Genomic DNA, 99736 nt, shown 5'->3' on the forward strand with positions numbered 1-99736 from the left:
GGTCAGAATAAACGCCAGCCCGATGCGCACGCCGTGAACGATGCGATAGTGGCGATAGGTCAGCAATTCAAGGGAAGAGATTTTTCGATCGAGGCGCATGCTGCCTCCGATAAAGACCAGCCAGGCCGCTATTTTAGCGGAGGAAGCCCGGCAAGGAAAAGGCGAATGAGGCGTCCCCCATTCGCGGTCAGGCTCAGGCGGCGTACTTGTCGACCAGCGCGCGCAGAACGGCGGCGGTTTCGACATCCATCACGCCGTCATACTTCTGCTGGCGGAAGTGCAGCTGGAACGCCCGCACCAGCTGGCGATAGCCTTCTGCGGTGTTCGCCGCAGAGGTGTCGTAGCCGTATTGGGCGAACAGTTTCAGCAGCTCGGCCTGTGCCGGCAGCCCCTGGCGGCAGTATTCCTGCTGGCGCTGCTGCTTGGTGGCTTCGTCATACCAGGCGCCGACGCCGGCCTGATACAGCTGCTGCCACGGGAACTGCGGGCCCGGATCGCTCTTGCGGCCCGGCGCGATGTCGGAGTGCGCCACCACGTTCACCGGCGAGATGTCCGGGTAACGCTGCAGGATGTTCTGCGCCAGCTGGGCAACCGCCTCGATCTGCTGCGGGTTGAACGGCGGGAAGGTGATGTTTTCACCGTCGCCGCTCGCCAGGTTGACGATCTCGATGCCGATCGAGGTGTCGTTGATATTGCTGCGGGTGCCCCACTGGCTGGTGCCGGCATGCCAGGCGCGCTCGTTCTCGTCCACCAGGTTGAAAATGCGCACGCCGCTGAAGCCGGCAGCCTGATAGGTGGCCTCGGTCGGATCCGGCACCAGATAGTGCGCGCTGACCGATTTTCCGGTCAACGACGTCACCGAGTCGGCAAAGTTTTGCGCCGTGTAGTGCAGCACCAAAAAGCGCACGCGGTGGCCGAAGCTGGCGACCGATCGGTAGCTATTGTAATCAATCTTGTACATCGTAAAGTCCCTCTCTCGTTTGATTTCACTGAGCGGCCTCTCATCATGACAGGCCGCTCCGCACAGGTGAACCTTTGGCTCACCCTTTTTGTTTTAGCTAATTGCTAAATTATGCGCAAGCGTTTTTTAGCAAAACCGTTATTTACCTTTTTGCTAAAGAGTGCGATCATTGCACGATGGAAACTAAAGAAATCAGGCGCAACAATCTGCGCGAATTGATGGCCCGCTACGCCCGGCAAGGCGTCAACCAGAATGAGTTCGCCACGCTGGTTGAGTCTTCCGCGCCGACGCTGAGCCAAATCATCGGGGAGAAATCCTCCCGCAATCTTGGCGACAATCTGGCCAGGCGGATCGAGGCCAGGCTGAATTTGCCCAAGGGCTGGTTCGACGTGTTTCATGAAAAGCAGCTGGTGCGCCCGTTTGACAACGTGGCGGCGGAGTCGGACTTCCAGCCCGCCCGTTTGAAACCGGTGGTATGGGAAGATACCGAACAAGACAAGGAAGAGTTTGTGGAGATCCCGCTGCTGGATATTGATTTTTCCGCCGGCGACGGCTGCTACGAAATCGTCGATCGCGAGGAGTTTTCGCTGATCTTCCGCCGTTACTATCTGCACAAGATGGGGGTGGCGGTCAACGCCGCGCGCATTATCCGCATCTCCGGCTCCAGCATGGAACCGCGTCTGCAGGACGGCGACGTGGTCGGCATCAACACCGACGACACGCGCATCCGCGAAGGCAAGACTTATGCCATCCGCCACGGCAATTTGCTGCGGGTGAAGGTGCTGATCGAGCAGCCGGACGGCGGCGTCGTCATCCGCTCCCTCAACCGGGAAGAGTACCAGGACGAACACCTCAGCTATCAGCAGCGCAAGGAGCAACTGGTGGTGCTCGGCCGCGTCTTCTGGTCCTCTTCGTCCTGGTAACGGACAATAATCTCGGGCGCCCGCTGCGCCCGGCGGTTATTTGAAGTCCACCACCATCTGCTGCTGGATAGACAGCCCGCGGGTCGACTGCACGCAGCCGGCAATGTAGTCGGTGAAGCGCGGCGGTTTCGGCATGCCCAGCTTGAGGATCTTCTCGTTGCTGAAACGCACGTTGAGCATGGCGAACGATCCGTACAGGCGCATCGCTTTCAGCATCAGCCGCTCGTTGCACGGGCCGAAAATGTCTTTCAGCTGGCGGCGCATTTTCACCAGCGCGTCATACGTCACCTGCGCATACTCATCGCCCACCGGCGCCTTTTCCAGCGCCGCCGCCATGGCGTTGTCGATCTCGGCAAAGCTGACGCTGCTCTCCACGCCGGCGGAGATGTGATACACGTCGTTCTCCAGCGTTTCGCTGTTCATCAGCATCACCAACGCATCCGCGCAGTAGTCCGCCGGGATCACGTCGATATTGTCCTCCAACGAGCACATGAATTTGCGCAGCATCAGCGCCATGCCAAACACCCAGAAAATGCTGCTGGAAGGCTGGCAGCCCAGGCGGGTGTGCCCCACCACGATCGACGGGCGAGCGATGGTCAGCGGCAGTTGCGGGCAGCGTTGGCGCATCAGCTGTTCGATGGTGGATTTGGAACGCGTATATTCCACCAGATGCTCGGCGTCTTCCTCAAACTCGCCGCTCTCCGCCACCAGCGAACCCGGCTCCGGTGAACAGGACATGGCGGTACCGACGTGCAGGAAACGTTTTAGTCCCGGCACCTGCGCCATTTTTTCGGCAAAGGCCAAAGTGCCTTCTACGTTTACCTTCCAAATGAGCGGGTTATTACCAAATGAAGCAACGGCCGCACAGTTAATAACGTGCGTGACATTGTTAATACGTGCGTCAGTTAAAAAGTTGGCCGGCTCGGAAAGGTCGCCCAACAATATATTTTCTATCGTAATTTTAGACAGCAGGTTCGCGTCGATATTAAACTTTTCCATATTCGCGCGAATACGGGCCAGCCCTTGCTGTGCATCGTCGGCACGCACCAGCAAAAGATAATTAACAGACTGATTTTCAATCAATAATTTTTCGAGAACCGCACCACCAAGAAAGCCGGTAGCGCCGGTCAACAGTAGCGTTTTCATAATTGTCACCCACATTGGTATTGAATGTGGAAGATTGTATCTGCGGATATTTAAACAAATATTAAATAGATTTACGGCGCCCTCACTCATTTTTCTTAATATTATCTTAAGGAATCTTTTGAAACATCCATCGTGGCTTTAGTAACAAAAGAACCGCATAGATTCCATGATTAATCTCCGCCGTTTAAATACCATTGATGTAGCGCCTGATTTAATTTAACGGTCAATGTTATTTCTCTTCTCGTCCGTGGAGGACTTATGACCTATAACCAAAAAATCTGGTTGGGGGTTTTACTACTGTGCACCCTGTTTTGGGGGGCGGTGATAAGCGGCGCCTGTTCGCTGTATAACCGGGCGGATCGCCTCAATGCGCACCAGGCGCAGAGCGAGTTCGCCGCGCGCCACAGTCAGGCCCCCCGCTCGCAGCAAAGCGCTCAGGCGTCCATCGCCCCCCGGAATGGGTAGGGACAAGACCCGCTAACGATCCTATTATACCCTAAGGTTAACAGGGAGATAACGATGGCTCGAAAGCTGGATAGCTTACCGCAGGCACAACGCGAGAAAATAGAAACCGATTTGCTGGCCATCAGCGTGATCTACAACGAGCGCTACGGCATCGCCTCGACCCAGGCGGAAACAGAACGACAGATCCCCGACCACCTGCTCCCCTACTTTCACCAGCGGCTGGATTACTATCGCCGTGCGTAATTGCGCGCATTTCGCTAACCGCCGCTTGGCATCGCTCCCCACACCGTTACAATAGGGGCATATTGTATCCGCCACTGAAGAGACGCGATTTTGAGCAGCAAGGCAACGGCCACATTTTACATTCACGATTACGAGACCTTCGGCAAGAGCCCGTCGCTGGACCGCCCGGCGCAGTTCGCCGGCGTGCGCACCGATATGGATTTCAACATTATCGAAGAGCCGCTGGTCATCTACTGCGCCCCCGCCGACGACTACCTGCCGGAACCCGAGGCGGTGATGATCACCGGCATCACGCCGCAGGTGGCGCGCGCCAAAGGCGTTAACGAGGCCGAGTTCACCCGCCAAATCCATCAGGCCTTCAGCGTGGCCGGCACCTGCATTCTCGGTTACAACAACATCCGCTTCGATGACGAAGTGAGCCGCAATATCTTCTATCGCAACTTCTACGATCCCTATGCCTACAGCTGGCAAAACGGCAACTCGCGTTGGGATCTGCTGGATGTGATGCGCGCCTGCTACGCCCTGCGCCCGGACGGCATCGTCTGGCCTGAAAACGAAGACGGTTTCCCCAGTTTCCGCCTCGAACACCTCACGCGCGCCAACGGCGTCGAACACACGCACGCTCACGACGCGATGTCGGACGTTTACGCCACCATCGCCATGGCCAAGCTGGTCAAGCAGGCGCAGCCACGGCTGTTCGATTTCCTGCTGCAGCACCGCAACAAGCACAAGCTGAACGCCCTGATCGACGTCGCCGACATGACGCCGCTGGTGCACGTCTCCGGCATGTTCGGCGCGGCGCGCGGCAACACCAGCTGGGTGTCGCCGTTGGCCTGGCACCCGGACAACAAGAACGCGGTGATCATGTGCGATCTCGCCGGCGACATGACGCCGTTGCTGACGCTGAGCGCCGATCAGCTGCGTGAACGGCTGTACACCCGCCGCGACGATCTGGCGCCTGATCAGGCGCCGGTGCCGATCAAGCTGGTGCACATCAACAAATGCCCGGTGCTGGCGCCGGCCAAAACCCTGCTGCCGGAGAACGCCGAGCGGCTGGGCATCGATCGCCAGGCCTGCCTGCAAAACCTGCAACTGCTGAAACAGCACCCGGAAGTGCGCGAGAAAGTGGTGGCGCTGTTCGCCGAAGCCGAGCCGTTCAAAGGCTCCGACGACGTCGACGCCCGGCTGTACGACGGCTTCTTCAGCGATGCCGACAAGGCGGCGATGAGGATTATCCAGCAGACCAAGCCGCAGAACCTGCCGGCGCTGGATCTGGCCTTCAGCGACGGCCGCATGAAAGAGCTGCTGTTCCGTTTCCGCGCGCGCAACTACCCGAATACGCTGGACGACGCCGAGCAGCGCCGCTGGCTGCAACACCGCCAGGAAGCGCTGAGCGCGGAGCGCGTGCAGAGTTACCTGCTGCAGCTCGAATCGCTGTATAACCTGCACGAAGGCGACAAAGAGAAAACTGCCCTGCTGAAAGCGCTGTTCGATTACGGCAAAGAGTTGGTGGGGTAAAACCTGCTGCAAGCAGAAAAGGAAAAGGCCGCGAACGCGGCCTTTTTTGTGGCTGAGGAGACGGCTCGCGCTTAGGCGGCGTCTTCGCTCGCTTGCGGCACCGGCAGACGGAAGCTGCGGGTGACGAAGGCCAGGTAGATCAGGCCGACAGCCGCCCAGACCAGGCCCAGCGTCATCGAGCTGGCTTCCAGGTTGATCCACAGCGCGCCGACGGTCAGTGCGCCCATCACCGGCAGGATCAGGTAGTTAAACGTGTCCTTCACGGTGCGGTTCATCTTGTCGCGAATGTAGAACTGCGAAATCACCGACAGGTTGACGAAGGTAAAGGCCACCAGCGCACCGAAGTTGATCAGCGCGGTCGCGGTCACCAGGTCAAACGATACCGCGGACAGCGCGATGGCGCCAACCAGCAGCACGTTCAGCGCCGGAGTACGCCATTTCGGATGCACATAGCCGAAGAAGCGAGTCGGGAACACGCCGTCGCGGCCCATCACGTACATCAGACGCGAAACGCCCGCGTGCGCCGCCATGCCAGACGCCAATACCGTCACGCAGGAGAACACCAGGATCACCGACTGGAAGAACTTGCCCGCCACGTACAGCATGATTTCAGGCTGCGATGCGTCAGGATCCTTGAAGCGCGAGATGTCCGGGAAGTACAGCTGCACGAAGTAAGACACCACGATAAAGATGATGCCGCCGATCAGCGCCGTCAGGAAGATAGCTTTCGGGATCACTTTTTCCGCGTCTTTGGTCTCCTCAGACAGCGAGCTGATGCCGTCGAAGCCCAGGAACGAGAAGCACAGGATGGTCGCGCCGGTAATCATCGGCACCACGTGAGCGTTATCGGACCAGAACGGGCGGCTGCTGACCAGCGTACCGGCGCCTTCGCCGTGGTAAATGCCGTTGATCACCAGGCCGAGGAACACGATCATGATCGCCACCTGCACCACCACGATGATGGAGTTAAGGTTAGCCACCAGCTTGATGCCGCGCAGGTTGAAAATCGTCATCAAGCCGACCAGCACCGCCACGAAGATCCAGGACGGGACGCCCGGGAAAATCGCTTCCAGGTAAATCTTGGCCAGCAAAATGTTGATCATCGGCATGAACAGGTAGTCCAGCAGCGATGACCAGCCCACCATAAAGCCGACGTGCGGGCTGATGGCTTTCTGGGCGTAAGTGTAGGCAGAACCGGCGGAAGGGAACTTCTTCACCAGCTTGCCGTAGCTCAGGGCGGTAAACAGGATCGCCAGCAGAGCGAAGGCGTACGCGGTCGCGACGTGACCATCGGTCAGGCCGGATACGATGCCGAAGGTATCGAAGATGGTCATTGGCTGCAGGTAAGCCAGGCCCATCATCACTACCGGAACCAAAGTCAGGGTTTTACGCAGCTGGGTGCGCTGAGCCGGAGCGGCGTTGAGGGTATTATCGGACATTGTTCAGCCCCCCCTTACCTTGAGCCTTGCGGATGGCGGACACGCCAAGACTTAAGGTTGCGGGGAAACTTCGCAACGAGCGACTTAATTCTAAAAGAAGGGGATTGTAAGCTGGATAACGGGTCGAGGTAACCTCGGCTGCTCCATAGTCGCTGCGGCCACAGCGGAAACCGGCGGGCACCGGTGCTAAAGTGAAAAATTGCCCCATCTTTCTAATCCTCATGAGTCACGACCATAAAGTTTTGTTTGATCGTGCACGAAACTATTTATCTATCCGGATCGGTGTCCGGCCTCGCTTGGTGTATGAAACGCTACGTTGGTAAAACTTAATGCAAAAAAAATAACCGACGCTTTCAAAACGTCGGCTATCTGCATTTGAGATATTTTGCACCAGAATGCCTCCGGATGACAAGATCCGGAAACCCTCAAATACAAATTCTTTTTGTCGATCGAACGGAAAACCAGCCCGGTAGGCGAATTAATCCGCTACCGGCAGGCCGGTTGCCCGCACGTACTTCTTACTTATACGCCCATTCAGGCATTTTTCAACATCCAGTCGATCTCGGTTTCCGTCACCCGCCGTTCAAACTGCAGCAGTTCGTCCGTCTTGCAGGCGTGATAAACCTGGGTGAAACGCTCGCCCAGATAATGGGTCAGTGCGTGCTGGTGTTCAAACTCGTACAGCGCGTCGCTCTGGCGGATCGGCAGCGGCAACCCCTCCTGCTCCAGCCCGTTGCCGGTCACCGGTTCAGGCAGCGGCAGCACGTTGTCCAGCCCGTACAGCATGCCGGCCAGGATCGCCGCCATCACCAGATAGGGATTGGCATCCGCGCCAGCCACGCGGTACTCCACCCGGTGGTTCTCCGGTTCGCCGCAGGGAATGCGCAGCGCCACGGTGCGATTGTTGTGGCCCCAGGCGGCCTGGATCGGCACATACATCCCCGGCTGGAAGCGCCGGTAGGCGTTGACGTTCGGCGCCAGCAGCGCCATCGACGCCGGCATCAGGGTGATCATCCCGGCCAACGCCTGTTTCAATAGCGGTGAATCCTCGCCTTCGGCGTCGGCGAACAGGTTGTTGCCCGCCCCGTCCTGCATGCTGACATGCACGTGCATGCCGCTGCCGGCGTAATCCTCATAGGGTTTGGCCATAAAGGTGGCGTGCATGTCGTGGTTTTCGGCCACCAGCCGCACCAGCCGCTTCAGCGCCAGCGCGTGGTCGCAGGCCAGCAAGATATCGTCGGTATGACGCAGGTTGACCTCGAACTGCCCCGGCGATGACTCCGCCACCGCACCGTCCGCCGGCAGCCCCTGCAGCTTCGCCAGTGCATCGATGTCGTTCAGCACCTCGGCGAAATGGTTCAGGTTATCGACGGAGTACACCTGGCTTTGGGTGTTGCGCTCCTGGGTGCCGGGCGCACACGGCGGCTGGAGATCGCCTTCCGCGTCGCGCAGCCTATCGATGAGATAAAACTCCAGCTCTACCGCTGCCACCGGGAACAAGCCGCGCTGTCGCAGCGCCTGCCACACGCGGTTCAGCACATTACGGGGTTCAACGTCAAAGGGAGTGCCATCTTCATCCAGCATGGTCAGCAACACCTGGCCGATATGCTCCGGATCGGCGGCCGACGGCGTCAGCGAACCGGGCACCGGCAGGCATACGCGGTCCGGCTCGCCGAGATCTTGCCCAAGACCGGTCTCCTCCACCACGTTGCCGAGAATGTCCATGGCGAACACCGACGCGGGGAAGTAGCTGCCTTTTTCCAGTTTTTTCAACCCTGAGACGGGTATGCGTTTGCCGCGGAAGGAACCATTGAGATCGGTGAGAAGGATATCGACATACTGCGTGGCGGGATGGCGTTCCAAATAATGAGCAACCTCATTTTGGAACGCGCTACTTCGCCTCTCTTCATGATGCTGTGCAAAATGTTCAACTGCTGCGCTATTGGTTTGCATACGTCACCCGCCATTATGCTCTTAAGGCGCGTTGGCGCCCGTCCGCCGTTCGATTCAACACATGATTGGATTTCTCGTCAGGTCGCGCCGCTGCCGGGCGCTCAAAATAACATCCACACCATGAAACATAGTCTTAACAGAATGGGTTTGCAAATGTTACAATCCTGTTTGATTATTCACCGCCGGCTGCTAAATTGATAAAATATTGACCGAAAAGGCCTTGCTGCCATTTTCACGTCAACTATTTCGTCCAACGCACCGAGAGTGAACGTGGGCAATATATTTTCCAAACCTGCCCTAACTACCGATATCATGCAGCATCGTTATCGCTCAGACAGGCGCCCGATAGCGATATTCATGTCTGCCTGTCGCCCCTACCAGAAGGAAGTACCGCTATGAGCGAAGCCAGCTTGGCACCGGGCAAACGCCTGTCGCAGATCCGTCAGCAATTGGGTTTGTCGCAGCGCCGGGTCGCCGAACTGTCCGGGTTAACCCACAGTGCGATCAGCACCATCGAACAGGACAAGGTCAGCCCGGCCATCAGCACGCTGCAAAAGCTGCTGAAGGTGTATGGCCTGTCGCTGTCTGAATTCTTTGCCGAACCGGAAGCCGCCGACGAACCGCGCGTGGTGATCGACGCGGAGGATCTGATTGAGATCGGCAGCCAGGGGGTGTCGATGAAGCTGGTGCACAACGGCAGTCCGACGCGCAACCTGGCGATGATGCTGGAAACCTACCAGCCCGGCACCACCACCGGCGAAAAGATCAAGCACCAGGGCGAAGAGATCGGTACCCTGCTGGAGGGCGAGATCGTGCTGACCATCAACGGCCAAAGCTACTGCCTGACCGCCGGCCAGAGTTACGCCATCAACACCGGCATCCCGCACAGCTTCAGCAATACCTCGGCGCGCATCTGCCGCATCGTCAGCGCACACACCCCCACCACCTTCTGACCGCTTCTCGCACCGGCGCAGCCTGACGCGGGCTGCGCCCCAGCCTCCCCACGTTTTTCATCACCGTTATGCCATTTTGTTGGTTGCCAACGGCGCAATCTGTGTTACAACAGAGCAAAACAGCCATCTAAACATCTAAACGGCCTTATTACGCAATGTCAACCGCAACGCCTTCACGCCTCGAGATGCGCAATATCTCGATCGCCTTCGCCGGCTTCAACGCGCTGCAGGACGTGGACTTCACGCTGCAGGGCGGCTCAATCCACGCGCTGGTCGGCGCCAACGGCGCGGGCAAATCGACGCTGATGGCGATCCTCTCCGGCGCCCACGATCATTATCGCGGCGAGATCCTGATAGACGGCCAGGCGGTGGCGATTCACTCCCCGCTGCAGGCACGCCGTCACGGTATTCACGTGGTGCAGCAGGAGGTCGACGTCGCGCTGATCCCCACGCTGTCGGTGGCGGAGAATATCATGCTGGACTGGCTGAACGAGCCGGGCCACTGGCTGAACTGGGCGGAGCTGCACCGCCGCGCTGCGCAGTTGCTGCAGCAATGGGCGCTGCCGCTCAACCCGCGCAGGCGGCTGGCAGACTGCACGCTGGCGGAAAAACAGCAGGTGCTGCTGGCGCGCGCGCTGTCGCACCGCTGCCGTTTTCTGGTGCTCGACGAACCGACCGCGCCGCTCGATCGCGCCGAGAGCGAGCGCCTGTTTAACGTGGTGCGCCGCCTGCAATCCGAAGGCATCGGCATCGTGTTCATTTCCCACCGCATCCACGAACTGAGCGACATTTGCGATCGGCTGACGGTGCTGCGCGACGGCCGATGCGTCAGCGAGGACGCCATGCGCGGGCTGAGCGGCGAACAGATCGTCGAAAAGATGCTCGGCCATCGGCTGGACGACATTTTCCCGCCGCCGCGCCCGCCGCACGCCGAGCGAACGCTGCTGCAGGTGCAAGGCTTGCGCGATCGCCACAAGCTGCGCGACGTTTCGCTGCGGTTGCATGAGGGCGAGATCCTCGGCATCGCCGGGCTGGCCGGGGCCGGCAAAACCGAGCTGTGCAAGGCATTGTTCGGCGCCAGCGCCGTGCAGCTCGAGCGCGGCGAACTGCGCGGGCAGCCCTGGGCGCCGCGCGCGCCGCATCTCTCGGTCGAACAGGGGCTGGCGCTGGTACCGGAGGAACGTCGCAAAGAAGGCATTTTCATCGATGAGGCGATCCCGATGAACCTGAGCGTCAGCGCCGACGACAGCTTTTCGCGCTGGAGCCTGTTCAGCCGGCGGCAAGAGCTGCGCTGGGCGCGCGAGATCATGCAGCGCCTGAACATTCGCGCCTCGGGCCCGCAACAGCGGCTGGCGCACCTGTCCGGCGGCAATCAACAAAAAGTGGCGATCGGCAAATGGCTGCGCGGCGACGCCGAGGTGCTGATCTTCGATGAACCGACCAAGGGCGTGGACATCAAGGCCAAGCAGGAGCTATTTGGCCTGATCGACGGCCTGGCGCGCGCCGGCAAAGGCGTGATTTACGCCTCCGGCGAGTTCGCCGAGCTGATTGGCCTGTGCGATCGCATCTGCGTGCTGTGGGACGGCCGCATCGTGGCGGAGTTGAACGCCGCCGACATCGACGAAGAAACCTTATTGCTCTATTCCACCGGAGGAACCCCTGCGTGAGTAAAGAATTAGCCCTGCGGCCTGCGCTGCCCTGGCGTCAACAGCTGTTCGATTTCCTCTACAAATGGGGCATGCTGCTGACCGTCGCGGCGCTGATCGCCCTGTTCGGCCTGGCGTCGGACAACTTCCTCGATGCCAACAACATCATCAATATCCTGCGTTCGATCGCCATCGTGACGGTGATCGCTATCGGCGTCTCTGTCTCGCTGTCGGTCGGCGGTTTCGATCTGTCGGTCGGCTCGACCGCCTCGCTGGCCAACGCGCTGGTGATTTCGCTGTTCGTCTGGCACGGTTTCGACACCACCGGCGCCATCGTGGTGACGCTGCTGCTGTGCACGCTGGTCGGTCTGTTCAACGCCCTGCTGATCGTGGTGCTAAAAATCCCCGATATGCTGGCGACGCTGGCCAGCCTGTTCGTGATCCAGGGCGTGGCAATGACCTACAGCTACGGCGGTTCCATCACCCAAAACATGGTGCTGCCGAATGGCGACATGGCGGAAGGCCTGATCCCGGAAGTGTTTTCCGCCCTCGGCCAGGTGCCGGTGATCGTGCTGATCATGCTGGCGGTCACCGTGGCGGTGCAGCTGTTCCTGTCGTTGACCAAGCATGGCCGCCGCATGTATGCCATCGGTGGCAACCCTGAAGCGGCGCGCCTGTCGGGCATCCGCACCGTGCGTTACAGGGTTGCCGCTTACGTCATTTCTTCTTGGCTGGCAGCGCTTGGCGGCATTTTGCTGGCGTCACGTATCGGCTCTTCGCAGGTCAACGCCGGCGGCGGCTATCTGATGGATGCGGTGGCGGCAGCCTATATCGGCTTCTCGCTGGCCGGGGCCGGTAAACCCAATGCGCTCGGCACCCTGATCGGCGCGGTGATCCTCGGCGTGCTGCAAAACGGCCTGGTGATGCTGTCGGTGCCCTACTATGCCATGGACATTATCAAAGGTCTGGTGCTGGCACTGGCGCTGGCCATCACCTACATCCAGAAACGCTGATTCTCCCCGGCGCACGCTCGCTGCGCCGCTTTTCCCTTTAATTCATCCGGTTACCCTTTCACGTCAGTAAAACCAGCATACAAATGATATGAATTATCATTAGCATTTACATTCAGTAAAAAATCCTTACAATACCCTCACGCAACGCTGACGAAGCGAAGTATTTCTCAGCGAACGATGAATAATTTCATTAGAAATTCAATTGGTTAATTACTTTCACTTCAATCCAGGAAAGGTTTACCTCATGGAAACGCCACGTTACAGCAAGCTCGCCGCTCTGGTGATCGCCTCACTCAGCGCCACCGCCGCGCTGGCCGCGCCGCAGGACGACACCCAGGACACCATGGTCGTCACCGCCTCCGGTTTCCAGCAAAAAATTCAGGACTCCGCCGCTTCCATCTCGGTGATACCGCGCCAGCAGATCGAAGACAAGGCCTATCGCGACGTGACCGACGCACTGAAAGACGTGCCGGGCGTGGTGGTCACCGGCGGCGCCAGCAGCAGTGACATCAGCATCCGCGGCATGTCTTCCAAGTACACGCTGATCCTGGTGGACGGCAAGCGCGTCGACACCCGTGGTACCCGTCCGAACAGCGACAACGCCGGCATCGAACAGGGCTGGTTGCCGCCGATGGAAGCCATCGAGCGCATCGAAGTGGTGCGCGGGCCGATGTCTTCGCTGTACGGTTCCGACGCCATGGGCGGCGTGATCAACGTCATCACCCGCAAGACTTCCCGCACCGAGTGGAAAGGCTCGCTGCACGGCGACGCCACCCTTCAGGAAAACCGCGATTCCGGCGATCTGTTCCAGACCAACGCCTACGCCTCCGGCCCGCTGATTGAAGGCCTGCTCGGCGTGCGGGTCAACGGCCTGCTGTCGCGCCGCGCGGAAGATAAAATCGTCAACGGTTACAACGAACAGCGCATGCGCAGCGGCACCGCGGTGTTCACCCTGACGCCGGACGAGAAAAACGAATTCGACTTCGAAATCGGCCGTTCGCTGCAGGATCGCAACAGCACGCCGGGCAAATCGGTGGTGGCGGAGCGCTGCAGCAAAGGCAAATGCTCGCCGACGTCCCGCAGCGAAAGCCTGTATACGCGCACCAACTACTCGCTGACCCACAACGGCTATTATGACTTCGGCAACTCCACCAGCTACGTGCAGCGCGAAGAAACCGGTAACCCGGGCCGTAACATGAAGGCCTACAACACTATCTTCAACACCCAGAACCAGTTCGAGCTGGGTTCCCACATGCTGAACCTCGGCGGCCAATACCGCTATGAAAAACTGGGCGACGGCGGCAACCAGCTTGAATCGGCTCAAGGTCTCAGCAAGCTGACGCGCTGGAGCTGGGCATTGTTCGCTGAAGACGAATGGGCGCTGACCAACGACTTCAGCCTGACCAGCGGCATCCGCATGGATCAGGATGAAAACTTCGGCAGCCACTGGACCCCGCGCATGTACGGTGTCTGGCACCTGACCGAACAGTGGACGCTGAAAGGCGGCGTCTCCGCCGGTTACAAATCGCCGGATCTGCGCCAATCCTCCCCTAACTGGGGGCAGGTCACCGGCGGCGGCGTGCGTAAAGGCATCATCGTCGGTAACCCGGATTTGCAGCCAGAGAAGAGCCTGAGCGAAGAAATCGGCCTGATGTGGGATAGCCTGAAAGGCGTTAACGCCGGCGTGACGGTCTTCAACACCGACTTTAAAGACAAAATCACCGAAGTGCGCCGCTGCGAAGACACGCCGGATTGCACCATCGGCGGCACGTCCTACGACTTTATCAGCGATCGCGTCAACGTCGACAAAGCCAATATGCGCGGCGTAGAAGCCACCTTCGGCTGGCAGATCAACAAAGACTGGAAGTGGAACACCAACTACACCTACACCGCTTCCGAACAGAAGAGCGGCGAGTTCCAGGGCAAGGCGCTCAACCAGATGCCGAAGCACATGCTGAACACCGTGCTGGACTGGCGCGCCACGCAGGACCTCAGCCTGTGGTCGCGCGTTAACTTCCGCAGCCGCACCTCTGACTACCTGAGCCGCACCTCGATGGCCAAGAGCACGCCGTCCTACACCTTCGTCGATGCGGGCCTGAGCTACCAAGCGGCGAAAAACCTGCAGCTGACCGGCGGGGTCTACAACATCCTCGACAAGACCGTGGATTACGACCACTACAACACCACGCTGGACGGCCGCCGTTACACCGTCGGCATGACCTATAACTTCTGATGCCCCCGGGCGCGCGCTGCGCGCCCTTTTCATTCCATCTTCGTGAGGAAGCTTCATGAAATTACGCCGCTCCCCCCTGATGATCGCCCTGCTGGCCGCGATGGCGCTGGCGGGTTGCCACAGCAAAACCGATACGCCGGTAGCCGCTACCCCGGCCACCGTCAACGTCCAGCACCTGAACGGCAGCACCGAGGTGAAGAAACACCCGCAGCGCATCGTGGTGCTGGATTACGCCTCGCTGGAAACGCTGCAGCTCCTGGGCGTCGAGCCGCTGGCGCTGCCCGGCAACCGCAAGAACTTGCCGGATAGCCTGAAGCGCTATCAGGATGACAAATACCTCAATGCCGGCACCCTGTTCGAGCCGGATATGGCCGTGCTGCGCGCCGCCAAGCCGGATCTGATCCTGATCGCCGGCCGGGCGTCCAAAGCCTATGACGAGCTGAACGCGCTGGCGCCAACGCTGAACATGTCCGTCGATCCGCAGGATCAGTTGGGCAGCCTGAAACAGCGCACGCTGCAGCTGGGCGAGCTGTTCGATAAGCAGCAGCAGGCGCAGGCGGCGATCGATAAGCTGGATGCGCAGATCGCGGCGGTCAAACCGCAGGCCGCTCAGGCCGGGCGTGGGCTGGTGGTGCTGTTCTCCGGCGGCAAGATCAGCGCTTATGCGCCCAAGAGCCGTTTCAGCTTCGTCTATGACGCTCTCGGCTTCTCGTCCGCGCTGCAGTCCGACGAAAAAGACGTACGCGGCAACAAGCTGACGCCTGAGCAGGTGGCCAAACTGAACCCGGACTGGCTGTTCGTTATCGACAGAGACGCCGCGACCGGACGGCCGAACGCGGTGGCGCCGCAGAAAATCCTCACCGGCACCGCGCTGAAGAAAACCACGGCGGTGAAAAAAGGCCAGGTGGTTTACCTGCCGGCGGCCGAGGTTTACCTGTCCGGCGGCATCGTCACCGCCCAGCACGTCGTCGAACGCGTGAGCGAGGCGCTGAATCACTCAGCACGATAAAGAAAGCCCGGCGATGCCGGGCTTTTTCTTGGATTAAATCGTCGGCTGGTTCACCAGACCGTCTATCAGCACCTGCGGCGTGCCCTGCGAGCAGCGTTCGATACGCCCGCGCACGCCGTAGACCCGCGCCAGGCTCTGTGGCGTAATCACCTGATCCGGCGCACCGTCGGCGATCAGATCGCCATCCTGCAGCATCAGCACGTGGTCGCCGTGACGCAGCGCGATGTTGATGTCATGCACCACCACCACCGTCACGATATTGCGCTTGCGGGTTTCGCGGCGCACCAAATCCATCACGTGGAACTGGTAGTTAAGATCGAGCGCGCTCAGCGGCTCATCCAGCAACAGCAGCGAGGGCTGACGGATCAGCGACTGCGCCAATCCCACCAACTGTTTCTGGCCGCCGGACAGCTGATCGAGATAGCTCAGCGCCAGGTGGGCGATGCCCAGTTGCTCCAGCAAGGCCATCACTTCGGCTTCGCTGCCGGCGTTGCTGCGGCCGCCCGAGGCGCGCTGCGCCACGATGATCGACTCCAGCACGTGCAGATGCACCCCGGCGGGCAGCGACTGCGGCAGGTACACCACTTTCTCCGCCCGACGGGCGAACGGCATCTGCATCAGATCGCCGTCGTCCAGCCACAGCTTGCCCTGCGCCGGGTTCAGCCCGGCCAGCGAGCGCAGCAGCGTCGATTTTCCGCTGCCGTTCGGCCCCAGCAGCACGGTGATTTGCCCGCGCGGCAGCATCGGCACCGAGAGATCGTCGATCACCTGGCGCTTCGGGTAGCCCGCCGAGAAGTGTTCTATTCGCAAGCCCTGACTCATACGTTCCCCCGGTGGCGCAGAATAATGCTCAGGAAGAACGGCACCCCGACCAGCGACGTGACGATGCCCACCGGAATGATCACCCCAGGCACCAGATTTTTCGACGCCACCGAGGCCATCGACAGCACCAGCGCGCCAATCAGCGCGCTGGCCGGCAGATAGAAACGGTGATCTTCGCCGAAGATCATGCGGGCGATGTGCGGCGCCACCAGGCCGATAAAACCGATCGGCCCGACAAAGGCCACCGCCAGCGCCGAGAGAATGCTGATGCGCAGCAGCGTGGTCAGCCGCAGACGGCGCACGTCGATGCCGAAGCTCACCGCCCGGTCTTCACCCAGACGCAGCGCGGTCAGTTTCCACGAGCTCATCATCGACAGCGGCAGCAGCACGGCAAACACCCCGAACAAAATGCCCAACTTGTCCCACGAGGCGCGCGCCAGGCTGCCCATGGTCCAGAACACCAGCCCCTGCAGCGTGTCCTCGCTGGCGATGAACTGCATCATCGATACCAGCGCGTTGAAGGTAAACACCAGCGCGATGCCGAACAGCACCACACCGGAGGTGGCGACCCGCGTCCAGCGCGTGATGCCGTCGAGCATCAGCGCGGCGAACAGCGCAAAGATAAAGGCGTTGGCGGAGATGAACCACTGATCGGGAATGCCCGGAATGCCGATGCCGAGCACGATCGCCAGCGCGGCGCCAAAGGCCGCGGCGGATGACACGCCGAGGGTGAAGGGGCTGGCCAGCGGGTTATTCAGGATGGTCTGCATTTCCGCCCCGGCCAGGCCGAGCGCAAAACCCACCACCACCGCCATCAGCGCGTAAGGCAAGCGGATGTCCCAGACGATGACCCGCGTGCCGGCATCGGCCGCGGCGGGGTCAAGCAGCGTTTGCCATAAGGACGACAGCGACAGCCCGGACGGCCCCATGGTGAAATCCAGCAGCAGCGAGCCCAGGATCGCCAGTGCCAACACGCCCATCATCAACAGGCGATGGCGAAGAATATGCTGATAACGCCCCATCACGCCGGCGTTGGGTTGCCCCTTGGCGTCGGTCATGGGATCGGTGGATACGCTCATTCGTTAAGATACCTGTTACAACCATCATGACAGCGGCGCGAAGGCGTCCGCCGTAAACCGGAAAGCGCGCGGCGACAGCCTGCGCGCAGCCGTCCACAATAAAGCAAACGATAATACTTATCAATCATATCAATAGGTGAAAACAGCGTTATAGAAATGTAACAATTTGTTTTTACACGCCATTTTTCAAAGCACCACGCTTACCCCCGCCAGCGGCCATAAGGTTCATTATTCTGAAAGTTATTCCTGATCCGACCAGACTCTGACAAATAACGACAAAACCACATAGAATCCAAACCACAGCACCGCGCGTGCAAAAAACCTTCAGGCCGCCGCAAGAGCGGCCTTATTGACGAGGCTGTAATGAGAAGTCCATCTCCGGCGGTAACGCCCAAACGCCCGGCGCTGCTGAACTGGCTGTTGCACAGCCCACTGCACGCCGACGACGAGCCGTTTCAACGCCAGCTGCGGCTCACGCTGACGCCCTCTCCTCTCACTCCCTGGCTGAATGCCGTGGGGCCGGCGGCGCTGTTGGTAGGGTACGCCTGGCTGAACCAGCGGCTGGTCGGTATCGTTCTGCTGCTGCTGTTGCTGCTGTTGACCGCCGGGCGCGCCGGGTTGGCGCAGCGGCAACAATCCGCCTGGCCGAACGCCATGCTGGTGACGGTGTTGCTGTGGGCGCTGCTGGTTGGCGCCAGCGCCGCGCTGGCGATGCTGTCGGGCCGCTTCGTGCTGATCCTGTTCGCCGGTCTGACGATAACCGCCCTGGCCTGCTGGCTGATGCAGCGCCATGCCGCCGCGCCGCGCTTCGCGCTGCTTGAGGTGATCGCGCTGACGCTGCCCTACCTGCTGGCGGCGCCGCTGTCGCGCGTGCAAAACCTGTTTGTCCTGGCGGACCTCGCGCCGCTGTGGCTGGTGCTGGCCCATGGCATGATCGCGCGCTACCACCGTCAGCGGGTACAGCACGTCACGCTGGCCTGGGAGAAGCAGCAGGCGTCCCACCGCGATCGCCTGACCGGCTTCCTCAACCGCGCGGGCGGCGAGGTAGTGATGCGCAGCATCTGCCGCCCCGCAGCAGCACAGACGATCTCCCATCTGTTCATTCTTGAATTCGGCCCGCTGGCGGCGCTTTACCAAAGCCACGGCGTCCAGATCGGCGATGACGTGCTGCGCACCGTCGGTGAGCGCCTCAAGACGCTGCTCCGCCCCAGTGACTACGTCTGCCGCTACACCGGCGGCCTGTTTCTGATTCTGGTGCACGATCTGCCTTACGGCGCGGAAAGCGAGTTCCTGGCGCGCATCGTGCCGCCGCTGGAGGCGCCCTACGACTTTGGCGCGTTCGGCGAGGTGAACATGCAGCTCAACGCCGGTATTTTGGCGCTGACGCAGGATTATGCGACGGTGGAAGATTTGATGAGTTCGGCGCAGCAGGCGCTGGCGGAAGCCAAAGGCGGGAAAAAGTAAACCACACGCGGCGGGAGCCCCCCGCCGCGTCTCACTCTCCGAAAATTACTTCACGTCCATCTTCGGGAATTCCATTTCGCTGTACTTCACGACGCGGGTGCCGCGCGACAGCTTGTAACCGAACCAAATCAGCAGGAACAGCGGAATGCCGATGTAGGTCGCGGTCACGCCGTACCAGTCGATCTTGTCTTGCAGGAAGGCCTGGTAGTTCTGGCCCAGGGTAATGATCAGACACAGCACGAAGGCGAAGATCGGCCCCAGCGGGAAGAACCCGGAACGGTACGGCAAATCGTTCAGATCGCGGCCCTGCAGCATGTAACCGCGGCGGAAACGGTAGTGGCTGATGGCGATGCCCAACCAGGCGATGAAACCGGTCATGCCCGAGGTATTCAACAGCCACAGATAAACCGACTGGTTGCCGAACATTGACGTCAGGAAGCACAGGCCGGCCACCACGCAGGTCGCATACAGCGCGTTACGCGGCACGCCGCCTTTCGACAGCTTGGCGAAAATGCGCGGCGCCTTGCCTTCCGAAGCCAGGGTGTACAACATGCGGGTCGATGCATACATGCCCGAGTTACCGGCCGACAGCACCGCCGTCAGGATCACCGCGTTCATCACCGCCGCCGCCGACAGCAGGCCGGCATGCTGGAACACCAGGGTGAACGGGCTGACGCTGATGTCTTTCACGTCGTTGCGCAGCAGGCTCGGATCGGTGTATGGAATGATCAGGCTGATGATCAGAATGGCGAAGATATAGAACAGCAGGATACGCCAGAACACCTGGCGCACCGCGCGCGGGATGTTTTTACCCGGATTCTCCGATTCGCCGGCCGCGATGCCGATGAGCTCGGTGCCCTGGAACGAGAAGCCGACGATCATCGCCACGCCAATCATCGCCGAGAAGCCACCGGCGAACGGCGCGTCTCCTACCGTCCAGTTCTGCCAGCCGGCGTGCTCGCCGCCCTTCAGAATACCGACGATCATCAGCACGCCGACGGCGATGAAGATAATCACGGTGCTGACCTTGATCAACGCGAACCAGTATTCTGCCTCGCCGAACCCTTTCACCGAAATGTAGTTCAGCAGGAACATCAGGCCGAGGAACAGTGCGCTCCAGATCCAGCCGGGGGTGTCCGGGAACCAGTAGTTCATCACCAACTGCGAGGCCACCAGGTCAACGGCGATGGTCACCGCCCAGTTGTACCAGTAGTTCCAGCCCAGCGCGAAGCCGAAGCCTTCTTCTACGTATTTGGCGCCGTAAGTGGAGAATGAACCGGAGACCGGCATAAAAGCCGCCAGTTCGCCCAGGCTGGTCATCAGGAAGTACACCATCAAACCGATCAGAGCGTATGACAGCAGCGCCCCACCGGGGCCTGCCTGAGAAACCGTGGCGCCCGAGGCAACGAACAGGCCGGTGCCGATGGAGCCGCCGATGGCGATCATGGTCAAATGCCGGGCTTTCAGCTCACGGCGCAATCCGGGTGCTTGCTGCCCCGATGTTTTTATATCCTGCTGAGCCATTCGTACCCTATCTGCTCTTTAAAAAATGAGGGCGGATTGTAACAAATACCCGCCGGTGAACTAGCAACATTGCACTGATATAAGATAGCTTCATAATTCAGAGGCAATTATTAGCCGCGGCCCTTATGGCCTTACTTACTCTCATTAATGTGAGCGCGCGCAGGTTTTTATGCTTTTTCCTGCCTGCGCGGCAGCAGAGGACGTGACGCGCTGTCGATTACAACGCGCAATAGCTGAGAAAACGCTGCAACGCGTTGGAAATGTGCTTTTGCCGATGGCGGATCAGGTACAGGGTGCGCCGCAGCGGCGGCAGCGGCACCGCCAGTTCCACCAGCGCGCCGCTGGCCAACTGTTCCGCCACCACCCGCCGCGACAGGCAGCTGATGCCGATACCATGCCGCACCGCGTGCTTGATCGCCTCCGAGTTGCCGAGCTCCATCACCAGTTGGAAGTGCGGCAGGTGCGCCAACAGCAGATGATCCAGCACCTCGCGGGTGCCCGAACCGCGCTCACGCAGGATCCACGGTGCATTGGCCAGCGCCTCCAGCGTTGGCGGCTCGCGGGTCAGCGGGTTGTCCGGCGCGGCGAACACCACCAGCTCGTCCTCCAGCCACGGCTGAGTCACCAGCTCCGGCATATGGCAAGGCCCTTCGATCAGCCCCAGATCGACGCGAAAATCCGCCACCGCCACGATCACGTCCTGGCTGTTGCCGACGTTCAGCTCCAGCGGCGTAGCCGGAAAATCCCGGCGGTAACGGGCGATCATCTCCGGCAGCATGTAGTTGCCGATGGTACTGCTGGCGGCGATGCGCAGCGCCCCGCCGTCATGACGAAACAGCTGCTCGATCTCCCCCGCCTGCTCCAGCAGCGCCAGCGCCTTGGGATACAGCAACCGGCCGTGCTCGTTGATCACCAGCCGTTTGCCGACGCGATCGAACAGCTGCACGCCCAGCTGCCCTTCCAGATCCGCCAGCGCCGCACTGACCGCCGACTGCGACAGCGCCAGTACCACCGAGGCCTGAGTGGTCGAACCGCTTTTCAGCACTTCGGTGAAGACTTCCAGTTGACGCAACGTGATATGCATAGCTGTCCCGGTATTGAAAGACGGTTCTGCCAGAGAACCGCAACATATGTGGTGGGTAGCCCGGCGAGGCTACCTCGTTTACGGCCAATTCAGCGCGCTACTTGCCCAAGGCGATCAGCTGCGCCGCCTCACGCGGCGTGCCGGTTTCGTCCCGCTGTATTAATTGCAGCATCGCGACCAGGTAGTCGCGATCGACCACCTTGTTTTCTTCAATCAAACGCCGCACCGCGCGCCCCACTTCCTGGTCTATCTGCTCTCTGCGTTGATCGTCGGTATCCATCGCCTGCTCCTGTTCAGTTGGAAAGTTGACGGCGGCTCGCCGCTCCTCCTCACCCTAGCCGCAATGCGGCTGTATGCCAATGCCTGACTCAATACCACTTATTCAGATAGGTTATAAATATATAATCAATTTCTCTTTTATTCAGCCCAAACGTACTCTTAGCAGCAAGAAACAGACTGAAGGACTGACTTTTATGGCGACTGATACCACTCACACTTATCCCGAGCGACGCTTTCCGCTGTTCGGCCTGCCGCGGCTGGTGCCGGGGCTGGCGCTGACCGGCGCGCTCACCGCGCTGGCCGTCTGGGCCGGCGATATTCCCTGGGTGGCGGAGCTGGGCCTGGGGGCGCTGACGCTGGCGATCCTGTTCGGCATTCTGGTGGGCAACACGCTGTATCCCCGCTGGCAAACCGTTTGTCACGGCGGCGTACAGCTGGCCAAACAACGCCTGCTGCGTCTGGGCATTATCCTTTACGGCTTCCGCCTGACCTTTCAGCAGATCGCCGACGTGGGTGCCAGCGGCATCATTATCGATGCGCTGACCCTGACCACCACCTTCCTGCTGGCCTGTTGGCTCGGCAAGAAGGTGTTCGGCATCGACAGCCAGACCGCGATGCTGATCGGCGCCGGCAGCAGCATTTGCGGCGCGGCGGCGGTGATGGCCACCGAGCCGGTGCTGAAGGCCGACTCCAGCAAAGTGGCGGTGGCGGTCTCGACCGTGGTGGTGTTCGGCACCCTGGCAATCTTCGCCTACCCGTGGCTGTACCAGTTGAATGAACACTTCCAATGGCTGCCGTTCAGCCAGGAAACTTTCGGCATCTACGCCGGCTCCACCATCCACGAAGTGGCTCAGGTGGTCGCTGCCGGGCATGCCATCGGGCCGGACGCCGAAAATGCGGCGGTGATCGCCAAGATGATCCGCGTGATGATGCTGGCGCCGTTCCTGCTGCTGCTGTCGGGCTACATCAGCCGCGGCAGCGCAGGCAAGGCGGAAAAATCCGCGATTACCATTCCGTGGTTTGCCGTGCTGTTTATCGCCGTCGCCGGGCTGAACTCCTTCAACCTGCTGCCGGCCACGCTGGTGCGCCACCTGATCACCGCCGACACCTGGATGCTGGCGATGGCGATGGCGGCATTGGGGTTGACCACCCACATCAGCGCCGTGCGCCAGGCCGGGGTGAAACCGATTCTGCTGGCCACGCTGCTGTTCGTCTGGCTACTGGTCGGCGGCGGCGCGATCAACCAGCTGGTGCAACACTGGCTCTAATCATTCCCTTCTGCGGCCCGCTTCGGCGGGCCGCATTTATTCCGCCCGCCATCAATGCCATAATGTCACCGATAACACAGGAGAATGAAGATGAAGTTTGTCGGTGCACATGTCAGCGCGTCAGGCGGCGTGGATCAGGCGGTGATCCGCGCGCACGAATTGGAGGCGACCGCGTTCGCCCTGTTCACCAAAAATCAGCGTCAATGGAAGGCCGCGCCGCTGGCTGCCGACGTGATCGATAAGTTCAAGAGCGCCTGCGCCCAGTACGGCTTCGGGCCGGGGCAGATCCTGCCGCACGACAGCTACCTGATCAACCTGGGCCACCCGGTGGCCGAGGCGTTGGAAAAATCGCGCGAGGCGTTCATCGACGAGCTGCAGCGCTGCGAACAGCTGGGGCTGACGCTGTTGAACTTCCACCCCGGCAGCCACCTGCTGCAAATCGATGAAGACAAGTGCCTGGCGCGCATCGCCGAATCGATCAACATCGCGCTGGATAAAACCGCCGGTGTGACGGCGGTGATCGAAAACACCGCCGGCCAGGGCAGCAACCTGGGCTTCAAGTTCGAGCACCTGGCGGCGATCATCGACGGCGTGGAAGACAAAAGCCGCGTCGGCGTTTGCATCGACACCTGCCACGCCTTTGCCGCCGGATACGATCTGCGTACCGAAGAAGAGTGCGAGCGCACTTTTAAGCAGCTTGGCGACATCGTCGGTTTCAACTACCTGCGCGGCATGCACCTGAACGATGCCAAGAGCGAGTTCAACAGCCGCGTCGACCGTCACCACAGCCTGGGGGAAGGCAACATCGGCAAAACGGTGTTCAGCTACATCATGCGCGATCCGCGTTTCGACAATATCCCGCTGATTCTGGAGACGGTAAACCCGGATATCTGGGCAGAAGAGATCGCCTGGCTGAAGGCGCAGCAGTAACCCTCCCCTGGCCGCTCGCCTAGGCGCGAGCGGTTTCCCCCACCGCGTGCTCCGCCGCCAGCATGGCGCGGAACTGACGCAGCGTTTCTTCATCCAAACCCGCAGCCCTGAACACACCGGCGGTAAAACTGACCGGCGCCGATCCCGGTGCCGTAATGACACGGTCATCCACGACGGCGGCGGCGCTCGCAACGAAATGGCGCTGGCCGGTGTAGCCCTCAACATGGCGCGTCAAGAACTCGGCAGCGTTGGCGGTATGCGCCCTGCCGTTCAACAGGCCGGCCCGTGCCAACGCCAACGTTCCCCCGCAAATGCCCGCCAGGGTTGCGCCGCGTTGAAACTGCTCGTTGAGCAACGCGCTGATGTCCGGCGCCCGTTCGGTTTCCCACAGGGTGCCGCCGACCACCACCAGCACCTCGGGGCGCCAATCCGCCAATTCGGCCACGCTTTTTTCAACCTCTACCGTCAGCCCGCCCTGTGAACAAAGCTTTCCAGCCTGCGGCGCAAAAAACGCCACCTCCAGCCCATAAAACGGGCCGCCAACACCGGCAATCAGCGCGTATTCCCAATCGGCGAAGCCGGATGTCAGTACGATCGCCACTTTTTTAGCCACGGATGAATCTCCTTGAGTCATTGCTTGCTCGCAGGAACAAAGTCGCGTCATCAGCTTAGAAAGCGCTGTGATTTTTGGCCAGGGGTAAATCGTGCTGACTGCCTAAGGCACAAACAAAAACGCGCAGCTCGGGGCTGCGCGTTTTGCGGTATCGACGAGGCTTACGCCGCGGCGGTAACCGGCACTTCAGCACGTTTCAGCAGGGCATAAGCCACACCCGCCAACAGCGTACCGGCGGCGATCGCCACCAGGTACAGCAACACCGGCGAAATCGCGCCCGGGATCAGCAGCACGAACAGCCCGCCGTGCGGCGCCATCAGCTTGGCGCCGAAGGCCATCGACAGGGCGCCGGTCAGCGCCCCGCCGGCAATGCAGCACGGCAACACGCGCATCGGGTCGCGGGCGGCGAACGGAATCGCCCCTTCGGTGATGAAGCACAGCCCCAGCACCAGCGCTGCCTTGCCGCCTTCCTGTTCGGATTTCGGGAACTTGCGGCGCGCCAGCAGCGTCGCCAGCCCCATCGCCAACGGGGGCACCATGCCCGCCGCCATGATCGCCGCCATCGGCGCATACACCGAGGAACTGAGCAGCGCGACGCCGAAGGCGTAGGCCGCTTTGTTCACCGGGCCGCCCATGTCGGTACACATCATGCCGCCCAGGATAGCCCCCAGCAGCACGGCATTGGCGGTGCCCAGCGATTGCAGCCAATGAGTCAGGCCTTCCATGATTTTCGCTACCGGCGTGCCGACCACGTAAATCATGATGAGGCCGGTGATCAGGCTGGCCACCAGCGGAATGATCAAGATTGGCTTCAGCGCTTCCATACTCTGCGGCAGGCGCAGCTTGCTGCTGATCGCCCTGGCGACGTAACCCGCCAGGAAGCCGGCGATGATGCCGCCGAGGAACCCGGCGCCGGTGCTCACCGCCAGCATGCCGCCGATCAGGCCCGGCGTCAGGCCCGGACGATCCGCGATGGAGAAGGCGATAAAACCGGCCAATACCGGCACCATCAGCGCAAAGGCGGAGCCGCCGCCGATCTGCATCAGCGCCGCCGCCAACGTGCCTTTGACTTCAAACGCCTTGATGCCGAACACGAACGACAGCGCGATGCACAGGCCGCCGGCCACCACCATCGGCAGCATGTAGGACACGCCGGTCAGCAGGTGGCGATATGGGCCGGAGCCCTCTTTCTTTTTCGCCGCCGGCGCTGCGCCGCCGCGCTGCTGCGGCTGGAACACCTCCGCTTCGGCCAGCGCCTTGTCCAGTTCCTGGGCGGTTTTCTTCAGCGCCAGCCCGGTGGAAGTGCGGTACATCGGCTTACCGGCAAACTTGTCCAGATCCACTTCGATGTCCGCCGCAACGATCACCAGATCCGCCGCCGCCACCTCTTCCGGGGTGATGGCGTTGCCGGCACCGACGGAGCCGCGCGTTTCCACCTTCACCCACCAGCCGCGTTTTTTCGCTTCACTTTCAATGGCTTCGGCCGCCATAAAGGTGTGCGCCACGCCGGTTGGGCAAGCGGTGATCGCCACGATGCGTTTTTGCCCAGCGGCTTTCACCGGCGCCGCCACCTGCGGCGCCTGATAGGATTCAGCTTCGGTCTTGGCGCGCGCCAGAAAAGCGTCCGGTTCCCGCACCGCCTGTTCTACGTCGCCCACATACACCAATTTGCCGTTCAGCCCGGCGTCAGCGGGGGCAGACTGCCCCGCCACCGCCACCAGTTCGGCGTCCTGCACCGACTCGACCAGCGTCAGGCCGGCTTTGGCCGCGGCGGCCTCCAGCATGCGTTTCGCCAGGTGGCCACGGGCCTGCCCCAACGAACTGTCTACCATCAGCAGCGTTTTCATTCTGCCTCCTGCTATTGATTGAAAGGTTTCAGATCGACGCGCGCCATCATCGCGGCCAACTGGGGACGATCGGTCACGCCGACGTTGCTCTGGCTGACCGCCAGCGCCGCTACCGCCGTGGCCAGACGCAGAGTGTGCTCGCTGGATTCGCGCATCAGCAGGCCGTAAATCAGGCCGCCGACCATCGAATCGCCGGCGCCCACGGTGCTGACCACCTCACAGGACGGCGGTTTGGCGATCCAGGCGCCCGAGGCGTTAACCCACAGCGCGCCTTCCGCGCCGAGGGAGATCACCACGTGGGCGATGCCCTGTTCGCGCAGCGCATGCGCGGCCTCGACCACGTCCGCCAGCGTCGGCAGCGGACGGCCGGCCCAGATTTCCAGCTCGCGGCGGTTCGGTTTCACCAGCCACGGCGAGGCCTTCAGCCCGGCGACCAGCGCTTCGCGGCTGCTGTCGAAAATGATGCACGGGCACTTGGCGCGCAGCTGGGTCATCCAGTCGGTAAAGGCTTCGGGATCGACGCCGGCCGGCAGGCTGCCGCTCACCGCCACCATGTCGAACTGGCCCAGCCAGCTCAGCGAGTCGCTGACGAAGCGATCCCAGTCCTGCGGCGTCACTTCAAAACCGGAGAAGTTGAAGTCGGTCACTTCACCGTCTTTTTCCGTCAGCTTGACGTTGATGCGGGTGCGGCCCGGCACCACCTGGAAGCGGTTGGCGATCCCCAGATCGCTGAACAGCAGCTGGAAACCGTCCTGATTGTCTTTACCCAGGAAACCGCCGACGGTGACGTCGATGCCCAAATCCTTCAACACTTTGGCGACGTTGATGCCCTTGCCGGCGGCGTGCAGGCCGGCGGTTTTTACCCGGTTGACTTCCCCGCGCTCGATCTGCGGGCAGAAGCCCACCAGATCGTACGCCGGGTTCAGGGTGATCGTTGCTACTCTTCTGCTCATGCTGCGCCCTCGCCCAGTCCTTCATTAATCGCTTCGCCGATCGCCTTCAGCGCGGCTTCAGCATCTTCTCCATTGGCGGTAAAGCGCAGGTGATGCCCTTTTTTCACCCCCAGCGCCACCACCTTCATCAGGCTGCGCCCGTTGGCCGGCTTACCGCTGCCGTCCAGGTTGGTGACGGTGATGTCACTGTTGAAACTTTTGATCACGTTGACCAGCGCCGTGCCCGGCCGTGCGTGCAGGCCGTGCTCGTTGCGGATCACGAATTCGGCGCTCAGCACGCTGCTCTCCTCGGCCACTTCGCTGGTCAGCAGCGCCAGCACCCCGGCGGCATCCGCCTTCAGCAGGCGTTCAGCTTTGTTGGCCAGCAGCAGATCGCTGAGGTAGTTGAGCACCGCCAGCGGCTGCGCATCGGCGACCGACACCGTCAGCAGCAGCGCCACCGGCTCGCCGTCTTCCACGAAAACCTGCGCCGGGCGGCTGACGGTGGCCGCGCTGGCCAGGTTGCCTTCGACGCTGTCGCTCAGCCAGATGCCCTGCCCCAGGTTCAGCGGCTTGCGGGTGATGGCATCGCTGACGAACTGCGCGTTGACTGCGCCAACCTTTTGCAGCCGGCCGGCGTTCAGCGCCTGCAGCGTCATCAGGCTGTCGGCCGCGACGTCGAGCGCAATCAGCGAAACGTCGAACTGGAATTCGGCGCTCTGCTGTTCGCCCATCAGCAAGCCGCGCAGCTCTTCCGCGGAGGTGGTTTTCGCCAGCCGTTCCGCCACGCCGTCATCGCTCAGCACGTGAGTGAGCTGGCGCAGCAGCGCCAAATGCTCGTCGGAGCGGGCGGCGATACCGATCGCCACATAGGCGGTCTGGCCTTCGCCCCAGACGATACCCTGCGGGAACTGGAACACCTGCACGCCGGTTTTCAGCACCAGATCGCGGGTATCGGTGGTGCCGTGCGGAATGGCAATGCCGTTGCCCAGGTAGGTGGACGTCTGCAGTTCGCGCTGCAGCATGCCGTCCACGTAACCGGCGCTGACGCAGCCGGCTTCGGTCAGGGCGGCAGCCACCTGGCGGATGGCCTCTTGCTTACCGTCGGCAGCGGCGCCCAGATGAATGTCTTGCGGTGACAACTGGAACATGATTCTCCTCTCCTGCTGAATTGAATCGTTTCAGCTTCATTGAGAAAAAGGAGCGTGACCCGTTCGCCACAAGCGGTCGGATAACGCTGAAACGTTTCAAGGAGTGTGTAAGCAGCGCAAGTCGAAAGCAAGCTTTCTCCCTTTTGCCATTACAGATTTTTGAGCTTACGCACACTTTCGCCGGCGTATTGGCCCACACCGGGGGCAAAATGACATACTGTGCTGAAACTTTGCTGACGGAGAAAAGCATGAACGTAGTGACGGGCGTCGGGGTGATCATCGTCAACCCGCAGGGCGAGATTTTGTTGGGCAAACGCTGCGGCCCGCACGCACCCTTTTGGTCGATCCCCGGCGGGCATCTGGAGGCCGGTGAAACCTTCGAGCAGTGCGCCCAGCGCGAAATCGCCGAAGAGACCGGGTTGCTCATCGCTCCGCCGCGCTTCGTGGGCGTCAGCAACAATCTGCAAACCTGGCGCGCCGAAGGCAAACACACGGTGTCTGTCTGCCTGCAGGTGGATCATCCCGGCGGCGACGCCGAGCTGAAAGAACCTGAAAAGTGTGCCGAATGGCGCTGGTGCGCGCCAGACGCCCTGCCGGAACCGCATTTCGAAGCCAGCCGCACCGCGATCCGCCTGTGGCTGAGCGGCCAAGCCTATTTGCCCACGGCCTGACCCATCGCGAGCGCGTGTTGCGCTCGCTTCCCCTGCCGCACAACCCCATCGCTATATAAATTAGAATATAACGCTATTTTTTGCGATATATGCCCTTTTTTTGACTACGGATAACCCTATGGGGTTAACCCTCTTCTATTATTACCCCTGCAATCGACGTGGCATTCTGACCTCCGGTCGGCGGCCTTTTGGCAAGATTTTATTTTAAATTCATAATTATAAGCGGGTTTACCATGAGCAAAAAACTGACTGGCTTTGAAAAAAAGCGCCGGTGGGGATGGCTATGGCTTTTGCTGCTGGGGATTATCCTCGGCGCGGCGCTGTTGGCCGGGACCGCCACCGTATTCCATAAAACCAGCGATACCGCCTTCTGCGTTTCCTGCCATACCATGCAACAGCCGCTGGCCGAATATCAGGGCAGCGTCCACTTCCAGAACACCAAGGGCATCCGCGCCGAGTGCGCCGACTGCCATGTGCCGCATCAGCCGATCGATTACCTGTGGACCAAAATCCGCGCGGTAAAAGACATTTACGGCGAGATGGTCGGCACCATCGATACGCCGGAAAAATACGAAGCGCACAAGCTGGCGATGGCGCAGTCGGTCTGGAAAACGCTGAAAGAGAACGACTCGGCCACCTGCCGCTCCTGCCACAGCTACGACGCCATGGACATCACCGCCCAGCGCCCTGAGGCGCGCCTGCAGCACCCGGTGGCGATCAAACAGGGCGAGACCTGCATCGACTGCCATAAGGGCGTAGCCCACATCCTGCCGGACATGAGCGGCGAAACCCAGGCCGGCGCCGCCGAGCTGGCGAAGGCCGCGGCGCTGACCGCGCCCGACGCCACCACCCTCTACACCATCGCCACTGAACCGTTCTTCCTCAGCGCGGACGACAGCCATAACGCCGGTAACCTGATGCCGTCCACCGAAGTGCAGGTGGTGAAGCAGGATGGCGACAAAGTGCTGGCCACCGTGAGCGGCTGGCAGCAGGACGGGGTCAGCGAAGTGTTCTACGCCGCGCAGGGCAAACGTATCCTCAGCGTGCTGCTGGGTGAAGACGCGCGCCAACAGCTGAAGACCGCGGCCACCCAGACCGATGCGGAAACCGGCCTGGTCTGGCATCAGGTCTCTTTGCAGGTGTGGCTGCCGCGTAAACAATTGATCGACGATCAGCAAAAAATCTGGCGCTACGCCGCGGACATGATGTCGGCCAACTGCACCGGCTGCCACGGGCTGACCGCGCTCGATCGCTTCAACGCCAACCAATGGATCGGCGTCATCAAAGGCATGGCGCCGCGCACCTCGCTGACGCAGGAACAACTGCGCGTGCTGACGCAATACGTACAAAAACACGCCAGCGACATGCCACCTGCCGCACCGGCCAAGCTTTAAAGGGAGAAGCGCAATGAGCAACCAACAACCGTTAACAATGAGCCGCCGCCGCTTCCTGACCGGCGCCGCCGCGCTGGCCGCTGCCCCGCTGCTGGCAGGCTTATGGCCCAAAGCGGCGCTGGCGCAGGCCATCAGCGAAGCGCTGCCGCAGTTCATCGCCTTGCGTCAGGCGCAAAAAGGCATCCTGACCGGCGCCCACTGGGGCGCGTTCGAGGCCATCGTGCAGGACGGCAAGATGGTCGGCGTGCAGCCGGTGCAGGACGATCCGTACCCCAATGAGCTGATCACCATGGCGCCTTATCAGGTGCACGCCGAGAACCGCATCAAATACCCGATGGTGCGTAAAAGCTGGCTGGAGGGCGGCCCCGGCAGCCGCACCGAGCTGCGCGGCCGCGACGAGTGGGTGCGCGTCAGCTGGGACAAAGCGACCGAGCTGGTGTGCAATGAGATCGTTCGCCTGCAAAAAGATCACGGGCCGCAGTCGATCTACGCCGGTTCCTACGGCTGGAAAAGCGTCGGCATGCTGCACAACAGCCGCACGCTCCTGCAGCGCCTGATGAACCTGACCGGCGGTTTCCTCGGCTACGCCGGCGACTACTCCACCGGCGCGGCGCAGGTGATCATGTCGCACGTGGTCGGTTCGATGGAGGTCTACGAACAGCAGACCGCCTGGCCAAACGTGATCGAGAACAGCGAGCTGGTGATCCTGTGGGGCTGCAACCCGATGGTCACGCTGAAAAACAGCTGGAACGTGCCGGATCACGTCGGCCAGACCGGCTTTGAGGCGTTGAAGAAGAAAGGCACCCGGGTGATCAGCATCGATCCGGTGCACAGCGACAGCGCCAAGTTCGTCAATGCGCAGTGGATCGCCCCGCGTCCTTATACCGACGGCGCCATGCTGATCGGCATCGCCCATACGCTGCTGACCGAGAAGCTGCATAACCCGGACTTCCTGAAAACCTACACCGTCGGCTTCGACAAGTTCCAGGCCTACCTGCTGGGCGAGCGCGACGGCGTGGCGAAAACCGCCGAATGGGCGGCCGACATCAGCGGCGTCGATGCCGACACGCTGCGCGCACTGGCGCGCGAGATGGCGAAGCATCGCACCATGATCATGGGCGGCTGGGGCATTCAGCGCCAGCACCACGGCGAACAGCAGCACTGGCTGCTGGTGACGGTGGCGGCGATGCTCGGCCAGATCGGCCTGCCGGGCGGCGGCTTCGGCTTCAGCTACCACTATTCCTCCGGCGGCAGCCCGACCGCCAAGGGCGGCATCATCGCCGGCATCTCCGCCGGCAACGCGCCGAAGAACTCGCCGGCGCCGATCCCGGTGGCGCGCATCGCCGAATGCCTGAGCAACCCGGGAAAAACCATCGACTTCAACGGCGCCAAGGTCACCTACCCCGAGGTGAAAATGGTGTATGTGGCGGGCGGCAACACCTTCCACCAGCATCAGGACACCAATAACCTGGTCAAAGCCTGGCAGCGGCCGGACACCATCGTGGTCAACGAGCCTTACTGGACTGCCACCGCCAAGCATGCCGATATCGTGCTGCCGGCCACCACCAGCTACGAGCGCAACGATCTGGAAATGGGCGGCGACTATTCGCAGCTCTACGTGTTCCCGATGCACCAATGCGTGCCGCCGCAGCACGAGTCGCGCAGCGACTTCGACATCTTCTCGGCGATGGCGGCCAGACTGGGCGTGCAGGAAGCCTTTACCGAAGGCAAGGACGAAACCCAGTGGCTGAAAGGCATGTACGACGACATGAAGAACCAGGCGCGCGCGGCCCGGGTGGCGCTGCCGCCGTTCGACATGTTCTGGCAATCCAACAACTACGTGCGCTTCCCGGTGCCGGAGGCCAACAAGCAGTGGGTGCGCTTCGCCGACTATCGCGACAACCCGCTGCTGAACCCGCTGGGCACGCCGTCGGGCAAGATCGAGATCTACTCCGACGCCATCGCCAAAATGCATTATGAGGATTGCCCCGGCATCCCGACCTGGATGCCACCGCACGAGTGGTATCGCGGGCCGGAAGCGGCCAAATATCCGCTGTCACTCAATACCGCGCACCCGACCAACCGGCTGCACTCCCAGCTCGACAACACGCCGCTGCGCGAGAAATACGCGGTGGCGGATCGTGAAGCGATCCTGATCCACCCGCAGGACGCGCAGCCGCGCGGCATCAGCGGCGGCGATCTGGTGCGGGCGTTCAACGATCGTGGCCAGATCCTGGTGGGCGCGGTGGTCAGCGAAGACGTGCGGCCCGGCGTGGTGCGCATCAGCGAAGGCGCCTGGTTCGATCCGGCCGATCCGGCGCAGCCAGGCTCGCTGTGCAAGAACGGCAACGTCAACTGCCTGACCTTCGACATCGGCTCTTCCAGCCTGGCGCAGGGCAACTGCGGGCAGATGGCGCAGCTGCAGATCGAGAAGTATCGGGGGCCGGTATTGAAAAATACCGCGCACACGGTGCCGCAAGGCGCCTGATTTACCCGCAAGCAAGGGGCGTAACGCGTAATGCTGGTCAGTTAGCGTTTTTCTGAACGTATTTGTGCAGTTTTCGGTCGATAAAGGTGAGATGCGCCATGAGGCTCATACGCCTCGACCGAGCCAGGGGCCGAAGGCGCGGCCCCTGGCAACCCGCGCCTTTGCCCTATCAGACGGTTGGCTTTGCCAACTTCCCTCTCTCCGCCATACCGCATTGAGGCCGGTTGCGACAGGCGTCCCTGCCTGTCTCACCTGAAACCGCCGTCCATGGCGGTTTCTCCTAATGCGCTATGCCTGCGTTCGGCGTCTTCAAGGGCGTCCAACCCTGTGTTCATCTCCGACTTCTCTGCCATAACGTCATAAAGAACAGGTTGCCCGGTAGCTGCCAGCACGGGTGTTGACCTTTGGCGCGCATCACCGGCTGCCGAGCAAGACGGCGTTGTCAGGGGCAACCGGCCAGGGAAGGCCGGTTGAGGCGAGACTAACAGGGACGTTTGTCGCAGCCGACCCGCCCGACAATGCAGACGCGGCGAGGGTATCCGCACAGCGGACAGTCGGTGTTAAGCGAAGGCGCGGGTGGAGGGGCCGCGCCTTCGGCCCCTCCAATTGCCGTTCATTGTAGTAACAGAGAAATTCTGGGCATTTAGGGCAATTCATCCTGCACGACACGTAAAGAGACTGGATAAAAAATACCAGTCAGGTTCAAGTGACCAGCATTAGGCGCAACGCGCCCTTTTTTTCTCGTCGCCGTGCGACATATCCGTTTACCCTTCGCCGCAAGGGAGCGGTTTGCGTTTCATTTCAACGGGCGTATGATGCGCGCGACCTTCCTTTTTCGACGAATTCTCAACCACCATGCCGACTTCATCCGCAGTAACGCGACGCACGCCCGATCTCACTTCGCTGGCCTTTTTGGCGGTGGCGTTCCTGACCGGCATCGCCGGCGCCCTGCAAACCCCGACGCTGAGCCTGTTTCTGGAAACCGAGGTCAAGGTACGGCCGGCGCTGATCGGGCTGTTCTTTACCGGCAGCGCGGTGATTGGCATTCTGGTCAGCCAGTTTCTCGCCGGCCGTTCGGATAAACAAGGCGACCGCAAGTCACTTATTTTCCTCTGCTGCATGCTGGGTGCGCTGGGGTTCACGCTGTTCGCCTGGAACCGCGACTATTACCTGCTGCTGATCGTCGGCGTGGTGCTCACCAGCTTCGGCTCCACCGCCAACCCGCAGATGTTTGCGCTGGCGCGTGAGCATGCCGACCGTTCCGGCCGCGAGGCGGTGATGTTCACCTCCATCATGCGCGCCCAGGTCTCCCTGGCCTGGGTCATTGGCCCGCCGATCGCCTTCGCGCTGGCGCTGGGCTTCGGCTTTAAGGTCATGTATCTGGCGGGCGCGGCGGCCTTTGTGCTGTGCGGCCTGCTGGTGTGGAAACGGCTGCCCTCGATGCCGAAAACCGCGGCGACGAACGCGCCCCTGGCCGCACCGCGGCAGCACCGCCGCGATTCGCTGCTGCTGTTCGTCGCCTGCACCCTGATGTGGACCGCCAACAGCATGTACCTGATCAACATGCCGCTGTATGTGGTGCACGAGCTGCGGCTGCCGGAGCGGCTGGCCGGGATATTGATGGGCGCCGCCGCCGGGCTGGAGATCCCGGTCATGCTGCTCGCCGGCCTGGCGGCGAAGCGCTGCGGCAAACGCCGCTTGATGCGCGGAGCGGTGGTCGCCGGCGTGCTGTTCTACTGCGGCCTGCTGTTTATCACCGGCAGCTGGCAGCTCATCGTTCTGCAACTGCTGAATGCGGCGTTTATCGGCGTGCTGGCGGGGATCGGCATGCTCTACTTCCAGGATTTGATGCCCGGCCAGGCCGGCGCGGCCACCACGCTGTTCACCAACACCACCCGGGTGGGCTGGATCATCGCCGGCTCGATCGCCGGTGCGGTAGCGGAAATCTGGAACTACCATGCGGTGTTTTACGCCGCGCTCGCGATGACGGTGGGAGCCACGCTGTGCCTGTGGCGGTTGAAAGACGCTTAGGGCGCGGTGTCCGCTTCCAGCCTGGCGAGATAAATCAGCGCCTGATCGCGGTGATCGTGGCACATGTCGCGGCTCGGCTGCAGGCTGCCGCACACTTTCGGCCGCAGCGGCGAATGAAACAGGCCGCAGCGCAGCTGTTCATCCAGGTGAATGCAGCGGGTATTGGCGGGCTTGCCGTTCGGCATATCGGGGATCGGGCTGGATATTGACGGCGCGATACAGCAGGCGCCGCAGTCACTGCGACAGTCCATCAGCGCTACTCCTGGTGGGCTGGGGGAAAAGAAGCGCGACAATAGCAGCCGCGCGCGGCGGCCGCCAGCAGAATCCCTGCGCCCCGGCGATCTTTACACTCATCGCCCTGCGCCGGCCGGCGTCATCCTATGGCGAATAAACGCCCAATAAACCTTTATTTAAAGATAAAAACGCGTGAAACGTGCAACTCCCCCGCTTTACATGCGCCATGCGCCCATGTACCATTGAGCTAGTACAAAAGAACCTCTTCCACCAGGAGCACGCATGTCTACGAACACCATCCAGAAGCTGGCCCGCCCTTCGATCCTCGGCGGCGCGATGATCATTGCCGGAACCGCCGTTGGCGCCGGCATGTTTTCCATTCCGATCGTCACTTCCGGTGTCTGGTTCAGCGGTTCCGTCGCGCTGCTGGTGTATACCTGGGCCTGCATGCTGCTTTCCGGCCTGATGATCCTCGAAGCCACGCTGCACTACCCGAGCGGCGCCAGCTTCAACACCATGGTCAAGGATCTGCTGGGTAAAGGCTGGAACGCCGTGAACGGCCTGTCGGTGGCGTTCGTGCTGTATATCCTGACCTACGCCTATATCTCCGCCGGCGGCTCGATCATCGCCCACACACTGGAAGGCATCGTCGGCGTCGGCCAGACCACCGCCGGCCTGGTGTTCGCGCTGGTCGTGGCGTTTATCGTCTGGCTCTCCACCCGCGCGGTCGATCGCCTGAGCACCATTCTGATCGGCGGTATGATGATCACCTTCGTGATGTCGGTGGGCGACATGTTCACCCACGTGCAACCCGCGGTGCTGTTCAACACCGGCGATGACCAGGCCAGCTATTTGCCTTACGCCCTGGCGGCGTTGCCTTACCTGCTGACCTCGTTCGGCTACCACGGCAACATTCCCGGGCTGGTGAAGTACTACCACAAGGACAGCGGCTCCGTGGTGCGCAGCCTGGTGTACGGCACCCTGCTGGCATTGGCTATCTATATCCTGTGGCAGTATGTGATTCAGGGCAATATCGCGCGCGACGCTTTTAAGCAGGTGATCGCCGAAGGCGGCAATATCGGCAGCCTGCTCAAGCAAATGGGCAACGTCTCCAGCAGCCAGACCGTTAGCCAACTGCTGAACGCCTTCTCCTATATGGCGCTGGCCAGCTCGTTCCTCGGCGTATCGCTGGGCCTGTTCGACTACCTGGCGGACTTCTGCAAGTTCAAGGACGACGGCATCGGGCGCAGCAAGACCGCGCTAGTGACCTTTGTGCCGCCGACCCTGGCCGCGCTGCTGTTCCCGAACGGTTTCCTGTACGCCATCGGCTTCGCCGGGCTGGCGGCCACCATCTGGGCAGTGATCGTGCCGGCGCTGATGGCGCGCGCCAGCCGCCGCCGCTATCCGCAGGCGGGATACCGCGCACCGGGCGGCAACGGCGTGATCCTATTCGTCATCCTGTTCGGCTTGATCAACGCCGCCGCGCATATTCTGTCGCTGTTCGGTCTGCTGCCGGTCTTCCACTAATCCTCGAAGGGAGAGCGCCTGCTCTCCCCTTCCCACACTGTTTTTACGCCGGGCTATTGCCTGAAATCGGCGGCGCGAGTACCTTGTCGCAACTTCTCTCATACTCCTCATTGCGGATAAATTGAAATGGCAAGAGCTAACGAAATTAAGCGCGGCATGGCGATCAGCTACAACGGCAAGCTGCTGCTGGTAAAAGATATCGACGTGCAGAGCCCGAGCGCCCGCGGCGCCAGCACCCTGTACAAAATGCGCTTCTCCGACGTGCGTACCGGCCTGAAAGTGGAAGAACGCTTCAAGGGCGACGATATCCTGGACACCATTTCCCTGTCGCGCCGCAAGGTGAACTTCTCCTATATCGACGGCGAAGAATACGTGTTCATGGATGATGAGGATTATACCCCGTACATCTTCAAGAAAGACCAGATCGAAGACGAGCTGCTGTTCATTCCGGAAGGCGGCCTGCCGGGCATGCAGGTGCTGACGCTGGATGGCCAGGTGCTGGCGCTGGAGCTGCCGCAGACCGTGGATATGGAAATCGTCGAGACCGCGCCGGGCATCAAAGGCGCTTCCGCCAGCGCCCGCAACAAACCGGCCACCATGGCGACCGGCCTGGTGATCCACGTGCCGGAATACCTCAGCGCCGGCGACAAGATCCGCATTCATATCGCCGAACGCCGCTACATGAGCCGCGCCGACTAGTCGCGCCAGCGGGGCCGAGTCTCGGCCCCGTTTCATTTTCCTCTATGGCAGTTCCGGGAAAAAACGCCGCTTGAGCGCCAGCTCGACGCCACGCAGCTCCGCCAGCCCTTTCAACCGCCCGATGGCCGAATAGCCCGGATTGGTTTTCTTTTTCAAATCGTCCAGCATCTGATGCCCATGATCGGGGCGCATCGGAATCGGCCGCCGATCGCCCGCTCGTTGCCGACGCAGCTCTTCGGCCAGGATCGCTTCGATCACCGCCACCATGTCCACATCGCCCTGCAGGTGCGCCCCTTCGTGGAAGCTTTTCGGGTTCTCCTCGCGGCAGGTGGCACGCAGGTGGGTAAAGTGAATGCGATCGCCGAAGGTTTCAATCATCCGCACCAGATCGTTATCGGCACGCACGCCGTATGAACCGGTGCACATGGTGAAACCGTTATGAATGCTGTCAACGGTCTGTTTCAGCCACTGCATGTCTTCAATCGTGGAGACGATGCGCGGCAGGCCGAGGATCGGCCGCGGCGGATCGTCGGGGTGCACCGCCAGCCGGATGCCGGCCTCTTCCGCCACCGGCACGATGGCGCGCAAAAAGACCGCCATGTTTTCGCGCAGCCGCGCCTTGTCGATACCGTCGTATTCCGCCAACCGGCGGCGGAACTGTTCCAGCGTGTAGCCCTCTTCCGCCCCCGGCAGCCCGGCGATGATGTTGCCGGTCAGCCGGTTTTTTTCTTCCTCGCTCATGGCGGCGAAACGGGCTGCCGCCTGGCTGCGTTCCTGCGGCGTATAGTCCGCCTCGGCGCCGGCGCGCTGCAGGATATGCAGCTCGAACGCGGCGAAGGCAATCTGATCGAAACGCAGCGCTTTGGAACCGTCCGGCAGCGGATAGGCCAGATCGGTGCGCGTCCAGTCGAGGATCGGCATGAAGTTGTAGCAGACGGTGTCGATGCCGCAGGCCGCCAGGTTGCGCAGCGACTGCTGGTAATTGGCGATGTACCGCCGCCAGTCGCCGCTGTGGGTTTTGATCTCCTCATGTACCGGCACGCTCTCCACCACCGACCACACCAGCCCCTTTTCCGCCAACAGCGCCTGCCGCGCGCGGATTTCGTCGATCGGCCAGACGTCACCGTTCGCGATATGGTGCAGCGCCGTCACCACCCCGGTCGCCCCGGCCTGACGCACATCGTCCAAAGAAACCGGATCGTTCGGGCCATACCAACGCCATGTTTGTTCCATGTTTTGTCCTTATGCCTGTCTCGCACCGCAATGCTGTTATACCAGTTTAATTTAGATGTCAGTTATCTTTAACTTACTCTTTCCCCCTGCGCTGTCAAAACCGAACCCCTCATTGGTTGATCCACTTCACGATTCTGGCTTATTTTGGACTGACCAATTCCTTTAACTGGCCGACATCCCTACACTGGTCGCAGTTTTTTATCACCGGCGCCACCCTGCCTATGCGGCGGAAAACTGGTCTGCTAACTTGGCGCAAGTGGCCCGCCAGCTGTCTTACACGCTTTGGAGATAAGATGAAAACGATCGCCAACACCCCGCTACCGGGCGCCGTCCGGCAGCCGGGCTATGACCGCCGGGCCCTGCGCAGCCGCATCGTGCACCTTGGCTTCGGCGCGTTCCACCGCGCGCACCAGGCGCTGCTGACCGATCGGGTGCTGAACGCCCACGGCGGCGACTGGGGCATTTGCGAAATCAGCCTTTCCGGCGGCGTGCCGCTGTTTGAGGCGCTGCGGCAACAGGATCATCTGTACAGCGTGCTGGAGAAAGGCGCGGACGGTCATCAGGCCATCGTGGTCGGTGCGGTGCATGAGAGCCTGCACCGCAAGCTGGAGGGCATCGCCGCGGTGCTGGAGAAGCTGGCCGAGCCACAGGTGGCGATCGTTTCGATGACCATCACCGAAAAAGGCTACTGCATCGAGCCCGGCAGCGGGCGGCTGGATCGACAGCATCCGGGGATCGTCGCCGATCTGGCGTGGCCACATCAGCCGCAGACCGTGCCCGGCATTTTGGTGGAAGCGCTGCGGCTGCGGCGCGAACGCGGCCTGCCCGCCTTCTCCCTGCTCTCCTGCGACAATATTCCGGAGAACGGCCACGTGCTGCGCCGGGCGGTGCTCGATCTGGCGCAGGCGCGAGATCCGTCGCTCGCCGATTGGATCGCCACCGCCGCCACCTTCCCCTGCACCATGGTGGATCGCATCGTGCCGGCCGCCACGCCGGCCACGCTGGATGAGATTGCCGCCGCGCTGGGCGGCGTGCGCGACGAATGCGCCATCGCCTGCGAGCCCTTCATTCAATGGGTGGTGGAAGACAACTTCGCCGCCGGACGCCCGGCGTGGGAACTGGCCGGCGCCCAACTGGTCAGCGATGTGCTGCCGTTTGAACACATGAAGCTGCGCATGCTGAACGGCAGTCACTCGTTCCTGGCTTATCTCGGCTACCTGGGCGGCTACCGCTATATCAACGAGTGCATGGCGGATGAACACTACCGCCGCGCCGCCCTGCGGTTGATGCTGGACGAACAGGCCCCGACGCTGAGCGTCACCGGCATCAGTCTGGCCGACTACGCCGCACAGCTAATCGCGCGCTTCAGCAATCCGGCGCTGCAACACCTCACCTGGCAGATCGCCATGGACGGTTCGCAGAAGCTGCCGCAACGTCTGCTGGACGCGGTACGCTGGCATCTGCGGCACGGCGGCGACTATAGCGGGCTGGCGCTGGGCGTGGCGGGCTGGATGCGTTACGTCGGCGGCGTCGATGACGCCGGTCAGCCGATCGACATTCGCGATCCGCTGGCAGACGTGCTGCAACAGACGATCGCCGCAACACCGGACGATCGGCGGCGCGTGACGGCGCTGTTGGCGCTGAAAGCGGTGTTCGGCGAAACGCTGGCGACGCATGCGGCGTTTACCGACGCGGTGACGCAAGCCTATTTGTCGCTGCGCGATCGCGGTGCGCGTGAAACGGTGAAGGAGTGGGTGATGCGGTGAGAAGCCTGCAAGGCCGAGAATAACCATGCCGGCGTAACGTTACGCCGGCATGGCGGAACGACTTAACGATAAACGACCGTCATAACAGCGAGTTTCTTCTGTTGGTCCACCCACTTCATTTCGGTTGTGCCTAGATTTAGCGGAAGTTCTTTGCGTGTAGCATCAAAACCTGACAACGCTTGCTGGGCCTGATAATGCTGGCCGTTGCGGTAACATTGCGTATTCGCCTTAGAATCTGCAATCTTGACCGTGCAAGGACTTTCAACAATAGAACCGACGAAGCGAATTACCCCGCCGGCCACGCCTGCATGACTCACTGCCGTCCATGAAAACAACATTCCTACGATCAAAAATAACCGAAAGGTATTCATGGCAACCTCATTTTTAGTTAAGCCAATTTAACCATAGAGGATCTTGTTAGGAATAATCGCAAGGAAAGGGACGAGATTTGATCGTTAATCGCGTCATTAACAATGTAAAAACAAGCTACTAACAAAAGTTAACCGCATCTAATACAGGGTTTTATCTAAGAATTTTCTTGCAAAGAAAGGTGGATTTTACCGGTTGAAAAGCGCAGGGTGACGTGCAAAATTTGCGAGATAGAGCACAAATTAAATCGCGGCCGTTTCACCGATACGGCTGCGTAACTCATTTATTAAGCAGGTTAATTTTTGCGCCAGGAATTATTAATGACCAAAACCAATTTGATTACCGGTTTCCTCGGCAGCGGTAAAACCACCACTATCCGCCATTTGCTGGCTCATAAGCCCGAACATGAACGCTGGGCGGTATTGGTCAATGAATTCGGCGAGATCGGCATCGACGGCGCGCTGCTGGCGGACAGTGGCGCGGTGCTCAAAGAGATCCCCGGCGGTTGCATGTGCTGCGTCAACGGTCTGCCGATGCAGGTAGGCCTGAATATGCTGTTGCAGCAAGCCAAACCGGACCGGCTGCTGATCGAGCCGACCGGGCTCGGGCATCCGAAACAAATCCTGTCGCTGCTGACCCAGGAAAGCTATGCCGGCTGGATCGATCTGCAGGCCACCCTGTGCCTGTTGGATGCCCGCCAGCTCAGCCAGCCGCGCTACCGCGACAACGAAAACTTCCGCGATCAGCTGGCCGCGGCCGACGTTATTTTGGCCAGCAAAAGCGACACCTATCAGCCGGAAGACAGGCGGGCGCTGGCGGCCTGGAAGACGCAAGATGCGCTGCAGCGGCCCTGCTACGCCATCGCGCAAGGCGAAGCGGATGTCGCGCTGTTGTCACTTCCGCGCACGAATCGTACAGAATTGCCGGACGCACAGCATCATCATGGTCAGGCGAAAAAGCAGGGGCTGGCGGCGCTGCGGCTGCCGGAGCACGCCCGCTGGCGGCGAGCGTTGAATGAAGGCCAAGGCTTCACCAGCTGCGGCTGGATTTTTGACGGCGACACCCGGTTCGATACCGTCGGCTTTATGGAATGGGTACGGCTGGCACCGGTCGAACGCGCCAAAGGCGTGGTACGCATCCCCGAAGGCACGTTACTGATCAACCGTCAGGGGCAGGATCTTAACATCGAAACCCGCCCGGTCGCGCCGCTCGACAGCCGAATTGAGCTTATCCACAGCGAAAATGCCGATTGGAACGCCCTGCAATCCGCCTTGTTTAAGATTCGTTTAAGTTAAACCCCGTACCGTTGCCCCCCGGTTGCCGCAGGGCGGCCGGGTTTTATTTCGTTTTCATTTTTCCAACAGGTTTATGTCATGACACGCCGCAATTTACCCTTCATTCTCTTCTTCAACTTACTGGGCGTTGCGCTGTTCCTGTCCTGGTTCCTGCCGGCCAATCACGGCGGCTGGTTTACTCTGGATTCGGCGATTTTCTTCTTCTTTAACCGCCATCTGGCCACCGACCCGGCGTTTTTGCACCTGGTCGCCATCACCAATAACCGTGCGTTTGATGTCATTTCGCTGCTCGCCATGGGGCTGCTGTATCTGTACTTCTACCTGAAGCAGGACGCCGCCGGCCGCCGCCGCCTGGTGATCACCGGCGTGGTGATGCTGCTGACTGCCGTGGTGCTGAACCAGCTTGGCCATCTGCTGCCGGTGAAACATCCGAGCCCCACCCTGACCTTCGACAATATCCATCGTGTCAGCGAGCTGACCGGCATCCCCACCAAGGACGCTTCCGGCGACAGTTTCCCCGGCGACCACGGCATGATGCTGATTATTTTTTCCTGCTTTATGCTGCGCTATTTCGGCCGCGGTGCCTTCGCCATCGCCCTGCTGATTACGCTGGTCTTCTCATTGCCACGCGTGATGATTGGCGCCCACTGGTTTACCGATATCGCCGTCGGCTCACTGTCCGTGGTGCTGGTTGGCGCCAGCTGGGTACTGATGACGCCTTGCAGCGACTGGATCGTCGATCGGTTGAACCGCCTGTTGCCCGGCAAGCACCGCCCCGGCCAACCATAACTTGCGTCTATGACTCATGCCGGGAGGCGTCCGCCTCCCGGCCTTTATCCCTTCACCGAACGCAAAATATCGCCGCCCCGTCGTTAACGCTTTTGCAACCTGATTTCACACCAGATTCATACATCGGACAATTGGCGTTTTTTATATGAAGATTTACATTACACTTTAACACTAAAATAAAATAATTTCCCTAGCTATCGTATGTAGCTGACTTGCGGGATAACGCCATGTAACGCCCTATATTGAATTCTATTACCAAACTATCCCAACACCATTACCTTCACTGAAAAATTCGCTATAGGGCGTTTTAAGAGCATTGCCAGTCACTCACCATTACCCTAAGATAACTATGGCTACTAAACTCTACTGGGAATGATGAAAAATGACAGGTGAAAAAACTCGAAGGGGAAGCCAAGAACTGAACGTGTTCGAATCTAATGTTGATTCACAATACATGTCATAAAACATCATTACTTACTACATTCTGAAAAGGAATTTATACAATGACAGCAACTGATGTTGAAAAATCATCAAGACTTCTTAAATTAGTTGAGTCCATAGCAATCACACCCGATGATGCTAAAAAAATAGTGAACCAATACAAAAAATCGGTGCTTGCTGCAAATCCAAAGCTCCAAGAATTGGAAATTCAGAAAATTGTCGCAAAAAAAATCGTCAGCCGTTATTCAAGTTACTCTAGTATTTCGGGTGGCGTAACCTCATTAAGTAGCATTATTCCTGGGGTAGGTACAGCAGTTGCAGTTACAGGGGGGGCTATAGCAGACACATCTTATTGTATGAAAAATCAAGTTGATATGTGTATGTGCCTAGCGGAAGCATTTAATTGGGACATTAGCAGTGAAGATGCTAGGCAACTATCATTTTTAATAGCAGCAGGTGGTACACTAGAAAAGCTCGGAAGTGAAACTGTCGTGAAGATAGCATCAAATGCTGGCGTAAAAATGTTGAAAATGTATTTAAAAGGCTCTGCACTAATCGTCATTAAAGAAATGTTCAAAAAAATAGGAATCAACTTCTCGCGTAAAGCCTTAGAAAAATCCCTACCATTTGGAGTGGGTGTTGTTATTAGTTCATCAGCCAACTACATGCTAGCAAAATACGTCGGCAAGGTTGCCACAAAATGGTTTACAATTGAACAAGAAAGCCGTAACAACGATTTAGCTACTACCGATAAGAACATATAGTAACTTAAAAACCTGATCAAAAGGTACTGGCGGGAGTACTACACCACATACTGCCAGTACTGGAAGAATGACGTAATTCCATGCAATAATAAATGTTAGAACATACCCCAATGCCTGCCGCCACGTGAAGCCCTTACGAGTTTCCTCAAGAGTGATCTGATTCTGTTCGTGGCTATTCTGAGCTTCTAACTCATTTTTACTCTGTTCTTTTTTCTGAAACAATCCAATTCCAGATTTAATTAGCTCAATTATCATCCCTATCATTTAGTAATCCTACTGTATAAACCCAGAAATATAATCCTTTCTGGTACTGTTTGTGTTTGTCGATTATGACAATATACTTTTGTTCATCAAATAGAGTCCACTCATGGACACTACCCATTTTCCATTGAGGATCGTTCTGTACTAGGAACCCAATATTCATGTATTCCTTGCACTCAATCCTTTCATCCATCTCGGCCATATATGCCTTTAACTTCTTCTTGAGTGGTTTAATCAATAAAGTACTATGCATCGTATGTGAATTTACATCCGGTACAGTACTTTCATCGATTAAAATACTCATTGTGTCTTGATCATAATGCATATTACATCCTTGAAATTCTAAAATGTCCCTGAACACCTGATAGTACTAAACGTACACCCTGCTCTGCTTCCTTATAGAAGTCATAAACAAGTTTACGTTTCTTCGTTTCACGTAGTCCAATTACACGTTTTGTCTTTGTTTTCGTATCTTTCTTGCTAGTGTCAATTAATCTTCTCTTACCGCCAGTATCAACAACTTTATACTTACCAGAACTAAGACCAGATTTAAGACCTGATATATTACCTTGCTGTGTCATACGTGCAGTACTGGTAGGAATGAATTTCTTGAGATTCGACGGCTTTACAATAATATCGTACAAGTACTGAGCCTGAATGTTCTTAACTAAGATTTGATTCACTGCCTGTCCAGTACTGTCACGATAGAAACGAAACAGTATTGCATTCTTCGTGAATGGTACTGGGCCACGATCAATTGCATTATTCATGTCAATTTGCATCTTCTGTGAAAGCTGCCTAAGTCTATTAGACACTTCCTTATTAAAGTTATTGGCGTAATCAATACCCTGTTGTTGAATATTTGCAATTACTTGCGGTACACCGGTTATAGTACTTACATTATTTGGCATTATGTAAAAGCCTCCATCAACATACGAATAATTCTTCGTTGTTCCCCATTGTCTTTTTTTAATCGAGTTTTAGTCATCAATGCTTTATTGCGACAAAGATGATCAGTACCGCAATATGCAATCAACGCAGCTTCAACTAATTCTGCCTCCTGACGTGTTTTAAAACACCATAGAATCTGTTTAGTATGATGTTCCCCAGTGGCAATACGTTCTTGTACTTCTTTAGAACTGGAATTGTACTTTTCCCAGTTACTTTCAATACTGGTAGATTTAATCTTTGAAGCATCTTTGACTTTTTGATAAACGCCTTTAACGCCTATATAGTACTCTCCGCATTCTGGAAATTGAATCAGATACACGAAAGCAGCATAATCCAGTACGTCATATAGATCCCAATCATCCTGATAAAACATTGTCCATGCCATAAATCACCCACGTACTACATAGGCGATCATAGAATCAACACGATTAGGGGTTTGTTTGTACCAACGTGAATCTTTGCATTCGATAATAGCAGTTGCATAATTACCTGCCTTTAGAGCTGCTAAGAACTTCTTGAAGCCCTTCACACCAGCAAGACCTAGTTGGAATACCATAATGATTAGAAAATCATTCCAGCGGCTTTCTACGGGTAGATTAACGCCAAGTGAAGCAACACCAGCACGTGCAATGGCAATATCTTTATCAAGTAATGCATCGGCTTGTGCTTCCGTAAGTCCAGTACTAAAATCTTCACCTTTAAGTACTAAGTGACCAAATCCAATAGTTGGATAGCCCAGACTGTCTTTATACGTCCAGTACTTCCCATTCTTGAAATAACCTACTTTAGTCTGATACTCTTTAGTACCTTCATATTGTTTTAATTGTTGTTTTAAATCCATTTGAATTCCTCCATGTTCATCTATTTATGGAGGGAAATAAAAAAGGGGCTGTTATGCCCCTTTGTTGTTTTGCTCTAATAGCTGTTTTATTACGCCAATATCAATCCGTGCCTCAGAAAGTTCAGTCCTGATAGCCTTGATTTCTTCAATGTCATCGTTGAGTACTTCAAGTTTAAGTTCTGCTTTTTGAACACGATTTTCCAATTGATCAATTCGATCATTTAAATTCTTACTTCGTTTAGAAAGTACTTTAAATACCCAACCTCCAATTGGAATGATAAAAACGGTTAATAACCATTCCCATTCCATTTGTTATTCCTTATTGTTGTCCTATCATATTTAGTATCCTGTGAATATTGCTAAAGGTATTCTTAGTAGTTGTTGGTTAGTGGCTTGCGGATAACCATCTTGGTACTGTGCAGCATAAGTAACTTGAATGTTGCCATTGGTATATCTAAGCAAGAATCCAGAAAAGCCCATTGATTCTGATTCAGATACGTTACCCGGTAAGCCTGACAGTAAAAACCACGGACTCCATCCTAAATTCTTTGAAATCACTTGTCCCTGTAGATTGTAACCTTGCGGTATCACCAGATGATCAAATACTCGCGGCATCGTACCAGCACTTGCAGCCGACCAAATCAAAGTACCTTGACCATTGAACACATCTAGATAACCTGACTGAACAGTACCATTCACCGAAGTACGCATAAATTGTACTGAATTCGGTTCAAACAATTCTGCACCGGGGAAGCAATATGAATCACGTGTAAAACGACACCATAGCAAGCCCGGTTGAAATAGAATATCACTTACCATGAAACCAAGTGAACGACCGTCACCAAAAGCAGTTGGTATCAAATAGCCTGTAACCTCAACGTTACCTTGAGGAATAAGGGAACTAATCACAGTCCCCTTCTGTTCTGAATCTACAACTATATTCCCATATGTATTGTATGCTTGAAAACCACTCATGCGTATGTATAAACCTCAAATGTTAATGCATAAGAATATGCTTGATTACTTATTAAATTTCGCAAAGTGAATCCACCATTGCCCGGAATTATACTGAAGTACCGTGAAGCACGTTCATTTAGGTATATTGCAATCCACCCAGTATCCCGAAAGGCGGCATAGGGAACCCACCACTGCCTTACTCCTGTAGTAACAGTAAATTGGAAAGTACCAACATACCTCATTGAGTAGTCTCCAATATCAACTAACATTCGGCCGCTTCCATCCCATGCTTGTAAACCTGCCATTACCATAACCCCATTCTTACGCGAAGTACGTTGTTGCTGTCGTATACTTCGATTCTGTTATTATTAATTACCATTCGACCACCAGAATTACCATTGATATAGAATGTCCCATCTTTATTTATCTGCCATCCAGTACTATTAGGTACGTAGTTGTTACTTTGAATAGTATTACCTATTTTGGCATTAGTAATCTGACCATCAATAATTTTGGCTGCATCAATACTAGCATTGGCAATTTTGGCATTATTGATAGCGGCATCTTTAATTTGTGCTGTACCAATTGCCGCATTTTGAATCATCGCGTTTTGAATGTACGTTGTGCCATTCTGAACAACAAAAGGATATACCTTCGTTGAACTACCCGCCGTAGCAGAACTGATAATTGAGAAACGATCGGCAATTACTGTAAACACCGATTCAGTACCGTTATTACCTAGGGCAATACCAGATACATATCCATTGTTTGTAACTCTTAATTGCCAGCCTTTGAATTCAGTATTGTCAATGATTTCTTGTTTAATCTCGTTCATCTCAGATGATCCAAGTACCCAATCAATAACATCATCATTCAATTTAGAGTACGGTACTTTCGTCTGTTGATTGTACGGGAACATTGCAGTCCATCGGATACCATCTACACCGAACACATCATACATACCAGCACGGATATAGTACTGTCCATCTTCAACTACTGCCCAATAAATGAATTCTGCTGAAGTAGTAAACGTCTGTACTCCAGAACTGAAATCTTCGCTTGCAGATACTTGGAACATAATCCCGGCATAATCAATAGGCTTATTAGTGTTATCCCATTCAAACACCAATGCCCCAATACCAGACTTAACAGTTAATCCCTGTAACAATGGTGCTTGTGGGTTACTGACAGTTATTTTTACTTCTTGACTGAAAGTACCAAGATTGAAACCACGTGCAATAACACCTATTGTAACGTTACGCCCAGTATAATCGGCCTGATTCATTGCAAATGTATAACTGAAATTGTTCTGAGTAGTGAAGTACGAATTGCGTTTGTTCCCAGCTTGATCATATATCACTATTTCGTACTTTTGTAAGTACTCGGACATTGGACGACCATTAACTTGTAATGACGATTGATCATTCCATGCAATATTGAAATCAGATGATTCAGTACTGGTACTCGTTGCCATTGCATTTGTTAGAACAAGTCCAGTAACTGCCGGTAGTGTAAAGTTGAAATCAGGTACAAGACCATCCTTTGTAACTTTGACAGAAATGAATCCAAGGTTGTTATACGCAGCCACGGCAAAGTCATACTTTTGATCGGCAATAAGTCCATATAGTTCATAATCCGTCTTGTATCTGTTAGTACTGCCAACATACGACCAATCAGTATTACCTGTTGTACGATAATAAATGTAATAACCTACTAGATTTGGATCTAATGATTCGTCCCAGTCCATGATAACGACTTGACCACCTACTACACCACCTTTCCTTGTAACCTCAAGATTACGTGGTGGCTGTACTGTAATTACAGAATTGATATCACCGTTAGGACTCCAAACACCCGGATCAACACCATCGTACATTGCCGGATTATATTCAACGCAAGTAAGTTGGCAGTATCCAATACTGTCATTTGTACTTGCCAAATCTTTTGCCAGTACTCGATATTGGCCGTTAATATGGAATTCATCTAATTTAACGTTAATGATATCCCACGTCTTTAAATCCCAACCTTCCGAAGTAGTAAACACGATTGTATTCTGTGAGTACTTAGATTTTAGCAATTCTATATTAACAAGTTTCGATAACTGGTCTTTGTCGTATACCCATGTATAATCACGTGCAAGGGCTACTACGCGACCGTCAGAACGAATCACATCATCCTGTGAAATATTACTTGGGATGCGTAGGACGTCGTTTGTGTAGCGAGAATAGGCATTTTTATATGATGCATCGATTGTGTTGTAGTAATCAGTACTACCACTGGTTGTTACCTGTACTGAACCAAATACAGTACTTTCATCAAAACTTGCTACTGGTAATCCTTTAACATCAATTGTCAGATAAATTTTACCTGCATGAATGTAAGTAATACCTCCAAACGTCTGAAGCATTTTTTCACAGTTACTCTTGAATGATTCACTATAACTAATTGCACCATTAGACCAGTACTGATTAGTTTGACAGTACTGTGCAGCACTACGGAAACTTGGTAAATCAATTAAACTTGGATCTAAACCCATGCCGTAAGTAGTATTCGTGAGATAGTCATATAGTTGGCTTGGTGCATTACTACATGCACGTTGTTGAAGATCAACTAAATCAGTAATCACTAATCCTTTCATCTCTACTTGAAGAGTATAGTTATCATTGACTAGTACTGAATTTTCTAGACTCGATTGATCTTTCTTGATAACAGTACTGATACTAACAATACCTTTACCAAGGAACTTATCCGTCCACTTCGGCCCTGCATATTGCTGTGCCAATGATTTAGTACTGGTATAATTACCACCAAAACGTACTTCTAGTTGTAAGTTGTTTTTGTACTTATCAATGAATTTATTCGGATTAACAATACCATCTTCAGTAATTGGTGAACCATCAATTAGAATTGGATCATTATCAATATAGATCTGATTGATATACTTTTGTACGCCCGCGTAAGCAATTGCATGTTCTGTAAATAAGTACTGTGAATCGTTATCCTTGACGTTGAACCAAGGAACGATTGAACCTAGAAGAACGAATGAACCATTACTAGTATCTTTGTGTGGCATCTGACCGCCATACACAATCGGTAAACCTGTTTGCGGGCTGGTTGTCCTATTTGGAGTACTGGCACTATCCCCATAACCTTTCATGTTGCCCGGTAAAGCAGTCATCATTGAAGTTGCCACTAAAGACGCAGCACCAGCAGCAGCACCCCAGCCAGCAGCAGCCCATGCAGTAGCACCACCGGTATATACTGCGGCTGCAACAGTTACTGCCATCATAACGGCGGAAAGAATACCGCCTCCTGAAATCTTACCCATTACTGCTCCTTACTCGATAAAACTTTCCATCCGTTGGAAAGTCCAATTCAAAATGTGTGTGTTGTTCATCGACAACTAAAATTCGATTGCTTATATAAACGCTCATTACAGTACTGTCATCTTCATCAACCCATATATCACCCGGAATTGGGAATTCAACTTCCTCGATGTACTGTTCAATCAACTCAAAAGTACTGCTAACGCCTAGTTTCTTTAGAATGTTTCTGCCCTTGCGTAATGTGTCATATTTACACATCCCAACGTATTCAGTACTGCACATTAAATCGATAACTTTTAGTACTAGAATATTGCAATCATTCTTTCCAAGCTGATATGGTTGTTCTAATGCACCTTGACATATGTCTACTATTTTATTAATCATTTATATCTCCAAGATTGGTTAGCATTAACTTGTCCAAGTAATGAAAAGTACTCATCACCGGGATAATAAGATTGATATACAGAGTTAGCCGCAATTGTGCGTGGTTGTAGATCTAACTTCTTATAGACTGAATTTAGATATACGCTCATTTCATTCTTTGCCGCGTTTGGATCTGCTTCTGCCTGAATGTAGTCAATGAAACCACTGAACATGAGTGTACTGTTCAGTACTGAATTGTCGGATGGGTTAAGTATTACGAGATAGATATTGACCTTTGCTTCTCGAAAGGCTCCACCTAGTGCCAATGTTCTAGTACTGTCATTAACGTTGCTTACTTTAAAGCTAATGCTGTTATTGTTAATTTCTTTTGTCTCTGTGAAACTTGGAAATGAATCACTAATTAGATCAGGAAAGCTTGTATACTGTGTCCCATTGATATTGAGATCTACAAAACCATCAGTCCAGAAGATTGGAGGAATGCCATTCTTTGGAAACACATCAATTGCACGGCAATGAACACCAAGTGACATTAGTTCAGTAATAGTAAGTTTGGTTTTATTACCACCTCTCGTAAGATTCCAGTACTGTAATAGGTCTGGATTAGTCAATAATTCATTCATTATAAGTACTCCGTCGCCTTGAGATTAACACTCATGATATTATTAACAGGCACTTTATATTCATTATCAATGTCAAGGGTAAAAGTACCTTGAAGATTGTTATAAAGAATAGTTTCACCTGTCTGTACGTTTTCACGTAGATTGGGGAACAATTGAAGTACATTACCTGCCCGGCCAATAATTCGATAAATCTTTGAGTGGTTCGTAAATTGAATCAATGAACCTATTTCAAGAGTATTGGCAGTACTGGAGACTTGATAAGAACCTTTTAATGCCTGTGCAGATGCCGAAACAGCCCCAGATTGAGATCCTTTATAGACTCCCATATGACCTAACGAAAAAGTAAAAGGCTTACCACGTGAGTACTCAGCAACGAATGCTTGATATTCTGCTAGTGATTGTTGTTTGAAAGTCAATGTGAATTCTAGTTTATAGTACTGAATGCCAGTACTCCTAGTAACCTCTGTTCCTGTCCAAGAGCGATTTGAATAACGCGGTTCAGTACTGGATACTGAAACCCCATTGATTTTGATATTATTTGAAAATGATGCCATATATGCTCCTTAGCTTATGTAGTATTTAGGGCAATAAAAAACCCGGACATTGCCGGGTATTTATTTATGCATTTCTTGATTGAGCAGACCTAACAGCCTGATTAACATTATTTGCATGTCGTTTTAGATAGTCATTAAACATCTTGTCGTCATTAATACCGCCTTGAACAACCAAGGGAGCATTGATTGTGATTTCTCCAGTACTGCTATTACCCGAAGATTGATCCTGTTTATCTAGGAATTTGGTTAACTTCTGGTTTGCAGGGGCCTGTACAACCCTCTCGCCCTGTTGAAGTACAAATGACTTATTATTTAAATGACTTGGCAACTCGTCTACACCGCCGTGGAACTGTCCAGATGAAGCACCTTTGATAGTACTGATAATCTGCATACCCATACCGGCGACTTGTGCATATGCTGCGAGGCTGGCCGGGAAAGGTGTTGCCAAGGCACTAGCAAGAGCTGCTTGGATACGCATAATCGTTTCAGAGATGATTAGTCCTTTCTGGATCGCGAAGGCCGATTTTGCGGCGGCTGACTGTTCCCCAAACGCCCCGGCCATCATTCCACCGATATCACCAGCCGCATTACCCAGGAGAGTAAGCTGTGCTCGTGTGTTCTCTGTAGCCGTGTTCATTGAGTCCTGTGCATACTTGGCTTGTAATGCTGCCTTACGCTTCTCGTACTCTTCAGTACCGGCATAGAGACGTTCATTCAGTGCCATTTCTTGATTGTACTGGTCTTCTAGCTCTTGTTGCTTTGACTGAGTATTATCAACTGCAAATGGATTATCACCATAAACCCGTTGGGCTTGTTGCTGTCCTAGATAGTTCTTCTGTTGGTCATTTAGAGTTACACCATTAAGATTCGCGTTTAAGTCCTTCAATCCTTGATTCGGATCGTTGTAACCAATCTGTTTATTGATTAGTTCTGTACGCTGTCTTGCACCCTGCTCTTTTGCCTGTGCTAAGTACTTATCAATCTCTGCTTGAGATTTTCCAAGCAACTTTGCATTCTCGGCAATCTTGCGTTGCATTTCTTTCTGCTGGAAGTCAAATGCATTCAATTGTCGTTGCATTTCCGTTTCACCGATCTTCGACAATACAGTACTTAAATCTAGCTGGGCTTTCTTCCGGGCATCTGCATTCTTCTTATCAAGTGCTGCTTGCTTCGTTGCTGCTGATTCTGCGGCTTTTGTTGCTTTGTCTTTACTGGCTTTATCATTGATAATATCTAACTGTTCTTGACGTTGTTGTTTATACATACGTTCAAGATCAGAAAGATCTTTTTGACGTAATGCAGGATTACTTTTATATGCTTCATCATTAGATTTCATGATTGCATTTTTAGTATCATTATAACGTTGCGTTAAGTTTGCTAGTTTCTGATTGGCTTGATCTGCCTTTGTATAAAGTGGTTGCATCGAGTTCTGAATAGTACGCCGACTAACTGAAACTTCTTCTTGCTTCTTGACTTCTTTGGTTTGGGCTTTCTGTATAGCTAGAATGTCTCGTTGTAGCTTCAAGGCTGCACGTAATGCCCCAGTAGCTGCTTTGTCTTCATAGCCAGCCGCTGTATAAACGGTTTCAGAGCCGTTATACATTTTCTTGAAATCCTCAGAAGTACGAGCCTGAGTAATGCCATTTAATAATTCCAGTACTTTAGTTAATGCCGGTACTAAACCACTAGCAATACTGTTTTTCCATGATTCCCATGTTTTTGCAAGCTGTGCTGATTGAGCATCATACTCTTTAAACTTTTCAACTTGTTCAGAAGTGAGTGATACTGTTTGTCTTCCTTGCTCGTTTAAATAGTCCTGCTGAGAAGCATACTTTTCATATACCTGAACACGTGAAACTGCATCATTACCTATGGTTTCCATTAGGTTAGTAATTTCAGTATTACTTAGACCTTGTGCCTTAGCAGCAAAGTAGATCTTTGCATAAACATCTTCACCTGCATCTGCAAGAGTTTTAAGTTCTAGAATGTTTAGTTTCAAAGGCTGGATAACATCAGTAAGCATACTGCCACCGTTGTTTGCTAGGGCATCGCCTAACTTGTCCTTTAAGTCCTTATTTTGATCTGCGATATTGTCGAGGGTTAACCCGGTTTGCCGTAGCATATTGGCTTGTTGCTGTAGTACTTCTACTGAATTCCCAGATTTAGCAGCCGCTGCAACAAGTTCCATTGCTTGTGCATGTGCTTGTGTAACTGAAGTAAGTGCAAAACTAAATGCTGCCAGTACAACAGTAGCACCAGCAAAACCAACTTTCATACCAGTAGTCATGCCAGCCATTGAGCTTGTAATACTATTAAGATTTCCCTGTGCAGCAGAACGAAGATTAGCCAGGCTAGTTTGTGCCTGATTAACTGCCGTAGTTAGTCCTTGACTGTTACCAGTAATATTAACGACGATATTATTATTGTTGCTTGCCATTCTTCTTCCCTTTTTCCATATCCATTAAATCACGGAATGACTTTTTAATATTCTGTACTTTATTTTCTTGTTCTTCTTCTTCGCGTTTCTTCTGGCGTTCGGATGCGGTGAGATTCTCAAATGTACCGAATAGATCCCAATCCTTGAGTTTGGCCTCTTTTCTTCCCTTCTCTGATAGATTGGGTGAAGTCATCATTAACAAATGACAAAGATTTGCGAACATTGCACTTTGTACTTGAAGTCCACTAGGTTCAATGCGTTGGTCATATATCATTAATGCTTCAAGTAGATCATCTGGCAAATCATAAAATTCGTCCGGCGAAAGTCCACGCTTGTTAACCATCTTTAGAAAGTACTGTAAACGTGGATCACCGGTTCTTATTTTTTTTCGAGATCTTCAACTTGAGTAGATGCCTCAGTAGTCCATAGTTCAATAACTTTCTGATTCAGTTCACTAACGAACATTGCATCAATTGAATTAACATCAATCCGGCCTTGAATTTCACCATCTGCGAAAATGGGATCGCCGTTCTCATCTTTAACACAGTGAATAAGAGTTGCTTTTGCATCTATACATTTATCAAAATCGGCAGAACTTGGACGATGAATGTATAGATCCATCCCGTGAAAATCGATTTTGTGTAGTTTTGGTTTTAGTAGTTTTTGTAGGTCTTGTAAGTTCATTGAAAAGATTCCATAAATGGGGGAATTGCTCCCCCGTTTTTATTGTTTTTGTATTTATGGGGTTTCTGGAGTAGCACCAGAAGCAACAGAACCTTGATCTACTGCTAGTTTGAAAGTCTTCTTGACTACTTCATCTTTGTCACCAGCAACAGTAGTACTAGACACAAAGACGTTATAAACAACAAAGAAGCCAGTAGTATGTGTAGCAGATTCATAATAAGTAATGCGTACTTGACCACGTGTTTGATCGTTTGCCGCTTTTTCAAGAGACATATGTACTACATCATCTGGTAGCCAGTTAACTTGTAAATCAATGTCTGGAACAGATTTAGTACCTAACAATTTACGATTGTAAGCACTATTGAAAGTCTTTATATCGATTACAGTACTTTCAAAACCAGAAGTAGTAAAACTAGCAACTTCAGGAATTACTTTATAATCGGTAGATGCAGTAGAACCAGAAGTAGTACTGAATTCTACTTTAAGGTTTGCACCAGAGAAAATATCAAAACTCATATTATATCCTTATAAGTGATTGGGGCATCCTTGCCCCGTTGTATTTATTTATTCATTAGTTCTTCAATAGAAGTTTTCATGGCATCAATTTGAGCCGAAAGGTCTTTGGTTACTGACAGTAAGAATCCAATCATTGCTAATGGATCTAATGACATACTTCCTCTCTCGTCATCCATTACGTTGACTGCATCTGGAATAACATCAATAATTTCTTGTGCAATAACACCATATGAGTAAGATTTACCCGTCATTGTATGTTGAACATCATTCATGTCTGTCCAATGGGTATCTTTAAATTTATATGAAACAGGATTTATCAATTTAAGCTGTGAAAGTGCTTTTCCTTCTTGAACGGGTAAAATATTTTCTTTTAATCGTTGGTCAGAATCAAAGAAATTAATACCTTTATTAAGACCATCAACATCTATAGTCACATATGTTGGAGCTACTGAGGCAAATGCTCTTACACGTCCAGCCACACAGCGTAAACCTTCCGAGGCAAATAAAGTACTATCACGTCTAAACTCAAAGCGTGAATACTCAACGGTATTTGCCGCATTAACTAAACGCACTCTGAAAATACCTTCAGTACCACCACCACCGTTAACAACGAGTGATCCAGAGCCTTTACCGGCTTCTTCATTCCATAGTAGCCAAGTACCTTGAGTTGCGAGAGTAATTCCTGTTGCACCATTCGAAACACCCAATGCCCCATTCATCATTCCACCGGTCTTTTGAGATATTGAATTAAGCCTCCAATCATCACCTTGTGCTACTGTTCCAGCAGTATTACCATATGCAAGACCTAAGTTAGTTCTCGCTGCGGCTGCTGTAGTTGTTCCTGTACCGCCTTGATTCACTGCTAATGCATTTGTTAAGTTCAATGAGTTGGCATTTAATACACCACCAAAAGTACCAGTACCAGATACTGACAATGAACTACCTTCACAATTTATTGAACCATCAGGTTTATACTGTATTTGTACAGTCGAATCAGTATCCCCTTTGGGACGTAGGAAAATCGATGAGGTTGTAGATATAACTGCGACACCACTTGGAGTTGCTCGGAATTTAGCACCATTAGTAGTAAATGCAGTGTCAGTACTGGCATTCGTTAGTGTAATACTATTATTCGATGTAATACCGCCATTCATTGCCAATGAACCGTTTAATGTAATAGCAGTACCAGAAAATACTAGAGTACCGTCATTGTTATAACGCATTTGTTTAGTACTATCTGCATCACCATTTGGACGAATGAATATACCTGCTGGAGCACTCAATACCATTTGGTTAGCTGAGTTACTACGTACTATTGATTGTTGTAAATTGATTGTTGGATCTTGAGTGTTAGTTAGAATAATATTCTTGAACGTTACAGTATCAGTTGCTCCTAAACCTAAATTAGTTGCTGCGGCTGCTGCTGTAGTTGCTCCAGTACCACCTTGTGTAATTGGAATAACACTGTTTGATGTTACTATATCTTCTGGTGTAATTGTTACGATACCAGTTGGTACAGTTGTAGACCAAGTTCCAAAAGTACGAGATTGTAAAAACCCAGTAATAAAATCTGTTGCAGTTGAACCACCTACTACGTTATTAACTTCAATTGAAGTACCACTCCAAAATCCATTACTAACTAAATAAATGTCCCATGATTGATCCTCTAAAAGAACCATTCCGATTTGTAATGGGGCATTTGTATTTTGCAGTACTCGAACATGCTTTACCCATTGTCCAATAGTTGCATTGGTTGCATTACCTAAACTACGTGCACTAAGTGCAATAGTATCTACGTTTGAACCAGTACCGCCATAGTTACCAGCACCATAAAAAATAAAGTTGGCATATGCTGCGGCATTACCACTTGTACGCATATTACCGAACTTCATATAGGTTTTGCCGGTAGGTGCTGGAGGTACGGTATAACGAGCTGCAACGTTAATTGTTTCAGTACGGGAATATACGTCTAAGTTAGTACGAGCCGTTGCTTTGTTGTTCAAGTCATTTAAGTTACTTGCAATCTTTAACTGTGCATCGTTAGTGACGTTAGAAAGCCCTACATCGCTCTTAGACGGCTTGAATCCTTCATGGTATACGTTACGTACTGTCCATAGTCCTGACGTTGTATCATTGGCCTGACGGAACTGTAATTGTGAATTTGGGGAAATACCGAACCACTCATTGGCTTTTGTACCAAATGGTTCATTATTTCGCCAAACAATGCCATAACCTTGTTCTGAACTGAGGGCTGCACTTGCTCCACTTGTTGGGGAAGTCTTTAGACCTTGGTTACCCGGTACTGTCACTGTTCCAGTACTGGAGATCGTGCCGGTAATGGTTAAGTTGCCAAAGTTAGCAGGCTGGCCCAGGCGGGCATAACGTGTATCTTGTTCAGTACTGGTATAGATACGAGTCCATGCAGTGTTCTGATTACGTGCATACAGCTTTAGATCGCCAGTCTCGGACATAACGATCGAGGCTTCGTTCTTGTTATTCGTGAGTCCTACACCTATAAGGTTAGTACTTGCAGGGTTGCCGGTTGCAGCTGCTGGGATCTGGATGAAACCATTACCTGCTATCTGTCCTGTTGCTGGTGTGTACTGAGGTGCATCAATACCATCGCTACCTAGGCCATAGTCTGAACGGCGTAGTAATGGTTGAATGGGTGCGAATCCTTGAGTAACTACAGTTTCAGGTGTGAACAGGTATGATCTCTGTACAACTGCGTCCTTGTCACCTGTGAGATTGTTCGATGAAACGTATCCATTGAGTACTATATAGCTTTCGGCATTGGCTTCTTCATCAGTAGTGTATTTTACTTTTACTTGAATGGGAGTTTGTTGTTCTGCCGCTTGTTCTAAAAATTTATGGCTTGGTTCATCGATAACATAATTCACAGTAATCGGGAATGCGTCAATTGCCTTATCCCCTGTCAGTACTGAACTATAATCACTATCATAAGTTTCGATATTCTCTACCGAACTTGATTGTATAATTGTTGGAAATTCTGCAATGTTTGCAATTTCCTGATAACCACCGAAACTAGGACTATTGTTCCCAGTATCGCCAGTATAAAAAATTTGTAGGTCTTTTCCTGTTGAAATGTTCATTAGCTTTCCTTCCGTTGGATTACACTAATATTTAGTTGGAATGTTCCTGTGCAAATACCAGTAATGGGATCTTGATGCGTACCGATATTGTCAAAAACGGGTTGTTTACTAATGATAAAATTCTCATTTAAAAAACACTGCTGTACTTTTGATTGAAACATTGACATTGTTTCTGACGTTAAGATATAGAATTGTTCTGTTGGATTTGTTTTGTTGTTCCCAAATGTAATATAGAACACTACCGAAAATGAACCCTCTGTACGTCCTGACATCATTTGTACTTCATTTGCTTGTATCTCTGAACAAAAAACCCTAGTATCTTCAGATTGTTTTTTTAATGGATTTGACGCCCACGGTGTGAACGTCATAAGTTTATTAATTGCTTTCTTAACTCCAAGAATCATAATCTTTTCTCCGATAGTAATAATTAACTACCCCAGATAGATCATCATCTAGGTTATAAATTATTTGTGTAGCATTGTTAATTTCAATTAGTGTCCCAACTTGAAGTACTGGATTCTTCCGTGCCGTAAAGTAATATTCATATTCGATTGCAACACCATCAGAATCTTCAATGGTAATTTGGCGTACTTCCAAGATTGCCTTGAAAGCCACGCCATTTATTTCAAGTTGTTCGCCAAAAGCATTTAACAGTGCTTCGCTTTGCTTACTATTAAATGCTCTCATGCTATTAAGCCTTCTTAACTAGTACGAAAGCTTCTTTGTGAGCTACTGCGAAATCGATGTAAGAGAATGAACGTAGTACTACGCCAGCAGATGCACGTTTAGTAGTCATGTCGCGGTCAAGTTCGTTAGTACCCCATTGAGCAATAATTAGTTCACTGAAATCACCAATTAGAATTGAATCAGTTGGGACGCGAGTACTGACAATTACACGAATCTCATCAGCTAAGTACTGTTGATCTCTGAATCCTTCTACAAGCATCTTAGCGGCGGTGTTACCAGCCATTGGCACTTGGCGTAGAGCTGCATATACGGATGGGTGCATTACTGCAACACAGTCGCCTGCATATACATTCTTCATCGCTAGAGCTTCTACAGCAGCTTCAATTGCTTCTAGATCAAATGCAGTTGCAGTTTGTTGGGTTGCATTGGTAGCAATATAACCTAGGATTTCGTTTTCTAGATCAGAAGCAGCAGTTTTAATTAGTTGTTCAGATACGTAACGTTCTGCGGAGTTGTTACTTAGTTGTAGGGTCTTGGTTAGAGTTACAGAACCAGTGAAAGTTTTTGGCTTTAGACTTACGCTAGTAAATGGTGCATCGTGCATTGGTGAGTCTGCACCTTCAGCAACAAAACCGAAATTACCGCCAGTTAGTTTACCTGCTACTGGGATTACTAGTTCACCATTACCTTCTAGACCTGCAAAGATCTGAGGTTGTGCAACTTGTGCTAGTACTGATTGTGCCCATAGTTGATCAATGTAACTATCAGCGGTTTTATGAGTTACAACACCAGCAGCGTTAGTAGTATTGGTATCACGTTGCATATCTACAACATAACCACGTTCACCCATTACAACACCCTCAATAGGTTGTTTTTCAATTAGGGAACGAATTGCTAAAGAAAGAGAATTGTTTTCCATTGTGATTTCCTTATCATCATTAGAATTATTTTTAAGTTCATTGGTTATATCGCGAATACTCAATTTGGAATCGAGATAACGTGATACATCCTTATTTAGTAGTTTTCCAAGAGCGGCAATTTCCATTTGACGTTCTTCTTCTGTATTTATTACTTCTTCATCTCGTGATTCAGTTTCTGTTTCATCTTGAGATTCATCAGTACTTTCATTCGGTACTTCTGTTTCTGATTCAGTTTCATCAGTACTTTCATTTTCTGTTTCAGTACTGGTTTCATCTTGAGGTTCGTCAGTACTTTCAGTTTCTGATTCAAGTTGTTCTTCTTCTTCAACTTCTTGTTCAAGAGAACGGCCAATACCTGATTTCAAATCATCCGCAGGAATACTCACGAGTGATATTTCATAAGGTTGCCACTTGCTTACTAGTAGATTGTCACCTTCTATTCTGTAATCGATGATTGAATATCCAACACTGACTTTTGAAAGGATTCCTTCTTCAACCATTGTTTGATATTCTTGTGCAGTACTGGAAAGACGAATACTTGCACGGCATACTTTATCTGCATCAACAGAAGAAGATTCAACTACGCCGATTAGATTGTCTTTGCAGTGATTGAAAAGTACTGCTGCTTTATTCTGAATACGGCTTAGGTCTACATTTTCTGGGGAACAAAGTAGAATTTCATTTAGTACGCGATCCCCAATCTCGCGGGCTACTGGGATCTCTGATGCAAATGCTAATTCAATTAGTTTATTACTCTGATTGATTTGGCTGGTTTCCATCTCCCTCTTCATTTGGTTTTTGTTGTTCATCTATTTTGTTATCCTTAACATTTAGATAATTGTCTATTTCATCTTTTTCAAAGTCCTTTAGAACGTCGCGGTAGTCCTGACCAAGTTCAGAAATAAGCTGTTGGCGGGATTTCAATCCATTCTGTAGAAGTGCAATTTGGTACTGTGCGTCTTTATTCGGATCTAGGCTTAATGAAACAACTGGCGTATAAGTTGCTTTGATTAACTTCTTAAAGTCTTTAAAATTGAGCTTTAACTCATTCTTATTTATCATTTCGACTTTTAAAAACTCTTTATAGATTGGCTTCAGTACTTGAACGATAAGTGCATTTTGTTTGCCCTTAACAACTTGTTGCATCATTCGGTCAGACAATTTAGCAGCACTGAAAGAACTGTTTTTAGTGTCATATAGTAGATTCATCTTGGTCACGTTCAACGCCATCGCAATTTGACCTAGCATTTGATCCATGAATGAATCTAGGCCGTCAGTACTTGAAGTTGGATTTACAGTCTGGATCTTTTTACCCGGATCAAGTTCAATTAGAACACCCGGATCTAAATATCCTTCGTAGTTCTCATATGCATTTTGTGCTTCTTCAATGCTTCCTAGTAACTCTGTAGTACTGTTAGTTGGTTTTTCATCACTGGTGATAAACGCCATTGACGACGCACTTACTTTCTTCTGTACAATAGATGCATTAACAAATTGTTCTAGTTCTTTAATCAAATTGGTACAGGCGATAATGTCGGGAATACCCCTTTCTTGGTCTGGGTAATCTTGAATAAAGAAGTGAATAATTTCTTCTGCTGGTACTACTTCAATGTCAGTCTGATAGTATGAATAGATTGTTGGGTCTACTTTACAGATATTGTATGAAATAGGACGTTTCAACTTGTTAAATCTAATACCATTACTTATATAGTCGCCGTTACTGAATTTTTGATTGTTGATTATTGGTACTCGCAGACTGTCGATGATTTCGAGTTTTAAACCACCTTCAACTTCATGTAACCTGATAAAACACTCTCCGTCACGTGCTCTTGTTCTACATACTAGATTCTGGAAAGTACTGATATCGTGTCTGCCATTAGTACTAAATGCATCTGGATCTTCTGCCCATTCATAAAACAATTGTTCGATGCTCATTGAGGTATCATGATTCTTTGTTTCATCGTCAAAAAGTTGTACATTCGAACGAATACTAATACCATCTGCCCCAGAGATCTGATCGGCGTCCATTAGAATGTACTTTCGAACGATTGGATTGTTTTGTGCTAGTTCACGTGCCTTTGTTTGTAGTGCTGGTAGAGTACTATTAATAAGGCGGTTGATATTTGCACCTTGACCGTTACCAGAATAACCGAATGATAAAGTACTTGACCGTGCAACAGTGATAGTATTCAAATCACGTTCTAATTGTGATTTCTTTGGTGTATGTGGTTTAGTTTGGTATGTTGGTGCCGGTTGTTTTGCTGCGGGTGCTTCTTCTGGTTTCTTCCTGAAAAAATTAAACATTAATGATTACCCCTGTGTAGCTTGGTAATACTCTTGATTGGTTGTTTACCGTCTCCGGATTTACCATTGAGTTTTAATAGTTCTTTGTTGGCCTGTTGTGTGTACTGTTCTTTAAGACGATAAAGTACTTCCAACGACTCATTTACCAATGTCTTATTGTTGATTGTTGTAGTTGTAATTAGACCGCCAGAAATACGCATTGCAATAACTTCATCAATTTCCTTGAGAGTCTTCAATAAGTCTTGATATCTGGTTGTAGTTTCTAATGGATCTACTACAACAAATGTTGATACTGCCTTGATTGACATATCGTCTTTTAAAATCTGCGTCCACATTCCACTTTCCCAATTGGCAGTACTGATAGGTGTGGAGGTTTGTGTAATTTCAATTTTTGTCTGACTTGGTGAAACGAGTGTAGTACTTTCATTTACGTCTTGATAATATACAATAGTTTCACCAATATAGACTTTCTCTATTTTAGTGTTCATATTTAGTTCCAAAATGTATTGCGTCTAGCTGGCCGCCTCTTTTGTACTGGCTGCTGCTGCGGCGGCTGTACTGGTACTGGCGTTGCTGGGGCAATTGGTGCTTGTTCCTCACTATATTTATTACGAACACGTGCGTTATATTCCCGTAAAATATGGAATGGATCTGCACCTGTTAATGTATTTAGATAATTTTTCATGCATATAAACGAATATACGAGACAGTCCAATGCTTCATTTCGTGAACCTGATACCTTTAAAGACCACTGCTTGAAACCATTTTTAACGTCTACACGTTCGGCAGTAAGCTGATTAAAGTAATCATCCGGTAGCGATTCACTAAATCGGATTGGTGGCTTTGTCTTGTCCACTAGGCAAGTACGTAACATCTTATTCACAGTACTTTTAGCGAGGTTCACGTTTAAGATCTGTAGCTCGTGGCCGCCAGTTCTTGACGATCTGAACAACGGTTTAGTACTTGAACAACCTTCACCTTTGATTGGCTTGAATAGTGGATTAATACTATTGCAGTACGTGTAGACTGTTTGCGTTGCGTTACCGTTCGATGAGTCCATGTATCCCATGAGTACTTTCACAGGTCGGCCTGTAACTGTCTTGAACACGCTTTTGCTGTACTGGGTGAGTTCGGTATAGGCTTTACTGCCAATCTGCGTACAGTCAATGCCATAGAAGCTTCTATGATCCAGTACGTATAGGGTTTTCTCTGTGAAGCCCATAGTGGTGCATTCTAGGCGGTCTTGTTGTTGGTCTACTCCTAGGACGATACCAAGTACTTCATCAGGGATTGCCAGTACTGAAATCTCTTCACGTAAATTTTCTAACTCGACAAGGTTATGTTCCTTGTTCTCTTCTGGCTCATAAGGTAAGCCCAATGAGTTGTTATAGAAACTCTGAAGATCGAAGTTGTAATGTGCGTTGCTGAAGTCCTCAACAGTACTTTCAATGGTGTTGATAGGACTGTACAAGCGGGACACATGGTATGAGGGATACTTACCACTTGGATTTGTTGCTACCCAATGTCCACCAGCAATTGCCCGTACACGTTCCCCTTCAGTGATATGATGTTCACAGTTCGGACACAGTAACTTGGCTGTTTCTGGTAATGCTTTTCTACGTCCATTCGCCAGTACTTCCCAATCGAAAAGCACATTTTCAAATACTAATTCATGATAGTGATTGCACTTCGGGCAAGGAACATGAAACTTACGTTGATCCCCTGCTTCGTACTGTTGGCATATCGCATCTAATTTGTTTGTTGGGGTTGAACCCATCATGATCAAACCATCGTCAAAACTCTTTATACGTTGGCTTGCTAATGCAATCGGATCGCCTTCTGAATCGTCAGTACTTCCAGAGATTTCATCAAGGAAGATTCGCTTGGTTGTAATGCCACGTAAAGTACTAGGTGCATTAAGGTTAATAAAGTATGTATTCGTGCCGTCGATGTTCTGTTGTGTATTAGCATTGTTCGCGGCATTCTTATCTGATTTAAGTGTCACATAATCTTTTAGTACTGACTGATCAATACTGGGTTGCCATTTACCTGTTTTGAATTTCTGCGTTGAGGCTTGACTTTGTGAGCCATAAGCCATATTAGCAGGGTCATTTACAATGAAGTACTGCATGGCTGCGAGCATTACTGTGGATTTAAGTAATTGAGCACTACTCATCATTACGATGCGATGAATATTAGGTTCAACTATCGTATCTAGTACTTGCCGTTGGAATTCAAATAATCTGAGTTTTTGTCCTGCTAGGCGGCCATCTGGGAATACTAGTTTATCCTCAGCAAATTCACTTGGTTTTATTTTTTCGGGAGGTAGTATCTTTTTTATTGTTCGTTGGTAGATCTTCTTGAATTTGTTCTTCTCCAGAGAGTTCAAGAGATCCAATTTCTCTGAGTGCATTATCAATTACTTCCTGTAAATTGTTCTTCAAGGTGATTGCATCCTTGCTTTCAAATAGTTTTAAATATTCGCTTGATGGAATACTACGCATGATTGTTTTGAATTGGTGAAAGTACTTTGCAAGTTCTGATTCAACAATTGCAACGTTAATCAATTCACCTCTTCGTTCTTGTTCGTCTAGTTCTTTTATATTCGCTGTAGCTGTTAATTCTCGCAGGCGTTCTTTTTCAATTTGTACTTTAATACTGGAATTTTCACGCAATGGCTTGATGATATTTTCAATAATCCAATTTCGTGTTTCTATGTCTGGAACATCTTCACCATGTGGCATTCCTTTTTGTTTCCATTGACGAAGTGATTTTTCATCATAGCCATATTGTTTGGCTAGTTGGGTTAAACTGATCATTTATTTTCCTTACGACTCGGATTGAGGGTTAAAAGCCGATATATTTTTAAAACAAGGCGGCACTAAACTACGCGGTCTTTTAAAAAAGCCAAAGAATCATTAAGTTACGAATTTTCGACGATGATCGACGAAGTTCAGTACTGAATTTTATTCCTTAAAGAGTTCTGCCACTGTGTCTATCATCGATTGAAGTAATTGAATGTGTTTGTGTTCACTGCCTGTGTAGTTCATATAGTCATACTCAATCCTGCTTCCAATCGTTGCATAGTAGCCATCGTGTATTGTTATGTATTTATATCTGGCTATTAGTTTGTTACTGCTTATTGTTAGGTAGTAGTCATTGTATTTAACGTTGAGCACTGCAACCTTGGATAATAACGCTGGCAAGCATTCATATTGATTTCCGTTAGTGTCTGTCCATGTTATGGTGAAGTCCTGTAATAGCATAGTAGGTTCTCCAATGCGTAGTGCTGATCAATGATGTATTGTAATACCTTGGCGTCTATTACTGTTGAGTACTGAAATAGTTCAGGTTCATCCAATGCCGTGAGTGTTCGATTGAATTTAAGTACTTTAAAGTTATCACCACTTATTAGTACTTCCCATGTGTTATTAAAGTTCAGGTGTGTCTCTACACGAATATTACCGAATGTGATTAGTTGATATAATGCGTTCTGCATTAGAAATGTTTGTGTTGTTGATAGGATCATGTTGCCCTCCTTTTGGTATTTAGGGCATAAAAAAACCCGCACTAGGCGGGCTGGGGTAATTCTAATTGTTGTTCACGTTTCCCCTATTCCTTGGTGTTGTTATATCTCGCCTACATTCATAGTTGGTTCTGCAATATTCATTTCATTATTAGGAACAGTAAATTCAGTACTGGTATTTCTTGTATGATTTCCGTGTGCGATATGTTCACGGTATGAATGAATATCAGTAATACGTTCGGCATTTATATAACAGCCAGTACTGTTATTATCCATCTGATAGTACTTATTGTAAATCCTTCCGCAATCAGCAGACAGCTGAGGCCGGTAATATTTAACACCTGCCATTTCATATGCTGGATACATAACTACCACAGCCCCGCCATCGACCAGACCTACTACGGCGGACTTTGTATAATCGTGTGTAGTACTACAAGCGGTAAGCATCAAGGTGATTACCAGAGTGATTATTTTCATTGTTTTGTATCTCCAGTGTTGTTGTGTGGGCATTTTATCATTTCAAACCATATTGATCAATTTTAACGATCGATAATTAGATTTTGATCGCTAAAAGCGATCACAAATGTTAAATCGTGCGTATACGGGCTTATGCGGAGTTCTATGCAAAAGCCTAGTGTTTGTATTGGTAGTGTGATTTAAATCGCGTGGTGAGGCGTTCAGGAGCCAGGATTGATCCGAGTTGCCAGACATATACTACGAGGGTGACGCCCACTATCTAACAACCCGGATCAATAGTACAATGCTATCAAACGTTTACTTATTTAGGCAACATTGTGAAAGTTATATTGATCATAATAGTGGCTATTGCGGCTGCTATTACGTTACCACTCTTTAATGAGAAGCATATTTTGGACTTTGGAAATACCTCGGATATTATCTCGGCATTATGTAACTGTGTTGTTGCTGGTGCTGCTGTTATGGCATTTCTATCTGCAAAGAATTGGCTTTATCAGCGAATGCATGATGACGCATATAAAATTGCAAAAGAGCTCATTATTGATGATTATAACCAAATATTTAAATTTGGAAGCCTAGCATTATCAAATATTGAAAATATAGAACTACTGACAAGTCTTATATCGGATGACATCAGTAAAGTATTTAGTTTAAGTGATTGTGATAATTACATACGAATATTTAAAGAAACCAATATCACCCCTGATTCAATAGAAACAAAGATTAAAGTACTACAAAGGTTTGGGTGGAGTTTAAAAAGTGACTTTAAAAGCACTCATTTTTATTTTCTTAAGGACTACTCAGAAATTAAAAATATCAATTTACACCTATGGTATAGTATAAGGAAAATGCTAGAAGTTCATAATTCGCATAATGCAGATAAGATCGAGCTATCTGATGAGATTAAACAATTAATTAAAAATACAACTTCACTAAAAACTAATTTTGAAAGTTCATATAATGTGTTGTCGTCATACTCAAACACAGTTATTTCTTATTTTAAAATTGAAAAATAATTACTGCGTGTTGATTGATACTATAACTAGACTAGCAGTGTTCCTCTCATACATTGCCGATTTGCAGTATCGCCAACATCGCAGCCTTGGTGTAGAATCAGTACTTGTATCTTCCTTCCCACAGCACAGGGCCTGTATGACCAAACAAGATTGGATAATGCAACTTCGCCGTTGTATTAGTATTGAAACCCTAGAAAAAGTCATTGATAAGAACAAGTATGAACTTTCTAATGATGAGTTAGAAACTTTCTATGCAGCTTCTGACCATCGACTTGCAGAAATCACGATGGGCAAACTGTACGATAAAATCCCGGCTAGTGTGTGGAAGTATGTTAGATGAAATGGACAAATAGAATTATTATTGGACTTGTCATAGTACTACTCACTCTTGTAGTACTGCTATTGTTAAGTACTCTCTACTACAGCACGGATATGAAAATGGAACTAGGTTCATTGACAGATTGGATCATTGCGGGTGCCAATGTCGCAATGGCAACAACAGCCGTTATATCTGCCATATTGTGGTTTAACCAAAAAGCCAAACTTAACACTCTAGATATATCTCATAGGCTAGCATTTGATTTTGAAAATCACCTTTGGAAAATCAATGAAAGGTTATATTCTAACATTTTATTTAGGAACAAAATTCTTGATGATATTAAGAGTGAAAATTTGTCGCAAGCAGAGGTAAGATCTCTGATATTCAAAGAGATAAGTAGAAAAACTACAACAGACCTGTCAGAAATTGCATACTTATATAGTAGTATAAGAAAACTGGAAAGACACAACGTAAATATCAAGCCAATATTGAAAGATGTATTCAATGATATTCTAAAAGCAAGGCTGGACTACCTCAATAGCCATTATAGATACCTTCACGAACTCGCCTTTTCACAAGATAACTTGGAAAGTGAGAAAGTAGTTTCCATGAAGAATATTCTTGAAGAAAAAAAGAAAGTTCTTTCTAATATATTTGAGAACAAGCTTGCCAAGCTCGATATTAACAAAGATTACGAATTCAACCCAGCAAAATGACATTAAGGGCATAGACATATGCCCTCGAAGTTAAACTATTAGACTTTCTTTTTAGCTCTTGATTCGGCTTTAATCAACACAGCCTCATCGCCATTTTTGTTCCATACTGTTTCATTTAAGCCCCAATGTATCGAGTAAATCTTCACACCTTCATGTTCATAGACACTATCATTACCTTTACAAGTATAGAGAATTATTAAATCCCCATCATTCAAAGTAATTGCGGTTAGAGAGTCAAAATCGAATACGTGACGCAGTTTATTAGATACAGTACCATCACTATGATAAGTACTGTCAGACAGCAAATAATGCCAGATATGAATTCCGTTTGAACTTGCACGTAGTACTATTCTTTCTCTTGAGAGATCCCCGTGATCCTCAACATAAGATATATCAAGACTCATTTTTACTCTCCAGAAGGCTTTTTGTGTAGTGTACAATAATTTTATTACTAATCATTTCCTGAATATAATATAATCAACATCCTCATCAGAGCGAGGATTTTTGGGGTGTGTAAGGATCAGTTCGTAGTTGTCGCGTATGTTACGGTAAAGGTTAGTAAATTCTACGCACCATGAATTACTAGTGCGTCTCGCTTCCCAGTTACCATTTTCATTCTGCTTCAGTTTGTAGCTCGGTGAGTCAAAATCAAGGAATTCGATCATATCTCTAACCTCAGTTACATGCCTAAACCTCAGTTACATGCCTACAATTTCAAGCTATCACGATAGTATATTCTTGTCTATAGACTAGAAATTGCTCACTAATCTTTTTACTAATTCTTTTGAATTTTTAATCTTATGCTCCTGCCCTTGAATATCAAGTACTGTGATATCCTCTAGATAATGAATATCCCCCTCAATACCATTATCTATAACCATATCTCTAGATACTTGCATGACTACTCTTTCCAGTTCTCTTATAGGAATGCCTCTTTCTTTATAGTTATGGCACTTAATCCCTCTTTCGTAGTGGCGTTGAATTCCTTCAATAACTGCAACTCGCCTACCGACATTAGCTACAGTGACTTCAATTTCATATGGTTCGTCTGCAAACTCATTCGATACAGTACGTGCTGTTATTAGCAACTTCTCTTTATCACGGATAGCTGTTCTTACCGAAAAGAATAGAGCAATACATGCAACAATCAATGATAACATACTGAAACTAATAGTAAGCAAATCCTTATACTCAGTTGCGAATTCGGCCATTTTTTTAGTCCTTTGTTTCTATTTTACAGTACTCTATCATATCTCGATTAAGTCCTTCCACCATCAAGTACTAACTCGGCCATTGAACTTTCCGACGCCGGACGGGGGCGACGACTTGTCTTTCTACTAACTGGTTTTTCAGTAATTACTTTGAGTAGTTTTATTTAAGGGCTTTAACAGCCCGATCCCTAAACAAACGAAGTGCGTTAGCTACTAACAAGGCAGTTATTTTGAGGTAGTTAGTATTTTTTAAGTCGGCGAAGCAAGACTCAAAAACTCCGCGTTCTTTTCGACTGAAAGGAGAAAAAACGCAAGTTTAATCCCTATTAATTTTTCTTAGTTAAGCGAGGTACGAGCTTGACTACGACAATTTTATTGGCGATTCTTTATTATAAAAATTCGAATGAAGAATAATATTAATATAAGGTCGCAAGATGCGAAGCAACACTACATGCCGTGCGTAAACCATTGATATATCTACTATATTTTGTGTCATCATGCGAGATAAAAACACCATCTTGCGAAGTAAACACCCATCTTGCGAAGTAGGTGGTCGCAACATAAAGTAAATCACTTCGCATCATCGATCATTTTTTGAAGTACTTCAATCATTTCTTGAGCAGATCCACCGTTGCTGTATAGTTTGTCGAGTTGATATTTCTGTACCGTAGTGGGGTAATAGTGACCGGCTTTTGAAGTTTTGAAAAGCTTAATGCCTTTTGTATGTGCATCTACCATTGCCTCTGATAGCTGCTTGGTGATAGTCAGAAACTTGCGAACAGTGTTCTCTGATGGCATTGAATCATCACTAGGATAGTACTGTAGCCAGTACTTAACTCTGTCCCTACTAATTTCAGTACAATTAAACAATACATAGTAAACTTTCTCTTTCGGATAGCCTTTCTTGCCTGCACATTTACTGATAATATCAATAACGATTGCTTTACCTTCAGTAGTAAGATCCGAGTACTTAGAATTATTACCAGCAATACTAATAAATTTTGAGTTATCTGTTTTTTGTTGTTTTCCAGCCATTATAAATACCTTAGTTAGTTTAGATAAGCCCCACGCACGGGGCTTCTTTTATTTCGTTTCAATATTGTTGTCGTAATCAGATTGGATATTATCCCTAACTTCAATAAGACGTTGAATTACTCGTCCATCAAGACGTTGATCAAATGCAAACTCGCGTAGCACATTGTTAATCTCTTCAATCTTCCATAGCTGCCATTGTCTGTGGGCATCTATTGCAGTTTTGAAGTTCTTATATTTTTGAATACCATCAACACTGCAACTCGCTCGATAGCTATTGCGATGAATACTGACGCCCTTTGGTAAACCGTTGGTACTTCCATCGTTCATAAGATTATTAATCTTGGTTGGAATCCAAACGCATTTATCCGGGTGATATTCTTTGTTACCAACTACAAGCCAATCTTTGTCGATAGACCAGCCTTCTATGTGAGTAGCAACCCACCATCGAGCAAAATTACTGTACGTGAGCCACTCAGTACTGACAGTCGCTCTACCGCAGTCTTGTGCTGCTAGCCGATCATTCCATGCCATCCGGCATTTTTGTTGAAGCTCTGGTGTTAAACCAATCTCTTGTTGTTTTTCAATATTGTTTGCCAAGTCATTAGTACCAATCCCGGCTACTAGTTTTTTATCCTTCATTTTCAGATTCCATTTACATGTATCACCACGTGCGGGTGATACTCCCTTTACTACTGTTACTTCTTGTCACCTCCTAGAATCGCATATTGGTTAATCAAATAAACCATCGCCCCGCTTTGTGTCTTTGCTTTACCGGCATCAACGATTTGTTGTAAGTACTTCATTTGCGTTTCATTGAGACGCACGTTAATTTGTTTGTTCTTTTCCATTGCTATACATTCCTTATGTTTTAAATGGCAAAAAATCCCCCACTGTAACAGCGGGGTAATTTGCTTCTTTGGAGATATTTATTAAATCGAATGAAATACGTTACCTAATGCAATTCCAAGCTTTTCATTTTGGAACACAAAAGCAATTGTACTTTCATCATCTGTATTTAGTATTTTCACATCATAAAGCGTGAATAATGCAAGCCAAAACACACTATTGAATTGTTCAATGTCTTCGGTTAGTTCTAAATTGTTGTCTTGCAAGAATCGTAGTATCTCATTTACCAGTACTAGATGTTCTGGTAATTCGAGAAATAGCAATTTAACTAATCCACATGCCGTTATAAGGTTAAGCCTGGACATTGAATGCCCCCAATGCCCATAAGAAGGCAATAGACCAAACAATACTAAATGGATTGGCGAGTATTAAAACTATTGCTACGAATATTGTAGATAGTACGATGAAGTCTTTTAGCAGTTGTATCATTGTGGTGTTCCCTTGAGTATTATCACTGTTTTATTTAGTGAAATACCCGTAAAACACCCGTATTACCGACAAAAAAACATTTCGTTTACACAGAAGCCTAATTTATCATTATAAACATCAAATCCGATTTCATTCATACCCTCAGAAACCTTGTACTGTTCTTTAAAATCAACCTTATCATACGAGCACATGAATGATGCTAACATACAAGTACTAATATCTTTGATTTCTTTCTCATTGTGGCAGTTTAAACAAACATACTGCACGGTATCATACTTATCTAACTCTTTTTGCATTTTGGTTATGCAACCTTCGAAAGTATCTTTTACATCGAACGCAGTATAAAAGAACACAGCAAAATCAAAAATAGTATAATCACATTTATCTTTCATAATAATCTCCCAGAATTTGAATAATAGTTTTCCCCACGCTAATTTAATAGCATGTCGAAAACAGTTAGTTTGTTTTACAGACAGGTATCCGCACACTGATATTTTAGTGCGGGATTAGACAAGATTGTTTTTCTTACGGCATGAGTTGCTTCGAAATGAAATTTATCACGCACTCAGCGACCTGTCAATGGGTATTATTCAATAGGGCTTAGAATCTCATTCCAACCCCCTATCAAAGCTAAAAGTACTCAATGTGCCAACACCGCATTAAGATGAAGATTCAAGAACTCTTTGGCCTCAGAGTCCACGAAATCAACAACATTCATTAGCAACAAGTAATCATTCAATACGACTTCGCTTATATTACAATCCAGTGAGAATACCCCATCTTCATCCTTAATGATTTTAACACTACAGCTTTCATATGTAGTACTCTCGCCATTCCTTCTTATAACAACATCACCAGTCACATCACCCTTTTTGTCGGCTACAAGTACATGTTTTACTACATCGTTAACGTAAATCATCTCGATCAAGCTAAACGATAGATCTTTTGTGTGATAAACCTTAATCTTGTTCAACAAGCTAGATATCGTTCTTTCCAGTCTTGTTCTCAATGCTATCTGTGTTATATCAAACAATTCAGTACTTACCGCAAACTCACTTAAATCAATCTTTGATAATGAAAGTTGTTCTAATTCTTTCTTTAACAGTTCAAGCTCATCTTCAGAGTTTTGCAATTCTGTTAACATATCAAAACTTGGCTTCTTCCCACGCTCACGTAATTGAGTGATACCGGCTTTATACTCTTCGATATGTGACATTAACGATTTTATACGTTCCTTACTTATAACTTCCTGACTGTCATTACTTTCGTACACCTTCCCTAAATCCATATTGCGAATATGATTAACTACAATCTTCTCTAATGCATCATATCGTATTGGCTTAGAGTAACATCCGCCTTTCTCAATGGTTTTCAAGCATCCAACATAACGATATGCACCTGCTGAACGTACAGTTAAAGCACCGCCACAAATCGAACATTTTAAAAGCCCATTTAGAATGGTAACTTTTCGGTCCTTGCATACACGCTTATTCTTCGAACCATCGTTCAACCGGTTAAGTACTAATGCGAACTCTTCATCTGTAACGATTTTTGGGTACAACCCTTTGATAACATGTTCAACTGAGGTTGATGTGCCTTTTTCGTAGTCTCGTTCTAGGCTATGTGATATGAAATCACCATTACAGCGAGGATTTCGTAGCAACGCACAAATCTTTGGTGTAGACCATCTTTTGTTACGTATGACTTTTCCGGCCTCATTCATTTTCTTGGCTATGGTAAACGAGCCGTATCCTTGCAAGTACAGATCAAAAATCTCTCGTACAATCGAAGCGTCGGCATTAGCAACGTACTTATCATCCAGAACATCAATCCAGAATGGAGTGTTCTTTATCATGTACTGCCCAGACTCTTCCGCCTTCCTCCTACGGCTGTTCCATGCAGCCTTTATACGCTTAGATTTCAGCGTTGACTCTTCATGAGCACGATTTGCGATAATTGATGCGATCGTACTCGACCAAGGGTTACTCGTGCCAATGACTAGATTTTGTTCAACATCAATGATATCTATGCTGTGTTCTGCAAGTTTTGCAATGTATCCAGCAACGCGAAACGGATTCTCGCGACTAAAGCGGTCAAGGCTTTCTACGATCAGTACTGAGCCGTCGATCTCCCCTGACTCGACACGGCGAAACAGTTGACCAAGAGCAGCCGTATCGCCCATATTTGATCCTTTCCACCCGGAAACACCTGAATCAACGAGAATTTCACAATCATCGACGGAAAGGTTCAATCTCAAGGCATTCTGTAACAAATATTGTTTTAGCTTATCTTCCTGTCGCCCTAATCCATCGCCTGAGATCTGCACATCGCTACTTACACGGCTGTATAGGAAGCATTTCCTCATGATCCACCTCATCTTTTTTTATCTTAGTGTTCTAATGTATCACATTATGTTACATCACAAATTCATATAAAAAAGACGGGAAAAAGGCTCGCAATCCCCTATTTGTTCCGGTAATCTCAAATGCGTTTGTGCCTGGTTTAAGTCGAATCAGTATGGAATCCGATAAAAATGTGCGTTCTCGCACGTTTTCAACGGTAACTGGTTGTCGATGCAACAGGTGCGGACTAGGCTCGTTCCGTTTGGCATTTTTCAGGTAGCGACTTTCGTCGTTAAGGACTTCAAGGGAAAACAACAACAATGGTCAAATCTCAACCGTTTCTGAGATATTTTTTGCGGGTAGTCCCTGCAATTGCCGCTGCGGTTATGCTGTCAGCGTGCAGCTCGACTCACACTTCGAACTTGAATAACGCACAAACTGAGATGCGTGCAGTTAATGACAAAGACGGTCTTTTACTGCAAGCCTCTCAGGATGAATTCGAAGCGATGGTCCGCAACGTTGACGTCAAGTCAAAGATTATGGATCAGTACGCGGACTGGAAAGGCGTTCGCTACCGCTTAGGCGGTGAGACCAAGCGCGGCATCGATTGCTCGGCGTTTGTACAGCGCACCTTCCGCGAACAGTTCGGCATGGATTTACCGCGCTCTACCTATGAACAGGAAGATCTCGGCAAGAAAATCCAGCGCACCAAGCTGCGCGCCGGCGATTTGGTGCTGTTCCGCGCCGGTTCTACCGGGCGCCATGTCGGCATCTATTTGGGTAACGATCAGTTCGTTCACGCCTCCACCAGCAGTGGGGTCATGATTTCCAAGCTGACCGATAACTATTGGAATAAACGTTATCGAGAGGCGCGCCGGGTGCTGACCAACGGTTAACGGCGCAACGCCCTGAAGACCCTGAATACCAAACGAGCGATAAGCGCCGCCTACGGGTGGCGTTTTTTTTGGCTGTCGAACGGGTATCATCAAGATTGATCCCGGCCTTATCGCCCCCTTTCCCCGCTTTACGCCGCCGCACGCCATTATTTTGATAAACTGTCGGCAGGAAATCGCACCGTCGAGGAAAAACTCGCCTATTATCGTCAAATGACGACAACGACGCCCCGGCGTTATTTAAAACGTTTCCGCTTAAAATAGGCGCATTATATTTCTGTCGGCGACGCCGCATATTTAAACGGCGCCGCCGGTTGGTACGGGATAAAAAGGCAAAAATGAAAAAAAAGCCGTTGGCACAATCCATTGACTGGCTGCGCGACACCCCTAACGCCCTGTTGCAGAGGACTCGGTTATGGGCTTGAAAAGAGCTTTCGCCCGCAGCGTGTCTCACCGACAGCGCAGCCTGGCTAAAAGCGGCGTCGCCGCCCTGGTATTTTTTACGCTCTTCACTGCGGTCACGCTTTCTTTGATCAACCACCAGCGCACGCAATACCAACATAAAGTCGAAGCGCGCACGCAAAAGTTCACGCTGGGTTATATCTCGCACCTGACGGCGGTGATGCAGCAAATGATGCCGCTGCTGGACAAGCCTTGCCTCTCCAGCCAGTCGGACATTACCTACCAGGCGGCCTTTACCAGCGGCGTGCGCACCTTCCTGTTGGTCAAGGACGGCTACGCCTATTGCTCCTCCGCCACGGGCGACATGATGTTGCCGATGAAAAATCTCTACCAGGACATCGACTGGGATCTGCCTCTGGATCTCAAGCTGCAGCAGGGCACGCCGATCGTACCGAACAAACCGGCGGTTGCGGTTTGGCTGCGGCATCCCAGCGAAACGGCCACCGGCATCCTCGCTACGCTGGACATCGATCTGATGCCCTACCTGCTGTTCACCTCGCACGACGAACAGGCGCCGGGCATCGCCATCGTGATGGGCAACCGCGCGCTGACCACTTTCAGCCCGAACCTGATGCCGGTCGATCAGCTGCCGAAGGGCAAGGCGGATACCCTGACGCTGCCCAATCTGCCGCTGACCATCCTGTTCTACAACGAGAAACTGACCCCCAACGACATTCGCCTGACGCTGCTGGGCAGCCTGGTGCTGTCATTGATGATCGGCGTACTCTGCTACTACATGCTGCTGCTGCGGCAAAGCCCGGAACGCGCGCTGTTGCGTGGCATCAAGCGCAACGAGTTCTTTATCGAATACCAGCCGGTGTTCCATACCGACAGCAACAGCATCGGCGGGCTGGAAGCGCTGATTCGCTGGCAGCATCCGATCGAGGGCCGCATTCCACCCGATGTCTTTATCCCCTATGCCGAAAGCAACGGGCTGATCGTGCCGCTTACCCGCCACCTGTTCAGGCTGATCGCCGAAGATGTGCCGCAGCTCGCCAAAGCGCTGCCACGCGGAGGCAAGGTCGGCCTCAACATCTCCCCCGCCCATCTTAGCGCACCGTCGTTCCACCAGGACGTGTATGAACTGTTGACGCAGCTGCCGGGCGATTACTTTACGCTGGTGTTTGAAATCACCGAACGCGGCATGGTGGAAGAAGAGAGCGCGCTGGCGGAATTTGACTGGCTGCACAAGCAGGGCATCGAGATCGCGGTGGACGATTTTGGCACCGGGCACAGCGCGTTGATCTATCTTGAGCGCTTCACCATGGATTATCTGAAGATTGATCGTGGCTTCGTCAACACCATCGGCCAAGACACGGTCACCGCGCCGGTGCTGGATGCGGTGATCTCGCTGGCGAAAAAGCTGAAAATGCTGACGGTGGCCGAAGGCGTGGAAACTGCCGAGCAGATGCAGTTCTTGCAAGAACACGGCGTCAACTTCATGCAGGGGTACTACTTCAGCAAACCGCTGAGTATCGACAATTTCGTCACTTACTGCAATGCTCATCAGGTCTTTGATTATCAGGAAAAAAATAGTTAGTCTTTAAGCATCTTTACCCTGCGCCCGCCCGAAGAATGTTATGCTGGGCGCAGGTTGTACCTTATTTCACAGCAGGAGCTTACCGTCTGATGTCCGTGCGCATTTTCGCTGCTCTGGTGCTCTCGGCACTGAGCTTCGGTCTGCAGGCCGAAGCCCTTAACGAAAGCTACGCTTTCGCCCTTCTCGGTGAACCGAAATACGCCACCGACTTCAGCCATTTCGACTACGTCAACCCGGCGGCGCCCAAGGGCGGCGACGTGCGGCTGGCGGCCATCGGCACCTACGACAACTTCAACCGCTTCGCCACCCGCGGCGTGCCCGGCGAACGTACGATGGAACTGTACGATACGCTGTTCACCAACTCCGACGACGAACCCGGCAGCTATTACCCGCTGATTGCCGAATCGGCCCGTTTCCCGGCCGACATGCGCTGGATGGAGTTGGATATCAACGCCCGCGCCCGCTTCCAGGACGGCAGCCCGATTACCGCCGCCGATGTGGCCTTTACCTTCAATAAATTCATGACCGAAGGCGTACCGCAGTTTCGCTCCTATTACAAAGGCGTCACGGTCAAGGCCATTTCCCGGCTGACGGTGCGCATCGAGCTGCCTAAAGCCAACCGTGAGCAAATCCTCAGCCTGCTCAGCCTGCGCGTATTGCCGGAAAGCTTCTGGAAAAACCATAAGCTCAACGAACCCCTCAGTACCCCGCCGCTCGCCAGCGGTCCGTATAAAATCGGCGATTACCGCCTCGGCCAGTACATCACCTACCGGCGAGTGCGCGACTACTGGGCCGCCAACCTGCCGGTGAACCGCGGCCGCTACAACTTCGACAGCATTCGCTACGATTATTATCTGGACGATAAAGTATCGCTGGAAGCCTTCAAGGCCGGCGCTTACGATTTCCGCATCGAGCCATCGCCCAAAAGCTGGGCCACCCAGTATCAGGGCGGCAACTTCGCGCGCAACTACATCATCAAGCAGGACGAGACCAACCAGGCGGCGCAGAATACCCGCTGGCTGGCGTTCAACCTGCAAAAACCGCTGTTTGCCGATCGCCGGGTACGGGAAGCAATCGGCCTGGCTTTCGATTTTAACTGGATGAACAAGGCGCTGTATTACAACGCCTATCAGCGCGCCGACAGCTATTTCCAAAACACCGCCTACGCCGCCCGCGGCTACCCGGACGCCGCTGAATTGGCCTTGCTGGCGCCGCTCAAAGGCCAGATACCGCCGGAGGTGTTTACCAGCATCTATCAGCCGCCCTCCTCCGACGGCAGCGGCAACGATCGGCAAAACCTGCTGAAAGCGACCCAACTGCTGAAAGAAGCCGGTTGGGTGGTCAAGAATCAAAAGCTGGTCAACGCCAAAACCGGCCAGCCGTTCACCTTCGAACTGATGCTGCTGAGCGGCAGCAACTTCCAGTACGTATTACCATTCCGCCACAACCTGCAGCGGCTGGGCATCGAGATGCAAATTCGCGAGGTCGACGCCTCGCAGTACACCCGTCGCATGCGCGAGCGCGATTTCGACATGATGTCGACGGTGTACATGGCGATGCCATTCCCCAGCGCCGATCTGCAAATCCTGTGGGATTCACAGTACATCGACTCCAGCTACAACACGGCCGGCGTCAAAGATCCGGCGGTCGACAGCCTGATCAGGCAGATCGCCGCCCATCAGGGCGACGAAAAAGCCCTGCTGCCGCTCGGCCGCGCGCTGGACCGGGTGCTGACCTGGAACAACTACATGCTGCCGATGTGGTACTCCAACCACGATCGCTACGCCTATTGGGACAAGTTCTCCACGCCGCCGATCCGCCCGGCCTATGCGATCGGCTTCGACAACTGGTGGTACGACGTCAACAAGGCGGCGCGTTTACCGGCTCAACGGCAATAAGGAGTCGGAATGGCGGCCTATCTGATACGCAGACTGTTATTGGTGATCCCCACGCTGTGGGCGATCATCACCATCAACTTTTTTATCGTGCAAATTGCGCCCGGCGGCCCGGTCGATCAGGCCATCGCCGCCATTGAGCTGGGGCATGGCAGCGGTTTTGGCAGCGGTGGCACAGGTGAAGGCCTGGGCCATGCCCGGGCAGGCATCGCGGCTGGCGACGGCCAATACCGCGGTTCGCGAGGCCTGGATCCGGAGGTGATCGCCGAGATCACCCAACGTTACGGCTTCGACAAACCGCTGCACGAACGCTACTTCACCATGTTGTGGAACTATATGCGCTTCGACTTCGGCGACAGCCTGTTTCGCGGCGCCTCGGTGATGCAGCTGATCGGCCAGAGCCTGCCGGTCTCCATCACGCTGGGCCTTTGGAGCACGCTGATCATTTACCTGGTGTCGATCCCGCTCGGCATCCGCAAGGCCGTCCACAACGGCAGCGCGTTCGATACCTGGAGCAGCACGCTGATCATCATCGGCTACGCCATTCCGGCTTTCCTGTTCGCCATCCTGATGATCGTGCTGTTCGCCGGCGGCAGCTACCTCGACTGGTTCCCGCTGCGCGGCCTGGTGTCCAGCAACTTCGACACCCTCTCGTGGCCGGCGAAGATCGCCGACTACCTGTGGCACATCACGTTGCCGGTGCTGGCGACGGTGATCGGCGGCTTCGCCACCCTGACCATGCTGACCAAAAACTCATTCCTCGACGAGATCCGCAAGCAGTACGTCACCACCGCCCGTGCCAAAGGGCTGGATGAGAAAAAAATCCTCTACCGCCACGTGTTCCGCAACGCTATGCTGCTGGTGATCGCCGGTTTTCCGGCCACCTTTATCAGCATGTTCTTCACCGGCTCGCTGCTGATAGAAGTCATGTTCTCGCTCAACGGCCTGGGGCTGCTGGGCTACGACGCCACGCTGCAGCGCGACTACCCGGTGATGTTCGGCACGCTGTATATCTTCACCCTGATCGGCCTGCTGTTGAATATCCTCAGCGATATCACCTACACCCTGGTCGATCCGCGCATTGACTTCGAGGCCCGCCAATGAGCCGCCTTAGCCCGATCAACCAGGCGCGCTGGGCGCGTTTTCGTCGCAACCGCCGCGGCTACTGGTCGCTGTGGATTTTTTTGGTGTTGTTCACCCTGAGCCTGGCCGCCGATCTGATCGCCAACGACAAACCGCTGTTGGTGCGTTATGAAGGCCGGCTGTACCTGCCCTTTATGATTAACTACAGCGAAACCGCCTTTGGCGGCGAGCTGAACACCGAAGCCGACTATCAGGATCCGTTCGTACAGCGGCAGATCGAACGACACGGCTGGGCGCTTTGGGCGCCGATCCGCTTCAGTTACGACACCATCAACTTCGCCACCGAGGTGCCCTTCCCCTCGCCGCCTTCGCGTCACAACCTGCTGGGCACCGACAGCAACGGCGGCGACGTGCTCGCTCGTGTTCTGTACGGCTTTCGCATCTCGATGCTGTTCGGCCTGGCGCTGACGCTGTTTTCCAGCCTGATCGGCGTGTGCGTCGGCGCGACGCAAGGGTATTACGGCGGGCGTTTCGATCTGTGGGGGCAGCGCTTTATCGAAGTGTGGTCGGGCATGCCGACGCTGTTTCTGATCATTCTGCTGTCGAGCATCGTCCAGCCCAATTTCTGGTGGCTGCTCGGCATCACCATCCTGTTCGGCTGGATGAGCCTGGTGGGCGTGGTGCGCGCCGAATTCCTGCGCACCCGCAATTTTGACTACATCCGCGCCGCGCGCGCCATGGGCGTGCCGGATCGGGTGATTATGTCCCGCCATATGCTGCCCAACGCCATGGTGGCGACGCTGACCTTCCTGCCGTTTATCCTCTGCGGCTCGATCACCACCCTGACGTCGCTCGATTTCCTCGGTTTCGGTCTGCCGATAGGCTCGCCATCGCTCGGCGAATTGCTGCTGCAAGGCAAAAACAATCTGCAGGCACCGTGGCTCGGCATCACCGCCTTCCTGGTCTTGGCGGTGCTGCTGTCGTTATTAATCTTTATCGGCGAAGCGGTGCGCGACGCCTTTGACCCCAGCAAGGCGCATTGATATGGCCACTCCTTTGCTCGCTATTCAGGATCTCAGCATTGCCTTCCGTCAGGGCGACACCGTCACGCCGGTGGTCAACGAACTCTCGCTGCAAATCGCGCCGGCGGAAACGCTGGCGCTGGTAGGGGAATCCGGCTCCGGCAAAAGCGTCACCGCCCTGTCGATACTGCGCCTGCTGCCCGCGCCGCCGGTGGTTTACCCTGCCGGCGATATCCTGTTCAACGGCGACTCGTTGCTGCATGCGCCGGAAGCGGCGCTGCGCAAGGTGCGCGGCAATCAGATCGCGATGATCTTTCAGGAACCGATGGTGTCGCTTAACCCGCTGCACACCATCGAAAAACAGCTCGCAGAAGTGCTGATGCTGCACCGCGGCCTGCGGCGCGAAGCCGCGCGTGCAGAGATCGTCGAATGCCTGGAGCGCGTCGGCATCCGTCAGGCCAAAAGCCGGCTGCAGGATTACCCGCATCAGCTGTCCGGCGGCGAACGCCAGCGGGTAATGATCGCCATGGCGGTGTTGACCCGTCCGAAACTGCTGATCGCCGACGAGCCCACCACCGCGCTCGACGTCACTATCCAGGCGCAGATCCTGACGCTGCTGCAAGAATTGAAACAAGAGATGGACATGGGTCTGTTGTTCATCACCCATAACCTGAATATCGTGCGCCGCCTGGCGGACAACGTGGCGGTGATGCGCCAAGGGCGCTGCGTGGAGCAAAACGGCCGCGCGCAGCTGTTCAGCCGGCCGCAGCATCCCTACACGCAGCAGTTGCTGGCCGCCGAGGACGTCGGTGAACCGCTGCCGCTGCCTGCCGCCGCCAACGAGCGCCCCGGCGACGAGCGGCCGCTGCTCAAGGTGGAGAATCTGCAGGTGCGCTTCCCCATTCGCCGCGGCCTGCTGCGCCGCACGGTGGATTATCACTATGCATTGAAATCATTGAGTTTCGAGCTGCGCGCCGGGGAAAGCGTGGGGCTGGTGGGGGAATCCGGCTCGGGAAAAAGCACCACCGGGCTGGCGCTGCTGCGCCTGTTGGCCTCACAAGGCGCCATCTGGTTCGACGGCGAACCGCTGCACCCGCTCACAATGAAGCAGATGCTGCCCTACCGCAGCCGGATGCAAATCGTCTTCCAGGATCCCTATTCCGCCCTGAACCCGCGCCTGAACGTGCAGCAGATCATCGCCGAGGGGCTGGAAGTGCACCAGCGGCTTAGCGCCGAGCAGCGGGAACAGCGCGTGATCGAGGTATTGCAGGAAGTCGGCCTGGATCCGCAACTGCGCCATCGCTACCCCACCGAGTTTTCCGGCGGGCAGCGCCAGCGTATCGCCATCGCGCGCGCGCTGATCCTGCAGCCGCAGCTGCTGATCCTCGACGAGCCGACCTCTTCGCTGGATAAATCGGTGCAGGCGCAGATCCTGACGCTGCTGAAATCGCTGCAGCAACGTCACCGGTTGGCTTATCTGTTCATCAGCCATGACCTGCAGGTGGTGCGTTCGCTATGCCACCAGGTCATCGTGTTGCGACAGGGAGAAGTGGTTGAACAGGGAGACTGCCGGGCGATTTTCGCGGCGCCCGCCGCCGACTATACCCGTCAACTGCTGCAGTTGGCGGATTAGCGGCGAATTCAGAAAGGGTATTGCGCGCTCAGCGGTTCGGCGATCGCGGCGCCGACGTTTTTCAGGCGGCACATGGTGGCGCTCTCGTCGCTGCGCTGCACGAACAGGCAAGGCTCGCCTTCCCATTCGACGATCGCGCAGTCGACCTGAATCTCCTGCAGCGACAGATTGAGCTGTTGCATTACCTGCCAGGCCTCGGCCCCTTCATGGCTGAGTAACTTCAGCCCGATCAGGTTGTTATCTTCGTCTATTCCGTTAAACGGAATCGGTTCGACCTTCACGCCGGTGAAACCGGATAGCCAACGATAACTTTGCGGCAAGCGATGCACTACCGAAAGTTGGATACTCTCCACATGAAATCCCTAGTTTGAAAAGGTGAAACACTTTTACCTGACAGGGTTACTAAGTTATAGCCGTTGACTCCCGACTCTGCCGCGCACAAATGTTATTTAAATGTAAATTTTGCCGCTAGCCATTAACCAGACCCCGTGCTTGCCGATGCCGTGCCATTTTTTGGCACGCCGTGTGGTGTTATTTCACGGCATTTTGCGACTCAGCTCGCATTTTTGCGTTATATGTAACCCTTTCCTGCAGCGATCTCAACTCTTTTTTCTTGCAATGCAACTACTTTTCCGTCGCCATATTTTTACATTGAAGAAACATTTCACCCGCCGCGTTAGCGCCGATTTCCCTGCTAATGCCTTGATTTACATCAACCCTAACACAAACCACCCGCTGCGCTCAGCCGGCAGAACGCCGCGCCTCCCGGGGAATATTGGGCGGTGCGGCGGCGGGATTTTTTAACAAAAAGCACACAGAGGGGAAAACGGCCAATTAATTAGCTTGCGTGTATTTAGCAACAAAATTTCCATTGCCAGTTGCACCCTGAAATGGCAGGGCGCAACCCCATGACGATGCGGGGTGACACGCCCCGCATCGGGAGTACGTCAGGCTGCGCGATCGCGCGGCCGGCTGGCGTAAACATAGAACAGCACCGCCACGATGCTGCACAGCGCCATCGAGGTGACCATTGGCCAGGCGCTTTTGCCCGGTGCCATCGACAGTACCGCCCCCACCAGCGCGCCGATGCTGAAGCGCAACGTGCCGGCCAGAGAAGATGCGGTGCCCGCCATATGCGGGAAGTCATCCAGGATCACCGCCATGGCGTTGGAAGAGATCATCGCGATGCACCCCAGATAGACCGCAACGCCGATCACCAGCGCCCAGAAGCCCAGGCCGACGGCGCTCACCGCCACCAGCCACAACCCCATCGCTAGCTGTACCAACAGCCCCAGCTTGAACATCTTGACCGCGCCGAACCGCCGCACGTTGCGGCTGTTGATCAGCGTCGTCAGGAACAGGAAGACGATGTTCAGCGCAAAATAGTAGCCGAAATGCTGCGGCGAAACGTGGTTCAGTTCGATGTAGACGAACGGCCCGGCGCTGAGGAACGAGAACATGCCCGCAAACGAGAAGGCGCTGGCCAGCATGTAGCTCAGCACCCGTTTGTGGCGGAACAGCGAACCGAAGTTGCCCAGCGTGGTGCGCAGGTGGAACCGTTGTCGCCGCTCTTTCGGCAGCGTCTCCTTGATGAACAGGGCCACCAGCAGTGAACCGATCAGCGCCGCGGCGCCCATGGTCCAGAAGATGGCGTGCCAGCTGAACCACAGCAACAGCGCACCGCCGATCATCGGCGCCAGCAGCGGCGCAATGGTCATCACCAGAATGACGAACGACATCATGCGCGAGAACTCATCCTTGGTGAACATATCGCGCATCAGGGCGTTGATCACCACGCTGGCGGCGGCGGCGGCCAAACCGTGCAGGAAACGCAGCCCGATCAGCTGATCGATCGACTGCGCCATGGCACAGGCGCAGCCGGCGATGGCGAAGATCAGCGTACCCCACAGGATCACCGGCTTGCGGCCGATGCTGTCCGACATCGGCCCATAGAACAGTTGCCCGAAGGCAAAGCCGAGCATATAGGCGCTGAGCGTCATCTGTACGCTGCCGGACTCGACGCCAAACTGGGCGGCGATCACCGGCATACTGGGCAAGTACATGTCGATGGCCAACGGCATCAACATGGACAACAGGCCCAGAATGAAAATCAAACCGAGATGAGAGGTTCGGTTCTGTTGCACGTTCCACGACTCCTTAATCGGCCGCAATCGATGATCGGTTATCAGTCCTGCAGGTGCGGCGCGCCCACGCTGGCGATCTCTTCTTCGGTCAGTGGGCGGTATTCGCCCGGCGCCAGATCGTCATCCAGCACGATGGCGCCGATGCGCTCGCGGTGCAACTCGATCACCCGGTTGCCGACGGCAGCGAACATCCGCTTCACCTGGTGGTAGCGCCCTTCGCTGAGAGTCAGGCGCACCACGTGCTCGTCGACCTGTTCCAGCGTCGCCGGCCGCGTCAGGTCTTTCTCGTTGTGCAGTTGCACCCCTTCGGCGAAACGCTGCGCGGTGTCTTCCGCCAGCGGGTGCTCCAGCGTCACCAGATAGGTTTTCTCGCAGTGGTGGCGCGGCGACGTGACGCGGTGCGACCACTGGCCGTCGTCGGTCATCAACACCAGCCCGGTGGTGTCGATATCCAGCCGCCCGGCGGCGTGCAGCTTGTACGCGACCGGCTCATCGAGAAAATACAGCACCGTCGGATGATCGGGATCGTCGGTGGAGCAGACGTAACCCTGAGGTTTATTGAGCATGAAATAGCGCGGGCCGTTCTGCTGCTGCAGCGGATTGCCGTCGAACGCTACTTCTTGCTCCGGGGTCAGTTTGATCGCCCCGCTCTTCACTACCTCACCGTCCACGGTGACGCGTTTAGCCCGAAGTTCGCGCGCGACCAGCGCACGGCTGATGCCTAACTGCTGAGATAAAAACTTGTCCAATCGCATGGGATCTGCTTTGCCTGTCGTTGTTATGATCGCATTGATCGTATTGCCAAAATATGACGCCCGCCGTTGCACCGGGTGCAAATGGCAGGCTCAGGGGGGAAATCGCGTGGGGGCACAGCGATTGCTGTCACACGAGTATAGCGGCACAACGCGTTGCCCGACAGGGGTAATTTTCACGCTTCTCGCACCGCGCGCGCGCAGAAGGCATAATAATAGAAACTTTTCGGCCGCCCGGCGCGTAAAATGTCACGGTTTCTGTGGGAACAGCGGTGACAAAACCGCGTCCCGACGGCCCATCTCAACCCACGGCGTTCATTTATGGCCTTTATCCTACGCCCCTACCAACTGGAAGCGGTCGAAGCCACCATCAATCATTTCCGGCGGCATCCCGAACCGGCGCTGATCGTGCTGCCGACCGGCGCCGGCAAAAGCCTGGTGATCGCCGAGCTGGCGAAGCGCGCCCGCGGGCGGGTGCTGGTACTGGCGCACGTCAAGGAACTGGTGGCGCAAAACCACGCCAAATACTGCGCCTACGGCCTGGAAGCGGATATCTTCGCCGCCGGCCTGCAACAAAAAGAGAGCGCCGGTAAGGTGGTATTCGGCAGCGTGCAGTCGGTGGCGCGCAACCTGCCGCTGTTCGACGGCGCTTTCTCGCTGTTGATCGTCGATGAATGCCACCGCATCAGCGACGACGACGACAGCCAGTACCAGCAAATCATCCAGCATTTGCAGAAAACCAACCCGCAGCTGCGGCTGCTGGGGATGACCGCCACGCCCTACCGCCTGGGCAAGGGTTGGATTTACCAGTATCACTACCACGGCTTCACCCGCGGCGACGGCACCAGCCTGTTTCGCGACTGCATCTACGAGCTGCCGCTGCGCTATATGATTAAGAACGGCTTCCTGGTACCGCCGGAGCGGCTGGATATGCCGATCGTGCAGTACGATTTCAGCCGGCTGGAAGCCAGAAGCAACGGCCTGTTCAGCGAAGCGGATCTGAACCGCGAACTGAAGCGGCAAAACCGCGTCACGCCGCACATCATCAGCCAGATTGTGGAGTACGCCGAAGACCGCAAAGGGGTGATGATCTTCGCCGCCACCGTCGAGCACGCCCGCGAGATCCACGGCCTGCTGCCGAACGGCGAGGCCGCGCTGGTCAGCGCCGAAACGCCGCCCGCCGAGCGCGATGCGCTGATCGAGGCGTTCAAACAGCAGCAGCTGCGCTATCTGGTCAACGTCGCGGTGTTGACCACCGGCTTCGACGCGCCGCACGTCGATCTGATCGCGATCCTGCGCCCGACCGAGTCCGTCAGCCTGTATCAGCAGATCGTCGGCCGCGGGCTACGGCTGGCGCCCGGCAAGGAGGATTGCCTGATCCTCGACTACGCCGGCAACCCGCACGACTTGTTCACGCCGGAGGTCGGCGTCAGCAAGCCGCACGGCGACAGCCAACCGGTGCAGGTGTTCTGCCCAGCCTGCGGCTTCGCCAACCTGTTCTGGGGCAAGTGCACCGAGACTGGCGACATCATCGAGCACTACGGCCGCCGCTGTCAGGGCTGGCTGGAGGACGACGACGGCCACCGCGAGCAGTGCGACTACCGCTTCCGGTTCAAGAGCTGCCCGCACTGCGGCGCGGAGAACGATATCGCCGCGCGCCGCTGCCATCAGTGCCAGGAAGTGCTGGTCGATCCCGACGACATGCTGAAGGCGGCACTGAAGCTGAAAGACGCGCTGGTGCTGCGCTGCGGCGGCATGGAACTGCAGAGCGGGCGCGACGACAAGGGCGAATGGCTGAGGGCCACTTATTACGACGAGGACGGCACCAGCACCAGCGAGCGTTTCCGCCTGCAGACGCCGGCGCAGCGCAAAGCGTTCGAAATGCTGTTCCTGCGCCCGCATCAGCGCGCGCCGGGCGTGCCGTTCGCCTGGCACACCGCCGCCGACGTGCTGGCGCAGCAGCAGGCGCTGCGCCATCCGGATTTCGTGGTGGCGCGCAAACGCGGGCAGTTCTGGCAGGTGCGCGAGAAAGTGTTCGATTATCAAGGCCGTTTCCGCCGCGCCAATCAATTGGCCTGAGCGAACTGTCCCCAACCTGGGCAGGTTTTCGTTGCCCTGCGGGCGGCTTTCCGTTAAAATGCCGCGCGCTTTACCTGGGCCTGCCCAGCGTTAAAGCGGGTTTCCGAACTTGCTACTTGGGTCGCCTGTAGCAGGGTAAATTTTCTTTTAAGAGAAAAAACAATGTTCACTATCAATGTAGAAGTACGTAAAGACCAGGGTAAAGGTGCGAGCCGCCGCCTGCGTGCAGCAAACAAATTCCCAGCTATCGTTTACGGTGGCAAAGAAGCTGCAGTTTCCATCGAATTGGACCATGATTCTGTTAAGAACATGGAAGCTAAACCAGAATTCTACAGCGAAGCAGTAACTCTGGTTATCGACGGTAAAGAAACCAAAGTTAAGGTTCAGGCTGTACAGCGTCACCCGTTCAAGCCAAAACTGGCTCACATCGACTTCGTTCGCGTTTAATCGCTACGATTTCGAACCTTTCGGGACGCCGAAATAAAGAACGCCGCAATTGCGGCGTTTTTTATTGTCTGCGATTCGGTACGCTTACTTGCCGCTGCCGGTCCGGCGCTGCAGCTGATCGCGCAGGTTCGGTGGCGTGCCTCTGATGGTCAGCGTGTCGGTGGCCGCATCCCAGAAAATACGCTCGCCCAGCAGCATGGCGTCAAAGTTCAGGCTGATGCCGCCGCCGCTGCCGGCAAATTTGGTTAGCTGGCGCAGCGTGCCGCGATCCGCCGGGAAGCTGTCTTCCAGCTCATACCCTTGCTCGCTGGAGAATTGCATGAAGTCTTTCTCGCCGACCGGCGACAACTCCTGCGACAGAGCCTGCAGTTCAATCTCTTCGCCCGCCTGCAGCTGTTCGTTGCAGTAGCTGTACACCTGCTGGCGCACCGACTGGCGTTCGTTCTTGTCCAGCTGCGCATCAGCGCAATAGTCGTCTACCGCCTGCAGCAGCCCGCGGTTTTGCGCCTTGGTGTCCAACCCTTCGGACGCCGCCAGGAAGTCCATGAAGAAGTCGGCGACCTTGCGGCCCACGCGCCCACGCAGGAAGGTCAGGTAGCGGGTCGATTCCGGGTTGGTTTCCCATTCGGTCAGATCGATGCGCGCGACGATATCGGCGTTGTTGATGTCTAGATAGTGCGTGGTGTTGATATCCAGCTCTTCGTTGACGCGCATGCTGTTACGGCTGTTCAGCACCGCGATCAGCAGATACTCCACCGCCAGATAACGGTATTGACCAAACAGCACCACGCCGCCTTCAGCGAACGGATACTTCGCCAGTTCGTCGCGCAGGCGGCCGGTCGCCGCGCGGCTAAAGGCCAGAAAGTCCTTATCGTCCTTGCGGCAGGTGCGCAGCGCTTCCGCCAGCTCGCTGCCTTCGTTGAACAGGCCCAAGGCCTTGCTCTTGGCACTGTAGACGCGATGCAGTTCCGTCATCATTTCTTCCACCGCCGCGTTGGTGGGAAGCAAGGAATCGCGCAGCACCACGTCCAGCGTTTGCTCGTCGCGTTTCACCAACTGGTGCAGAGCGATCTGGTCGATATCCAGACTCATGGTAAATCCTCCTGTTCTTTAGGCGCGTATTCAAACACTGAAGGCCCCGCCCTGCAATACTAAAAAACCGCGGCAAACCGGAAAGGCGCAGCGAGGGCCCGCCCCGGCGCGGGCGAACAATTTCCCGAATGACAGGAAGTGATAAAAGAGCGGAAAATCACTGTCCTATACGGTAAGATAGGGCACTTTGCAGATTACTAAGCGCAATTTTATGCCACAATCATCCCGTTACAGTGACGAACACGTTGAACAACTGCTCTCAGAGCTGGTCAATGTTCTGGAAAAACACCATACCCCCACCGATCTTTCCCTGATGGTGCTGGGCAACATGGTCACTAATTTGATCAACACCAGCGTTGCTCCCGCGCAGCGGAAAACCCTGGCGAGATCGTTCGCGGAAGCCCTGCAGGCTTCTGTCCGTGAAGATAAAGCACATTAATATTGACTTATGGTGACAAACCGTCAGCGTTATCGTGAAAAAGTCTCCCAGATGATCAGCTGGGGGCACTGGTTCGCCTTATTCAACATTCTGCTCGCCCTTGGGTTGGGCAGCCGCTACCTGTTTGTCACCGACTGGCCCGCATCCCTGCTGGGCCGGGTCTATGCCTTTGTCAGCCTGCTGGGGCATTTCAGTTTTATCGTGTTCGCTGGCTATTTGCTGGTGCTCTTCCCGCTCACCTTCGTGGTGATGTCGCAGCGGCTGCTGCGATTTATTTCCGCCGCACTGGCCACCATCGGGCTCACGCTGTTGCTGGTCGACAGCGAAGTGTTCTCCCATTTCCACCTGCACCTCAATCCGGTGGTGTGGGATCTGGTGGTCAACCCGGACCAAAGCGAGCTTTCGCGCGACTGGCAGCTGATGTTTATCTGCGTGCCGGTGATCTTCCTGGTGGAGATGCTGTTCGGCACCTGGAGCTGGCAGAAGCTGCGCAGCCTGAATCGCCGCCGTTTCGGCAAACCGCTGGCGGCGCTGTTTATCAGCGCCTTTTTCGCGTCGCACCTGATTTATATCTGGGCCGACGCCAACTTCTATCGCCCGATCACCATGCAGCGGGCCAACCTGCCGCTCTCGTACCCGATGACCGCGCGCAAGTTCCTCGAAAAACACGGCCTGCTCGATCAGCAAGCGTATGAGCGCCGCCTGATGCAACAGGGCAACCCGGAAGCGGTGGCGGTGGAGTATCCGCTCAGCGATCTCAGCTACGGCGAGAAAGGCAGCAGCTATAACCTGCTGATGATCGTGGTGGACGGCATTCGCGCAAAAGACATGGCACAGGACATGCCGGCGCTAACGCGCTTCGCCCAGGAAAACGTACGTTTCAGCGATCACTACAGTTCGGGCAACCATGCCGATACCGGGCTGTTTGGCCTGTTCTACGGCATTTCCCCGACCTATCTGGACAGCGTGCTCGCCGGCCGCAAGCCGTCGGCGCTGATCACTGCGCTCGGCGATCGGGGCTACCAGCTGGGGCTGTTCTCCTCCGATGGCTTCAATGCCAGCCTGTACCGCCAGGCCCTGTTGACCGACTTCTCGCTGCCGACGCCGGCGCCGCAAAGCGATGCGCAAACCACGCAGCAATGGCAGCGTTGGCTGACGGATCAGGGTAGCAAAGAGCCGTGGTTCTCCTATATCAACTTCAGCGGCGCCGAGCCGGCCGAAGGCGACAAAACCCCGGCTCCGGCCGACTTTATTCGGCGCTATCGCACCGGTGCGCAAGACGTGGATACCCAGATAGCCCAGGTGCTGGACACTCTGAAACAGCGCGGCCTGCTGGATAAAACCGTGGTGGTGATCACCGCCGAGCACGGCGTCGAGTTCAACGACAGCGGCAAAGGCCAATGGGGCGCCGGCTCCGCCTTCAACCAGGCGCAGCTGCAGGTGCCATTGGTGATCCACTGGCCGGGCACCCCGGCGCAGACCATCAGCAAGCTGACAGGCCATAACGACGTGATGCGCACCTTGATGCAACGATTGCTGCACGTGAAGACCGCGCCGAAAGACTATTCGCAGGGCGAAGATCTGTTCACCGCCCAGCGCCGCAACGACTGGATCGCCACCGGCGATGGCAATCAGCTGGTGATCACCACGCCGACGCAGACGCTGATGCTGGACAACAGCGGCAACTATCGCGTCTACGATCAGAACGGCGAAGAAATAAAAGACGAGAAACCGCAGCTTGCTCTGCTGCTGCAGGTGCTGACCGATGTAAAACGCTTTATCGCCAACTAACTGCTTAAAACTAAAGCAATCAAGTGGCGAGGCGCTTGCATTAACATCGGGAATCGGTAGTATGATTTTTCATAGCGTCGGCATGTAGCGCAGCCTGGTAGCGCACCGTCATGGGGTGTCGGGGGTCGGAGGTTCGAATCCTCTCATGCCGACCAAAACACCTTTGAAAACCAACCTGTTACGGTTGGTTTTTTTATTTATGCAAATTGTGCATGGTGAAATGATGGTAAAACCATGTCAAAACCCACGACAAACCTGAGCTACTATTACCCTAAAATCCCCCATCCGAGAGGCAGAAAATGGGCAGCATCACCCTCGCCGGCCGGCAGATCTTCATTCTCAACGAAAACGACAGATACCCAGAACCTCAGCAGAACAGCCCGCCAATGTTCGCAATTCGCGAAGACGAGGAAGGCCAGCACTGGCTTTATGTGTGGCACAAGAGCCGCTGGCCGCTCGTATCAGAAACGCCATTCGAAACAGAGGGCAAAGCCGTTGATGCAGCACTCGCATTCGACTTTGCCACGCTGTACAAATAGCCGGGTTCCATCCCGGCAGTCGTTATGCGAGGTACGAAATCGCTCTCTCCATATCATCTTCGCTTAGCGCGGTAGGCCAGTAGACAACCTTCTTGATGTGACCATTAAACCAGTTCTCCGGTCCAATGTAGGAGCGCCCAATAGCCAAACGGTTCAGCGCCGGCGGCAGAGCGGTAACCGATCTTGAATACCAGTTGAAACCATCGAACAATTTCAGATTCAGGCTTGGTGTATCAAACGAAAAAATCGCCGACTGCTCCGAGTCCCTAACTGGCGACAGGCTGTAAATCTCCAGAGATTGGGACACGCCAGCGGCATCAGCTGCCGCCCATTGCGCGCGGCCATTATTGGTTGTCAGGTTTCGGTATGAGAAACGAAGGCTGGCGCCGGCGGCTGTATTATCAAGCACGGCCGCGCACGCCAGGGCGTTATACACCCCGCTCACCGACTGAATGCTGTGCGGATGTACGCATGTCATCAGCACCGTGCCGCCTGTAGCAGAGACGAAATCAGCACTCGTTGGTGTGGTACAAATATCTGCCGCGCGAGAGCCCTCAGCGCCAGATGTTGGGATATACGATGAAGCCCCATCCCGGCGCTCTGCCTGAGCGCCCCAAATCCATACAGACCCAGGAACGTCAGGCACATACGACGGCAACGCCGCCGCACTGCTGTCACTCTTTGTCAGCGCCAGTGTAAACTGCGGAGATACTGATAGCGTCGGTGCTATGGTAATAGCACAGCGATACCATCCGTTAGCGTGTTGCTCCATAGTCGCCTGAAGGACTTGCGGTGAGGACTTACCGATCTTCCCATTGCCCAGGTCAAAGTTCACAAACTGCGTTGTGGCCACGGCACCCTGGGCAGCTATCTGCAACACACTGCCAGTGTGCGCCTTTGCCCAAATACTGAAGGTATAGGGCTGCGATGCAGTGGCATCCATTGTGGTAATGGCCAGCAGGGTATGCGCTGATGCTGTACTCCCAGCGGTTTCAATCAATTTTGTGGCCGTAACATTCCCATCTGGAGACTTTTCACCGTTGGCAGTCACAGCAACATCGGACGCTGTCCAGCTCGCTGCCTGCGTAAAGTCCTGGCTGTATGCCAAGCGGTTATTCGACACAGACTCTGTGCGAATGCCCAAACATTCACCTGTGACCGGGTGGTATTCAATTGCTGGTTCGCCAGATTCAAGGTACTCGATCAACCCGGTAGCTCCAACGCGTGTAGCGGTGCTTGCTCTCGAAAAACCAAGAACCTCGGCCAGATTTGCAGAGCGCTTAACTTGGCCAGTGGCATATTGCATGACATACCGAGAGCTGGAGAAGTCAGCAAACAATGCAGCGCCGACGGGTAACGGTGCATTTGAGCTGGGTAAGGTGCGCTGGGAGCCTTTAAACGTTCCGTTGCTTTTTAGTATCGTAGCCATTATTAAATTCCCGCATTAAAGTTGGTTGTCACTCGCGTTTGGGTGCCGCTAAGGTTCAGTGAATTCTGTGCGTTACCGACACAGTGGTTAAACGAGATATCGACATCGGTCAGCGCCCCGGCGAGATTTACAGGATATTGCTGAGTTACCGTTGCCTGCGTGTCGCGGATTTTATTGTTATTGATTGAGCATGCCGTAAATGGAACCGAACTGTTCACGCCATTTCCTAATTCATTCTTCCCGTTACCCCAAATTTTATTGTTAGTGAAGTCGCAGTTGATAACCTCTTTAGCAGCCTCAACGTTAATTCCGTGGCGACCATTTCCATAGATATGATTGCTATCGACAGTTTCATTTTGCATTACGACATTTTTATTGGTGTAGCGGAAATTCACCCCATCCTTACCATTGTTTGTTATCTGATTTTGTGAATATATGTTCCACCCAATCAGTGGGTCTGTTTTCGTACTATACGAATAAACACCATGCTCTGTATTGGAATCAATAATGTTGCTAATACATTGTGCACGGCGACCGGGTTTTCCATCATTATTTGTTCCAGGATAACGAAGAATCCCAAATTTATTCAAACGCATCTGATTACCGATTGCCTGGAACCCATCGACGCCACAATCAGCAAGTCCAGCATAACCGCCCATAAGAATATTACTTATGGCAATAGCGCCGCGGGCCGCGCCGCCCCCTTGAGGCTCAAGAAATAGCGGGAAGTTCGTCCCGTTCTTGACAGTATTGAACGCCATATACAAAGGTTCGTCATCAAGAGCGCCGGTTCCGATACCAATACCCGAAGCGCCAAGCGGACGCTCCCATATCCCTGCACTCCATGCATTGGGAGCCAGTCGGCCAAAGTTTTCAATGCGACAACGAATAATAGAACAGTTGTCGGCCATGTCGTTACCCAGCGCTGTCGCGCCGATGTTCAACATCGTGACATTGTCCATTACGCAGTTTCGCCAGTGCTTTATGTAGGTTCCTTTAATGTCAGGAACGTACCTTTCACCAGGTAAGAGCACCTGATTTTCACCTTCGATGGTGAAATTACTCATCAGAACGTTTTCAAGATAATTCGTCAGCGTTCCAGCATACTTTATTGCTGTATTCTGTTTGTATGGAAGTAAAACAGACCTATCACCATCACCAACAATTGATACATTGTTGCGCGGGATGATGAAAGTAGATAGCGGGTAATAAGCCTCTGGTAAATAAACCACACCACCTCCGTTCCAGCTCAGCCAATCGATCGCACGCTGAATGGCGTATGTCGCATTTTCTCCAGTTTTTGCATTAAAACCGCACTCCCTGACATCGAGTACCCGGCGATTTTTAATCAGACCCTCAATCTTTTTCTGTTGAGAACTCATCATATCTTGAATGGACGATTGCATATCAGGTAAGTGGAGGTGTCCATACTCATCAACAGCACCATATGCGGCATTATTGGCGTCAGATAGAAGGTTAAGGTAGGGGCCTTTGTTTTTGTCAAGGGACTCAATTTTATCCTGAAGACTACCATCAATACCAACAACGTGAGAGCCTCCAAACTCATCATTCACCGCAATAGTGTTGCCATTCGCATCAGATGATAACTCAATATTATCATTCTCATCATGGCTAACATATACAGCTAAATCATTTGCTCCGAGCGACCCAGCAACTTCAACAGCAACACCATCTTTATTGATGTATGTTTTGAATCCGTTCCCGACACCCTGTCCAACACGGAAACTTTTACCGTTTGGCGTCCCGGCAATCCCAGCAATCGTGCCGTCAGGGTCTTCTGGTGTGGTGTAGTAGGTATTGGCGTCTGCGACGTTCTGGGCGTTGTCTGCTGCCTGCTTAGCCTCATCCGTATACTGCTCAATGCTCTTTTGCGCACCAGTTATCTCATCTATGCGATCGGCAACCTGCCGGCGCACTGTCGGGAATGGTTTTTGAAACCGATCGTAAGCCTCATCTTGTTCGCCGTTAAGGAAGTCATCATAAGCAAGGGCGTTATCGTTTAAGTCCTTCATGCTGTTAGAAGGACGTGGGTTTCCGGTGTTGTATCTTTGGGCCATAAAATTTCCTGATGGTAATTTTACCGTTGACATTTAGCGAGGTCTAACGCCCGCTGAAAGGATAAGTTTTTTAGTCAGATCGCATCTACACTGCATCGGCGACTACGCGGCGCTATCCGCCGATATTCGGCTCTTTGCTTAGTCGGTTGCTTGTTGCGTGCTGTGGGGGTTCAGCACAGTGTCTGTGTGGACAACACCATCAACAGGAAACCCTTCAGATGACATAGGTGGCTCTCCGAAATGGTTATAGACTCCTTACAAGAAAGTGGCCTCGCGTCACATATGGAATCCGTCGTTGAATGCTGTTAAAATCTTTTATTATTAGATTGACTTAGAGATTTAAATGAGTGGAGTTTATGTTGGTAATATAATTTCGAGGGGTAACAACAACCTTGATTTAATCCGTCTATTAGCGGCAATTTCAGTTATTGTTTACCACTCTTTTCCACTTAACCCTCAGTGGGGATTAACTGACCCCATAAAAGACATTTTTGGCTACATGACAACTGGCGGCTTGGCTGTTAAGATTTTTTTCTTTATAAGTGGACTTTTGGTGACTAATAGTTTGTTATCAAGAAAATCCACCATCCATTTCGTGATCTCTCGCGCATTCAGAATATTCCCCGGACTGACTTTCGTTTTGATTTTAACCGCATTAGTTATTGGACCTATATTTACAACCATGCCACTTGTTGATTATTTCAAGTCATGGCAACCGCTTATATACATACTTAAAAACTTATCACTGCAAACTCAATACTTCCTACCAGGACTATTTGAAGGCAACAAGTATGGGGTGAACGGTTCTTTATGGACTATTCATTATGAAGTATTTGCCTACGTAGTGCTGCTTGGTATTTACTTGTTTGGCATTGGGAAAAGCCAATGGTTATCGTCATTGGCTTGCCTCTGCATAATCATTGAGCCAATCTCGCCATTAAAAGGCGTTTTATTTGCATCATCCGATAATAATGCCATATACCTACTAGCACCGTGCTTTGCCCTTGGATCCTTACTAGCAATAAATAAAGATTCATATAAATCGAACATAATCACACCAGTGATTATATTTGTCTCACAATTTATTTTTACCAGTGAGGCAATTTCTTCATTATTAATATGCGTATCCGTTTGTCTAGCCTCACTCCATATTTCATCATTAGAGATAGTAAAAAAAATCAGAGTAAGGCAAGATATTTCATACGGCGTTTACCTATGGGGATTTCCTATCCAACAGATTATATCTCAAAGCTTTCACTTTGGATTCTTTGCGAATGTATTACTATCAATATTGCTGACGATGGTGATCGCGCTAGTTTCATGGATGGCAATTGAGAAACCTGCAATTAATTTCGCGAAACTAATTTTGACAAAGGGAGTTAATTCACCATCCGTTAGGAATACTCATAAATAACAATCACACCGGGTGCACCTGCATACCCATTAACAGAAGCAGAAGATGATTGCCGAGCATTCCCACCACCACCACTACCGAAACCGCTTCCATCGGATCCGGTAGTGCCTGAACTCCCAGAGCCTATTCCCGAACCGCCAAATTGAGATGGGGCACCATCCCCGCCCACGGCGCCGGTTGAAGAGTTAAAGAACAGTCCAGAGCCCCCACGGCTGCCTCTTGATGAAATTATATTTCCCACACTGGGGTTTGCTCCTGGAGCCCCCCCTACAGCGATGAATGCGAAGGAGGAAGAACTTGTTGATGTGGTACCTCCGCGCCCTCCAGTGGCTGTTACCAATGAACCGAATTTGCTATCACCACCGTTAGATCCCGCGTTTCCACCGATGCCGCCCGCGCCGCCTATACCAATAGTTATCGCAGCCGAGTCTCCTATGGCTGTATTATCGATTTTGGTGCGGACATAGCTCCCAGATCCACCGCCGCCACTAACAGCTGCATTATCGGCAGATGTGTCAGAACATCCCCCGCCGCCGCCGCCGCCGCCCACAGCCTCTACGACCACATATCGCATTCCAGGTGTCGGAGTGTAGGTTCCTGAAGAAGTGAACGTTTTTATGTTTAATAATCTTCCACTACCTACTTTTTTTTCTATCGCTTTTGCCACCTGATTATCATCAGCAGGATCTAATTCCATCCCTGCACCTTCGACCACGCCAATTAACTCGCGCTGGAAAGTGTTCAACATCTCCGCATTGATAATGGTCGGCGGGATGCCCTGCGCCACATTACCATTCGTATATTCACCGTTTGCATCTGCTGTATCAGTTGTGCTTCCTACTTTTCTCATGATAACTCCTGAAATTTGATATAGATTTGATTAGAGATAGCCCGATGCAGTGTCGAACATATCGGCAAATTCTGGGGTAACGTCGTAAACGCCCTCGTCGTTAAATCCAAAATTGATATAGCCAAATTTAACGATCGTATGCGAAGGTGCGAGCGCGTTCATTCGACACTCAAGCTGCTTATTCCCCCATGAACGCAGCGGATCTCCGCAGTAACTCATCCCGGCTCGGGCATAGGAAATGGTTGTTTCCTCTGCCTCCACCAGCCACACAAAAGGCCAGTCGTCGCCATTTAACCCATCGCCACACACAGACAGCCCGGCGCGCGCCTGACGGTATTCCTTGATGGTGATGTTGTAACCGAGCGCTCTGGCGATACCGATAAAATAGGTGCGTGACTGGCCTCCGGTACTGATAAATTTTGATACCACGGCCGCCTGGCGTTTCGCTATTGTGTCAACCTCACCGATCGAACAGTCATCCGGCAAGCCGAGAGTTTTTTCCCACTCAGTCAGCATGATGGTTGCGGTTTCAGGGAAAGCGCCCACAAGCAACGCTATCGCATCGTTATCGCTACGCTGAAACCCTGTAGCCAGAGCCCGAATAACTGCCCCCTGAACCCCGCCAGGGTCGCGCGGCCACGCTAACCCGGTCGGGATCAACGCCTGTAGCGCGCGCGAATACTCCTTTACGGTAAACTGGCTCATGTGTAGTTCACCTCGCCACGCACCGGCAGTTCCCCTACCCCCAGATCGATATTCGTTGTTGGGAAAACAAGGATAAAGCCTGCTGTGCCATCAATGTCTCCGATTGCCCTGTTCAGGTCAGAGAGGAAGATCTTGCCATTGCCGACCGGCGTTCCACCTTCGAAAAAGACATTGTCGATAGCCGCCGCAATGGCCGTGGTAATGTCACTGCCAACATGCGAAATGCCGCTGATCTCAAAATCCACCGTCTTGGCCACTGGCGAACAAACGTAAACAAGCGCAGTGACTGGCGCGCGTGGGTAGATGTAATCAGCCACACGCCCCTGATCTCCGGTAGCCTTCTGTGCGCCCCAGTCATCCAGCTGAGAAATACCGTCAGTCCCTACCGGGAAACCGTGATTGGTTTCGTCGTTGCCATCGCACATGATGTACACCCCAACCGTACCGGCCCCCATCAGGCGCCGTTTGGGCCAGCAGCGTGTAACGCCAGGTACCGCCAGCGCCCACTGCTCGTAATCTGTGTCGCTGCCACCCTGGGGCGGATGTTGATAGGCAAGCAGCATACGGGCGCGGAAACTTTCCTGTGCCTCAATGTCTGCTCCGCCGGTGGCAGGCTCGAGCATTACGCCGCTGGCATCAATGCCGGGTAGAGAAACATCCAGTGTCAGGGTCGTGCCGGCATCCGCATTGCCGTCAATACCGCCCCCTGTCGGGTCGTCGA

94 protein-coding genes and 1 tRNA gene (1 of these 95 running past the window's edge) are annotated in these 99736 nt (G+C 52.6%); 39 read left to right on the forward strand and 56 right to left on the reverse strand.

Going from position 1 to position 99736, the window contains the following annotated elements:
• Positions 1–99, reverse strand: the 5' portion of a protein-coding gene (locus C9411_RS04610; protein ID WP_070914537.1) for an FUSC family protein. It extends 969 nt beyond the left edge of the window; 99 of the gene's 1068 nt are visible here — the first part of the coding sequence; it begins with the start codon at positions 97–99; the stop codon falls past the left edge of the window.
• A 94-nt stretch (positions 100–193) separates the two neighbouring features.
• Entirely contained in the window at positions 194–961 is a 768-nt protein-coding gene (locus C9411_RS04615; protein WP_107226527.1) for an N-acetylmuramoyl-L-alanine amidase, read from the reverse strand.
• A gap of 176 nt (positions 962–1137) precedes the next feature.
• Here C9411_RS04615 and C9411_RS04620 point away from each other — a divergent pair, with 176 nt between their 5' ends.
• The gene (locus C9411_RS04620; protein WP_004935623.1) at positions 1138–1884 is read left to right on the forward strand and encodes a helix-turn-helix transcriptional regulator; all 747 of its coding nucleotides are present in this window, start codon (positions 1138–1140) and stop codon (positions 1882–1884) included.
• A gap of 36 nt (positions 1885–1920) precedes the next feature.
• On the opposite strand, the gene C9411_RS04625 is transcribed toward C9411_RS04620, so the two are convergent.
• A complete protein-coding gene (locus C9411_RS04625; RefSeq protein ID WP_107226599.1) occupies positions 1921–3030 on the reverse strand; it encodes an SDR family oxidoreductase in 1110 nt (369 codons plus the stop codon).
• Between the two features lie 258 nt (positions 3031–3288).
• On the opposite strand from C9411_RS04625, the gene C9411_RS04630 reads away from it, so the two are divergent.
• From C9411_RS04630 to sbcB, 3 genes are all read left to right on the forward strand, one after another.
• Positions 3289–3495: a hypothetical protein gene (locus tag C9411_RS04630; RefSeq protein ID WP_107226528.1), complete on the forward strand. Its 207-nt coding sequence runs from the start codon at positions 3289–3291 to the stop codon at positions 3493–3495.
• 54 nt (positions 3496–3549) lie between these two features.
• A complete protein-coding gene (locus C9411_RS04635) occupies positions 3550–3738 on the forward strand; it encodes a DNA polymerase III subunit theta (RefSeq protein ID WP_033635247.1) in 189 nt (62 codons plus the stop codon).
• A gap of 90 nt (positions 3739–3828) precedes the next feature.
• Entirely contained in the window at positions 3829–5256 is a 1428-nt protein-coding gene (sbcB, locus tag C9411_RS04640) for an exodeoxyribonuclease I (RefSeq protein WP_107226529.1), read from the forward strand.
• A 71-nt stretch (positions 5257–5327) separates the two neighbouring features.
• On the opposite strand, the gene C9411_RS04645 is transcribed toward sbcB, so the two are convergent.
• Positions 5328–6695, reverse strand: a complete 1368-nt coding sequence (locus tag C9411_RS04645) for an APC family permease (protein ID WP_063989232.1) — start codon at positions 6693–6695, stop codon at positions 5328–5330.
• A gap of 534 nt (positions 6696–7229) precedes the next feature.
• Positions 7230–8648 carry a glutamine synthetase family protein gene (locus C9411_RS04655; RefSeq protein ID WP_107226530.1) on the reverse strand — a complete coding sequence of 473 codons (1419 nt, stop codon included), beginning with the start codon at positions 8646–8648 and terminating at the stop codon, positions 7230–7232.
• Between C9411_RS04655 and C9411_RS25790 the strand changes: the two genes are divergently transcribed.
• The 6 genes from C9411_RS25790 to C9411_RS04680 all read left to right on the forward strand — a co-directional run bounded on the left by C9411_RS25790 (position 8562) and on the right by C9411_RS04680 (position 15502).
• Positions 8562–8846 carry a hypothetical protein gene (locus C9411_RS25790; protein ID WP_165384404.1) on the forward strand — a complete coding sequence of 95 codons (285 nt, stop codon included), beginning with the start codon at positions 8562–8564 and terminating at the stop codon, positions 8844–8846. The two genes, C9411_RS04655 and C9411_RS25790, sit on opposite strands and share 87 nt — an antisense overlap.
• A 197-nt stretch (positions 8847–9043) precedes the next feature.
• The gene (gene puuR, locus C9411_RS04660) at positions 9044–9601 is read left to right on the forward strand and encodes an HTH-type transcriptional regulator PuuR (protein ID WP_038877865.1); all 558 of its coding nucleotides are present in this window, start codon (positions 9044–9046) and stop codon (positions 9599–9601) included.
• Positions 9602–9756: 155 nt separating this feature from the next.
• Positions 9757–11268, forward strand: coding sequence for a sugar ABC transporter ATP-binding protein (locus C9411_RS04665; RefSeq protein WP_107226531.1), 1512 nt, complete (start codon positions 9757–9759; stop codon positions 11266–11268).
• The gene (locus tag C9411_RS04670; RefSeq protein ID WP_107226532.1) at positions 11265–12260 is read left to right on the forward strand and encodes an ABC transporter permease; all 996 of its coding nucleotides are present in this window, start codon (positions 11265–11267) and stop codon (positions 12258–12260) included. The genes C9411_RS04665 and C9411_RS04670 overlap by 4 nt, the downstream gene beginning before the upstream one ends.
• Before the next feature lie 244 nt (positions 12261–12504).
• Entirely contained in the window at positions 12505–14493 is a 1989-nt protein-coding gene (locus C9411_RS04675) for a ligand-gated channel protein (RefSeq protein ID WP_063989228.1), read from the forward strand.
• 55 nt (positions 14494–14548) lie between these two features.
• Entirely contained in the window at positions 14549–15502 is a 954-nt protein-coding gene (locus tag C9411_RS04680) for a siderophore ABC transporter substrate-binding protein (protein WP_107226533.1), read from the forward strand.
• Between the two features lie 33 nt (positions 15503–15535).
• On the opposite strand, the gene C9411_RS04685 is transcribed toward C9411_RS04680, so the two are convergent.
• Both C9411_RS04685 and C9411_RS04690 read right to left on the reverse strand, forming a co-directional pair.
• Positions 15536–16324: an ABC transporter ATP-binding protein gene (locus tag C9411_RS04685; protein ID WP_033647994.1), complete on the reverse strand. Its 789-nt coding sequence runs from the start codon at positions 16322–16324 to the stop codon at positions 15536–15538.
• On the reverse strand, positions 16321–17403 hold the full coding sequence (locus C9411_RS04690; RefSeq protein WP_031300718.1) for an iron ABC transporter permease: 1083 nt from the start codon (positions 17401–17403) through the stop codon (positions 16321–16323). The genes C9411_RS04685 and C9411_RS04690 overlap by 4 nt, the downstream gene beginning before the upstream one ends.
• Before the next feature lie 363 nt (positions 17404–17766).
• Between C9411_RS04690 and C9411_RS04695 the strand changes: the two genes are divergently transcribed.
• The gene (locus tag C9411_RS04695; protein ID WP_107226534.1) at positions 17767–18867 is read left to right on the forward strand and encodes a diguanylate cyclase domain-containing protein; all 1101 of its coding nucleotides are present in this window, start codon (positions 17767–17769) and stop codon (positions 18865–18867) included.
• Between the two features lie 45 nt (positions 18868–18912).
• Here the strand turns inward: C9411_RS04695 and C9411_RS04700 are convergent, their stop codons facing one another.
• The 3 genes from C9411_RS04700 to C9411_RS04710 form a co-directional block, all read right to left on the reverse strand.
• Positions 18913–20391, reverse strand: coding sequence for an amino acid permease (locus tag C9411_RS04700; RefSeq protein ID WP_063989303.1), 1479 nt, complete (start codon positions 20389–20391; stop codon positions 18913–18915).
• A 217-nt stretch (positions 20392–20608) separates the two neighbouring features.
• Positions 20609–21475, reverse strand: a complete 867-nt coding sequence (gene yieE / locus C9411_RS04705) for a DNA-binding transcriptional regulator YeiE (protein ID WP_107226535.1) — start codon at positions 21473–21475, stop codon at positions 20609–20611.
• A 97-nt stretch (positions 21476–21572) separates the two neighbouring features.
• On the reverse strand, positions 21573–21755 hold the full coding sequence (locus C9411_RS04710; protein WP_107226536.1) for a hypothetical protein: 183 nt from the start codon (positions 21753–21755) through the stop codon (positions 21573–21575).
• 193 nt (positions 21756–21948) lie between these two features.
• Between C9411_RS04710 and C9411_RS04715 the strand changes: the two genes are divergently transcribed.
• Positions 21949–23022 carry a YeiH family putative sulfate export transporter gene (locus C9411_RS04715; RefSeq protein ID WP_063989306.1) on the forward strand — a complete coding sequence of 358 codons (1074 nt, stop codon included), beginning with the start codon at positions 21949–21951 and terminating at the stop codon, positions 23020–23022.
• 90 nt (positions 23023–23112) lie between these two features.
• Positions 23113–23952 (forward strand): deoxyribonuclease IV, encoded by an 840-nt coding sequence (gene nfo / locus C9411_RS04720; RefSeq protein ID WP_016926988.1) that lies wholly within the window; start codon positions 23113–23115, stop codon positions 23950–23952.
• 19 nt (positions 23953–23971) lie between these two features.
• On the opposite strand, the gene C9411_RS04725 is transcribed toward nfo, so the two are convergent.
• The 4 genes from C9411_RS04725 to fruB all read right to left on the reverse strand — a co-directional run bounded on the left by C9411_RS04725 (position 23972) and on the right by fruB (position 28495).
• The gene (locus tag C9411_RS04725; RefSeq protein ID WP_107226537.1) at positions 23972–24565 is read right to left on the reverse strand and encodes a DJ-1/PfpI family protein; all 594 of its coding nucleotides are present in this window, start codon (positions 24563–24565) and stop codon (positions 23972–23974) included.
• 161 nt (positions 24566–24726) lie between these two features.
• Complete coding sequence (fruA, locus tag C9411_RS04730; protein WP_107226538.1) at positions 24727–26412, reverse strand: PTS fructose transporter subunit IIBC; 1686 nt, start codon at positions 26410–26412, stop codon at positions 24727–24729.
• Between the two features lie 11 nt (positions 26413–26423).
• A complete protein-coding gene (gene fruK, locus C9411_RS04735; protein WP_063989309.1) occupies positions 26424–27365 on the reverse strand; it encodes a 1-phosphofructokinase in 942 nt (313 codons plus the stop codon).
• Positions 27362–28495: a fused PTS fructose transporter subunit IIA/HPr protein gene (gene fruB / locus C9411_RS04740; protein ID WP_063989310.1), complete on the reverse strand. Its 1134-nt coding sequence runs from the start codon at positions 28493–28495 to the stop codon at positions 27362–27364. The genes fruK and fruB overlap by 4 nt, the downstream gene beginning before the upstream one ends.
• 248 nt (positions 28496–28743) lie before the next feature.
• Between fruB and C9411_RS04745 the strand changes: the two genes are divergently transcribed.
• The 4 genes from C9411_RS04745 (at position 28744) to C9411_RS04760 (ending at position 35079) form a co-directional block, all read left to right on the forward strand.
• Positions 28744–29166, forward strand: coding sequence for an NUDIX hydrolase (locus C9411_RS04745; RefSeq protein WP_063989311.1), 423 nt, complete (start codon positions 28744–28746; stop codon positions 29164–29166).
• 233 nt (positions 29167–29399) lie between these two features.
• Positions 29400–30560: a NapC/NirT family cytochrome c gene (locus C9411_RS04750; RefSeq protein ID WP_063989312.1), complete on the forward strand. Its 1161-nt coding sequence runs from the start codon at positions 29400–29402 to the stop codon at positions 30558–30560.
• A gap of 13 nt (positions 30561–30573) precedes the next feature.
• Complete coding sequence (gene torA / locus C9411_RS04755) at positions 30574–33048, forward strand: trimethylamine-N-oxide reductase TorA (protein WP_063989313.1); 2475 nt, start codon at positions 30574–30576, stop codon at positions 33046–33048.
• An 855-nt stretch (positions 33049–33903) separates the two neighbouring features.
• Complete coding sequence (locus C9411_RS04760; protein WP_107226539.1) at positions 33904–35079, forward strand: sugar efflux transporter; 1176 nt, start codon at positions 33904–33906, stop codon at positions 35077–35079.
• On the opposite strand, the gene C9411_RS04765 is transcribed toward C9411_RS04760, so the two are convergent.
• Complete coding sequence (locus tag C9411_RS04765; protein WP_107226540.1) at positions 35076–35330, reverse strand: YkgJ family cysteine cluster protein; 255 nt, start codon at positions 35328–35330, stop codon at positions 35076–35078. The two genes, C9411_RS04760 and C9411_RS04765, sit on opposite strands and share 4 nt — an antisense overlap.
• 265 nt (positions 35331–35595) lie before the next feature.
• On the opposite strand from C9411_RS04765, the gene mtr reads away from it, so the two are divergent.
• Positions 35596–36840 carry a tryptophan permease gene (gene mtr, locus C9411_RS04770; RefSeq protein ID WP_107226541.1) on the forward strand — a complete coding sequence of 415 codons (1245 nt, stop codon included), beginning with the start codon at positions 35596–35598 and terminating at the stop codon, positions 36838–36840.
• A gap of 126 nt (positions 36841–36966) precedes the next feature.
• Complete coding sequence (gene yeiP / locus C9411_RS04775; protein ID WP_004935725.1) at positions 36967–37539, forward strand: elongation factor P-like protein YeiP; 573 nt, start codon at positions 36967–36969, stop codon at positions 37537–37539.
• A gap of 42 nt (positions 37540–37581) precedes the next feature.
• On the opposite strand, the gene uxuA is transcribed toward yeiP, so the two are convergent.
• Complete coding sequence (uxuA, locus tag C9411_RS04780) at positions 37582–38772, reverse strand: mannonate dehydratase (protein WP_107226542.1); 1191 nt, start codon at positions 38770–38772, stop codon at positions 37582–37584.
• Positions 38773–39065: 293 nt separating this feature from the next.
• On the opposite strand from uxuA, the gene C9411_RS04785 reads away from it, so the two are divergent.
• Entirely contained in the window at positions 39066–40538 is a 1473-nt protein-coding gene (locus tag C9411_RS04785) for a mannitol dehydrogenase family protein (protein ID WP_107226543.1), read from the forward strand.
• A 62-nt stretch (positions 40539–40600) separates the two neighbouring features.
• On the opposite strand, the gene C9411_RS04790 is transcribed toward C9411_RS04785, so the two are convergent.
• Positions 40601–40909, reverse strand: coding sequence for a type 1 fimbrial protein (locus tag C9411_RS04790; RefSeq protein WP_063988768.1), 309 nt, complete (start codon positions 40907–40909; stop codon positions 40601–40603).
• Positions 40910–41227: 318 nt separating this feature from the next.
• Between C9411_RS04790 and C9411_RS04795 the strand changes: the two genes are divergently transcribed.
• The 3 genes from C9411_RS04795 (at position 41228) to C9411_RS04805 (ending at position 44196) form a co-directional block, all read left to right on the forward strand.
• Positions 41228–42202 carry a GTP-binding protein gene (locus tag C9411_RS04795; RefSeq protein ID WP_063988769.1) on the forward strand — a complete coding sequence of 325 codons (975 nt, stop codon included), beginning with the start codon at positions 41228–41230 and terminating at the stop codon, positions 42200–42202.
• 78 nt (positions 42203–42280) lie between these two features.
• Positions 42281–42991, forward strand: a complete 711-nt coding sequence (locus C9411_RS04800; protein ID WP_063988770.1) for a phosphatase PAP2 family protein — start codon at positions 42281–42283, stop codon at positions 42989–42991.
• Positions 42992–43494: 503 nt separating this feature from the next.
• The gene (locus C9411_RS04805) at positions 43495–44196 is read left to right on the forward strand and encodes a hypothetical protein (RefSeq protein WP_070559237.1); all 702 of its coding nucleotides are present in this window, start codon (positions 43495–43497) and stop codon (positions 44194–44196) included.
• A gap of 244 nt (positions 44197–44440) precedes the next feature.
• Here C9411_RS04805 and C9411_RS04815 read toward each other — a convergent pair whose 3' ends face one another.
• The 23 genes from C9411_RS04815 to C9411_RS25520 form a co-directional block, all read right to left on the reverse strand.
• Positions 44441–44782: a hypothetical protein gene (locus tag C9411_RS04815; protein ID WP_107226544.1), complete on the reverse strand. Its 342-nt coding sequence runs from the start codon at positions 44780–44782 to the stop codon at positions 44441–44443.
• Between the two features lies 1 nt (position 44783).
• Positions 44784–45368: a hypothetical protein gene (locus C9411_RS25965; RefSeq protein WP_233221873.1), complete on the reverse strand. Its 585-nt coding sequence runs from the start codon at positions 45366–45368 to the stop codon at positions 44784–44786.
• The gene (locus C9411_RS04825) at positions 45368–45793 is read right to left on the reverse strand and encodes a hypothetical protein (protein ID WP_232036896.1); all 426 of its coding nucleotides are present in this window, start codon (positions 45791–45793) and stop codon (positions 45368–45370) included. Before C9411_RS04825 ends, C9411_RS25965 begins: the two co-directional genes overlap by 1 nt.
• 3 nt (positions 45794–45796) lie before the next feature.
• Positions 45797–46249 carry a glycoside hydrolase family protein gene (locus C9411_RS04830; RefSeq protein WP_107226545.1) on the reverse strand — a complete coding sequence of 151 codons (453 nt, stop codon included), beginning with the start codon at positions 46247–46249 and terminating at the stop codon, positions 45797–45799.
• Between the two features lie 51 nt (positions 46250–46300).
• The gene (locus C9411_RS04835) at positions 46301–46558 is read right to left on the reverse strand and encodes a hypothetical protein (protein ID WP_107226546.1); all 258 of its coding nucleotides are present in this window, start codon (positions 46556–46558) and stop codon (positions 46301–46303) included.
• Positions 46559–46588: 30 nt separating this feature from the next.
• Positions 46589–47224 carry a hypothetical protein gene (locus tag C9411_RS25500; RefSeq protein WP_146158853.1) on the reverse strand — a complete coding sequence of 212 codons (636 nt, stop codon included), beginning with the start codon at positions 47222–47224 and terminating at the stop codon, positions 46589–46591.
• Between the two features lie 286 nt (positions 47225–47510).
• Positions 47511–50534: a DUF1983 domain-containing protein gene (locus tag C9411_RS04840; RefSeq protein ID WP_107226547.1), complete on the reverse strand. Its 3024-nt coding sequence runs from the start codon at positions 50532–50534 to the stop codon at positions 47511–47513.
• Positions 50527–50916, reverse strand: a complete 390-nt coding sequence (locus C9411_RS04845; protein WP_107226548.1) for an ornithine carbamoyltransferase — start codon at positions 50914–50916, stop codon at positions 50527–50529. The genes C9411_RS04840 and C9411_RS04845 overlap by 8 nt, the downstream gene beginning before the upstream one ends.
• Positions 50913–51536: a DUF2163 domain-containing protein gene (locus tag C9411_RS04850; protein ID WP_107226549.1), complete on the reverse strand. Its 624-nt coding sequence runs from the start codon at positions 51534–51536 to the stop codon at positions 50913–50915. Before C9411_RS04850 ends, C9411_RS04845 begins: the two co-directional genes overlap by 4 nt.
• A complete protein-coding gene (locus tag C9411_RS04855) occupies positions 51536–52090 on the reverse strand; it encodes a hypothetical protein (protein WP_087763365.1) in 555 nt (184 codons plus the stop codon). Before C9411_RS04855 ends, C9411_RS04850 begins: the two co-directional genes overlap by 1 nt.
• 64 nt (positions 52091–52154) lie before the next feature.
• Positions 52155–54527, reverse strand: coding sequence for a hypothetical protein (locus C9411_RS04860; protein ID WP_146158854.1), 2373 nt, complete (start codon positions 54525–54527; stop codon positions 52155–52157).
• Positions 54511–54870: a hypothetical protein gene (locus C9411_RS04865; RefSeq protein ID WP_146158855.1), complete on the reverse strand. Its 360-nt coding sequence runs from the start codon at positions 54868–54870 to the stop codon at positions 54511–54513. The genes C9411_RS04860 and C9411_RS04865 overlap by 17 nt, the downstream gene beginning before the upstream one ends.
• Positions 54871–54905: 35 nt before the next feature.
• Positions 54906–55211: a hypothetical protein gene (locus C9411_RS04870; protein WP_107226552.1), complete on the reverse strand. Its 306-nt coding sequence runs from the start codon at positions 55209–55211 to the stop codon at positions 54906–54908.
• A 54-nt stretch (positions 55212–55265) separates the two neighbouring features.
• A complete protein-coding gene (locus C9411_RS04875; RefSeq protein WP_107226553.1) occupies positions 55266–55727 on the reverse strand; it encodes a hypothetical protein in 462 nt (153 codons plus the stop codon).
• A 44-nt stretch (positions 55728–55771) separates the two neighbouring features.
• Entirely contained in the window at positions 55772–58840 is a 3069-nt protein-coding gene (locus C9411_RS04880) for a tail fiber domain-containing protein (protein WP_107226554.1), read from the reverse strand.
• Entirely contained in the window at positions 58840–59244 is a 405-nt protein-coding gene (locus tag C9411_RS25505) for a hypothetical protein (protein ID WP_146158856.1), read from the reverse strand. The genes C9411_RS04880 and C9411_RS25505 overlap by 1 nt, the downstream gene beginning before the upstream one ends.
• On the reverse strand, positions 59228–59527 hold the full coding sequence (locus C9411_RS25510; RefSeq protein ID WP_146158857.1) for a hypothetical protein: 300 nt from the start codon (positions 59525–59527) through the stop codon (positions 59228–59230). Before C9411_RS25510 ends, C9411_RS25505 begins: the two co-directional genes overlap by 17 nt.
• A 4-nt stretch (positions 59528–59531) precedes the next feature.
• Positions 59532–61256, reverse strand: a complete 1725-nt coding sequence (locus tag C9411_RS04885; protein ID WP_107226555.1) for a phage major capsid protein — start codon at positions 61254–61256, stop codon at positions 59532–59534.
• Positions 61198–62751, reverse strand: a complete 1554-nt coding sequence (locus C9411_RS04890) for a phage portal protein (RefSeq protein WP_107226556.1) — start codon at positions 62749–62751, stop codon at positions 61198–61200. Before C9411_RS04890 ends, C9411_RS04885 begins: the two co-directional genes overlap by 59 nt.
• Positions 62751–63239 carry a hypothetical protein gene (locus tag C9411_RS04895; protein WP_107226557.1) on the reverse strand — a complete coding sequence of 163 codons (489 nt, stop codon included), beginning with the start codon at positions 63237–63239 and terminating at the stop codon, positions 62751–62753. Before C9411_RS04895 ends, C9411_RS04890 begins: the two co-directional genes overlap by 1 nt.
• A gap of 2 nt (positions 63240–63241) precedes the next feature.
• Positions 63242–65164, reverse strand: coding sequence for a terminase gpA endonuclease subunit (locus tag C9411_RS04900; RefSeq protein WP_107226558.1), 1923 nt, complete (start codon positions 65162–65164; stop codon positions 63242–63244).
• A complete protein-coding gene (locus C9411_RS25515) occupies positions 65052–65570 on the reverse strand; it encodes a terminase small subunit (RefSeq protein WP_146158858.1) in 519 nt (172 codons plus the stop codon). Before C9411_RS25515 ends, C9411_RS04900 begins: the two co-directional genes overlap by 113 nt.
• 809 nt (positions 65571–66379) lie before the next feature.
• Positions 66380–66754, reverse strand: coding sequence for a hypothetical protein (locus C9411_RS25520; protein WP_146158859.1), 375 nt, complete (start codon positions 66752–66754; stop codon positions 66380–66382).
• A gap of 341 nt (positions 66755–67095) precedes the next feature.
• Here C9411_RS25520 and C9411_RS25525 point away from each other — a divergent pair, with 341 nt between their 5' ends.
• The 3 genes from C9411_RS25525 (at position 67096) to C9411_RS04915 (ending at position 68805) form a co-directional block, all read left to right on the forward strand.
• A complete protein-coding gene (locus C9411_RS25525) occupies positions 67096–67770 on the forward strand; it encodes a hypothetical protein (RefSeq protein WP_146158860.1) in 675 nt (224 codons plus the stop codon).
• 136 nt (positions 67771–67906) lie between these two features.
• Complete coding sequence (gene hha / locus C9411_RS04910; RefSeq protein WP_072271336.1) at positions 67907–68110, forward strand: hemolysin expression modulator Hha; 204 nt, start codon at positions 67907–67909, stop codon at positions 68108–68110.
• Between the two features lie 98 nt (positions 68111–68208).
• Entirely contained in the window at positions 68209–68805 is a 597-nt protein-coding gene (locus C9411_RS04915; RefSeq protein WP_146158861.1) for a hypothetical protein, read from the forward strand.
• A gap of 38 nt (positions 68806–68843) precedes the next feature.
• On the opposite strand, the gene C9411_RS25530 is transcribed toward C9411_RS04915, so the two are convergent.
• The 7 genes from C9411_RS25530 to C9411_RS04940 all read right to left on the reverse strand — a co-directional run bounded on the left by C9411_RS25530 (position 68844) and on the right by C9411_RS04940 (position 74751).
• A complete protein-coding gene (locus C9411_RS25530) occupies positions 68844–69209 on the reverse strand; it encodes a hypothetical protein (RefSeq protein ID WP_146158862.1) in 366 nt (121 codons plus the stop codon).
• Between the two features lie 345 nt (positions 69210–69554).
• Positions 69555–70016 (reverse strand): hypothetical protein, encoded by a 462-nt coding sequence (locus C9411_RS04920; RefSeq protein ID WP_107226561.1) that lies wholly within the window; start codon positions 70014–70016, stop codon positions 69555–69557.
• A gap of 570 nt (positions 70017–70586) precedes the next feature.
• Positions 70587–71051 (reverse strand): hypothetical protein, encoded by a 465-nt coding sequence (locus C9411_RS04925; RefSeq protein ID WP_107226562.1) that lies wholly within the window; start codon positions 71049–71051, stop codon positions 70587–70589.
• A 48-nt stretch (positions 71052–71099) separates the two neighbouring features.
• Positions 71100–71690: a hypothetical protein gene (locus tag C9411_RS04930; RefSeq protein WP_233221874.1), complete on the reverse strand. Its 591-nt coding sequence runs from the start codon at positions 71688–71690 to the stop codon at positions 71100–71102.
• Between the two features lie 56 nt (positions 71691–71746).
• On the reverse strand, positions 71747–71899 hold the full coding sequence (locus C9411_RS25795) for a hypothetical protein (protein ID WP_199200111.1): 153 nt from the start codon (positions 71897–71899) through the stop codon (positions 71747–71749).
• Positions 71900–72448: 549 nt separating this feature from the next.
• On the reverse strand, positions 72449–72778 hold the full coding sequence (locus C9411_RS04935; protein ID WP_102780130.1) for a hypothetical protein: 330 nt from the start codon (positions 72776–72778) through the stop codon (positions 72449–72451).
• Between the two features lie 248 nt (positions 72779–73026).
• Positions 73027–74751 carry a recombinase family protein gene (locus C9411_RS04940; RefSeq protein ID WP_158263872.1) on the reverse strand — a complete coding sequence of 575 codons (1725 nt, stop codon included), beginning with the start codon at positions 74749–74751 and terminating at the stop codon, positions 73027–73029.
• A 297-nt stretch (positions 74752–75048) separates the two neighbouring features.
• Here C9411_RS04940 and mepS point away from each other — a divergent pair, with 297 nt between their 5' ends.
• The 6 genes from mepS to yejF all read left to right on the forward strand — a co-directional run bounded on the left by mepS (position 75049) and on the right by yejF (position 83256).
• Positions 75049–75624 carry a bifunctional murein DD-endopeptidase/murein LD-carboxypeptidase gene (gene mepS, locus C9411_RS04950; RefSeq protein WP_107226565.1) on the forward strand — a complete coding sequence of 192 codons (576 nt, stop codon included), beginning with the start codon at positions 75049–75051 and terminating at the stop codon, positions 75622–75624.
• 412 nt (positions 75625–76036) lie between these two features.
• A complete protein-coding gene (locus tag C9411_RS04955; protein WP_063988771.1) occupies positions 76037–77623 on the forward strand; it encodes a cyclic di-GMP phosphodiesterase in 1587 nt (528 codons plus the stop codon).
• A gap of 89 nt (positions 77624–77712) precedes the next feature.
• Positions 77713–79521 carry an extracellular solute-binding protein gene (locus tag C9411_RS04960; RefSeq protein ID WP_107226566.1) on the forward strand — a complete coding sequence of 603 codons (1809 nt, stop codon included), beginning with the start codon at positions 77713–77715 and terminating at the stop codon, positions 79519–79521.
• 9 nt (positions 79522–79530) lie between these two features.
• Entirely contained in the window at positions 79531–80622 is a 1092-nt protein-coding gene (locus tag C9411_RS04965; protein WP_107226567.1) for a microcin C ABC transporter permease YejB, read from the forward strand.
• Entirely contained in the window at positions 80619–81644 is a 1026-nt protein-coding gene (locus tag C9411_RS04970) for an ABC transporter permease (protein ID WP_107226568.1), read from the forward strand. Before C9411_RS04965 ends, C9411_RS04970 begins: the two co-directional genes overlap by 4 nt.
• Position 81645: 1 nt before the next feature.
• Positions 81646–83256 (forward strand): microcin C ABC transporter ATP-binding protein YejF, encoded by a 1611-nt coding sequence (yejF, locus tag C9411_RS04975; protein ID WP_107226569.1) that lies wholly within the window; start codon positions 81646–81648, stop codon positions 83254–83256.
• An 8-nt stretch (positions 83257–83264) separates the two neighbouring features.
• Here yejF and C9411_RS04980 read toward each other — a convergent pair whose 3' ends face one another.
• The 3 genes from C9411_RS04980 to rsuA form a co-directional block, all read right to left on the reverse strand.
• Complete coding sequence (locus C9411_RS04980) at positions 83265–83609, reverse strand: YejG family protein (protein WP_004935763.1); 345 nt, start codon at positions 83607–83609, stop codon at positions 83265–83267.
• Positions 83610–84203: 594 nt separating this feature from the next.
• The gene (locus C9411_RS04985) at positions 84204–85400 is read right to left on the reverse strand and encodes a Bcr/CflA family multidrug efflux MFS transporter (RefSeq protein WP_063988776.1); all 1197 of its coding nucleotides are present in this window, start codon (positions 85398–85400) and stop codon (positions 84204–84206) included.
• A gap of 41 nt (positions 85401–85441) precedes the next feature.
• Positions 85442–86155 carry a 16S rRNA pseudouridine(516) synthase RsuA gene (gene rsuA / locus C9411_RS04990; RefSeq protein WP_063988777.1) on the reverse strand — a complete coding sequence of 238 codons (714 nt, stop codon included), beginning with the start codon at positions 86153–86155 and terminating at the stop codon, positions 85442–85444.
• Between the two features lie 318 nt (positions 86156–86473).
• On the opposite strand from rsuA, the gene C9411_RS04995 reads away from it, so the two are divergent.
• Together C9411_RS04995 and rplY are read left to right on the forward strand one after the other, a co-directional pair.
• Positions 86474–88231, forward strand: a complete 1758-nt coding sequence (locus tag C9411_RS04995) for a DEAD/DEAH box helicase (RefSeq protein ID WP_107226570.1) — start codon at positions 86474–86476, stop codon at positions 88229–88231.
• Positions 88232–88393: 162 nt separating this feature from the next.
• Positions 88394–88678: a 50S ribosomal protein L25 gene (rplY, locus tag C9411_RS05000; protein WP_019453645.1), complete on the forward strand. Its 285-nt coding sequence runs from the start codon at positions 88394–88396 to the stop codon at positions 88676–88678.
• Positions 88679–88762: 84 nt separating this feature from the next.
• Here rplY and yejK read toward each other — a convergent pair whose 3' ends face one another.
• Positions 88763–89770, reverse strand: a complete 1008-nt coding sequence (gene yejK, locus C9411_RS05005; protein ID WP_063988779.1) for a nucleoid-associated protein YejK — start codon at positions 89768–89770, stop codon at positions 88763–88765.
• 211 nt (positions 89771–89981) lie between these two features.
• Here yejK and C9411_RS05010 point away from each other — a divergent pair, with 211 nt between their 5' ends.
• The 4 genes from C9411_RS05010 to C9411_RS05025 all read left to right on the forward strand — a co-directional run bounded on the left by C9411_RS05010 (position 89982) and on the right by C9411_RS05025 (position 92539).
• On the forward strand, positions 89982–90209 hold the full coding sequence (locus C9411_RS05010; RefSeq protein WP_004935782.1) for a YejL family protein: 228 nt from the start codon (positions 89982–89984) through the stop codon (positions 90207–90209).
• Between the two features lie 9 nt (positions 90210–90218).
• The gene (gene yejM / locus C9411_RS05015; protein WP_107226571.1) at positions 90219–92000 is read left to right on the forward strand and encodes an LPS biosynthesis-modulating metalloenzyme YejM; all 1782 of its coding nucleotides are present in this window, start codon (positions 90219–90221) and stop codon (positions 91998–92000) included.
• A gap of 78 nt (positions 92001–92078) precedes the next feature.
• A tRNA-Pro gene (locus C9411_RS05020) sits at positions 92079–92155 on the forward strand.
• 144 nt (positions 92156–92299) lie between these two features.
• Positions 92300–92539, forward strand: a complete 240-nt coding sequence (locus tag C9411_RS05025) for a hypothetical protein (protein ID WP_060421804.1) — start codon at positions 92300–92302, stop codon at positions 92537–92539.
• A gap of 22 nt (positions 92540–92561) precedes the next feature.
• Here the strand turns inward: C9411_RS05025 and C9411_RS05030 are convergent, their stop codons facing one another.
• Positions 92562–93968: a hypothetical protein gene (locus C9411_RS05030; protein ID WP_107226572.1), complete on the reverse strand. Its 1407-nt coding sequence runs from the start codon at positions 93966–93968 to the stop codon at positions 92562–92564.
• Positions 93969–93970: 2 nt separating this feature from the next.
• Entirely contained in the window at positions 93971–96046 is a 2076-nt protein-coding gene (locus tag C9411_RS05035) for a right-handed parallel beta-helix repeat-containing protein (protein ID WP_107226573.1), read from the reverse strand.
• Between the two features lie 343 nt (positions 96047–96389).
• Between C9411_RS05035 and C9411_RS05040 the strand changes: the two genes are divergently transcribed.
• Positions 96390–97460 carry an acyltransferase gene (locus C9411_RS05040; protein WP_107226574.1) on the forward strand — a complete coding sequence of 357 codons (1071 nt, stop codon included), beginning with the start codon at positions 96390–96392 and terminating at the stop codon, positions 97458–97460.
• Here the strand turns inward: C9411_RS05040 and C9411_RS05045 are convergent.
• The 3 genes from C9411_RS05045 to C9411_RS05055 all read right to left on the reverse strand — a co-directional run.
• Positions 97441–98310 carry a phage tail protein gene (locus C9411_RS05045; protein WP_199200112.1) on the reverse strand — a complete coding sequence of 290 codons (870 nt, stop codon included), beginning with the start codon at positions 98308–98310 and terminating at the stop codon, positions 97441–97443. The genes C9411_RS05040 and C9411_RS05045 overlap by 20 nt on opposite strands.
• A 30-nt stretch (positions 98311–98340) precedes the next feature.
• The gene (locus C9411_RS05050; protein ID WP_060433271.1) at positions 98341–99015 is read right to left on the reverse strand and encodes a YmfQ family protein; all 675 of its coding nucleotides are present in this window, start codon (positions 99013–99015) and stop codon (positions 98341–98343) included.
• The coding region (locus C9411_RS05055; protein ID WP_146158863.1) for a baseplate J/gp47 family protein at positions 99012–99736 on the reverse strand (725 nt) is incomplete at its 5' end. The genes C9411_RS05050 and C9411_RS05055, both read right to left, overlap by 4 nt.

The organism is Serratia sp. Nf2 (assembly GCF_003028435.1).
Taxonomy (GTDB): domain Bacteria; phylum Pseudomonadota; class Gammaproteobacteria; order Enterobacterales; family Enterobacteriaceae; genus Serratia; species Serratia marcescens_L.

Bases quoted from the DNA above. Each gene is read 5' to 3' on its own strand.
- yejF (WP_107226569.1), top strand. From the start codon at position 81,646: ATGGCCACTCCTTTGCTCGCTATTCAGGATCTCAGCATTGCCTTCCGT.
- C9411_RS04830 (WP_107226545.1), bottom strand. From the start codon at position 46,249: ATGGATTTAAAACAACAATTAAAACAATATGAAGGTACTAAAGAGTAT.
- C9411_RS04900 (WP_107226558.1), bottom strand. From the start codon at position 65,164: ATGCACTCAGAGAAATTGGATCTCTTGAACTCTCTGGAGAAGAACAAA.
- C9411_RS04620 (WP_004935623.1), top strand. From the start codon at position 1,138: ATGGAAACTAAAGAAATCAGGCGCAACAATCTGCGCGAATTGATGGCC.
- C9411_RS04850 (WP_107226549.1), bottom strand. From the start codon at position 51,536: ATGAATGAATTATTGACTAATCCAGACCTATTACAGTACTGGAATCTT.
- C9411_RS04880 (WP_107226554.1), bottom strand. From the start codon at position 58,840: ATGAACATTTCAACAGGAAAAGACCTACAAATTTTTTATACTGGCGAT.
- C9411_RS04955 (WP_063988771.1), top strand. From the start codon at position 76,037: ATGGGCTTGAAAAGAGCTTTCGCCCGCAGCGTGTCTCACCGACAGCGC.
- C9411_RS04855 (WP_087763365.1), bottom strand. From the start codon at position 52,090: ATGGCATCATTTTCAAATAATATCAAAATCAATGGGGTTTCAGTATCC.
- C9411_RS04960 (WP_107226566.1), top strand. From the start codon at position 77,713: ATGTCCGTGCGCATTTTCGCTGCTCTGGTGCTCTCGGCACTGAGCTTC.
- C9411_RS25500 (WP_146158853.1), bottom strand. From the start codon at position 47,224: ATGAGTGGTTTTCAAGCATACAATACATATGGGAATATAGTTGTAGAT.
- uxuA (WP_107226542.1), bottom strand. From the start codon at position 38,772: ATGGAACAAACATGGCGTTGGTATGGCCCGAACGATCCGGTTTCTTTG.
- C9411_RS04825 (WP_232036896.1), bottom strand. From the start codon at position 45,793: ATGGCATGGACAATGTTTTATCAGGATGATTGGGATCTATATGACGTA.
- C9411_RS04715 (WP_063989306.1), top strand. From the start codon at position 21,949: ATGGCGACTGATACCACTCACACTTATCCCGAGCGACGCTTTCCGCTG.
- C9411_RS25505 (WP_146158856.1), bottom strand. From the start codon at position 59,244: ATGATTCTTGGAGTTAAGAAAGCAATTAATAAACTTATGACGTTCACA.
- C9411_RS25510 (WP_146158857.1), bottom strand. From the start codon at position 59,527: ATGAGAGCATTTAATAGTAAGCAAAGCGAAGCACTGTTAAATGCTTTT.
- C9411_RS04625 (WP_107226599.1), bottom strand. From the start codon at position 3,030: ATGAAAACGCTACTGTTGACCGGCGCTACCGGCTTTCTTGGTGGTGCG.
- C9411_RS04785 (WP_107226543.1), top strand. From the start codon at position 39,066: ATGAAAACGATCGCCAACACCCCGCTACCGGGCGCCGTCCGGCAGCCG.
- C9411_RS04680 (WP_107226533.1), top strand. From the start codon at position 14,549: ATGAAATTACGCCGCTCCCCCCTGATGATCGCCCTGCTGGCCGCGATG.
- C9411_RS25965 (WP_233221873.1), bottom strand. From the start codon at position 45,368: ATGCCAAATAATGTAAGTACTATAACCGGTGTACCGCAAGTAATTGCA.
- C9411_RS04700 (WP_063989303.1), bottom strand. From the start codon at position 20,391: ATGGCTCAGCAGGATATAAAAACATCGGGGCAGCAAGCACCCGGATTG.
- C9411_RS04635 (WP_033635247.1), top strand. From the start codon at position 3,550: ATGGCTCGAAAGCTGGATAGCTTACCGCAGGCACAACGCGAGAAAATA.
- fruK (WP_063989309.1), bottom strand. From the start codon at position 27,365: ATGAGCAGAAGAGTAGCAACGATCACCCTGAACCCGGCGTACGATCTG.
- C9411_RS04695 (WP_107226534.1), top strand. From the start codon at position 17,767: ATGAGAAGTCCATCTCCGGCGGTAACGCCCAAACGCCCGGCGCTGCTG.
- C9411_RS04915 (WP_146158861.1), top strand. From the start codon at position 68,209: ATGGAACTAGGTTCATTGACAGATTGGATCATTGCGGGTGCCAATGTC.
- C9411_RS25795 (WP_199200111.1), bottom strand. From the start codon at position 71,899: ATGGAAAAGAACAAACAAATTAACGTGCGTCTCAATGAAACGCAAATG.
- hha (WP_072271336.1), top strand. From the start codon at position 67,907: ATGACCAAACAAGATTGGATAATGCAACTTCGCCGTTGTATTAGTATT.
- C9411_RS04665 (WP_107226531.1), top strand. From the start codon at position 9,757: ATGTCAACCGCAACGCCTTCACGCCTCGAGATGCGCAATATCTCGATC.
- C9411_RS04765 (WP_107226540.1), bottom strand. From the start codon at position 35,330: ATGGACTGTCGCAGTGACTGCGGCGCCTGCTGTATCGCGCCGTCAATA.
- C9411_RS04940 (WP_158263872.1), bottom strand. From the start codon at position 74,751: ATGAGGAAATGCTTCCTATACAGCCGTGTAAGTAGCGATGTGCAGATC.
- fruA (WP_107226538.1), bottom strand. From the start codon at position 26,412: ATGAAAACGCTGCTGATGGTAGACAGTTCGTTGGGGCAGGCCCGTGGC.
- puuR (WP_038877865.1), top strand. From the start codon at position 9,044: ATGAGCGAAGCCAGCTTGGCACCGGGCAAACGCCTGTCGCAGATCCGT.
- rsuA (WP_063988777.1), bottom strand. From the start codon at position 86,155: ATGCGATTGGACAAGTTTTTATCTCAGCAGTTAGGCATCAGCCGTGCG.
- C9411_RS04655 (WP_107226530.1), bottom strand. From the start codon at position 8,648: ATGCAAACCAATAGCGCAGCAGTTGAACATTTTGCACAGCATCATGAA.
- C9411_RS04815 (WP_107226544.1), bottom strand. From the start codon at position 44,782: ATGCATTATGATCAAGACACAATGAGTATTTTAATCGATGAAAGTACT.
- C9411_RS05040 (WP_107226574.1), top strand. From the start codon at position 96,390: ATGAGTGGAGTTTATGTTGGTAATATAATTTCGAGGGGTAACAACAAC.
- C9411_RS04800 (WP_063988770.1), top strand. From the start codon at position 42,281: ATGACACGCCGCAATTTACCCTTCATTCTCTTCTTCAACTTACTGGGC.
- torA (WP_063989313.1), top strand. From the start codon at position 30,574: ATGAGCAACCAACAACCGTTAACAATGAGCCGCCGCCGCTTCCTGACC.
- C9411_RS05010 (WP_004935782.1), top strand. From the start codon at position 89,982: ATGCCACAATCATCCCGTTACAGTGACGAACACGTTGAACAACTGCTC.
- C9411_RS04805 (WP_070559237.1), top strand. From the start codon at position 43,495: ATGACAGCAACTGATGTTGAAAAATCATCAAGACTTCTTAAATTAGTT.
- nfo (WP_016926988.1), top strand. From the start codon at position 23,113: ATGAAGTTTGTCGGTGCACATGTCAGCGCGTCAGGCGGCGTGGATCAG.
- yeiP (WP_004935725.1), top strand. From the start codon at position 36,967: ATGGCAAGAGCTAACGAAATTAAGCGCGGCATGGCGATCAGCTACAAC.
- C9411_RS04675 (WP_063989228.1), top strand. From the start codon at position 12,505: ATGGAAACGCCACGTTACAGCAAGCTCGCCGCTCTGGTGATCGCCTCA.
- C9411_RS04615 (WP_107226527.1), bottom strand. From the start codon at position 961: ATGTACAAGATTGATTACAATAGCTACCGATCGGTCGCCAGCTTCGGC.
- yejM (WP_107226571.1), top strand. From the start codon at position 90,219: ATGGTGACAAACCGTCAGCGTTATCGTGAAAAAGTCTCCCAGATGATC.
- C9411_RS25790 (WP_165384404.1), top strand. From the start codon at position 8,562: ATGAGCAACCTCATTTTGGAACGCGCTACTTCGCCTCTCTTCATGATG.
- C9411_RS04845 (WP_107226548.1), bottom strand. From the start codon at position 50,916: ATGATTAATAAAATAGTAGACATATGTCAAGGTGCATTAGAACAACCA.
- C9411_RS25530 (WP_146158862.1), bottom strand. From the start codon at position 69,209: ATGAGTCTTGATATATCTTATGTTGAGGATCACGGGGATCTCTCAAGA.
- C9411_RS05050 (WP_060433271.1), bottom strand. From the start codon at position 99,015: ATGAGCCAGTTTACCGTAAAGGAGTATTCGCGCGCGCTACAGGCGTTG.
- C9411_RS04890 (WP_107226556.1), bottom strand. From the start codon at position 62,751: ATGTTTAATTTTTTCAGGAAGAAACCAGAAGAAGCACCCGCAGCAAAA.
- C9411_RS04920 (WP_107226561.1), bottom strand. From the start codon at position 70,016: ATGGCCGAATTCGCAACTGAGTATAAGGATTTGCTTACTATTAGTTTC.
- yieE (WP_107226535.1), bottom strand. From the start codon at position 21,475: ATGCATATCACGTTGCGTCAACTGGAAGTCTTCACCGAAGTGCTGAAA.
- mepS (WP_107226565.1), top strand. From the start codon at position 75,049: ATGGTCAAATCTCAACCGTTTCTGAGATATTTTTTGCGGGTAGTCCCT.
- rplY (WP_019453645.1), top strand. From the start codon at position 88,394: ATGTTCACTATCAATGTAGAAGTACGTAAAGACCAGGGTAAAGGTGCG.
- C9411_RS25520 (WP_146158859.1), bottom strand. From the start codon at position 66,754: ATGAAAATAATCACTCTGGTAATCACCTTGATGCTTACCGCTTGTAGT.
- C9411_RS04795 (WP_063988769.1), top strand. From the start codon at position 41,228: ATGACCAAAACCAATTTGATTACCGGTTTCCTCGGCAGCGGTAAAACC.
- C9411_RS04745 (WP_063989311.1), top strand. From the start codon at position 28,744: ATGAACGTAGTGACGGGCGTCGGGGTGATCATCGTCAACCCGCAGGGC.
- C9411_RS04865 (WP_146158855.1), bottom strand. From the start codon at position 54,870: ATGGTTAACAAGCGTGGACTTTCGCCGGACGAATTTTATGATTTGCCA.
- C9411_RS05045 (WP_199200112.1), bottom strand. From the start codon at position 98,310: ATGAGAAAAGTAGGAAGCACAACTGATACAGCAGATGCAAACGGTGAA.
- C9411_RS04690 (WP_031300718.1), bottom strand. From the start codon at position 17,403: ATGAGCGTATCCACCGATCCCATGACCGACGCCAAGGGGCAACCCAAC.
- C9411_RS04935 (WP_102780130.1), bottom strand. From the start codon at position 72,778: ATGAAAGATAAATGTGATTATACTATTTTTGATTTTGCTGTGTTCTTT.
- C9411_RS05025 (WP_060421804.1), top strand. From the start codon at position 92,300: ATGGGCAGCATCACCCTCGCCGGCCGGCAGATCTTCATTCTCAACGAA.
- C9411_RS04870 (WP_107226552.1), bottom strand. From the start codon at position 55,211: ATGAACTTACAAGACCTACAAAAACTACTAAAACCAAAACTACACAAA.
- C9411_RS04875 (WP_107226553.1), bottom strand. From the start codon at position 55,727: ATGAGTTTTGATATTTTCTCTGGTGCAAACCTTAAAGTAGAATTCAGT.
- C9411_RS04970 (WP_107226568.1), top strand. From the start codon at position 80,619: ATGAGCCGCCTTAGCCCGATCAACCAGGCGCGCTGGGCGCGTTTTCGT.
- mtr (WP_107226541.1), top strand. From the start codon at position 35,596: ATGTCTACGAACACCATCCAGAAGCTGGCCCGCCCTTCGATCCTCGGC.
- C9411_RS04750 (WP_063989312.1), top strand. From the start codon at position 29,400: ATGAGCAAAAAACTGACTGGCTTTGAAAAAAAGCGCCGGTGGGGATGG.
- C9411_RS04840 (WP_107226547.1), bottom strand. From the start codon at position 50,534: ATGGGTAAGATTTCAGGAGGCGGTATTCTTTCCGCCGTTATGATGGCA.
- C9411_RS04710 (WP_107226536.1), bottom strand. From the start codon at position 21,755: ATGGATACCGACGATCAACGCAGAGAGCAGATAGACCAGGAAGTGGGG.
- C9411_RS04885 (WP_107226555.1), bottom strand. From the start codon at position 61,256: ATGAACAACAAAAACCAAATGAAGAGGGAGATGGAAACCAGCCAAATC.
- C9411_RS04835 (WP_107226546.1), bottom strand. From the start codon at position 46,558: ATGGAATGGGAATGGTTATTAACCGTTTTTATCATTCCAATTGGAGGT.
- C9411_RS05030 (WP_107226572.1), bottom strand. From the start codon at position 93,968: ATGGCTACGATACTAAAAAGCAACGGAACGTTTAAAGGCTCCCAGCGC.
- C9411_RS04645 (WP_063989232.1), bottom strand. From the start codon at position 6,695: ATGTCCGATAATACCCTCAACGCCGCTCCGGCTCAGCGCACCCAGCTG.
- C9411_RS04630 (WP_107226528.1), top strand. From the start codon at position 3,289: ATGACCTATAACCAAAAAATCTGGTTGGGGGTTTTACTACTGTGCACC.
- fruB (WP_063989310.1), bottom strand. From the start codon at position 28,495: ATGTTCCAGTTGTCACCGCAAGACATTCATCTGGGCGCCGCTGCCGAC.
- C9411_RS04895 (WP_107226557.1), bottom strand. From the start codon at position 63,239: ATGAACACTAAAATAGAGAAAGTCTATATTGGTGAAACTATTGTATAT.
- C9411_RS05035 (WP_107226573.1), bottom strand. From the start codon at position 96,046: ATGGCCCAAAGATACAACACCGGAAACCCACGTCCTTCTAACAGCATG.
- C9411_RS04760 (WP_107226539.1), top strand. From the start codon at position 33,904: ATGCCGACTTCATCCGCAGTAACGCGACGCACGCCCGATCTCACTTCG.
- C9411_RS25515 (WP_146158858.1), bottom strand. From the start codon at position 65,570: ATGATCAGTTTAACCCAACTAGCCAAACAATATGGCTATGATGAAAAA.
- C9411_RS04965 (WP_107226567.1), top strand. From the start codon at position 79,531: ATGGCGGCCTATCTGATACGCAGACTGTTATTGGTGATCCCCACGCTG.
- C9411_RS04790 (WP_063988768.1), bottom strand. From the start codon at position 40,909: ATGAATACCTTTCGGTTATTTTTGATCGTAGGAATGTTGTTTTCATGG.
- C9411_RS04925 (WP_107226562.1), bottom strand. From the start codon at position 71,051: ATGGCTGGAAAACAACAAAAAACAGATAACTCAAAATTTATTAGTATT.
- C9411_RS04995 (WP_107226570.1), top strand. From the start codon at position 86,474: ATGGCCTTTATCCTACGCCCCTACCAACTGGAAGCGGTCGAAGCCACC.
- yejK (WP_063988779.1), bottom strand. From the start codon at position 89,770: ATGAGTCTGGATATCGACCAGATCGCTCTGCACCAGTTGGTGAAACGC.
- C9411_RS04685 (WP_033647994.1), bottom strand. From the start codon at position 16,324: ATGAGTCAGGGCTTGCGAATAGAACACTTCTCGGCGGGCTACCCGAAG.
- C9411_RS04860 (WP_146158854.1), bottom strand. From the start codon at position 54,527: ATGGCAAGCAACAATAATAATATCGTCGTTAATATTACTGGTAACAGT.
- C9411_RS04930 (WP_233221874.1), bottom strand. From the start codon at position 71,690: ATGAAGGATAAAAAACTAGTAGCCGGGATTGGTACTAATGACTTGGCA.